Here is a 115343-nt window from a genome sequence, read left to right on the forward strand (position 1 = left end):
TCAAGCCAGCCTCGGCTTCCTTCAAGATGCCGATGATCTGTTCTTCGGTGAATCGCTTTTTCATTGCCGTTCCTCTCTGGAACGGACTCTACACCGTCACCGTACTAAACGCGGGGAGCAGGTCAGACGTAGTCGCGTTTCATCGTCTTCACGAAGCTCTCGGCCATCCCATTACTTTGTGGGCTGCACACCGGTGTGGTCAATGGCTTCAGGCCGATGGCCACTGCGAATCGGCGCGTGTCGTCGGCCGTGTAGCCCGAACCGTTGTCGCTCAGCCACTCGATTTCGGACGGTGTATGCAGTTCGTTGCCAAACCGATTTTCCACTGCAGCCAGCATTGACGCTGGTGGCGGCTCAGGCTACTCCAAAGGGAGGCCGAGTCGTACTAGCGGACAGGCTAAGCGCTGAAAAGGAAAGGAAGGGGTATAAAAGTCAACGGGCCTACCTGAAACGGCAAAGGGCACCTCGGCATACCATACATGCGGGAGATATCTCGACGGGCCCCAGCACTCTAGGCATCTCCTGCCTGGACGCCTTTCCTCTCGCCTGAAGATCGCTTTGCTCGTATCTTTCCCTTATCGCGGATGGTCGACTTGGCTAGCTTGGTGAGGTCGCTTGGAGCTCGACGACGCCCGGGAACCTTGACGATAAGCACAAGTCGCGGTTCATTCTCGTTGGGGCGCTGGATCTTCGTCACGGAAAAAAGACTCGTCAAGTGCGGCGTGCCTTGTCGGTTGGGTGTCGCCAGATCAAGTACGAGCAACACACCAAGGCGAATGCTCACGTTTTGATAGTCCGTCGTTTGCGCTGCATAAGAAGTCGCCAACGCGTCGAAGGAGGCGTCCTTCTCTTCGCGCTTTACCTCGATGACCAAACGCTCTGGTCCAGACTTCATGCGAATATCTGCGCGGCCGCTACCGAGGTTGGTCGGCTCAAGATCGCTGCCTGCAGCGTTTGTGGTTAGCCACCGAAAGAAATCTTCCTGAAGCTCATCTTCGTGAGGTAACGATCCATCGTCCCGCTCGAATAGATAAGAGCCACCCGGATCATCGCGGCGAGTGACCTCCATGCGGTGATAAACGAAACGGACAAGCCATGCGATGGCTGCATTGAAAAGCACTCGTCCATTTTCATTATTCCCATAGTCTGGATGCTCCGAAACGGCTTGGCAACACTGCTCGATGATCTGAACTTCGGCCGCCGTCAGGTTCCTGAAGAGCAACGTCACGACGTCTGATAGCGCTATAGAGAGAAATCGTTTCTGCTCGCCGGGAATGGAGGATCGGGAGATGGCGGCGGCGAGAGCATCCTCTGTTTCACTCGCCGCCTCAGAAGGGTTCTGTCGAGGTTTCCCGTGGCCAAGAATGGCTTTGACTTCATCGACCAAGGCGGTCGCGTCGGACGCCCACGCACTATCCGCATTCTGCCGAAGCCACGCTTGCAGCACATGAAGCTGCCCAGCTTGGGTGGCGACAGCATGCTGTATTCGCGGACGGAGCAGTTCTTCGATCGCTCCCTGATGCGATCGGCGAAGAATAGATCTGCCCGCGCTGTAAACTGTGAGCAGTGCCTCTTCAATCACGACCGCGGGCTGCCACCAGCTTGGCTCGTCGAGATGATGGGCGAGTCCGGTCACTTTGCTGGCAAGTACGCTCCAGCAAACCGACTCCGCGTAGCGGCTACCCAGCCATGACGGCGAATCCCGCCCTCCGACCCACGCGTTGAGTCCAAAAGCGTCTTGCTTGACCCGGTTGCCGATCTCTTGCAGTTCGCCCGATGGCGCTCCCGCATAAAAGGCGAGTACAAGGGTCAGGCACTCGCCGTAAAGAGATGCGGCAGGGTTGTATTCCGTTGCGTTTGCCGACGCTTCAAACCACGATTTCGCTTGTTGCAGTACCTCGGTGTTCGTATCGCACCCTGCATTCTCCAAGGCCACGACAAGGGTCGCCATACCGAGCTCAAAAGTGGCTTCGCCGCGAACGTCATCTTGCTCGGCAAGATTGAGCAATACGCTCACCAGGTCATTTTCTCGCCAATGAGAAAAGGCGACGCCAATGACTTTGGCGGCATATTTCAGAAAGCTGGGATCGTCGGCGGCGGATACCCCCAAGAGAGCATCCAGCAAGCGGTACTGCCAGCGCCGGTTGGATACGGCCCAACGAAAGGCGCCATCAAGCGCCGCTCCTCGCGCTTGTCCAGGTAGTTCGCCCTTGTCGGCCACCGCCTTGGAGAGAAAGATGTTGAAGCATAGTTCGTCTCCATTTTCAGGCAGCGGGCGATGCTGATCGAGAATGTCCGTGGATTCGGTCAACACGAAATCGATCGTCGCCGCACTCAACAAATCCTGAAGGATGGCTAAGTAGGCGGACCTCCTTCCAGCCTGGGCAGTTTTCCAACTGTCTAGAAATGGCCCAAGGATTTCAGGCATGACCGGCGAGGCACCGATGTCGTGAACGGCCGGAGCCAGCGCATCGATACCACCGATGTCCTCCAGACTCCAGGGAGCGCCACGTTGCGCCATGTCGATCACGGCTGTCTCGATCGGATGCATGATGGTCACCACAAAAATGCAGTACCGGATGCCTGTTGGCGATGGGACGTTGGTATGTGATCGGTAATGGCCTTCGAGGTAATGCCGGCGACGAAAACCTGCATGTGAGGTAGTTTGCCGGACACCTCTTGAAGGCCAGTCACAAGGTGGTCGACGTCGTCAGGCGAGACCTCTTGTGCGGCAGGCGAATCGATCATCAGCAAACCAGGGTGACGGCCTATACCCCGATCCTCGGCAATTTCGATCATGGCGAGCACGGTGGCCACCTTCAAGCGCAGCTTCTCGCCTTCGGTGACGCGGCTATAGCTCGTAGGTGCTCCGGCTTTGGTTAGACTGAGGTTGCCGTTTCCTTTGAGCGTGGCGTCCGAAAGGTTTTCCATCCCAAAAGCCTTCGCATACTGAACCAGTCGTGCGGAGACGTCGGCGAGCAGTCCATCACGAACCTCCTTCACGCGCGCTTCGGTTTCGGCTGCGACGGCAGTGAGTATCTTGATTTCACTGGAACGGTCGTCGTCTGGCGGGTTCTGAATGAGCGACGCTTCCTCAAGCCTCCCTTCAAGAACGGCTACCGCAGTGACCAGCTCCTGGCGTTTGACGTGGGACGCAAGATGCAAGGTGGCAGCTTCGATGCGCTGTTGAAGCTCTCGTATTTGCTCTCTCTGGTTCTGCAACGTCGTGCTGGTTTCCTCGTGCCGCTTCTTTGCTTGCTTCGCTGCTACCTGTGAGGCTGCGGCCTGTTCTTCAAGTTGCAACTTGAGTGCTTCGGCATCTTCGGAGTTGGAAATGGATTCGCCGCATACCGAGCAGGCGAATGCGGTATGTTCCCGCTCCATCCTCGCCTTTGAGATGGTGTGGTCGCATCGTGGGCAGCACTTAGGCTCCAGCCGGCGGAACACCGCACTGGCCGACATGGCATCGCTGTGCGTCTGCAGGTCGCATTTGTCTTCCATGCTTGCCGCTTCTGCTAAGCGCAACGCGGTGGCTTCTCTCTCCAGACGCTCGGTCAATGCATGTACCTTGCGCTGGATTGATGCAAGGAGTTCTGAGTCGGTCTCGATGGCTTTGCGAATGGCGTCGTCGCTCGGCATCGCCTGTAGCTCTGCTCGCTTGATACCAAGCTCGGACTCAATACTCTCGGCACGCTGCTTCGCTTTGTTCTGAGATTGCGCGTTGCGGCGTAACGATGACCTCGCCGCCTGCTCGACAACCTGGAGAGCCGTTCGGGCGGCTGCCAATGTAGAGACCCAGGGCACGCCCAGGTACATTTGCATGAGCCGCGCAGGAACCCCTGATTGTGTTGGAAGGTCGCCGAGGAGAACCTCATAGTTAGTGCCGATAAACATAGCGCCGGAAAGGGCAGCCCACCCATGCGCGACGGGAGTGCCATCCTCGCTGCCGTTCTTTCTCCATGTGGCGATGGCATCCATCGAAAACGCTTGCATGAAGAAATTGGCCATCACCGACTCGAACTGAGCGGCGCTCTCGAATGCTGCAAGCTCGGTCGACTCCTCGGAGCAATCTTCGCCGGTGGAGCGCACGCGGCTAAGGGAGCCGATGACCTGCCCTTGGGTTTTCGCGTCAATCTCGAAGGTGTCGGCGTCCAAGACGAATCGTAGACGAGCCTTATGGATCCAGCTCCGTACATCTTCTTGCAAGGTGCTGGATTCATGACCACGCAGCATCCAGCGCGCGACCTCGATAATCGTCGACTTCCCTCGAAAGTTCTGCTCCGAGAGCATCGCCCATAGGCCATGCTGAAGATCCTTCCATGAAAAACAGAACGGCCCGCCGTTAGCGATGCCACTTTTGATCCCGGAGAATTCGATTTCCCGCAGATACAGGCGTCGCGGCGTCCCCAGGACAGGGGTCGGTTGAATGCGGTGGGCGGCCAGTACGGCCTCGACTTCAGACGCTTTGGTCCCCGCTTTCCCTGCAATCGCCTGCAGCCATTCCTTGTTCGCATTAGCCATGTCTTCCCCCCGTAGTTATGCTTTATGCCGCGCGTATCGCGGTGACTCGTTGTCGAACTTCCTCTGCGATGGAAGGAATGACACCACCCAGTTTGGTCTCAGCATAACTCGCACGCTTGTATTGCTGCTGCTTGAGTGCAGCCCCACCTTTATCGCCCGCGACGCGGGCCACCAGCAAAGAACGATCGGCGTACCACTGGAGAACAGGCTCCTGGGCAATCGCATCCGCGCAGAGTTCGTAACCCGGCTTCGTGAGGATGAAATGGGTTTCGCGTACCTTGTCGCCGCTACCCTTGATTCCCGTGATGCGAACAAGATCGCGTGATCGAAGCAAGGACAGCGCATCGTCCAGTCGCTCATACGCCCCAAAAAAATACCTAATCATCGGAACGCGACGTAAGTCGGGCTCGCCGTTGTCGATGATGGCCTCGGCTTCGCTCATCCAAGCGGGATCGCCTGTTTCGTCGAAAAGATCAAGAAGTTCCGCAGCCAGATAATCGGGATTACGCATCCAGAAGTCGAAGGCCAATAAACGGGCTTCGCCTTTGAATATCATCACCTCTTCCGATGCATCCGGGTTTTCCAGTGGCTCGCCCCCGGCCTTCAACACATAGAGCAGGCGCAAGGCATCACGATGCGGTGAACGGATCATGCGACCGCCCCGACATCAATCACACGTTGTGCAGGTATTTGGTACAGCCCGCATGCGTGATGCCTTATGAAGGCTCGTTGAAACGCGCTAGGCGACGACGGCTGCCGCATATCCCTATTCCCCCGATTTCCCAATCCATTGTTTATAGCGCAGCTTACCTACAAAAGGACACAGGTGGGTTCGACCGGACCCCTCCCGATGCCTTTTGAGATTGGACGATATGGCCCGATCTTTAGATTGATTCTAACCCGCCTCGGAGCAACCCAATGGTCAGATGGCAGTGGACCGCTTTTCGGCCACGCATCGTTGATGGCTTCTTGCCTTAATCTGCTTTCGCCGCTGCTCGTGGTCGAGCGCTTTAGCGGGTGTAATCGCCACGCTTCTTCGTCGATTCCCGCCCCGATCGGAACACGACCTCCGAGCCACATCAATCGCCTGAATCAGTTAGCCTTGGTATTTGTGCGCGACCGCGACCAGGTCATTGACGCCGCGCTGCCCCCAGCCACTGCGCCAAGCCCAACGCTTGATTTCGTCAGGGTCGATGGTATGGCCGCCACTCCTTAACGCCTTGAAGGTTGCGGTGGCAGCCTTCTTGTCGGCCGAATGGAGGAGACCGGTCGCCACGTTGATGGATGACTGGAGCCGGCTTAGCGCTGCCGTAACCTCAGGGGCCATGGTCGATGGCGTCGCATGCCATGTGCTGGTACCCCAAGTTGTGGGCTGCCAGGTCGACAACCACTCCTTACCGTGCCCCTCAAGCCAGGGGACGAACACAATGGCGGCAGTCGACGGGAGGTCATCGATCTTTTCGATGTCCGGCAGCGTGAGATGCATGGCCAGAAACAGCGCATCGGAGGGTGCCCCCGAGAAGACTGCTGGGTAGACCAGCGTCATCTTCACTCCTGTGTTACCAAGCGTCACGCTATTGCCGGCTTGGAGTGCTTTAACGGCAGTGGAACCGAGCGTTTCGGCCACAATGCCCTGCGGGAACGTCCCTTTGGACGATACGGCGAGAACTAGGTGTTCGATGTGATGTTCATTGCAATACGTGGCGGCCTCGCTCAAAGCAAAGCCAACCTTGGCCTTATCCGGGCCTACATTTTCGATGAGGAACCTGGGTGTTCTAGTGGTCATCACGCTTCCTTGATTGATTGTTGTCGCTTGGTGCTAGCCCCCGCTCCCGCCCAATCGATTTCGCTTCCGGGCAGCCCGCCCTTCCCTTGTGCGCCGGTTTATCGATTGAGTGCGCTCATGCGCTCACTCGCGGCCAGTGACGCGTCTACTGCGCCGTATAGGGCTGAGCACGCACTGCATTCGAGAGCCAGAAGAACTATTAGGTCCCATTAGTCCCGGCCTCTGTCCTGCCCTAAGAAGCTGCGGGATGGTACTTGATCCGACGATTGTTGAAAGCCGGCATGGTTCCTTCAAGCACATTCACCACATGCCCGTTGATCGCTGGGTTCTCAATTGCTCCGGCAACGTAAGAAATTTTTGAGCCCGCCTTTCGATCAAAGGTGGACCAAACAACCTGCTCCGCATCGCAAACGACGGCGAGATTGGGATTGTGCGTGACCATGACGATTTGCCGCCGCTTCTTCGCCTCCGTAACTACGGGAACGAGCAAGCTCACGACCGTTTCGTTGTCGAGGTTTTCCTCGGGCTGATCAAGGATGATTGGGTTGCGCCCCTTGTCCACCAACAGGTAGAAGATCAACAGCAGAGCGCCGCGCTGCCCAGGCGAGAGCTGCTCTATCTGCGTGTCCTGAAAAAGCAGCGAGTAGCGCGGCTCCAGAAACGAAAGACCGAAAAGCAGATCGTAGACGTCGGCTGCCGTCTTGTCTTTTCGCAACAGCGGCGCAATGCCAATAGCCTGCTTCCCTCCGGAAGCGGCCGCCTCGATCTTCGCATGCAGCTCGGAAACGAATCCCATGACATCGGCGCGGTGGTTGAAGTCGTATTTGTCGGCCAGACCTCGAACGACCATATAGCCTTCATCCGTTCCTCGAAACTCTCCCGTATTTTGCTTGATAAGCTCGAACAAAGAAGCCGCGATCGTATCGGCCGAACCACCTAGCGTGGCCTGAAATTGAAGTTTGTAATCCTCTCGAATCAGACTGTTGCTCTGGATTAGGTCCTGGACGGGCTTGAAGAGATCTGCGCGCGCCTTGCGTTGCGCATCGAGCACGTCGAAGATCTCCCCGGTCAGCTTGGCTCGCAGTTCGCGGTGGGCCTCAAGTCGCGCCGGCAACCCATCAAGTTGCGTGATGCGTGCTTGCAAGCCGAGCATAGCATCCGGTGTATCAGAGGTTCCGGTTAGTTCCGTGAGCTTTGCATTCCAGGTTTCGAGAGCCTTGAGACTCTGTTGGTAGGCCAATTGAGGCGCGTTCAGCTTCGCATTGAGGGCCGCTTGCTCTTCCAGAAGCTTGGACCGCTGTTCCGCAGCGGTTGCGGCATCCGTCTTCAGTTGTGCTTGTGCGTCAGGAATTGCCAGAGCGATATCATCCAGCGCCTGCGTATCTACGGTGAGGGTGGCCAGCTGCCCAGGCTTTAAGCCAAGAATGTCGAAATCCTTGGCGGTATCGTCGACAAATTGCTTGAATGCACGCTCCAGAACACGGAGCCTTTCACGAACACTCTGAACGGCCTTGAGCTTTCCTGCCAAAGTCAGTTCACTCGTGTTGTGCACCACGCCAGCCTCATCGATCGCCTTCAAATTCCCGGCGATGGACTCAAGGCGTGTCGAAGCATCCTGTTGTTCGGGCGTCAACGACGTCGCTGGCTTTGCCAGGGTCTCCGGCTTGATCTTGTTGTGTTCTTCAATTTGGCGATTTTTGACTTGTAGGAGTTCTTGCAGCGTACTTCTCACATTTGGCTGAAGCTGCTCCTCGAAAGCGGTGATTTCCTGGTTGATTCGATGCAAATCTTTGCGAAAATCATTCAGTTGAATGCGAAACCCGCTCTCCTGTTGATCGATCAACTGATCGAAATCGAGTGCGCCGAGTCGAATAGCCTCACCAGCGTGCGAGAAGATGACAGCGCGCAGCTCTCTCTCGAAAGCGTCGGAGCGGCCCGTCACGTGAGCGTTACAAAGAGCCTCAAAGTGCCCCTGCGGGATGTAGCGAACCATTTCCACCCTGTCGGCTGGCGGATCCTCGTTTAGGTTGCGGGTTTCCTCTGTCTCGTCGAGCCACCTCAAACCACCGACAAAGTTCTTCGCAGGCTCGCCTGATTTGCCGCGGAATCGATTCTTCTGCAAAAACGAGAAATGTTCCCTCTGGCGAGAGTTTCCGAGCAGCGCAATGATGTCAGCAAGTGCGCTTTTGCCACTGCCCTTGTTGCCGATGATCGCAACCAGATCTGGGTTGAGGGGCAAGTCGACACCATCAAGCCACTTGCCCGGAGCCGTCGGCACCTGCTTGCTCACCGATACTCGATCAATGAAGAAGGTTTTGTTCGCCTCGATCTCAAGCTGCTTCGGCGGGCGAGCGCCAATGTAGGAACGCTTGGCGGGCTCGAGAATGGCCTGCTGTAGCCCGTGAAAGGTCGGATCGGCCTTGATCCAGGTGATCTTGCGTGAGGGGAAATCACCATAGCCACGCTTATCGTTATCGCCTTTTGCGCCAACGAAGCAATGCGCATCGCTCCCCGACACGACGAGGCGTGGAACACCGCCAAGCCCCTCCTGAAACTTCTTCAGAAACGGCTTGTTCTTCGGCGTTTCCTCTCCAACAAAGCAATGGCGAAGTTCGAGGTCTCGCGATTCGAAGATCGGTGACGACTTGAAGAGACCAATGAAGAAAGCGTAGTGATCCTGCCACTTCACTTCGGCAAGGCCATCACTGGTGTCGTAGGGCATGAAGCCGATCGCCAGTCCATCTTCGACTTGCTCAATCGCCTTGCGATAGCTCTCGACGGTGATCTCTGCCATCGACGCTCCGGCATAGAGCGCCTTAGCCTCGTCAGTCATGTCGGCCTTCTTGAAGGAATGGACTTTTAGAATGTCTTCCGACAAGGTTTGAGCGAGCGTGACAAGGGCAGCGTCCGAGAGAGGCCGATTAATGACGGCTACCTGCAAGGCGGCCTTGAAGTCGTGAAGTGCCTGATCCGGGATTTGATCCGAGAACAAGACATGCGCATTGAGGCGCCCATTTGGGGTCTTCATCGGTGCCATGAGACGCAGCTCAATGCCCGGCAACACCGTCTTGTGCAGTTGCGGCGCGCCGACTTCTTTGAGCCTGCGCTTCAACGCAAACCAGCCGTCGAAAGTCCAGTAATCCATCAGAGCGAAGACCGCTGGCTCCGCCGCATTCATGGCTGCAACCATCTCGTCCACTAACGCGCGATTGTGGGCCGAGTTCAGGTCAGCGTCGAACTTGGCACCGTTCCAGTGAAACGATGCCGGTGTGTGAACGTGCAGATCCCACTGCCGCCACTCCGAACCGCGCTCAAACGCTTTCGGCAATGCCATGGACTCTCCCCCTCACGGAATGCTCATTTTTGACGACCAGCATTCGCGCGTCCCTTGCGCGCCCAAGAATAAGGACATGCCGAACGCCGACCGGAGTAAGCCAGCCAAACTGGCTGATTTCCCCCAATGTTCCCCGCCGCACTAGGTGCCCATTAATGCACGCAGACGCATTCTCTGCCCGCCCGACACCGTGTGCGGTACGTTCAGCAAGATATTGCCGAGCCCAGCCCAACCCGGCAAGCACTAAACAACAGGTCAATTCAATGCTGACCGATCCAAGACGGCAGCGAATTGCCACAGCCGACGCCGGGAAACGTCAAAGTGCTCGATGGCGATCAGGGCCAACAGCCACCCATTTGCCATAATGCAGTGCTTCGTCTTCATGGGAGGATCGAGAGGCGGTCCTGACGGCCCCACCTCACCACCAGAACCACGACACGAAGCTGACGATAGGACATGCAGCTAACTGTTGGACATGTGCGACCAATGGCCTGACTTCGCTGGCAGGTTCAGCAAGTCGCGAATGCGAGCGAGATGGACACGTACCGACTCGGGATCAGCAGACGTCGTCCGCCGCTCGTGTGCCCGTGACAGCTCGGGCGGCATCGCAACGCAGGAAGCTGCCGGCGAAGCTTGAGCCAGCACCGGTGTTGTCGCCCCAGGCCGGCGGCCAGCCCACAAACGGAACTCGCCCCTCAATGCGCGCGCAATCAAGCTAAGCAGGTAAGCCACCGCATTGCGCACGGTGCCGAGCCGACTGCGTGCTTCCAGTTCTGCCAGAACCTCCTGCCGTTGCTCATCCGGCAACCGATGCAGGGCCAGGCGCAGATCGCGATGCTGGTCTTGCGTGATGCGTTGCAGGCAGGATGGCCAGGCTGACGCAACTGCATCGGCCGTTCCCTCGCGCGCGCCTGCGCGGTGCGTACGTACTTCTTTAGAAGTTTCTTTATACGTACGTAAGGGCGCGGCGCGCAGGGAGGCACTCGGGAACGTAGGGTCCACATCCTGCGAACGAGGTGGCGTCTCGTCGGATGCTGTAGGCACTGACGAAGATGGTGGCGCCGGAGGATCACGCTCATCGTCCCGAGAGCTACCCTGCGAGGGCAGACGCACCTGCACAACGAGCGGCCGCAAGACCGCCGGCACCGTCGGATCGGCCGCCAGTTCGACTAGCACGCTCGTGGCCACGGCCTGCGTCGCCGGGTACGTATCGCAAAGCGCATCACGCAGCAGATCGGCATAGCCGGGGTCTGCTGCGCACACGGTCGCGCAGCTCGCGGGCGTGTCGTGAACCACATAAGCGGGCGGGAGCGGCTGCCCCGTGATGGGATCATGCCGCTGCGGCTCCTGGTGAATCCAGCGCGTCAGGCGCAGCAAGAACACGCAGCGCTTGGCGGTGGACGGCGACACCAGCGATTGAGTCTCGGCGCAGGCCAGCAGCCGGCGCTGCCATTCCAGATTGGGCGGCAGGCTCCCCTCCCGGGCCGCTGCCAGGAACACCAAGTACAGATTGCGCTCCATCGGCGTCAGGCGTTTGTCGCGCAACAGCGCGAGCGGCACACCGACAGTAGGCACGGATCGAGCGCCATCCTGCGTCGCCGCGTCGCTCGGGTGAGCATGGTGAATTGGGGAAGCTTGCTGGGACATGATCGAACTCCACAGAACCCTGGCACATCGCCAGATGGGTTCGTATGGCATCCGATTAGCGGAGCGGCGTCATGAAGCAATACGGCACGCACGGCCCCCGATTTCTTCGACCCGGCGTATGCTTCAGCCTTGGAACTCGCTGGACAACAGGATTTCACACCCTGCGACAAGCCCATGTGGCACCGACTGTTTTGATAGTCGCCTTGATAGTTACCTGGGCGAACCACCAAAAACAAAACCCCGGAAGACCGTAATCTTCCGGGGTTCCACCGCCATAAGCTGGCGGAGACGGAGGGATTCGAACCCTCGATCCAGGTTTTGGCCCAGATGCTCCCTTAGCAGGGGAGTGCCTTCGACCTCTCGGCCACGTCTCCCAAACTTTCGCTCGCACCAGGGAGGCAGTGCGACGAGAACGAAATAATATAGGGTTTCGAACTGCGCGTCAATTTCCGTGATGCATTTTCTTCAACGCATCACGAAAATTTCATCATGCCTGGTCGAGTTCGAATGCCTTGTGCAGCGCGCGGACGGCCAGCTCCATGTATTTTTCGTCGATCAGCACCGAAATCTTGATTTCGGACGTCGAGATCATCTGGATGTTGATGCCCTCTTCCGACAGCGTGCGGAACATCTTGCTCGCGACACCGACGTGCGAACGCATGCCGACGCCGACGACCGACACCTTCGACACCTTCGGGTCGCCCTGCACCTGCTCGGCGTTCACGTGGCCCTTCACCTGGTTGGTGAGGATGTCCATCGCCTTCTGGTAGTCGCCGCGGCCGACCGTGAACGTGAAGTCCGTCTTGCCCTCGACGCTCTGGTTCTGGATGATCATGTCGACGTCGACGTTCGCGTCGGCGACCGGGCCGAGGATCTGATACGCGATGCCCGGCTTGTCGGGCACGCCCATCACCGCAATGCGTGCTTCGTCGCGCTGGAACGCGATGCCGGAAATGACTGCCTTTTCCATGGTCTCGTCTTCTTCAAAAGTAATCAGGGTGCCCGAGCGCATTTCCTCGTCGAGCGCAATCATCGGATCGGTCAGGCTCGACAGCACGCGCGTCTTCACCTGGTATTTGCCGGCGAATTCGACCGAGCGGATCTGCAGGACCTTCGAGCCGAGGCTCGCCATTTCCAGCATCTCCTCGAACGTCACGCGATCGAGGCGGCGCGCCTCCTCGACGACGCGCGGGTCGGTCGTGTAGACGCCGTCGACGTCCGTGTAGATCAGGCACTCCTCGGCGCTCAGCGCGGCCGCGACCGCCACGGCCGACGTGTCCGAGCCGCCGCGGCCGAGCGTCGTGATGTGGCCGTCCGGGTCGACGCCCTGGAAGCCCGTGATGATCACGACCTTGCCTGCGTCGAGATCCGCCTTCACGCGCTCGTCGTCGATCGAGTGGATGCGCGCTTTCGTGAATGCGCTGTCGGTCTTGATCGGCACTTGCCAGCCGGCATAGCTCACGGCCTCGACGCCGATCTCCTGCAGCGCGATCGACAGCAGGCCGACGCTGACCTGCTCGCCGGTCGACGCGATCATGTCGAGCTCACGCGGGCTCGGCTGGCTCGAAATCTCTTTCGCAAGACCGAGCAGACGGTTGGTTTCGCCGGACATCGCCGAAGGCACGACCACCATCTGGTGCCCGGCCTGATGCCATTTTGCGACGCGTTTCGCGACGTTCTTGATGCGCTCGACCGAGCCCATCGAAGTGCCGCCGTATTTATGTACGATGAGTGCCATTGTCGTTCTGAACTGGAGGAGAAACCGCACGGGCGCGCTGGACAGGCCGCGGTGCCGTTCGGTCACGCGGCTTGTGGCTGTGGACGGACGACGAGAGGGACGGCTGGGACGCAACACGCAAGCGTGACGGATTTTGCCCGGAAGGCCGATCAGGCCGCGCAAACCGGGTACGTCACGCGGAAAACCTGCACAAAATGCTCAAAAATCGAGCCGAGCAAACAACTGAGCGTACCCGATCGACGCCCGCTTGACAAGCCGAAGGCCGCGCTGGTGCGCGTTCCGCCGCTGTTTACCGAATAGTGAAAATTGGCGCGGCATCGCCCGCCACGCAAGGCCCGCTCACGCGATCAGCAAGTCCGGGCGCCATTCGATCCGGCGCCACGCGCCGTCGCCGGCCGCGCTGCCGTCGCGGTTCACGCCGAGCCGCGGCACATAGAGCAGCCGGTCGCCCGCGAACAGCAGCGGCACGTCGCGCTGCCATGCCGGCACGCCGCGCTCCTGGAACAGGTTCTTCAACGTGCGGCCCGGTGCGCCGGGGGCCACGCGCATCCGTTCGCCGCCCGCGCGGGCACGCGCCACGAGCGGCGCGGCGCGCAGCAGCGTCTCGGGCACCGCATCCGCGTCGCCCGAGCCGGCCGGCGCGAACACGTAGGTGCCGCGCCACGCGGGCAGATGCCAGACCTCCTGCCCGCTCCACGCACACGCGCTGTCGGGGCGCGGCGTGCCGCGGCCGTCGTCCGCCGGCTCGCTGCTGTCGCCCGCTTCCCAGTACACGGCGCCGCGGTACAGCCGCAGGCATTGCCCCGCGTGATCGACGCGCAGCGCGTGCGCGTCGTGCGCATCGCGGAGCTGCCGCATCATGTTCGCGAGCCGTGCGGCCGATGCGCCCGGCAGGCCGAGCGTGCGCATCCAGAAGCGCAGCAGGTTCGCGCCGCGCGTATCGTCGAGCGCGACCAGCGCGTCGCGCGACAGCGCGCGACCGTCGTCGCGAGCCGCACCGGCAAAATCGAGCTCGGCCAGGTCGTCGAGCAGGCGCTGCGCCGATGCCGCATGCTGCGCGGCACGGCCGAGCGCATCGCGAAAGCCGGGAAAGTGCACGGCAAGCGCCGGCAGCACGTCGATGCGCAGCGCATTGCGCGCATAGCGCGTGTCGAGGTTCGATTCGTCGTCGATCCACGCGAGTTCGCGCTGCGCCGCGTAGCGCTCGAGCTGTGCGCGCAGCAGGCGCAGCAGCGGCCGCACGCGCTCGACGCGCACCGCCGCAGGCCGGTAGCGTGGCGCCATCGCCGCGATGCCGGCAATGCCCGCGCCGCGCAGCAGCTGCAGCAGCACCGTTTCGGCCTGATCGTCGGCGTGCTGCGCGAGCCACAGCACGTCCGCGCCGTGCCGTTCGCACATCGCGTCGAGCGCCGCGTAACGGCTTTCGCGCGCGCTCGCCTCGATCCCTGCGCCGCTGTCGCGCGGCACGTCGACGCGCAGCGCGTCGAACGCGACGCCCAGCGACGCCGCGGTCGCCTCCGCATGGGCAGCCCACGCATCGGCGTTCGCGCTCAATCCGTGATGCACATGCAGCGCGATGCAGCGCGACGCGCCCGCGACGCGCACGGCCGCGTCGAGCAGCACCGACGAGTCGAGCCCGCCGCTGTACGCGACCGCGATGCGCGCGCCGGACGGCAGCGCGGAAAGTGCAACGCCGACCGCATCGAGGACGACGCGGTCGGCGGAGAATTCGCTCGGAGGGATCACGATGTGAACGCGCGCGGGCGCGCGCGCCGGGATGAATGCACGCGGCGGGTCATGCGCCCGGCGTGGTTTCCTTGAACTTGCCGTAGGCCATCAGGCGTTCGAAGCGGCGCTCGCGCAGCGCATCGATGCTCATGCCCTGGAACTGGCGCAGCGAATCGGCGAGCGCACGGCGCAGCAGCGCGGCCATGCCCTTCGGATCGCGGTGCGCGCCGCCGAGCGGCTCGTTGATGATCTTGTCGATCAGGCCGAGCGCCTTCAGGCGATGCGCGGTCAGGCCCAGCGCCTCGGCCGCCTCGGGCGCCTTCGCGGCGCTCTTCCACAGGATCGACGCGCAGCCTTCCGGCGAGATCACCGAATAGGTCGAGAACTGCAGCATCATCACGGTATCGGCCACCGCGATCGCGAGCGCGCCGCCCGAGCCGCCCTCGCCGATCACCGTCGTGATGATCGGCGTCTTCAGCTCGGCCATCACATACAGGTTGCGGCCGATCGCCTCGGACTGGCCGCGCTCTTCCGCGCCGATGCCCGGATACGCGCCCGGCGTATCGACGAACGTGAAGATCGGCAAACCGAACTTCTCGGCGAGGCGCATCAGGCGCTCGGCCTTGCGATAGCCTTCCGGGCGCGGCATCCCGAAGTTGCGCGCCGCGCGCTCCTTCGTGTCGCGGCCCTTCTGGTGGCCGATCACCATGCACGGATGGCCGCCGAAGCGCGCGAGGCCGCCGACGATCGACAGGTCGTCCGCGAACGCGCGGTCGCCGTGCAGCTCGTGGAAGTCGGTAAACAGTTCCGAGATGTAGTCGAGCGTGTACGGACGCTGCGGATGCCGCGCGATCTGCGAGACCTGCCACGGCGACAGGTTCGCGTACAGGTCCTTCGTCAGTTGCTGGCTCTTCTTCGACAACCGCTCGATTTCTTCCGAAATATCGACAGCCGAGTCGTCCTGCACGAAGCGCAGCTCTTCGATCTTGGCCTCGAGTTCGGCGATCGGCTGTTCGAAATCCAGAAACGTGGTCTTCATGTGTTTGAATCCTTGGGTCTTGCGGCAGCGCGTATTCTACCCGCGCGGGCGGCGCTCAAAACCGGCTCTCAACTATTGATGTTTAAAACTCGATAGCCCAGGTCAGCCCTCGGCGTCCTGCGAATCCAGGCTGCGCCACATATACCAGGTTGCGACGGTGCGCCACGGCTCCCAGTTGGCCGCCACTTCCCGCGCCTCGCTGCGCGTGACCGGCTCCCCGCTGAAATAATTGACGCTGATCGCGCGGATCAGGCCCGGATCGTCGAGCGGCAGCACGTCCGGCCGCGACAAGTTGAAGATCAGGAACATTTCGGCGGTCCAGCGGCTGATGCCGCGGATCTGCGTCAGTTCCGCGATCACGTCCTCGTCGTCCATCGACGTCCACTTGTCGACGTGCAGCGCACCCGACACGAAGTGCTGCGCGAGATCGAGGATGTATTCGGTCTTGCGCTTCGACAACCCGCACGCGATCAGCTTGTCCGCGCCGAGCTTGATCACCTGCTGCGGCGCGAGCTTCGGGCAGGCCGCCTCGATGCGCGCCCACACCGATTGCGCGGACGCCACCGAGATCTGCTGGCCCACCACCGAGCGCGCGAGCGTGACGAACGGATCGCCGCGCTTGACGAGATGCGCGGGGCCGAACTTCGGGATCAGCTTCTTCAGGATGCGGTCGCGCTTGACGAGATCGGCGCACGCCTTGTCCCAGTATGCGGGGCGCACGACGACGTCGACGCCGTCGATCTCCGCTGGCGCGATCGTGTCGGACGCGCGCGCCTTGCGGCCCGCGACATCGACTGCCGGCACGGCGCCGTCGACCTGCACCGCGTCGACGACCTTCACCCGCGCCGGCTGCGCCTGACCGTTGAGCGCGCCGTTCGGCGCGGCGCGTTTCGCGTCCGCCTTTGCCGCAAGCGCGCGCTTGGCTGCCGGACGCGTAGCGACAGGCGTCGCGCGCTTGACCGGCGCTTTTCTGGCCGTTGCCATCTTGCCTCCTACCTGACGAATCGGTCAGTGGAACGCACCGCGCTCATACGCGACGCCATTCGGTCGATCCGCCCGGTTTGTCTTCAAGCGCGATACCCGCATCGAGCAGTTCCGCCCGGATCCGGTCCGCTTCGGCATAGTCCTTTGCTTGTTTCGCCGCGCCGCGCGCGGCGATCCTCGCTTCGATCTCGTCGGCCGACAGCCCGCCCTCCTGCGCGGCACCCGCCGCCTGCTGCAGGAATGCGCGCGGCTCGCGGCCGAGCAATCCCAACAATCCACCCAGATGCTTCAGCTGGCGCGCCAGCGCCGCGTCGCGCGTGCGGTTCACCTCGCCCGCCAGCTCGAACAGCACCGACACGGCGAGCGACGAGTTGAAGTCGTCGTTCATCGCAGCCGCGAAGCGCTGTGCGTGCGGCTCGTTCCAGTCGAGCGCGGCCGCGTCGGGCGTCACGTCCTTCAGTGCGGTATAGAGCCGCGTCAGCGACGCGCGCGCATCGTCGAGATGCACGTCGCTGTAGTTGAGCGGCGACCGGTAATGCGTGCGCGTGATGAAGAAGCGCATCACTTCGGCATCGTACTTCTCGAGCACCTCGCGGATCGTAAAGAAGTTGCCGAGCGATTTCGACATCTTCTCGCTGTCGACCTGCACGAAGCCGTTGTGCATCCAGTAATTGACGAATGTCACGCCGGTCGCGCCTTCGCTCTGCGCGATCTCGTTCTCGTGGTGCGGGAACTGTAAATCCTGGCCGCCGCCGTGAATGTCGAAATGATCGCCGAGCAGCGTGCAGCCCATCGCCGAACATTCGATGTGCCAGCCGGGCCGGCCCGCGCCGTACTTCGATTCCCACGACGTGTCGGCCGGCTCCTCCGGCTTCGCGCGCTTCCACAGCACGAAGTCGAGCGGATCTTCCTTCGCGTCGTTCGCGGCGACGCGCTCGCCGGCGCGCAGGTCGTCGAGCGACTTGCCGGACAGCTTCCCGTAGTTCGCGAACTTGCGCACCGAATAATTGACGTCGCCGTCGGCCGCCTGATACGCGTAACCGTTTGCCTCGAGCGTCTCGATCATCCCGAGCATCTGCGGAATGAACTGCGTCGCACGCGGCTCGATGTCCGGACGCTCGACGCCGAGCGCATCGACATCCTCGTGCATCGCGGCGATGAAACGGTCGGTCAGCGAGCGGATCGTCTCGCCGTTCTCGACCGCGCGGCGGATGATCTTGTCGTCGATGTCGGTGATGTTGCGCACATACGTGACCCGGTAGCCGATCGCGCGCAGCCAGCGCTGCACCAGGTCGAACACGACCATCATGCGCGCATGGCCCACGTGACAATAGTCGTAGACGGTGATCCCGCATACGTACATCCGCACCTCGCCGGGCTGGCGCGGCACGAAGACTTGCTTGTCACGCGCGAGCGTGTTGTAGATGCGCAGTGATTCCATAGAGATGAACCGTGAGCCGAAGGAAACCGCCCTGGCGATGCTCGCCCAGCATGCGACACGATCGAACCGCCGCCGCGGCGTCGTGCCGCGCGTCCTCGTATCACATGGGGCGGTCAGGCTGCAAGCACAGCGGTGACGGCCACGAGAGGCAAAAAGAAAGACTGCCTGCGGCTCGCCGGAACGCGCAGACGTTTTGTTAGAATGGCTCGGAGTATAACATTCCGATTTACGCCTATGAAATCTCCTCGCGGCCGTGCGCAGAGCGCTGCGACCCTCGTTGCGACCGCCGTCATGGGCGCCGCGCTGACGCTTCTGCCGGCCGCCGCGGCCTTCGCGCAGAAGGCCCCGTCCACCGCCGACGGCACGCCCGAGATCGACTCGTCGATCGCCGGCAAGCAGTGGAAACAGGCGCTCGCGCAGCTCGACGCGCGCATCGCCGCGAGCCCGCACGACGTGCAGGCGCAATTCAAGCGCGGCACCGTGCTCGCCCGCCTGAACCGCGACGACGACGCGATCCAGCAGTTCGTCGCGATCACCCAGGCCTACCCCGAACTGCCCGAGCCGTACAACAACCTCGCGGCACTCTACGCGAAGCACGGCCGCTACGACGAGGCGCGCGCCGCGCTCGTCACCGCCACGCAGTCGAACCCGAGCTACACGCTCGCGTACGAGAACCTCGGCGACCTGTACCTGCGCCTCGCGGCCGAATCGTACAAGCGCGCGCAATCGCTCGGCCGCACGAGCGGCCCGACCGCGCAGCGCCTCGCCGATCTGCAGAAGATCATCACGCCGCCGAAACCCGCGCCCGGCAGCCGCGCCGCCGCGCCGTCGACGCGCGCGTATTCCGAGCGCGCGGCCGCGAACGTGACCACCACCACGCTGCCGCTGTCGCCGACGTTCCAGTTCGGCGGCCCGTCCGGCGCGATGGCCGCCCCCTACGTCGCGCCGGCGCAGTAAGCGGCGCGCAGCACTTCACCCACCCAACCAGAGGATCGCAATGAAACGTCTGTTGCTGGCGCTTGGCGGCGCCGCCCTGCTCGCGACCGCGCCCGCGTTCGCGCAAACGGCCACCGCACACCCTGTCGTGCAACTGAAGACCTCGCAGGGCGACATCCGCGTCGAGCTGTATCCGGAGAAGGCGCCGAAGACGGTCGCCAACTTCCTCGACTACGTGAAGGCGGGCCAGTACAACGGCACGATCTTCCATCGCGTGATCAAGGGCTTCATGATCCAGGGCGGCGGCTACAAGGCGAACTTCGACGAGAAGCCGACGCGCGCGCCGATCCCGCTCGAGAGCCGCAATGGTCTGAAGAACGCGACGGGCACGATCGCGATGGCGCGCACGAGCGACCCGAATTCGGCCACCGCGCAGTTCTTCATCAATACCGTGGACAACACCGGCCTCGATTACCCGAACCCGGACGGCAACGGCTACGCGGTGTTCGGCAAGGTCGTGTCGGGCCTCGACGTCGTGAAGAAGATCGAAGCGGCGCCGACGACCGTGCGCGGCCCGATGCGCGACGTGCCGGAGCAGGCCATCCTGATCGAATCGGCGAGCATCGTTTCGAAATAACCCGGCCGGACCCGTTCCGGCACCTCACGCGGCCGCGTCGCACGACCGGCCGCGTGCCATTTAAACCGCCCTATCGAAGGAATTCATCATGGTTGAACTGCACACGAACCACGGCGTGATCAAGCTCGAACTCGACGCCGCGAAAGCACCGAAGACGGTCGAGAACTTCCTGAACTACGTGAAGAAGGGCCACTACGACGGCACGGTGTTCCACCGCGTGATCAACGGCTTCATGATCCAGGGCGGCGGCTTCGAGCCGGGCCTGAAGCAAAAGCCGACGGACGCGCCGATCGACAACGAGGCGAACAACGGCCTGAAGAACGACACGTACACGATCGCGATGGCGCGCACCAACGATCCGCACTCGGCGACCGCCCAGTTCTTCATCAACGTGAACGACAACGACTTCCTGAACCACTCGTCGCCGACGCCGCAGGGCTGGGGCTACGCGGTGTTCGGCAAGGTCGTCGAAGGCCAGGACGTGGTCGACAAGATCAAGGCCGTGAAGACGGGCAATGCCGGCTTCCATCAGGACGTCCCGACCGACGACGTCGTGATCGAGAAGGCAGTCGTCGTCTGACGGCCGGCGACGGAGGCACTTCGATGCTGCAGGAGACTCCGCCGCGAAGCGTCTCCGCGGGCGTGCCGGGCGAGCGCGAATACGCGCAGGCCGCACGCCCGTTCCTGTTCCTGTCCGACCTGCACCTGAGCGAGGCGATTCCGAAGACGGTCGCCGCGTTCGAGCATTTCGTGCGATACACGGCGGACAGCGCCGATTCGGTGTTCATCCTCGGCGACCTGTTCGAATACTGGATCGGCGACGACGTGCTCGACGACGATCCGTTCGCCGCGCGCATGGCCGCATTGCTGCACACGTTCTCGGAGCGCGGCATCGCGCTGTACGTAATGCACGGCAACCGCGACTTCCTGCTCGGCAGGCGCTTCATGAAGGCGGCCGGCGCGATGCTGCTGCCCGATCCGGCGCTGATCATGGCATTCGGCCAGCGCATCGTGCTCGCGCACGGCGACGCGCAATGCACGGCCGATCGCGGCTATCAGATGTTCCGGCGCTTCGCGCGCAACCACTTCGTGCAGTGGCTGTTTCTCGCGTGGCCGTTTCGCTGGCGCCGCACGCTCGCGCAGCGCATGCGCGCAAACAGCGAAGCCGGCCGCATGCGCCCCGCTTCGCCGATCTACGACGTCACGCGTGAAGGCGTCGCCGCGCTGTTCAGGAAAAGCCGTGCGAGCGTGATGATCCACGGCCATACGCATCGCCCCGCGCGCCACCTCGAACCGGGCGGCGTGCGCTGGGTGCTGCCGGACTGGGATCTCGATCACGGCACGCCGCCGCGCGGCGGCTATCTGCGCGTCGACGCGGACGGCATCCGCGCGCTGCCGCTCGACTGACGGCCGACCGGCCGTCGGCTGGCCCCGCGACCGCGGGCGGGCCGCCGCCAGAACGGCGGCCGCCCCGATCTTCCTACGACTGGCGCTCGACCACCTTGCCTTCCAGCACCGCCGACAGGCGGCGCAAGTCGAGCCGCGCCGCGTCGGCGCCCTGCAGCGATTCGAGATGGGTGCCCAGTTGCTCGAGCGCCGCGACGATTTCGTCGACGCGCCGGGTTTCCTTCGCCGCATGATCGATCAGCCCGTGGATCGCGAGCGACATCGGATCGTCCGCGTTCGGCGTGATGCCGTATGCGCAGAACGCCGCACGCTCGGGCTGCGGCTTCGGCTGCGCCGGCATCACCACGCGCGCCGGGTTGCCGACGGCCGTGCCGCCTGCCGGCACCGGCTTCACGACCACCGCGTTCGAGCCGATCTTCGCGCCCGCGCCCACCGTGAACCCGCCGAGCACCTTCGCGCCCGCGCCGACGATCACGCCGGCCTCGAGCGTCGGGTGACGCTTCGCGCCGCGCGTGAGCGACGTGCCGCCGAGCGTCACGCCCTGGTAGATCGTGCAATCGTCGCCGACGATCGCCGTCTCGCCGATCACGACGCCCATCCCGTGGTCGATGAATACGCGCCGGCCGATCGTCGCGCCCGGGTGGATCTCGATGCCGGTCAGGAACCGGCCGACCTGCGACGCGAAGCGCGCGACCCAGTACCGCTTCGCGCGCCAGCATGCATGCGCGAAACGGTGCAGCACGAGCGCATGCAGCCCCGGATAACAGGTCAGCACTTCCCAGGCACTGCGAGCGGCGGGATCCCGCTCGCGTATCGTCGCAACGTCTTCGCGAAGTCTCGTGAACATGATCTGATCTGGGAAAAGGGCCGGCGCGCACCGCCGGCGATGGCCGGCGCTTATTACGCCGGCTGATTTGTATATGACGCTCGGCGATTGTAGGGCGAGTCGCGCCCGCCCGCACGGCGTCGCGTGTTCACCCCGCCGACGGCGCGGGTATTCGCGCCGCGGCGTGTCAGGCGTCGCCTTCCGGCGTGCGCGACTTCAGCAGGATGTGCTTCGCGATGCCGCGCAGGATGTTCACTTCCTCCCGCTCCAGCCCCGTGCGCGCAAACAGGCGCCGCAGCCGCGGCATCAGCTTCTTCGGATTGCGCGGGTCGAGAAAATCGAGCGCGATCAGCGCGTTCTCGAGGTGCACGTACATCCGCTCGATCTCGTCGCTCTGCGCGAGCGTGCCGGCTTCCGGCAGTTGCGCCGGCGCGCTGGCCTGCTCGAGAAATGCGATGCGCAGCTCATAGGCCAGCACCTGCACCGCCTGGGCGAGATTCAGCGAACTGTAGGCCGGGTTCGCCGGGATATGCGCGAGCGCGCGGCACTGCTCGACGTGCTCGTTCGACAGGCCGGTGCGCTCGTTGCCGAACACGAGCGCGATATCGCCCGTGCCGACCTGCCGGCGCGCCTGCTCGGCCGCTGCGCGCGGCGCAAGGCGCGGCGGGCCGTATTCGCGCGATCGCGCGGTCAGCGCGATCGACCAGTGCACGCCCGACAGCGCGTCGCCCAGCGTCGGCACGACGTGAGCGGACGCCAGCACGTCGTCCGCCCCGCTCGCCATCGCGATCGCGTCGGGGTCGCTCTGCACGTGCGGCACGCGCGGCGCGACCAGCACGAGCCGCGAAAAGCCCATCGTCTTCAGCGCACGCGCGGCCGCCCCGACGTTGCCGGGATGGCTCGGCTCGACGAGCACGAAGCGGGTTGACGTAAAGCCGCCGCTGAGCGGCCCGGTTGGCTGTGCCGCGTCCGACGCGGCAAGGTTCTGCAAGGTTTCCAACACCATACGACTCGTTTCACCAGAATGGCCGTATGGTATCGCCAACGCCCCGGCAAGCCCACCCGTCCGGACGGCCAGTGGGGTTTCCCCGCATGCAGGCTGCCTAATCGGGGCGAAAGTCGGGTAAAATCATGCCTTTATACGCGCCGCACCTGCAGCGGCGCGGGTTGTCCCCGCTCTTTGTCAATTCGCGTCTCATCTCGTTCCGGCACCCTGCGCGCCGGGCGGGTTGTTCCACTTTCGTGGCGGCTTGTTGCCGCCGGCTACAGGATCCAGGCTCATGCATCCCATGCTCAACATCGCTGTCAAGGCTGCGCGCCGCGCCGGACAGATCATCAACCGCGCGTCCCTCGATCTCGACATGATCGAGATCCGCAAGAAGCAGCAAAACGACTTCGTCACCGAAGTGGACAAGGCCGCCGAAGACGCGATCATCGAGACGCTGAAGACCGCCTACCCCGATCACGCGATCCTCGCGGAAGAATCGGGCGAATCCGAGAACGAATCCGAATTCCAGTGGATCATCGATCCGCTCGACGGCACGACCAACTTCATCCACGGCTTCCCGTACTACTGCGTGTCGATCGCGCTCGCGCACAAGGGCGTCGTCACGCAGGCCGTCGTCTACGATCCGAACAAGAACGACCTGTTCACCGCCACGCGCGGCCGCGGCGCGTACCTGAACGACCGCCGCATCCGCGTCGGCCGCCGCGACCGCCTGTCGGAATCGCTGATCGGCACGGGCTTCCCGTTCCGCGAGAAGGACGGCCTTGACGCATACGCGCGCCTCTTCACCGAAATGACCCAGGCGTGCACGGGCCTGCGCCGTCCGGGCGCCGCCGCGCTCGACCTCGCGAACGTCGCGGCAGGCCGCCTCGACGGCTTCTTCGAGCAGGGCATCAACGTGTGGGACATGGCTGCGGGCAGCCTGCTGATCACCGAGGCCGGCGGCCTCGTCGGCAACTACATGGGCGACGCCGACTTCCTGCATCGTCACGAGATCGTCGCGGCGAACCCGAAGGTCTACGCGCAGATGATCCCGATCCTGAACCGCTACAGCCGCGTGCATCCGGCAGCGGAATAACGCCGCCGCGCGTGGGACGCACCGACGGCCCGAGTCCGCTCCGCGCGGCTCGGGCCGTTGTTTTTTCCGGCTCGTCGAATCGCGCGATGACGTGCGAGAGGGTTCGAACCGCAGGCCCCATACCCGTCGCCGTAAAAGAGGACACCCTAATGATGAACATCGATCAAGGTGCAGCTTCGATCTTTGGCGTCGTCGGCTCGGCTGTGTCTCTTTTGGCGGCCATTCCGTACGGACTGGCGATTTTCAGGCGCGCCGTGCGTCCCCATCTGTTCACGTGGCTGATCTGGTCCGTCGTCACGGCGATCGCCGCGGCCGGCCAATGGGCCGCCGGTGCGGGCCCCTCCGCGTGGTGCACGGCGGCAATCGCCGCGACGTGCTTTCTGACCTTCGTCGCCAGCATCTTTCGAGGCGAGCGCGGCTGGACCCTATCCGATTGGGTGTTTCTCGGCGCCGCCTTTTCGGCCATCCCCGTCTGGGTCCTGACCCAGGATCCGACCGCCTCGATCTGCCTCGTCACGCTGATCGAACTGGCCGGACTCGGCCCGACCGTCCGCAAGACGTTCCGCGATCCGTGGAGCGAAAGCCTCGTGTATTTCGCACTGTGCGTCGTCAAATATGCACTGGCCGTGCTGGCCCTGCGAACGTGGAGCGTGGCGGTCGCGTTTTATCCGATCGTCAACATCGCCGCATCGGTCGGCGTGTGCATGCTGATGATCGTTCGGCGGCGAGTGCTGTCGGGTGCGTGAGCATCGCCGATGGCCGTGCCGCCCCGCCTGTGGAGTCACGCGCCAGCGCCGCGCCCACCGGCCAAAAGGCGAATATCGCGCTGCCAGGTCGAGCCCGCTGGTAAGCTCGGGCACCAAAGAAACTTCACGCCAGACCGATGAGCACCATGCCGACCGATGCCCTCGCCGGCCATACCCCGATGATGCAGCAGTACCTGCGCCTTATCTGACAAGGCCTAGCACACAAACCCGCGCCAAAACCTACGCTCGCCCTCTTGGGGTATGACCGTTACCGCCCGAACCCAGTCATCGCCACGAGAAACTTGAATGTCCAGAGTGCAATCGGTTCCGGTCGCTGGCGGCGACACAGTCCGCGAAGCATGTCCGCGCGCCTAGACGCGTTGACGGCCAGCATCCCGCGTACGCGCTAGTATCGTGTTGCCAGAATGTCTGCATCCACGGCCTTGATATCCGTATACCCGCACAGTGCCATCGAGGTATCGAGTTCGCGCGCAATGATGTCGAGACACTTCCCTACACCTTCTTCGCCCATCGCTGCGAGACCATAGAGAAAAGCACGTCCGATCATCGTGCCGCGCGCCCCGAGTGCCAACGCCTTTAACACATCCTGCCCGCTCCGAATGCCTCCGTCGAGCCACACTTCAACGTGGTTTCCAGCGGCATCGACGACGGCAGGCAACGCTTTGATCGACGATAGCGCGCCATCAAGCTGACGGCCCCCGTGATTCGATACCACAATGGCATCCGCACCTGCATCGGCCGCAAGCCGCGCATCGACTGGATCCAGTACGCCCTTGAGGATCAGTGTCTTATCCCAGCGCTTTCGCACCCACGCGACGTCCGCCCAGCTGAGAGTCGGATCGAACTGATCTTGCGTCCACGAATCGAGAGAAGACATATCACTCACGCCCTCGACGTGTCCGACGATATTGCCAAAATGGCGGCGCCGGGTGCGCGCCATCTGAAAACACCACTGCGGCTTGCTAGCCATATTCAGCAAGTTCGGCAGCGTAATGCGCGGCGGTGTGGACAAGCCGTTCTTGATGTCTTTGTGGCGCTGGCCGCCGATCTGGAGATCCAGCGTCAGCACGAGCGCGGAGCAACCCGCGCTCCTCGCGCGCTCGATCAGATGCTCCATAAAGATGCGGTCACGCATCATATAGAGCTGGAACCAGAATGGTCCCGGTGCGTTTTCTGCCACGTCCTCGATCGAACAGATGCTCATCGTCGACAACGTGAATGGCACACCGAATCGCTGTGCCGCCCGTGCCGCCAGGATCTCTCCGTCGGCTCGCAGCATCCCGGTCAGGCCGGTGGGTGCCAGCGCAATCGGCATCGCGACACTGTGACCCGCCATCGTCGTGCTCAGTGACCGGGTTTCAATATCGATGCCCACACGCTGCCGTAGCTTGATAGCCTGGAAATCAGCTTCGTTGGCCCGATATGTCGACTCCGTGTAAGACCCTACGTCAACATAGTCATAGAACATACGCGGAACGCGTTGTTTCGCCAGCAAGCGAAGATCTTCAATGCAGGTAATCGGGACGGGCATGGGTCGCTCCAAAAGGTGCAACCGATGCTACCGATCTCAACTGTTTCGCTGGCGGAAATATCGTCATGCCTGTCGCGAAAGAAATTCCGATGCCTGCTGCACCGCTTGCTGACAGATTTCGACGAGCCATCGCGCAAACGCCCCGGTTGCCCCTTCTGGCGAATGCGACATCAGGCAATAAGGCGTGCCGGGGCACACTATCAGAGGAAACACAGGAACGAGTGTGCCGGTCGTGAGCCAGTGGCGCGCCAGCGCGGGGCTACCGAGCGCGACGCCCTGGCCGCTCGCCGCAGCCTCCAGAAGAAGTCCAAGGTCCATCAATTTCGGGCCGTGGGGCGGCTCCGGCCAATCGAGATTCGCGACGTGGAACCACGGCATCCAATGTTCCAGCGGGGTACGCAGCAAGGGCATGGAAGCAAGGTCGGAGGGTTCGCGCATAGGCCCGTGTCGTCGCAGCAACGAGGGTGCAGCCAACGGCGTGATGCAATCGAGCATCAGCACCGTTCCACCGATGATGACCGGGTCGCCCCCGCGAATCCAGATATCGGAATCAGGCGCCGGGCTATCCGCGTTGGGTGCAGCGAGCACAATCTCGAATTCCAGCTCGGGATGCACGGCCGTGAACGCTTCAAGGCGAGGCATGATGATCTGCCGCGCGAATGTTGGGGGCGAGCAAACGCGCAGTCGTTCCTTTCGCTTGCCATGTTTCTGGTGCAGCGGCACTGCGGCGAGCAAGCGCAGCGGACCTCGCACCTGATCCAGGTACTCGATGCCGGCGGATGTCAATGTCAACGACTTTCCGTTGCGCACGAGCAATTGCACGCCCAGCAATTGCTCCACGGCCGCTACGCGCTTGGCTATGGCGCTACCGGTCACGCAAAGTTCATCCGCCGCCCGTTCGAAAGCGCCGTGGCGCGCAGCCGCCTCGAAGGCTAGCAGGCCATCGAGAGAAGGGAGTCGGAGACGTGAAGCGTTCATTCGGAGATTCTAATGGAATGGGCGCGCGCAGGCCTCGTCACGATGCATGCCCCAGCCCGTGAATGCGGCATGCCGACTACCACGCACCGGCTGTCGCCACGCAAGATATTGCGAGACAGCTGATTCCCGGCGGCCACATCGCGCAGGAGGCGACTGGATCAGGGCGGAGTTCGGCCATTCGCTCCCCGCAGCGTACGTCCATTCGCGGCCTCTAGCGGCCTCTCGCCATCGCGGACAACTAATCGCTTCGATCGGCACGTCCACCGACGTGAAACACGCCGAACGCTCGGCATCGACAATCCGATACTTTCTCGCAGCCGCCCCCCCCCCCACCCGCCGGCCAAAAGGCGAATATCGCGCTGCCAAGTCGAGCCCACTGGTAAACTCGGGCACCAAAGAAACTTCACGCCAGACCTATGAGCACCATGCCGACCGATGCCCTCGCCGGCCATACGCCGATGATGCAGCAGTACCTGCGCATCAAGGCCGACCACCCCGACACGCTTGTCTTCTACCGGATGGGCGACTTCTACGAGCTGTTCTTCGAGGATGCGGAAAAGGCCGCACGCCTGCTCGACCTGACCCTCACGCAGCGCGGCGCGTCCGCCGGCAATCCGATCAGGATGGCCGGGGTGCCGCACCACGCGGTCGAGCAATACCTCGCAAAGCTCGTGAAGATGGGCGAATCGGTCGCGCTCTGCGAGCAGATCGGCGACCCGGCCACGTCGAAGGGCCCGGTCGAGCGCAAGGTCGTGCGCGTCGTCACACCGGGTACGCTGACCGACGCCGCGCTGCTGTCCGACAAGAACGACGTCTACCTGCTCGCAATGTGCGTCGGCCACAACAAGCGTGGCGTGACGACCAATGTCGGCCTCGCATGGCTCAACCTCGCGAGCGGCGCGCTGCGCCTCGCCGAGATCGAGCCCGACCAGCTCGGCGCCGCACTGGAACGCATCCGCCCCGCCGAGATCCTGACCGCCGACGGGCAGACCGACGCGATTCCGGCCGCCGCCGGCGCGCTCAGGCGCGTGCCGGCATGGCATTTCGACATCGCGTCCGGCACGCAGCGCCTGTGCGACCAGCTCGACGTCGCGAGCCTCGACGGCTTCGGCGCACACTCGCTGACGAGCGCCTGCGGCGCCGCGGGCGCGCTGCTGCTGTACGCGGCGGCCACCCAGGGCCAGCAGCTGCGGCACGTGCGCAGCCTGAAGGTCGAGAACGAAACCGAGTACATCGGGCTCGATCCGTCCACGCGCCGCAACCTCGAACTGACCGAGACGCTGCGCGGCACCGAATCGCCGACGCTCTATTCGCTGCTCGATACCTGCTGCACGACGATGGGCAGCCGGCTGCTGCGCCATTGGCTGCACCATCCGCCGCGCGCATCCGTCGCCGCGCAGTCGCGCCAGCAGGCGATCGGCGCGCTGCTCGACGCCCCCGCGGACGCAAGCCTCGACGCGCTGCGCAGCGCGCTGCGCCAGATCGCCGACGTCGAGCGGATCACCGGGCGCCTCGCGCTGCTGTCCGCGCGTCCACGCGACCTGTCGAGCCTGCGCGACACGTTCGCCGCGCTGCCGGCGCTGCGCGAGCGCATCGGGCCGATCGTCGGCAATGCGGATTCGCTCGCGCGCCTCGACGCGGCGCTCGTGCCGCCGGCCGAATGCCTGGACCTGCTGACGAGCGCGATCGCCACCGAGCCGGCCGCGATGGTGCGCGACGGCGGCGTAATCGCGCGCGGCTACGACGCGGAGCTCGACGAGCTGCGTGACATCTCGGAAAACTGCGGGCAGTTCCTGATCGACCTCGAGGCGCGCGAGCGCGCCCGCACCGGCATCGCAAACCTGCGCGTCGAATACAACAAGGTGCACGGCTTCTACATCGAGGTCACGCGCGGGCAGACGGACAAGGTGCCGGACGACTACCGCCGCCGCCAGACGCTGAAGAACGCCGAGCGCTACATCACGCCCGAGCTGAAGACCTTCGAGGACAAGGCGCTGTCCGCGCAGGAACGTGCGCTGGCACGCGAGCGCGCGCTGTACGACGCGGTGCTGCAGGCGCTGCTGCCGTTCATCCCCGAATGCCAGCGCGTCGCGTCCGCGCTCGCGGAGCTCGACCTGCTCGCCGCGTTCGCCGAGCGTGCGCGCGCGCTCGACTGGGTCGCGCCGACGTTCACCGACGAGATCGGCATCGAGATCGAGCAAGGCCGGCATCCGGTCGTCGAGGCGCAGGTCGAGCAGTTCATCGCGAACGACTGCAAGCTCGGCGCCGAGCGCAAGCTGCTGCTGATCACCGGCCCGAACATGGGCGGTAAGTCGACGTTCATGCGGCAGACCGCGCTGATCGCGCTGATGGCCTACGTCGGCAGCTATGTGCCGGCCAAGGCGGCCTGCTTCGGCCCGATCGACCGGATCTTCACCCGCATCGGCGCGGCGGACGACCTCGCCGGCGGCCGCTCGACGTTCATGGTCGAGATGACCGAGGCGGCGGCGATCCTCAACGACGCGACGCCGCAGAGCCTCGTGCTGATGGACGAAATCGGCCGCGGCACGTCGACGTTCGACGGCCTCGCGCTCGCCTGGGCGATCGCGCGGCACCTGCTCGCGCACAACGGCTGCTATACGCTGTTCGCGACGCACTACTTCGAACTGACGCAACTGCCTGCCGAGTTCCCGCATGCGGCCAACGTGCATCTGTCGGCGGTCGAGCACGGCCACGGCATCGTGTTCCTGCATGCGGTCGACGAAGGCCCCGCGAACCAGAGCTACGGCCTGCAGGTTGCCCAGCTCGCGGGCGTTCCGGCGCCGGTAATCCGCGCGGCGCGCAAGCATCTTGCCTATCTGGAGCAGCAGTCCGCCGCGCAGCACACCCCGCAGCTGGACCTGTTCAGCATGCAGCCGGCAGCCGACACGCTCGAATGCGCGGAGGCGCCGGCGCAACCGGCCGCCCCGCACCCGGCGCTCGAAAAACTGCGCGACATCGACCCCGACGACCTGAAACCGCGTGAAGCGCTCGACCTGCTGTACGAACTGCGCGCCCTCGCGCAGTCGCACGATGTCGACGGGCTTGCGTAAGCGCACCGCGTCCGGCCTGCGCACGCGCATCGCGGCCGCGCTCGCGGCGACGGCGCTGGCGCTGCTGCCGCCCGCGCTCGCCCACGCGGCACCCGCGAAGCGGGCCAGTGCGCCGGCGCCCTATTCGTTCGCCGTCGTCTCCGGCGTGCTCGGCTCGCCCGCGGACGAACCCGCCGCCCAGCGAATGTTCGAGGCGATGGCGCGTGAGCGCAACCTTGCATTCGTCGTGTACGCCGGCAACCTGAAGGGGACGAAAGAAGCCTGCCGAGACGCTGTATACATGCAGCGCGGCGCCCTGCTCGACTCGGCGCGCGTGCCGCTCGTATTCATTCCCGGCCATGACGACTGGGTCACGTGCAACACCGCGGCGGGCGGCGGCTACGATCCGGTCGAGCGGCTCGATTACCTGCGCCAGACCCTGCTCGCCGACGCAGCGCTGCCCGACCCGGGCGCACTGCAGATCACGCGCGAGAGCGAAGTCGCGCGCTTCCGGCCGTATCGCGAGAACGCGCGCTGGGTGCGCGACGACATCGTGTACGTCGCGCTCAACGCACCCGCGCCGAACAATCACTTTTCAACGGCGGGCGGCCGCAACGGCGAGTTCGAGGACCGGATCATCGCAAACGGCTTCTGGATCGACCATGCGGCCGAATACGCGAAGCGGCGCGATGCGCGCGCGCTGGTGCTGATATTCGAAGGCGACCCGCAATTCGATCGCTATGAACGCGCGGAGCGCTTCGCGTGGCTGCGGTTCAACCGCCCGCGCACACGCGATGGCTTTCGTGAATTGAAACGCACGCTGGTGAAGGCAGCGGCGACCTTTCGCGGCCCGATACTCGTGATGCATGCGAGCAGCACGCCGCTTGCGAACGGTTTCGTGATTGACCGGCCACTGCGTGCCGATGGCGGAGAACTCGTCGGCAACGTAACGCGCGTCGCGATCGGGCCGCGCCAGCCGGCGAGTCAGTGGGTAAGGGTGGGCGTGTCGCCCGCACGGCAAACGCATTTCAACGTCAGCGTGCAGGACGTGCCGAAAAACCTGCCGGTGCCGCCGGCCCTGCCGGCCTCACCGCACGACGACGTGCCGCTGCCGCAGATGCCGGAAATCCCGGCATTGCCGGCGCTGCCGGATGCCTCGTCGGCGCCGCCGCTGCCGGGCGACAGCACGGCGCCGTATGGTGCTTCGGGCGCTTCAGGCCCTGCGCCGGCCCCCTAGCCGGCCCCGACGCAAGGCGCGCCCGCCCGCTCAGTGCAGCGTGCGCCCTGACGGTTCGCCGTCCTCATCGTCCTCATCCTCGTCGACGATTTCCAGCCCGTCCGCGCCGTGCGCGTGCTCATGCTCGATTTCGTCTTCGGTAGCAACGCGCACGTCCTTCACGGTCAGCGAGAAACGCAGCGCCATGCCGGCGAGCGGATGGTTGCCGTCGAGCACGACCTTGTCCTCGGCGATGTCCGTCACCGTGTAGATCAGCGAATCGACCTCTTCGTCGCCGTCTTCCGGCGTGCCTTCGAACTGCATGCCCACTTCCAGCGGCTCGGGAAAACGATCGCGCGGCTCGATCTTCACGAGCTCCGGGTCGTAATCGCCGAACGCATCCTGCGGTTCCAGCTGGATCTGCGCCTGGTATCCCGGTTCCTGGCCATCGAGCTGTTCCTCGATCTTGGGGAACGTGCCATCATAGCCGCCGTGCAGATAGACCATCGGCTCGTCGCTTTCCTCGATCAGATTGCCTTGCGCATCCGACAGCTTGTAAGCGACCGACACGACGGTGTTTTTTGCGATTTTCATCCAATTCTCCCAAATACAAGTCCCATTATACGATGCGCAACCGGTCTCAAGCCGAACCGCGGGACGGCGCCGCCGCCTCAATCGGCGCGCCGCCCACCGATCTTCCCACGCCGCTGCTCGGCGGCCTCACCCCGGCGCAGTTCATGCGCCGCTACTGGCAAAAAAAGCCGCTGCTGGTCCGCCAGGCGATCCCCGGCGTGAAGCCCCCGCTGTCGCGCGACGCACTGTTCGAGCTGGCCGGCGACTACGACGCCGAAGCACGGCTGATCACGCATTTTCGTAACAAGTGGCAACTGGCTCATGGCCCGTTCGACGCCGACGCGCTGCCGCCCGTCACCCGCAAGGCCTGGACGCTGATGATCCAGGGCCTCGACCTGCATGTCGACGCGGCGCGCACGCTGCTCGAACGCTTCCGCTTCATCCCGGATGCGCGCCTCGACGACCTGATGATCTCGTACGCGACGGACGGCGGCGGCGTCGGCCCGCACTTCGACTCGTACGACGTGTTCCTGCTGCAGGTCGAGGGCAAGCGCCGCTGGCGCATCGGCGCGCAGAAGGATCTGTCGCTGCAGCCGGGCGTGCCGCTGAAGATCCTCGAGCATTTCGAACCGAGCGAAGAATGGGTGCTCGAGCCGGGCGACATGCTCTACCTGCCGCCGCACATCGCGCACGACGGCGTGGCCGAAGGCGAATGCATGACCTGCTCCGTCGGCTTCCGCGCCCCGTCCGCCGGCGAATTGGGCGCGCAGTTCCTCTACTACCTCGCGGAGCGCGGCGGCCTGCGCAACGGCGCGCGCAGCGACGACCTCTACCGCGACCCGAAGCAGCCCGCGGTCGATACGCCGGCGCAACTGCCGCCCGCGATGGTCGAACGGGTCGCCGCGATCGTCAACGGCATCCGGTGGCGCGAGCAGGACGTCGCGGAATTCCTCGGCTGCTACCTGAGCGAACCCAAATCGAACGTCGTTTTCGACCCGCCCGCACGCGCGCTTTCCGAGGCTGCGTTCATCGCGCAGGCAACACGGCGCGGCGTATGTCTCGACAGACGCGCCGCATTGTTGTATAACGCGCGCTCGTACTTCATCAACGGCGAGGAATGGCCGCTCGAACGGTCCGCCAAATGGCTGCCCGAACTGGCCGATCAGCGCCGTATGGAGGCGAAACGGTTTGTAACACTATCCCGGGATCCCTCCATGACAGCATTACTGCACGAGTGGTATTGTGCGGGCTGGATACGGGTCGGAAACCGGGATTAGTGTGAGTTGACCCGTAGCCCATGCAAATCAAAATTTGTATGGGAAAGACAACGTATTGACCCCGCATTTGTCGACGGTCGATAGGAAAGTGCATATAATTTCCGCCCAAGCCGTAGGGAAGATTCACGCTCTAGAAGTGCGTCTCCACCAGCGGCCCAGGTCGGTGTTGGAGCACATTACCGGTATTGTTTCGCGCTGTTGCTTACCCTTTAACCATAAAAGGACGTGATCATGAAGAAATCCCTCCTCGTAGCTTCCCTGTTGGCTGCTGTTGCACTGGCTGCTTGCAACAAGAGCGCTGACCAAGCTGCTTCGTCGGCTGCTAGCGACGCTGCTGCTGCCGCTTCGTCGGCTGCTTCGGCAGTTGCTGGTGCTGCGAGCGAAGCGACGGCTGCTGCTTCGTCGGCTACGGCTGCTGCGAGCGACGCTGCTGCTGCAGTGGCGTCGGCCGCTTCGGCAGCGACGGCTGCTCCGGCTTCGGGCGCAAGCCAGTAAGCCTCAGCATCAGCTGAAAAAAAACCGGCCCTCGGGCCGGTTTTTTTACGTCTGCAGGTTTTGTGCGGTAAGCGCCCGATACAGGCCGCCGCGCAAGCGTCAGCCCCGCCTACCCCAGCCCGAGCCAGTCGAAGCCCGCTTCCTGCGAAGCGACGACCACGTCGCGCCCGTCGGTGCCGAGCACGCTTCCGAACGCCTGGCGGGCCAGTTCCGGCAGGTTGTTCTGCTGGCTCAGGTGGGCCGCGACGAGATGGCGCAGGCGGTTGCGCTCGAGCGACGCAAGGATCCCCGCCGCCGCATCGTTGCTCAGGTGGCCATGACTGCCGCCGATCCGCGCTTTCAGCGACTTCGGATAGCGGCTCGCGGCCAGCATCGCGGTATCGTGGTTCGATTCGAGCACCAGCGCGTCACAGCCGCTCAGGACGGCCGTAATGTGCGGCGTGGAGGTGCCCACGTCGGTCAGCACGCCGAGGCGGCTGCAGCCATCCATGAACACGAACTGGAGCGGTTCCCGGGCGTCGTGCGGCACCGTATAGGGCTGCACGGCCAGATCGCGTATCTGGGCCGTCTCGTCGCCCCACAGCACGTGCAGGTCGACGTCCGCTTCGTCCGCGCCGACCGCGCGCGCGGTGCCCCAGCTCATGTAGAGCGGCAGCGACGCGCGCCGGGCAAGCGTCAGTGCGCTGCCGACATGGTCGCTGTGTTCGTGGGTGATGAGGATCGCATCGAGATCGTCGATGCCGAGATTGAGGCGGCCGAGCCGGCGCTCGACCTCCTTGGCCGAAAAGCCGCAGTCGAGCAGCACGCGGGTGGTGGTCGTGCCGCTCGCGGCTTCGACCACCAGTGCATTGCCTTCGCTGCCGCTCCCGAGGCTGGCGAATCGCACGCGCTTAGTTCAGCTGCGCGTGGAGCAGCGAGATGATCCGCTTGGCATCCGACGAGTTGTCGACCTGCCCGTTCGCGTCGACGACCGCGACCTGCGTGCCGCCGTTGCCCTGCGCACGCACGTTGACGACGTATTCCTTGCCCGGCTTCGCAGCCGACGGGCCGCCGTAGAACAGCTTGCCGAACAGGCCGTCGCGCTTGAGCTCTTCCATCGAATTCGCGTAGCGCACGCGATACACGCCCTTCTCGCGGTCGCGGCTGTCGACCGTGAAGTTGGTGCGGTCGAGCGCGAGGCCGACGCGCAGCCACGCGCGATCGAACGATTCGGCCAGTTGCAGCGTCGCCGCGCCGGCGCTCGAGTCGAGAACCTGCGCGGGCGCCGTCGCCGGCTTCGCGTCGGTCAGCATCTGCTTCGCCTGCGCTTCGGTCAGGCCGAATTTCTGCATCAGCTTGGTCAGGAACACCGCCTCCAGCACCGGGTTGCGCGGACGCTCCTCCCAGCGCGACGACGTGCCGCCCTGCGGGCCGACCATCATCTCCTCCATCGCGCTGTGCGTGATCGAGATGTCGGTATTGCCGTCCGCGGTGCGGTTCACGAGCGTGCGGAAGCGATCGCGGGTGCCGGACGAGTACACGAAGTCGACGACCTTGCCGATCGTGCGGCGGAACCAGTCGTCAGGGATGCTCGCGCGGTTCTCCGCCCAGTCGGTGACCATGATGCCGGTGGACGGCGCGTCGGTCTTCAGCGAGAAGCCGTTGTCCTGCCAGAAGTCCTTCAGGAGCGGCCACAGCTGCTCCGGCGTGCGGCCGTCGACGACGAGCCAGCGGCGATCGCCGTCGCGCTCGATGTGCATGCCGAGCGGATCCTGCGCGGTCGGCACGCCGTCCGTCGCGGTGCCGGCGGCCGTCGTCACGCGCGGCGGCAGCGAGCCGAGGCCCGCATTGACCGGCGGCGCGACGAACTGCTGGCCCGTCGGCACCGGGTTCAGGTCGCTCGGCACCGCGAGCGGCGGCGCCGAGCCGGTGTTCTTGTAGTTGACCTTGTCGGGGGCCAGATAGTCGTTCAGCGTATCGCAGCCGGCGAGCGCGCCCAGCGCAAGCGCCACCACCGAAACCTGGATGGCGCGAGAGGAAAAGGCGAAACGTTTCATGAAATCCTTCGTCTTGCTAGAACGCTCGTCAGGAGCGGCGCCGGACGGAGCCGGCCGGTGCGGGTTGATCGGGGTTGGAATCGGCGGCCGGTGCGCGGCCGCCGCATCTCACGCGAGGACGCCGCCCTCGACGAGCGCCGAGCGCACCGCGTCGTGGCAACGTTCGTCGAGCGGCGTGAGCGGCAGGCGGATACCGCCCTGCATCTTGCCCATCGCCTGCAGCGCCCACTTCACCGGGATCGGATTCGCCTCGATGAACAGGTTCTTGTGCAGCGACAGCAGCTGCATGTGCAGCTCGCGCGCCGTCTTCACGTCGCCCGCCAGCGCCGCGCGGCACAGCGCGCTCATCGCGCGCGGCGCAACGTTCGCGGTCACCGAGATGTTGCCGTGGCCGCCCAGCAGCATCAGCGCGATCGCGGTCGGATCGTCGCCGCTGTAGATCGCGAAGTGCTTCGGCGCGGCCTTGATCAGCTGCGCGGCGCGATCGATGTTGCCGGTCGCTTCCTTCACGCCGACGATGCCCGGCACCTGCGCGAGGCGCAGCATCGTCTCGTTCGACATGTCCGCCACCGTGCGGCCCGGCACGTTGTACAGGATCACCGGCAGGTCGATCGCCTCGGCGATCGCCTTGAAATGGCGATACATGCCTTCCTGCGTCGGCTTGTTGTAGTACGGCACGACCTGCAGCGTCGCATCCGCGCCAACCGCCTTCGCGTGCTTCGTCAGCTCGATCGCCTCGGCGGTCGAATTGCCGCCGGCGCCCGCGATGATCGGAATGCGTTTCGCCGCATGCTCGACCGCGGTGCGGATCATCAGGATGTGTTCCTCGACGTTGAGCGTCGCCGATTCGCCGCTCGTGCCGACCACGACCAGCGCATCGGTGCCTTCGTCGATGTGCCAGTCGATCAGTTTGCGAAACGCCGGCAGGTCGAGACTGCCGTCTTCGAGCATCGGGGTGACGATCGCGGGGATGCTGCCGCGGATTTGAATGCCGTCTTGAGTGCCGTTAGCCATGAAACGCGATTGATTTAGAACCGGTAAACGTTGAGATTGTAGCGGATTAGCCGGGCAGTTCGAAACGCGGAATACCCGCCTCCGACCCCGGAGCCGCCGCGTCGCGCACTGCGCAGATGCGCTGGATGAATGCCGCGCGCGGCGCGGCGATGAAACCGTCTTCGTACGCCACCACCCGCAGCCGCCCGCGCACCGCTTCCAGCAGTTCGCCCGGCGCGAGCAGGAACGCGGGATTGGACGGCTTGCCGACCGTTTCGTTTCCTTGCGCGAAGGTTTCGTAGATCAGCACCCCGCCCGGCGCCAGCGTGTCGAGCAGATGGGGCCAGAGCGGACGATGCAGGTAATTCGTGACGACCACGGCCGCGAACTGCGCGCCGGCCGGCAATGGCCAGGGTGCGCCTTCGAGATCGGCGTCGCGCGCGTCCACGCCGGGAATCGCCCGCAACGCCGCAAGCGCGGCCGGATCGCGTTCGAGCGCGACGACCGGATGCCCGCGCGATGCGAACCAGCGCGCATGCCGCCCGCCGCCCGCGGCGACGTCCAGCACCGCGCCGCCGGCCGGGACGAGCCGGGCCCAGCCGGCGACCCAGCGCGACGGCTCGGCGAGCCCGACGTGCGCGCCGGCGGCCGGCATCACGGGTTCATGCGCGCTGCTCACGTGTACGACAGGCCCATCGCGTCGCGCACGTCGCGCATCGTCTCGGTCGCGTACTTGCGTGCCTTGTCGCAGCCGTCGGCGACGATCGCGCGCAACAGCGACGGGTCGTCCATGTACTTCTGCGCGCGCTCGAGCATCGGCTGCTGCTCGCGCAGGATCCCTTCGACCACCGGCTGCTTGCAATCGAGGCAGCCGATGCCCGCCGAACGGCAGCCCTTCTGCACCCACTCGTGCGTCGCTTCGTCCGTGTAGACCTGGTGCAGCTGCCACACCGGGCACTTGTCCGGATCGCCCGGATCGGTGCGGCGCACGCGCGCCGGGTCGGTCGGCATCGTGCGGACCTTCTTCGTGATCGTCTCCGCATCCTCGCGCAGGCCGATCGTATTGCCGTACGACTTCGACATCTTCTGGCCGTCGAGGCCCGGCATGCGCGACGCTTCCGTCAGCAGCGCCTGCGGCTCGACCAGGATGATCTTGCGCGCGCCTTCGAGATAGCCGAACAGGCGCTCGCGGTCGCTCATCGACAGGCTCTGCGACTCCTGCAGCATCGCGCGCGCCTGCTCGAGCGCCTCGTCGTCGCCTTCCTGCTGGTACGCGTTGCGCAGCTCGCGGTACAGCTTCGCGCGCTTGCCGCCCAGCTTCTTCGCGGCTTCGAGCGCCTTCTCCTCGAACCCGGGCTCACGGCCGTACAGGTAGTTGAAGCGGCGCGCGATCTCGCGCGTCATCTCGACGTGCGGCACCTGATCCTCGCCGACCGGCACGAGCGAGCCGCGGTACAGCAGGATGTCCGCCGCCATCAGCACCGGATAGCCGAGGAAGCCGTAGGTCGACAGGTCCTTGTCCTTCAGCTTCTCGATCTGCTCCTTGTAGGTCGGCACGCGCTCGAGCCAGCCGAGCGGCGTGCTCATGCCGAGCAGCAGCGCGAGTTCCGCATGCTCGGGCACCTTGCTCTGGATGAACAGCGTCGCCTGCGCCGGATCGATGCCCGAGGCGAGCCAGTCGATCAGCACGTCCCACACGTTCTTCTCGATGACCTCGGGCGTCTCGTAGTGCGTCGTGAGCGCATGCCAGTCGACGACGCAGAAGAAGCACGGGTACTCGGACTGCAGCTTCACCCAGTTTTTCAGCACGCCGTGGTAGTGGCCGAGGTGCAGGGATCCGGTGGGCCGCATGCCGGAGAAAATACGATCTGGGAACATGGTTGTCGTTAGAAAAGCGAGGCGAAAGGAGTCAGGATGGCGGACACGACGTCGTAGCCCACGTTGACGAGCGGACGCAGCCAGAATTTCGTCAGCACGCCCGTCGTGACCAGCAAGAGGACGATGATGAAGCCGTACGGCTCGATGCGCGACAGCGCGATCGATTGCTTCGGCGGCAGCAGCGCCGCCAGGATGCGGCCGCCATCGAGCGGCGGCAACGGGAACAGGTTCAGCACGCCGAGCACGAGGTTCACGCTGACGCCGGCGAGCGCCATGCGCGTGAAGAACGGCTCGTCCACGCTCGCGGCGGCGAGCACGACGCTCAGCACGCCCCACAGCAGCGCCTGCACGAAGTTGCAGCCGGGGCCCGCGAGCGACACCCACAGGCTGCCCCAGCGCGGGTTGCGCAGGTTGCTGAACGCGACCGGCACCGGCTTCGCATAGCCGAACAGGAATGCGCCGCCGGTCAGGAAATACATCGCGAGCGGAATCGCGATCGTGCCGATCGGATCGATGTGGCGCATCGGGTTGAACGACACGCGCCCCATCATGTAGGCGGTGTTGTCGCCAAGCAGGCGGGCGGCGTAGCCGTGCGCGGCCTCGTGCAGCGTGATCGCGAAGATCACCGGCAGCGCGTAGACGGCGATGGTCTGTATCAGGGAAGCGTCCATATCGCGTTATTGTAACAAGCGCAATCGTGCGGAAACGGATTGGCGCGGGCTCACGCCGACAGGCCGAACGGCTCGAGCGGCCCGCGCCCGGCGCGCACGAGCTGCGGCTCCGCGTCCGTCAGGTCGATCACCGTCGACGGTTCGCGCGGGCAGGCGCCGCCGTCGATCACGAGATCGACCTGTTTCTCGAGCCGCTCGCGGATCTCGTCCGGATCGTTGAGCGGGTCCGTATCGGGCGGCAGGATCAGCGTCGTGCCGAGCAGCGGCTGGCCGAGCGACTCGAGCAACGCGAGCGTGATCGCGTGCTCCGGCACCCGCAGCCCGATCGTCTTGCGCGACGGATGCGACAGCCGCCGCGGCACCTCCTTCGTGGCCTGCAGGATGAACACGTACGGGCCGGGCGTCACCGACTTGATCAGCCGGTACTGCCGGTTGTCCACCATCGCGAAGTTCGCGAGTTCGGACAGGTCGCGCACCAGCAGCGACAGGTGCTGCTTGTCGTCGAGGCCGCGGATGCGGCGCACCCGCTCGACCGCGTCCTTGTCGTCGAGATGGCATGCGAGCGCGTAGCTCGAATCGGTCGGCATCGCGACCACCCCGCCCTTGTTGACGATTTCCACCGCCTGCTTGATCAGGCGCGGCTGCGGATTATCCGGATGAATCCTGAAGAACTGGGACATTGGGGGAAGGTGAAGAGGGAATGATCGGGTGCGCGCCGCGCCTGCGGCACGCACGGCCAGCGGCCGCGGCGGGTCAGAGCCAGCGTTCCCAGACCGGTTTCAGGTCGGACGGCAGCGGCGGCAGGCTGCCCAGCTCGATGCGGCCCTCGCCCGGCGCGTGGAAATCCGAGCCGCACGACGCCTCGAAGCCGAAACGGCGCGCGACGTCCGCATATTCGCGGTACTGGTCAGGCGTATGGCTGCCGGTCACGACCTCGATCGCGCGCCCGCCGAGATCGATGAACTCGCCGAAGAACGCGTCGAATTCGACCGGCGTGTAGCGGTAGCGGCCCGGATGCGCGACCACGGCTTCGCCGCCGGCGCCGCGAATCCATTGCACGGCGTCGGACAGCGTCGCCCAGCGGTGCGGCACGAAACCGGGCTTGCCGTCGCCGAGCAGGCGGTCGAACACGTCGGCCGTCGAGGCGGCATGGCCGCTCTCGACGAGAAAGCGTGCGAAATGCGTGCGCGAGATCAGGTCGGGATTCGACACGTATTTCAGCGCGCCGTCGTATGCACCGGGAATGCCGAGTGTCTCGAGCTGCGCGGCGATCGCCCGCGCGCGGGCTGCCCGGCCGTGGCGCGTGCGGTACAGGCCGTCGACGAGCGCCGGGTTCGTGGGGTCGATGTTCAGGCCGACGATGTGCACCGTGCGCGATGCCCAGGTCACCGAGATTTCGACGCCGCTCAGGTAGCGCATGCCGAGCGCCTCGGCCTCGCTGCGCGCCGCCGCCTGGCCGCCGACCTCGTCGTGATCGGTGAGCGCCCAAAGCGTCACGCCGCCGGCGTGGGCGCGGCGCGCGACATCAACGGGCGACAGCAGGCCGTCGGAGACATTCGAATGACAGTGGAGATCGGCGTTCATTTTTGGCAAGGGAAATCACGCTTCATTCTACTGCAATGCGGCATTCCGCCGCCGCTCCCCTGCCGCCGCGCCGGTTACGCGCAGAACGCCTCGATCAGCGCGGCGATCTGCTCGGGCTGGTCGTGGTGGACCATGTGGCCGGCATCCTCGACGAGCTTTTCGCGCCAGTCCGGGAACGCAGAGAAGCGCGCCTTGAATTCCGCCAGCGGGATGTCGCCGGCCAGATGCGCGAGCGTCGGCGAATTGACCGCCTCGACATGCAGCACCTTCGCGCGCACCTGCGCCCAGGTCGCCATCACTTCGTCGAGACGGTACAGCAGCGGGCCCATCATCTTGTGCGCGGGATCGGCCAGCAGATGGAAGCGCCCGTCGTCGCCCCGCTTCGACCAATGCCCGGCCAGGAACGCGGCGCGGCGCGGATCGAGCCGTGGATTGGTCTTGACCAGGCGGGCCGCGACGTCGTCGAGCGACGCATAGGATTTCAGGGCGGGCGGCTCGCGCAGCGCGTCGAGCCAGCCGCGCAAGCGGCGCGGCGACTGCTCGGCGCGGGCCGGCGCCAGGCCGAAGCCTTCCAGGTCGACGACACGCCGCACGCGCTCCGGCCGTGCGCCCGCATACAGGCACACGACGTTCGCGCCCATGCTGTGCCCGACCAGATTGACCTCGCCGGCCGGCGCATAGTGGTCGACCAGTGCGTCGAGGTCGCCGAGGTATTCATGGAACCAGTAATGGCCGCCGCCCTGCTGTGCAACCGGCCAGTCGGACAGCCCGAAGCCGCGCGCGTCCGGCGCGATCACCTGCCAGTCGCCCGCGAGCGCGTCGACGACGAACTGGAACGACGCCGCGACGTCCATCCAGCCGTGCAACATGAACAGCGTCGGCGCATCCGGCCGGCCCCAGCGCCGGACGTGCAGCCTGACGCCTCGCACCGTAACGAAATCGGAAACAGAACTCGTGGCATTCATCGCAGCCGCCAAAAAAAGAATGATCGTTCGATTATAGCGGCGTCGCCTGCACCGCCGTTACCCCTGCCGACGATCATGGCGCGTGTCGAGGCACTCCTCTATGCCGGCCCGATCAGCCGATTTCCGGGCCTCATGCCGCGCCCGCCCGGTCCTGGGCGGCAAGTTCTTCCAATTCGGCCGCGTCGAATCCCGCGCTGCGGCGCGCGTCGAAATTGAACGGCCCGCGCAGCCGCGGCGCGTGGTATTGCTCGGCGAGCTGCCGGTAGGTCGGCACCGGATCGCGACCGGCCTCGTCGCACAGATGGCGAAACCAGCGGTTGCCGATCGCGACGTGGCCGATTTCGTCGCGCAGGATCACGTCGAGGATCGCCGCCGATGCATGGTCGCCCGCCTGCGCGAGCCGCGCGCGGATCGGCGGCGATGCGTCGAGCCCACGCGCTTCGAGCGTGCGCGGCACGAGCGCCATGCGCGCGAGCACGTCGCCCGCGGTGCGCTCGCACATCTCCCACAGCCCGTTGTGCGCGGGAAAATCGCCGTATGCGTGACCGAACTCGGCGAGCCGGCCGGCGAGCAGCGAAAAGTGATACGCCTCCTCGGCCGCGACCTTCAGCCAGTCCGCGTAAAACGCGTCCGGCTGGCCGGCAAAGCGCCACACCGCGTCGAGGGCCAGATTGATCGCATTGAATTCGATATGCGCGAGCGCGTGCAGCAGCACCGCCCGCCCTTCCGGCGAGCGCATGCTGCGCCGCTCGAGCTGGCGCGGCTCGACCAGCACGGGCCGCGCCGGTCGCCCCGGCAGCCCGGCGGGCTCGGGCAGCACGAGCGACGGATCGATCGCCGCCTGCCCGGCCAGCAACGCGTCGTGGAGCGCGCGCACCCGGACGGCTTTTTCCGCCGGCTCGGGCACGGCGAGTGCGGCAAGCGCTGCGCGGCGCACGCAGGCCGGCGCGTCGGAGAACGAGGAAAACTCCATGCTCATAAACGGGGACACCGTGAAAAGCGCGGCGAGAGCCGCCGGACACAACGGTTTACAATACGCAGCTGTGCCGCGGCGACGCACGCCGCGCGAAACGCGCCATTTTACCGGCGCGCCCAACGAACGAGACCAAGGAGACTCCGTGACGATCTACAAGCTGGGCGACACCGCCCCGACGATCCACGAAAGCGTGTTCGTCGCCGATACGGCGGCCATCATCGGCAAAGTCGTGCTCGAGGAAAATTCGAGCGTATGGTTCGGCGCGACGCTGCGCGGCGACAACGAGCCGATCACGGTCGGCGCGGGCAGCAACGTGCAGGAAGGCGCGGTGTTGCACACCGACCCCGGCTATCCGCTGACGATTGCCGGGAACGTGACGATCGGGCACCAGGCGATGCTGCACGGCTGCACGGTCGGCGAAAACTCGCTGATCGGAATTCAGGCGGTGATCTTGAATGGCGCGGTCATCGGCCGCAACTGTCTGGTCGGCGCCGGCTCGATCGTGACGGAGGGCAAGACGTTTCCGGACAATTCGCTGATACTCGGCGCCCCGGCGAAGGTGGTGCGCGAACTGTCGGCCGAGGACATCGCGCGCCTGCGCGCAAATGCGAAAACGTACGTCGACCGGCGTGCGCATTTCAAGGAGCAACTCGTGCGGATCGGCTGACACCGCGCGATTTTCAAGGAAGAAGAGTGAGCGACCAGTTACAGAAATTCATGTTCAATGCGGCGCCCGTGCGCGGTGAAATCGTTTCGCTGCGCAACACGTGGCAGGAAGTGCTGACCCGCCGCGACTACCCCGCGCCCGTGCGCACGGTGCTCGGCGAGATGATGGCCGCCTGCGCGCTGCTGTCGGCGAACCTGAAATTTCACGGCACCCTCGTCATGCAGATCTTCGGCGACGGGCCGGTGAAGATGCTGGTCGTGCAATGCAGCTCGGATCTGTCGATGCGCGCGACCGCGAAGTTCTCCGGCGACGTCGCGCAGACGATCGGCGACGACACGCGCTTCGCCGATCTCGTCAACGCGAGCGGCCACGGCCGCTGCGTGATCACGCTCGATCCGGCCGACAAGCTGCCGGGCCAGCAGCCGTACCAGGGCATCGTGCCGCTCAACGGCGAACACGGCTCGCTGGAATCGATCGCGCAGGTGCTCGAGCAGTACATGCATCACTCGGAACAGCTCGACACGCGCCTGTGGCTCGCCGCCGATCGCGATCGCGCGGTCGGCATGCTGCTGCAGAAGCTGCCCGGCGACGGCGGCATCGTGCCGCGCACCGCGGAAACCGACGCCGACACGTGGGAACGCGTGTGCACGCTCGGCGGCACGCTGTCCGCGCAGGAACTGCTCGAAGTGGAGCCGGAAGTCGTGTTCCGCCGGCTGTTCTGGCAGGAAAACGTGCAGCACTTCGAGCCCGCCGTCACGCGCTTCCAGTGCACGTGCTCGCGCGAAAAGGTGGGCGCGATGCTGCGCATGCTCGGCCAGGACGAAGTCGACGGCGTGATCGTCGAGCGCGGCCACGTCGAGATTCATTGCGAGTTCTGCAACCAGCGCTACGAGTTCGATCCCGTCGATGTCGCGCAGCTGTTCGCGTCGCCCGAACTCGCGAGCGGCGTGACGCCTGCCGCCGGGCAGCGTCACTGAGCCGCGCGCCCGCGCACCGGCCGGTGCGCGGGCGCATAATGACGCACGCGTATCGAGCGCGCCGCCTCGCGGCCCGAAGCGTCGGGCCGCCCCGAACCCGGCGCGCCGCTGGAGAAGGTCATGAATCGCCTGTTTCGCCCCCTCTTGTCGACGAGCGCCGCAGCCGGCCTGCTCGTCCTCGCCGGCTGTGCGGTGCAGCCGCCCTCCACGATCCTGAGCCGCCTGCCGGAGCAACGCGCGGCCGGCCAGCCGCCGACGCTGACACCCGCCGAACGCAAGCGCTACGACGAGATCGACAGGCAGGCGCTGCGCGAACAGAACGATGCGATGGCGGCGGAAGCCGCGATACGCGCATGGTCGTACTACACGCCGCCGCCCGTCACGTTCTACGGCAGCTACTACGGCGGCGGCTGGGGGCGCGGCTGGGGCACCGGCGTCAGCTATGGCTATCCGGGCTGGTGGTGGTAGCCGCCGCATCGGCCCGATTATCGACCGTCAGGAAATAAAAAAGCACGGCATTTACCGTGCTTTTTCAATGGCATTGCTGAACCTGCTTCAGCGTCTTCAGTGGTGGGCCGGCTTGCCCTTCTCGCCGCCGCGATGCCGCGACGGCTTCGCGATCGACTGCGGATTCGGCACGACACGCACCGGTGCCGCGGAGACTTCGCCGCGCGTCGACGTGTTGGACAGCGTGTTGGCGACCGGCGCGGGCTGCGCGTTCGGCGATACGAACTGCACGAACACCTCGCCGTCCTTCACCATCCCCATCTCGTAGCGCGCGCGCTCCTCGATGGCTGCCGTGCCGCCCTGCAGGTCCTGCACTTCGCCTGCGATCCGCTCGTTGCGCAGCTTCTCGTCCGCGTTCTTCCGCAACTGGCCGTCCAGCTGCTGACGCAGCTCGTGCACCCGCAACCAGCCCCCATGTCCCCACCATAGGGGGTACTGAATGAGCGCCAGCAAGGCAATCAGGACGACAGTGACAAGCCGCATGTACGAGACGCAGATATAAGAAGCGCCGCTCCACGCATTACGCAGAGCGGCGTCGAAGCAACTAACGCGATAGTAGCGTGTTAGCGCAGGTTATAGAAAGCCGATTTGCCCGGGTAGCTGGCGATATCACCGAGATCTTCCTCGATGCGCAGCAGCTGGTTGTACTTCGAGATGCGGTCGCTGCGCGACAGCGAACCCGTCTTGATCTGGCCGGCGTTCAGGCCGACCGCGATGTCCGCGATCGTCGAGTCTTCCGTTTCGCCCGAGCGGTGCGAGATCACGGCCGTGTAGCCCGCGCGCTTCGCCATCTCGATCGCCGCGAACGTTTCGGTCAGCGTACCGATCTGGTTGATCTTGATGAGGATCGAGTTCGCGATGCCCTTCTCGATGCCTTCCTTCAGGATGCGCGTGTTGGTGACGAACAGGTCGTCGCCGACGAGCTGCACCTTCTTGCCGAGACGCTCGGTCAGCAGCTTCCAGCCGGCCCAGTCGCCTTCGTGCATGCCGTCCTCGATCGACACGATCGGGAACTTGTCCGCGAGCGTCGCGAGGTAGTCGGTGAACTCGGCCGACGACAGCTGCAGGCCTTCGCCCGCGAGCTGGTACTTGCCGTCGTGGTAGAACTCGGATGCCGCGCAGTCGAGCGCGAGCAGCACGTCTTCGCCCGCACGGTAGCCGGCCTTCTCGATCGCCTGCAGGATCGTCGACAGGCACTCGTCGTTGCTGCCGAAGTTCGGTGCGAAGCCGCCTTCGTCGCCCACCGCCGTGCTCATGCCGCGGTCGCTGAGAATCTTCTTCAGCGCGTGGAACACTTCCGCGCCGCAACGCAGGGCTTCACGGAACGTCGGCTGGCTCACCGGGACGATCATGAATTCCTGGATGTCGAGGCTGTTGTTCGCATGCGCGCCGCCGTTGACGATGTTCATCATCGGGACCGGCAGCTGCATCGCGCCCGAGCCGCCGAAGTAGCGGTACAGCGGCAGGCCGGCTTCCTCGGCCGCAGCCTTCGCGACGGCCATCGACACGGCCAGCATCGCGTTCGCGCCGAGGCGCGACTTGTTGTCGGTGCCGTCGAGCTCGAGCAGCGTCTTGTCGAGGAACGCCTGTTCCGACGCGTCGAGGCCCATGATGGCTTCGGAGATTTCGGTGTTGATGTGCTCGACCGCCTTCAGCACGCCCTTGCCGTTGTAGCGGCCGGCTTCGCCGTCGCGCAGTTCGATCGCTTCACGCGAGCCGGTGGATGCGCCCGACGGCACGGCCGCGCGGCCCATCGTGCCCGATTCGAGCAACACGTCGCATTCGACGGTGGGGTTGCCGCGCGAATCCAGAATCTCGCGGCCGATGATATCTACGATGGCACTCATGGGTTTCCTCTGAGAATGACGATGGATTCTTCAAACTGCGACGGCGCTCGCGCGAAAGCCGCTTTCGCTACTGACGCGCGAAGCCGCCGCAAGGTTCATTCGGTCTTTAATTGAAATCGTTTTCCAGGAACGGATTGCGCTTCACCGCCTGGTCGAGCGTGACGAGCGTCTCGAGCAGCGCGCCCATCCGGTTCAACGGCACCGCGTTCGGGCCGTCCGACTTTGCTTCGGCCGGATTCGGGTGCGTTTCCATGAACAGGCCCGCGACGCCCGTGGCGACCGCCGCGCGCGCGAGCACCGGCACGAATTCGCGCTGGCCGCCCGAGCTCGTGCCCTGCCCGCCCGGCAGCTGCACCGAGTGGGTCGCGTCGAACACGACGGGCGCGGCCGTCTCGCGCATGATCGCGAGCGAGCGCATGTCGGACACGAGGTTGTTGTAGCCGAACGACACGCCGCGCTCGCACGCCATGAAGCGGTCTTCCGACAGCCCCGCTTCACGTGCCGCGTCGCGCGCCTTGTCGATCACGTTCTTCATGTCGTGCGGCGCGAGGAACTGGCCCTTCTTGATGTTGACGGGCTTGCCCGAGCGCGCGCACGCGTGGATGAAATCCGTCTGGCGGCACAGGAACGCGGGCGTCTGCAGCACGTCGACGACCGACGCGACCGTTTCGATCTCCTCGATCGAATGCACGTCGGTCAGCACCGGCAGGCCGAGCTGGCGCTTCACCTCGGACAGGATGCGCAGCCCCTCGTCCATTCCGAGGCCGCGAAACGACTTGCCCGAGCTGCGGTTCGCCTTGTCGTAGGACGACTTGTAGATGAACGGAACGTTCAGCTTCGCGCAGATCTCCTTCAGGCGGCCCGCCGTGTCGATCGTCATTTGCTCCGATTCGACGACGCAGGTACCCGCGATCAGGAAGAAAGGCTTGTCGAGACCGACCTCGAAATCGCACAGCTTCATGCTTGCACTCCGCGCGCTTGCTTGTTGGCGAGCGCGGCTTCGACGAACGACTTGAACAGGGGGTGACCGTCACGCGGCGTGGACGTGAATTCCGGGTGGAACTGGACGCCGACGAACCACGGGTGCATCGAGTGCGGCAGCTCCATCATTTCCGGCAGGTCCTCGCTCGGGGTACGGGCGCTGATGATAAGGCCGCCGGCTTCGAGCTGGGGCACGAAGCGGTTATTGACTTCATAACGGTGGCGATGGCGTTCGTTCACGTCCTTGCCATAGATTTCTTCCGCCATCGTGCCCGGCTTGATCGGGCAGCGTTGCGAACCCAGGCGCATCGTGCCGCCGAGATCGGATTCCTCGGTGCGCGTCTCGACCTTGCCTTCGCGGTCGTACCATTCGGTGATCAGCGCGACCACGCGTTCCGGCGTGTCCGGATCGAATTCCGTGCTGTTCGCCTGCTTCAGGCCGACGACGTCGCGCGCGAATTCGATCACCGCGAGCTGCATGCCGAGGCAGATGCCGAGGTACGGCACCTTGGACTCGCGCGCATAGCGGATCGCCGCGATCTTGCCTTCCGTGCCGCGACGGCCGAAACCGCCCGGCACCAGCACGGCGTCGAGATGCTTCAGGCTGTCGACACCGTTCGTCTCGATCTCTTCCGAGTCGATGTACTCGATGTTGACCTTGGTCGACGTGTGGATCGACGCATGGCGCAGCGCCTCGATCAGCGACTTGTACGACTCGGTCAGTTCGACGTACTTGCCGACCATGCCGATCGTCACTTCGTGCTTCGGGTTCTGCAGCTTCTCGACGAGCTCCGACCACATGCTCAGGTCGGCATCCTTCGGCGACAGCTTCAGCTCTTCGCAGATGATCCGGTCGAGGCCCTGGTCGTGCAGCATCTGCGGAATCTTGTAGATGCTGTCGGCGTCCCACACCGAGATCACGGCGTCTTCGGGCACGTTCGAGAACATCGAGATCTTCTTCGATTCGTCGTCCGGAATGGGGCGATCCGCACGGCACAGCAGCACGTGCGGCAGGATGCCGATCTCGCGCAGCTTCTGAACGCTGTGCTGGGTCGGCTTCGTCTTCAGCTCGCCGGCCGTCGCGACGTACGGCACGAGCGTGAGGTGCACGAAACATGCGCTGTTGCGGCCGAGGCGCAGGCTCATCTGGCGCGCGGCCTCGAGGAACGGCAGCGACTCGATGTCGCCGACCGTGCCGCCGATCTCGACGATCGCGACGTCCGGCTCACCGCAGGTGGCCGACGCGGCGCCGCGCTCGACGAACGCCTGAATCTCGTTCGTGATGTGCGGAATCACCTGCACGGTCTTGCCGAGATAGTCGCCGCGGCGTTCCTTGCGGATCACCGATTCGTAGATCTGGCCGGTCGTGAAGTTGTTGGCCTTGCGCATCTTCGTGCTGATGAAGCGCTCATAGTGGCCGAGGTCGAGGTCAGTCTCCGCTCCGTCCTCCGTCACGAACACTTCGCCGTGCTGAAACGGACTCATCGTGCCGGGGTCGACGTTGATGTAGGGATCGAGTTTGAGGAGGGTGACTTTCAGACCGCGCGATTCGAGGATCGCGGCGAGGGAAGCGGCGGCAATACCCTTGCCGAGGGAAGAAACTACGCCGCCGGTGACGAAAACATATTTGGTCATCGCTGGATGCTCGCGGGAAAAACGGATTATACCGTAAAGCCCGCGCTTCTCTCAGCAATTGACGTGATGATCGTACCCTATCCCGATATGCCGCACCGCAAGCGTCCGGCGCGCCGTAACCGGCCGGCCTGCCGGGCCGCGCGCGTCAGGCGCTCTGCGCGTACGCGACGCTCCCCTCTTCCGCGCGCAGCATGTTCAGCATCCGCTGCAATGCGCGCGCCGTCTCGAGCGGCCGCTCCATCGGAAACAGGTGGCTGCCCTCGAGCCATTCGATGCGCCCGCGCGTCGCCCGGCGCGTCGCATCGAGCCCGACCTGGCGCACTTCGCGCGAGCGGGTGCCGGCGAGGAAGCCGAGCGGCACCGGCACGCCGTGCGCCAGCCGCGGGCCGAGCGTATGCGGCAGCGTCCGGTAGATCAGGTATTCGACCTGGCGGTCGAACGCGAGCGTGCGCTCGCCAGCGACGTCCGCCTGCGGAATGCCGTAGTCGATGTAGTCGGCCAGCATCCGCTCGTCCCAGCGCGCGAACGCCGGCTTTTCGCGGAAGTGCCGCCACGCTTCGTCGCGGCTCGCCCAGTGCGTGCGCCGGTTGCGCGTCGCCGCGGCCGGCGACAGCCGCTCGTCGAGCCCCGCCCACTGGCTGGCGCGCAATGCACCGCTGCGCCAGCCGGCGATGATCGGCGAATCGAGCATCACCACGCCGCGCACCCATTGCGGCTTCTTCAGCGCGGCCATCAGCGACAGGTAGCCGCCGAGCGAATGGCCGACGAGCCACACCGGCCGCTCGTAGCGGCCGCCGATGTCGTCGAGCAGCTGCTCGACGAGGTGCGGCCAGTCGCGGGTGACCGGGTAGCGCCGGTCGTGACCGATCCGCTCGATGAAGCGCAGCTCGTAGTCGTCGGCCAGCTCGGCGAAGATCGTCCGGTACGTCGACGCCGGAAAGCCGTTCGCGTGCGAAAAATGGAGGATGTCCTTCAAGCGCCCGTGTCTCCTTTATCGGCCGGCGCCAGCGCCGCAGCGCGGGCTCCGGGCCCTTCCGTATGGCTATCGTCCCGCGGCGCGCGTCACCGGTCCATCCAGTAGCGGCGCTGCGCATCGCGGTGACGTTCGAGCCCGAAGCCACCTTCCGCCGGCGCGACGTCGAACCGCACCGCGCCGTCGCGATCGGTGCGCGGCAACGGAATTCCGCGCCCCGCGTAGCGTGCGAGGACGGTCGGGTGCGGATGCCCGAAACGATTGCGATAGCCTACAGGAAAAGCCGCGGCGAGCGGCCCGACCGAGTCGAGGAAAGGCTCGGTCGACGACGAGCGGCTGCCGTGGTGCGGGACGATCAGGATCTGCGCGGCGAGCGCGTCGCGATCCGCGGCGATCAGCCGGCGCTCGACGCGCGCGTCGATGTCGCCCGTCAGCAGCGCGGACGTGCCGCCCGCGTCGACGCGCAGCACGCACGACTGCGCGTTCGTCGCGCCGCCGTTGGGGCCGCCTTCCGGCCAGAGCACCGTAAACGTCACGCCGTCCCAGTGCCAGCGCTGCCCCGCCGCGCACGGCACGAGGCTCGCGACGCCGGCCGCCCGCGCGTCGCGCCACAGCCGGTTGCCGGCCGGCATGCCGCCCAGCAGCTGGCGCACGTCGATGGCCGCCTGGACCGCGGCGGCGCCGCCGGCATGATCGGCATCCGCATGGCTCAACATCAGCGTATCGAGCGTATGGAGACCGCGGGCGCGCAGGAACGGTACGACGATCCGCTCGCCGGCATGGGTCGATTCCGGCCCCGGTCCCGCGTCGAACAGCAGGGTTCGGCGCGCGGTCTCGACCAGCACCGACTCACCCTGCCCGACATCGAGCACGGTCAGCCGGAAGCCGCCTTCCGGCGGCCGGTCCGGCGCCGGCGCGACGAGCGGCAGCCACGTGAGCGGCGCCGCCCAGCGCAGCGGAAAGCCGCGCGGCAGCAGCGCCCATGCGACGCCCGCGCATGCGAGCAGCAGCACCGGCCAATCCGGCACCGGCAGCCAGAGCACGCTTCGCGGCCAGCCGGCCAGCCAGGCGAGCGCCGCCATCATCGGTTCGAGCGCCGCATGCGCGAGCCGGAAAGCGTACGCGTCGAGCGGCGCCGGCAGCGCGATGCCGGCCAGCACGACCGGCGTCACGACGCTGCCGACCCACGGAATCGCGAACGCGTTGGCGAGCGGCCCCGACACGGAAACCTGCGCGAACCATGCAACCGTCAACGGCGCGAGCCCGATCGTCACCGCATACTGCACGCGCGATGCTTCCATCACGCGCCGGGCGCCGCGCAGGCACACGGCGCGCAGGCGCTCGCGGAGCCCGCCGTCGGCCGGCGCGGCGCCGCTCGCGTGCACCGCGCGCCAGCCCGCAACGGCCAACAGGATGACGGCGACCGCGCCGAACGACAGCCAGAAGCCGGCCGACAGCACCGCCCAGGGATCGGCCAGCAGCATGCCGCCGAGCGCCGCGCACAGCACCGACGACGCCGGCACGCTGCGCCCCGCCAGATACGCGGCGCCACCGGCCGCGATCATCCACCACGCGCGCTGCGCCGGCACGTTGAAGCCGGCAAGCGCGGCGTACCCGAGCGACCCCGCCAATGCCGCGAGCGCGGCGACGTAAGGCGCGGGCACGACGAGCGCGGCCGCGTGCCGCCGCCAGCGGATACGCCGCCAGACCGCCGACGCGAGCCCGCCCGCAAGGCCGCCGACCATGCCGACGTGCAGGCCCGAGATGGCGACGAGATGGCTGGTGCCGGTGTCGCGCAGCACGCGCCAGTCGTCGCCGCCGATGCCGGATTGATCGCCGATCGCGAGCGCGGCGACGATGCCGCGGTGCGGCGCATTCGCGCCGAGCGTCGCGACGATGCGCGCCCGCAACCCGTCGCGCAGCCGGTCGATCGATGCCTGGAGGCCGCGCGCTCGCGCGTCGAGCAACGCCGCCCGTCGCGAGTCGGCCACGTAGCCGAGCGCGCGGATTCCCGCGCCGAGCCATGCCGCCTCGACGTCGCGCACGCCGGGATTCGCCTCGCCATGCGGCCGCTTCAGCCGCACCGTCAGCCGCCAGCGCTGCGCGGCACGCACGTCCGGGACGGCCGCCGGCGCCGTGCGCGCGCCGTATGTGCGCCACGACAGCCGGATCAGCGGCGGGAAACGGGCGAGCCCCGCGTCGTTCGATTCGACCGCGAACAGAAACCGCGCGCCGTCGTCACCGACGGCCGGCAGCCCCTTGACCACGCCCGTCACCGTGATGTCGCGCCCTTCCCATTCGACCGGCAGGCCGTCGCGCAGCCGCCATTCGGCCCGCGCTGCCGCATAGCCGAAGCCCGCGACGCAGGCGGCGGCCACGCACAGCGCCCAGCCGGCCGCCACGGTCGCGCGGGTCCGCCGAGCGCGACGCGCGCACGCGATGCCCGCCACCGCAAACGCCGCCAGCGCGGCTGTGCCCACCAGCCATCCCGCGACGCCCGGCAGCGCCGGCTGCCGCTGCAGCACGACGACACCGAGCGCGAACGCCACCCACCACACGCGCATTCCGCCTCCTCGCCAACCCGGCGGCGCCATCGCGAAACCGGCGCCTGCGGGAAACGATTATGCGGACGAAAGCGCGAGACGGGGCAGCGCGGCGCGCGCGTTAGCCGAAGTGGATAGGGCCAGCGCGGACGCGTCGATGCCGCGCAGTTCGGCGAGCACGTCGCCGATGCGCGGCACCTGGTCCGGCGTATTGCGGGATTTGTACGCCCACTCGGGCGCGATGTCGGGCGCATCCGTCTCGACGACGAGCGCGTCGACGGGCAGCTGCGCCGCCAGCCGGCGGATCTGCAGCGCACGCCCGAACGTGACGTTGCCGCCGAAGCCGAGATGCAGGCCCTGCGCGAGATAGGCTTCGGCCTGCTGGAAACTGCCGTTGAATGCATGGGCGATGCCGCGCCGCACGCCGAAACGGCGCAGCCCCGCGAGCACGCGGTCCTGCGACTTGCGGACGTGGCACAGCACCGGCAGGTCGAACTCGCGCGCGAGCTTCAATTGGCCCTGGTAGAAGAATTGCTGCAGCGCCTCGTCGAGCCCCGGCACGAAATAGTCGAGCCCGATTTCGCCGATCGCGACGAAGCGCGGATCGTCGATGCTCGCCTCGATTTCCATGCGCAGCAGGTCGAGGTCGCCGTCGCGCGCATGCGGCGTGTACATCGGATGGATGCCGAGCGCATAGACGGCCCCCGGCGTACGCTGCGCGAGTTCGCGCACCGTCGCGAAGTTGTCGCGTCCGACGCTCGGGATCACGATGCGCGACACGCCCGCTTCGCGCGCCGCCTGCGCGACCGCGTCACGGTCGGCGTCGAATTCGGCGGCATCGAGATGGCAGTGCGTATCGATCCACATGTCGGCATTCACCGGAGCGCCCCGTCGCGGATTGCGCCGGGGCAAGGGTTATCGTCAGACCGGCACGGCCGGCTCTTCGTGCAGCACGCCGTCGCGCAGCCGCATGGTGCGGTCGCACCGCGCGGCGAGATCGGGATCGTGCGTGACGATCACGAAGCTCGTTTCGAGCGTCTCGGACAGCTCGAGCATCAGGTTGAACACCGTATCGGCGGTGCCGCCGTCGAGGTTGCCGGTCGGCTCGTCGGCGAGCACGCACGCGGGCTTCGTCACGAGCGCGCGCGCGATCGCGACGCGCTGCCGCTCGCCGCCCGACAGCTCGCCCGGACGATGCTTCGCGCGCGCGCCGAGCCCGACCCGCTCGAGCATCGCCTGCGCTTCGGCGCGCGCGGCCTCGGTCGTCATCCGGCGGATGCGCAGCGGCATCGCGACGTTGTCGAGCGCGGTGAATTCCGGCAGCAGGTGATGGAACTGATAGACGAAGCCCAGCGCGCGATTGCGCAGGTCGTTGCGCTCGCGCTCGCCGAGCTGCGTGAACGGCTTGCCGAGCAGCGACACCTCCCCCGCGCTCGGTTCGTCGAGCCCGCCGAGCACGTGCAGCAGCGTGCTCTTGCCGGAACCCGACGCGCCGACGACCGCGAGCTTCTCGCCGCGCCGCACCGACAGCTCGGTGTTGTTGAGCACCTGCACGTTGAAGCCGCCCTGCACGAATGCCTTCGTGATGCCGCGCGCCTGAAGCACGTATTCCTGCATACCTGCCGAATCCTGGTTGAGTGGTTGAGTGGAACCCGCGAACGCGGCGGCGCGGTCATTCATAGCGCAGCGCCTCCGCCGGCTTCACCTTCGCGCCGCGCCAGCTCGGGTACAGCGTCGCGACGGCCGACAGCGCGAACGCGATCAGGCCGATCCTGATCACGTCGCTCGCGACGAGTTCGGACGGCAGTTCGCTGATGAAGTACACCGACGGCGGCAGGAACTGCACGCCGAACGCATGCTCGATCATCGGGATCAGCCACGGGATGCTCCACGCGATCAGGCAGCCGAGCGCGACGCCGGTCGCGGTGCCGACGAAGCCGATCGTCACGCCCTGCACGACGAAGATCTTCATGATCGAGCCGGGCTGCGCGCCGAGGGTGCGCAGGATCGCGATGTCGGCCTGCTTGTTGGTCACCGTCATCACGAGCGACGACACGAGGTTGAACGCGGCCACCGCGATGATCAGCGTGAGGATGATGAACATCATCCGCTTCTCGATCTGCACGGCCGAGAACCAGGTCTTGTTCTGCTGCGTCCAGTCGCGGATGTACAGGCTGCCCGACAGCGAACGCGACAGCTCGAGCGCCACCTCGGGCGCCTTCTGCATGTCCGTCACCCGCAGCCGCACGCCGGTCGGCGCGCTCAGGCGGAACAGCGCCTGCGCGTCGCGGATATCGATCATCGCGAGCGTGCTGTCGTATTCATAATGGCCGGACTCGAAGATGCCGACCACCGTGAACTGCTTGAGCCGCGGCATCATGCCGGCCGGCGTGATCGTGCCTTCGGGCGCGACGAGCGTGATCTTGTCGCCCACCGTCACGCCGAGATTGCCGGCGAGCGCGTCGCCGAGCACGATGCCGAACTGGCCGGGCGCGAGCGCGGTGAGCCGGCCGGCCTTCATGTCCTTGCCGATGTCCGACACCTGCGGCTCGAGCGTCGGCTCGATGCCGCGCAGCATCACGCCGCTCACCGCGTCCTGGCGCGTCAGCAGCGCCTGCGCCTCGACGTACGGCGCCGCGCCGATCACCGACGGGTTGCGGCGCGCCTCCTGCGCGGTCAGCTGCCAGTTCGGCATCGAGCCGGTCGGCGAGAACACCTCGACGTGCGCGAGCACCGACAGCATCCGGTCGCGTACCTCTTTCTGGAAGCCGTTCATCACCGACAGCACGACGATCAGCGCCGCGACGCCGAGCGCGATGCCGAGCATCGAGACGAGGGCGATGAAGGAAATGAAGCCGTTGCCGGTCGTGCGTTTGCCGGCGCGCGTATAGCGCCAGCCGATCTGCCATTCGTACGGAAGTTTCAAGCGAATCCTTTCTGCTGGTTGCGGCGTGGGGAGCGGCCCGCGATGGCGGTCGCCGCCCGGCCCGGGCGGGGACGAAAACCGCCGCCGGACGCAAGCGGGCCGTCGGCCCGCCCGATCACGCGCGCAGTTTGCCATACAATGCGCACCATCATGCACGACCGACGCCTCCATTTTCTCGTTCCGTTCGCGCTGCCGTCGGCGGCCGATGCGGCCTCGTCCCTGCACACGCTGGACAGCCCCGCGCTCGAAAAGTTGCTGTCGCGCGCGAGCCTCGTCGAACGCGTGGCCGGCGAGGACTTCCAGCGCACGCTGCCGCACGAGCGCTGGCTCGCCCGCCAGTTCGGCGCGGCCCAGGGCAGCGCCGCCGACGAGGCGCCGCTTGCCCCGTACATGCTGCTCGCCGACGGCGGCGAGCCCGGCGAGCACGCATGGGCCTGCGTCGAGCCCGTGCACGTCGAAATCGCGCACGACCACCTCGTGCTCGTCGATCCGGCCGCGCTCGCGCTGGACGACGGCGACGCAGCCGCGCTGCTCGCGGTCGCCCGCCCGCTGATCGAGGAACTCGGGGTCCGGCTCGAAGCGCCCCGGCCGACCCGCTGGTACCTGTCGAGCGAGCAGCTGCGCCATCTGGCCGGCGCCGCGCCGCTGCGCGCGAGCGGCCGCAACATCGAAATCTGGCTGCCGCACGAGGCGCACACCGGCGAACGCTCGCGGATGTGGATGAAGCTGCAGAACGAGGTGCAGATGGCGTGGTTCCAGCATCCCGTCAACGAAGCCCGCGAGGCGCGCGGGCTGCCGGCCGTCAACTCGATCTGGTTTCACGCGCAGGGCACGCTGAAGCCCGTCGCCAAGCCGTTCGCGCGCGTGCTGTCCGCGGCGCCGGCGGCGCTCGGCCTCGCCCGCGCGGCCCGTGCCGACACCGGCGCGCCCCCCGCCGCGCTCGACGCGCTCGCACCCGCCGACGGCACAACCCTTGTCGAGCTGTCGACGCTCACCACCCCATTCATCGAACAGGACTGGGCACGCTGGCACGACGCGCTGGCCGCGCTGGAACGCGACTGGTTCGCGCCGGCCCTCGCCGCGCTGCAACGCGGCGAGCTGGCGAGCGTCGAGCTCACGCTGTGCGGCGACACCAGCTCCGCGACCCTGCGCGCGACGCGCGGCGACCTGCGCAAGTTCTGGCGCCGCCGCGCGATCGCGTCCCTGTTCGAATAAAGAAGCGACCCAGCATGACCCGCATCGTTACCCGTTCCGTCGCGCCCGCCGACGCCGAGGCGCTTGCCCGCCACGGCCTGCACCCGGTGCTCGCGCGCCTGTATGCCGCGCGCGGCGTGCAATCCCCGACCGACATCGAGACCGCGCTCGCGCGGCTCGTCCCGCCCACCGAACTGAAAGGCTGCGCCGACGCGGCCGCGCTGCTCGCCGACGCGATCGCCGACAAGCGGCGCCTGCTCGTCGTCGCCGACTACGACTGCGACGGCGCGACCGCCTGCGCGGTCGCGGTGCGCGGGCTGCGGATGTTCGGCGCGCAGATCGACTACCTGGTGCCGAACCGCTTCGAGTACGGCTATGGCCTCACGCCCGAGATCGTCGAACTGGCGGCCGCGCGCAAGCCCGACCTGCTGATCACGGTCGACAACGGCATCGCCAGCGTCGCGGGCGTCGAAGCCGCAAACGCGCGCGGCATCGACGTGCTCGTGACCGACCACCACCTGCCCGGCGACGCGCTGCCGGCCGCACGCGCGATCGTCAACCCGAACCAGCCGGGCTGCGCGTTCCCGAGCAAGCACATCGCCGGCGTCGGCGTGATGTTCTACGTGCTGCTCGCGCTGCGCGCCGAGCTGCGCCGCCGCGGCGCGTTCCCGAGCAAGGAAGCCGAGCCGCGCCTCGACGGCCTGCTCGACCTCGTCGCGCTCGGTACCGTCGCCGACGTCGTGCGGCTCGACGGCAACAACCGCGTGCTGGTCGCGCAGGGGCTGCAGCGGATCCGCAACGGCCGGATGCAGCCGGGCATCGCCGCGCTGTTCCGCGCGGCCGCCCGCGACGCGCGCACCGCGTCGGGCTTCGATCTCGGCTTCGGCCTCGGGCCGCGGCTGAACGCGGCCGGCCGGCTGTCGGACATGTCGCTCGGCATCGAGTGCCTGACCACCGACGACGTCGGCCGCGCGTGGGAGCTCGCGCAGCAGCTCGACACGATGAACCGCGAGCGCCGCGAAATCGAGGCCGGCATGCAGCAGCAGGCGCTCGCCGATCTCGCCGACGTCGATCCGGCCGACGCGTGCACGATCACCCTGTTCAACCCCGAATGGCACCAGGGCGTGATCGGCATCGTCGCCGGGCGCCTGAAGGAGAAATTCCACCGCCCGTCGTTCACGTTCGCGCACGCGGACGAGCAAGGCACGCGTGTCAAGGGCTCCGGCCGATCGATCCCCGGTTTCCACCTGCGCGACGCGCTCGACCTCGTGTCGAAGCGCGAGCCGGACCTGATCGTCGCGTTCGGCGGCCATGCGATGGCGGCCGGCCTGACGCTCGACACCGAGAACGTGCCGCGCTTCGCGGCCGCGTTCGAGGCCGTCGCGCGCGAATGGCTGTCCGACGACGCGCTCGCCCGCGTGATCGAGACCGACGGCGAGCTCGAGGATGCGTACTTCACGCCGCAGTTCGTCGGGCTGCTCGACGAGGCCGTCTGGGGCCAGGGCTTTCCGGCCCCGCTTTTCTCCGGCGAATTCGACGTCGTGTCGCAGAGCCTCGTGAAGGAAAAGCACCTGAAGCTGCAGCTCGCGCGCGGCCGCCAGCGCTTCAACGCGATCTGGTTCAACCACACCGAGCCGCTGCCGGCGAGCGCGCTCATCGCGTACCGCCTCGTTGCCGACACGTGGAACGGCGTCACGCGCGTGCAATTGATCGTCGAGCACGCAGCGGCATAAAGGAAGACGGGCGGGGAAGGCGCGAACACGCAAACGCCCCCCGCCGGCACCCTGAGCCGCCGTCCGGCCGACCCTCCCGATCGGCTATAATTCCGCTTTTTTACGAAGCACGAAAAGCGAAACGATCATGGAAGCGGAACGTCTCAACGCGATCGAAAGCTCCCTGCTCGACCTGCGCAACCGCGCAGGCGAGCTTCGGGGGTATCTTTGACTACGACGCCAAAGCTGCGCGTCTGACCGAAGTCAACAAGGAACTCGAAGACCCGAACGTCTGGAACGATTCGAAGAACGCCCAGGCGCTCGGCCGCGAAAAGAAGCTGCTCGAAGGCGTCGTCACGACGCTGACGGCGCTCGATAGCGACCTGCGCGATGCGCTCGACCTGTTCGAGATGGCCCGCGAGGAAAACGACGAAGACACCCTCGTCGCATCGGAAGAAGACGCCGCGAAGCTCGAGGCGCGCGTGGGCGACATCGAGTTCCGCCGGATGTTCTCGAACCCGGCCGACCCGAACAACTGCTTCATCGACATCCAGGCCGGCGCCGGCGGCACCGAGGCGTGCGACTGGGCGTCGATGCTGCTGCGCCAGTACCTGCGCTACTGCGAGCGCAAGGGCTTCAAGGCCGAGGTGCTCGAAGAATCCGACGGCGACGTCGCCGGCATCAAGAACGCGACGGTCAAGGTGTCGGGCGAATACGCATACGGCTTCCTGCGCACCGAAACGGGCATCCACCGCCTCGTGCGCAAGTCGCCGTTCGACTCGTCGGGCGGCCGCCACACGTCGTTCTCGTCGGTGTTCGTGTATCCGGAAATCGACGACTCGATCGAAGTCGAGGTCAACCCGGCCGACCTGCGCATCGACACGTACCGCGCATCGGGCGCGGGCGGCCAGCACATCAACAAGACCGACTCGGCGGTGCGGATCACGCACATGCCGACCGGCATCGTCGTGCAGTGCCAGAACGACCGCTCGCAGCACCGCAACCGCGCGGAAGCCATGGCGATGCTGAAGTCGCGCCTGTACGAAGCCGAGATGCGCAAGCGCCAGGCCGAGCAGGACAAGCTCGAATCGAGCAAGACCGACGTGGGCTGGGGCCACCAGATCCGCTCGTATGTGCTCGACCAGAGCCGCGTGAAGGACCTGCGCACGAACGTCGAAATGAGCAACACGAAAGCGGTGCTCGACGGCGATCTCGACGACTTCATCAGCGCGAGCCTCAAACAGGGCGTGTAAGCGCCGCGGCGCGGCCTGCCCGGGTCGCGCCGCCCTTGCCCTCCCCGTTTGCGTTGCCGCACCCACCCCGAATTCCGACCATCATGACCGAATCGACCCAAACGCAGCCCGCCGTCGCGGCGGACGAAAACCAGATCATCGCCGAGCGCCGCGAGAAGCTGCGCGCATTGCGCGAGCAAGGCGTCGCCTATCCGAACGACTTCCAGCCGACGCATCACGCAGCCGAGCTGCAGGCTAAATTCGCCGACTCGGACAAGGCCGCGCTCGAAGCGAACCCGGTCGAGGTAGCGGTCGCCGGCCGCATGATGCTCAAGCGCGTGATGGGCAAGGCGAGCTTCGCGACGGTGCAGGACGGTTCGGGCCAGATCCAGTTCTTCGTGACGCCGAACGACGTCGGCGCGGAAACCTACGACGCGTTCAAGAAGTGGGATCTCGGCGACATCGTCGCGGCGCGCGGCGTGCTGTTCCGCACCAACAAGGGCGAGCTGTCGGTCCAGTGCAAGGAGCTGCGCCTGCTGTCGAAGGCGCTGCGCCCGCTGCCGGACAAGTTCCACGGCCTCGCCGACCAGGAAATGCGCTACCGCCAGCGCTACGTCGACCTGATCGTCACGCCGGAAACGCGCGACACGTTCCGCGCGCGCACCAAGACGATCACGTCGATCCGCAATTTCATGAGCAACGCCGACTTCATGGAAGTCGAGACGCCGATGCTGCACCCGATCCCGGGCGGCGCGGCCGCGAAGCCGTTCGTCACGCATCACAACGCGCTCGACATGCAGATGTTCCTGCGCATCGCGCCGGAGCTGTACCTGAAGCGGCTGATCGTCGGCGGCTTCGAGCGCGTGTTCGAAATCAACCGGAATTTCCGTAACGAGGGCGTGTCGCCGCGCCACAATCCGGAATTCACGATGATGGAGTTCTACGCCGCGTACACCGATTACCGCTGGCTGATGGACTTCACCGAGCAGCTGATCCGCCAGGCGGCGATCGACGCGCTCGGCACCGCGACGATCCAGTACCAGGGGCGCGAGCTCGACCTCGCGAAGCCGTTCCACCGCCTGACGATCACGCAGGCGATCCAGAAGTACGCCCCGCAGTACACCGACGGCCAGCTGTCGGACGACGCGTACCTGCGCAGCGAACTAAAGCGCCTCGGCGTCGACGTCACGCAGCCGGCGTTCCTGAACGCGGGCATCGGCGCACTGCAGCTCGCGCTGTTCGAGGAAACCGCCGAAGCGCAGCTGTGGGAGCCGACCTACATCATCGACTACCCGGTCGAGGTGTCGCCGCTTGCACGCGCCTCGGACACGGTGCCGGGCATCACCGAGCGCTTCGAGCTGTTCATGACCGGCCGCGAAATCGCGAACGGCTTCTCCGAGCTGAACGATCCGGAAGACCAGGCCGCGCGCTTCAAGAAGCAGGTCGAGCAAAAGGATGCGGGCGACGAGGAAGCGATGTTCTTCGACGCCGACTACATCCGCGCGCTCGAATACGGGATGCCTCCGACAGGCGGCTGCGGGATCGGCATCGACCGTCTCGTGATGCTGCTGACCGACAGCCCGACGATCCGCGACGTGCTGCTGTTCCCCCACCTTCGCCGCGAAGACTGACCCGCTTCGCCTGCGCGCCCTGCGGCGCGCAGGCGACAGCTTTGTAACCGCGCGTAAATCCTGCCTGCCGGCACTCGCCGGCAGCCGATCCTCCCCCGTTTTATCTCCTCGCCGATTCGGCCTCTCCTGGGTTTTCCCGGTGCCGACGGACGTTTTCCCGCTGCGAATCGTTACAACTTGATACGGCGGCTCGCTCGCGCCTGGACGACACTGCCTTTGCAAAATAAACGCACGATCGCGTGCGAGCTTTGCATGGGACCGACACAAGCGCCGAGGCGCCCACTCCGGTCGACATAGGAGAGCAAAAAATGGACAACCCGAACCAGACCACGCCGCAAAAGCAACGCCTCCACCCGCTCATCGCCACCGCGGCGGGTGCCGTCATCGTCGCGAGCCTCGCGGCGACCGCCGCCATCACGGGCGTGTTCCCGAAGGCTACCGGCAACAACGAGCAGAACGGCCAGACCCAGGCCGCGCTGATCGCGTCGCAACCGGCCATCGACACGGCGGCGGCAGCCAGCGCCGCTCGCGCCGCGCAAGCACAGCAGATCGCGGCCCAGCAAGCCCTGCAGCAGCAACAGCAGCAGCCGGTCGCCCAGGCCCAGCCGCAACCCGCACCGCGTCCGGCGCCGACGCACCATCGCCGCCACGCGTCGACCGCACCGCAGCCGCCTCAGTATGCGCAGCAAGGTGGCGGTTACGCTCAACAACCGTCCCCGTCCTACTGCCAGACCTGCGGCACGGTCGTTGCGATCAATCAGACGCGCACGCCCGGCCAGAGCACGGGTATCGGCGCAGTCGGCGGCGCGGCGGCAGGCGGCCTGCTCGGCAACCAGTTCGGTCACGGCAACGGCCGTACCGCGATGACGGTGCTCGGCGCGCTGGGCGGCGGCCTCGCCGGCAACCAGGTCGAGAAGCAGGTGCGCGCGGAAACCGACTACCAGGTGCAAGTGCAGATGGAAAACGGCACGACGCGCACGTTCACGTATCACAACCCGCCGCCGTTCGGTCAGGGCCAGCGCGTGCGGATCGAGAACGGGACGCTGGTCGGCGCGTAACCGATCCGCTGCGCGCGCGTGATGCGCGGGCAGCGTGACGAAGCAACGAAAAACGGCTCGTGATCGCTCACGAGCCGTTTTTTCTTGCCGGGGCCGCGCGCACGATGCGGCGCGCGCCGTTCAGTCTTCGTCGTCGAAGTCGGATTCGTCGATCCAGTGCGCCTGGATCGCTTCGAGGATCTTCTCGCCGGAATGCTTCGGGTCGTCGCTGAACCCGTCGAGTTCGAGCACCCACTGACGCAGATCGACGAAGTTGATCCGCTGCGGATCGATGTCGGGATGCTTTTCCGCCAGCGCGATCGCGATCTCGCGCGAATCGGTCCATTTCATCGCCTGCCCTCCTCGGTCAGTGATTTTCCTTCGCATGGTTGATCGAGTACTTCGGAATCTCGACCACCAGGTCCGAATCTTCCTTCACGATCGCCTGGCACGACAGGCGCGACGTCGGCTCGAGGCCCCACGCCTTGTCCAGCAGATCGTCCTCGTCCTCCTCGGACGGCGTCAGGTCGTTGAAGCCCTCGCGGATCACTACGTGGCACGTCGTGCAGGCGCACGACTTCTCGCATGCGTGCTCGATCTCGATGCCGTGGTCGAGCAGGTTGTCGCAAATACTCTTGCCGGGCGTCGCGTCGATCACCGCGCCTTCCGGGCACAGTTCGACGTGAGGCAGCACTACCAGTTGAGGCATGTCCGTTCCGTCAGTCAGGTGCGGCAGGCTGCACCGCACGATTCATCATAACGCCGGCCGCAATCGGCCGGCATGCAAGTCGTTCGCTCAGATCTCGTCGAGCCGGCGGCCTGCCAGCGCGCGCTTGATGCTCTTGTCCATCCGGCGCGCGGCGAATTCGTCGGTGCCTTCGGCCAGCGCCTTGGTCGCCGCCTCGATCGCGTCCGTGTCGTCGCCCTGCGCGACCGTGCGCAGCGCCGCGACGCTCGCATCGACCTGTGCGCGCTCCGCCGCATCGAGCAGTTCGCCGTCGGCGGCGAGCGCCGCGTCCGTCGCCTCGAGCATCCGCTCGGCCTCGACCTGCGCCTCGCGCAGTGCACGCGCGCGCATGTCGACCTCGGCAGTCTTGAAGCTGTCCTCGAGCATCTTCGCGATGTCGTCGTCGGCGAGGCCGTACGACGGCTTCACGACGACCGACGCCTCGACGCCCGAGTGCTGCTCGCGCGCGAACACGGACAGCAGGCCGTCCGCATCGACCTGATAGGTCACGCGGATGCGCGCCGCGCCCGCCACCATCGGCGGGATGCCGCGCAGCTCGAAGCGCGCGAGCGACCGGCAGTCGGCGACGAGCTCGCGCTCGCCCTGCACGACGTGAATCGCCATCGCGGTCTGGCCGTCCTTGAAGGTCGTGAATTCCTGCGCGCGCGCGATTGGAATCGTCGAATTGCGCGGGATGATCTTCTCGACGAGGCCGCCCATCGTCTCGACGCCGAGCGATAGCGGGATCACGTCGAGCAGCAGCCAGTCGTCGCCGCCGCCGCGGTTGCCGGCCAGCAGGTCGGCCTGGATCGCCGCGCCCAGCGCGACCACCTGGTCCGGATCCAGATTGACGAGCGGCGGCTGGCCGAAATGCTTCGCGACGGCGTCGCGGATCACCGGCATGCGCGTCGCGCCACCGACCAGCACCACGCCCTTGATGTCGGCCGGCGCCACCTGCGCGTCGCGCAGCGCCTTGCGGGTCGGCGTCAGCGTGCGCTGCACGAGCGGCTCGACCAGCGCGGCGAAGGTGTCGTGCGTGACCGTCTGCGCAAGCGTCGCGCCGGTCGACAGCGTGACGTCGAGCGACGCCTGCGGCGCCGCCGACAGCGCTTCCTTCAGCACACGCACGCGGTCGAGCAGCAGGCGCACGTCTTCGGGCGCGAGCGTATTCGCGTCGATACCGGCCTGCGCGAGCACATGGCCGAACAGCGCGTGATCGAAATCGTCGCCGCCGAGCGCCGAATCGCCGCCTGCGGCGAGCACTTCGAACACGCCCTTCGTCAGTTTCAGGATCGACAGGTCGAACGTGCCGCCACCGAGGTCATAGACGGCGTACAGGCCTTCCGCCGCATTGTCGAGACCGTAGGCGATCGCCGCCGCGGTCGGCTCGTTCAGGAGACGCAGCACATTCAGGCCGGCGAGCCGCGCGGCGTCCTTGGTCGCCTGGCGCTGCGCGTCGTCGAAATAGGCCGGCACCGTGATCACCGCGCCGACCAGGTCGTCGCCGAGCGTATCTTCGGCGCGCTGGCGCAGCGTCGCGAGGATCTCGGCCGACACCTCGACCGGGCTCTTCACGCCGTCGACGGTGCGGATCTGCACCATGCCCGGCGCGTCGACGAATTCGTACGGTGCATTCGCCGCGCCTTCGACCTCGGCCTTGCCGCGGCCCATGAAGCGCTTGACCGACACGATCGTGTTGAGCGGATCGGTTGCGGCCTGTTCCTTCGCTTCGTGGCCGATGCGGCGGCCGCCCTTCTCCAGGTAACGCACCACCGACGGCAGCAGCACGCGGCCTGCGTCGTCCGGCAGCACTTCCGGCACGCTGTTGCGCACGGCCGCGACGAGCGAGTTCGTCGTGCCGAGGTCGATCCCGACGGCAAGCCGCCGCTGGTGCGGCGCCGGCGCCATGCCCGGTTCGGAAATTTGCAGTAAAGCCATCTTGGTTCGTTCGGGCGCTCACGCCCGTTTGCTGCGCATGCCGCGAGGCACGCGGTTAATGTTCGAGACGCTCGATCTGCGCGCTCACTTCCGACGCGACCCGCTCGATGAACATCAGCTGGCGCACCGCCTCGGCGGCGGCCTGGTCGGCGCCGCTGTCGAGCAGCGTGCCGAGGCGCGCGAGCCGTGCGCGCTTCTCGTCGCGCAGTTCGGCCAGCAGCGCGTCGAGCGCATCGACGTTGCGCGCCGCGGCGGCATCCTCGATGCCTTCGCGCCACTCCATCTGCTGCATCAGGAACGCCGGCTCCATCGCGGTGTTGTTCTCCGCGCCGATGTCCACGCCGCGCAGCGACAACAGGTAGGTCGCCCGCTTCAGCGGATCGCGCAGCGTCCGGTATGCCTCGTTCGCACGGGTCGCCCATTGCATCGCGATGCGCTTCTGCGCGTCGCCGGCCGCCGCGAAGCGGTCCGGATGCACCTGCGTCTGCACGGCTCGGTACGCGGTGTCGAGCGCCGCGTCGTCGAGCGCGAATTGCGCCGGCAGGTGGAACAGGTCGAAGTGGCTGTCTTTCAGCGAGACCATCGTCGCGTTCAATCCCAATTCGTCGCGCGGCGAACGCCGCGCATTAAAAAGGCGGCCTGTGCCGCCTCTTGCCCGCATCGCGCGGAACCCGTCACACGCGGAACGATTCGCCGCAGCCGCATTCGTCCTTCACGTTGGGGTTGTTGAACTTGAACCCCTCGTTCAGGCCTTCGCGCGCGAAATCCAGTTCGGTGCCGTCGATGTACGCGAGGCTCTTCGGATCGACGACGACCTTCACGCCATGGCTTTCGAACACCTGATCCTCGGGCGCGAGGTCATCGACATACTCGAGCTTGTACGCAAGGCCGGAGCACCCGGTCGTGCGAACGCCGAGCCGCAGGCCCACCCCCTTGCCGCGCCGGACCAGGTACTTCTGGACGTGCTGTGCTGCTTTTTCGGTCAGTGTAATTGCCATGATGTCCTTGCCGCGGCGCATCGATCGCGATGCGCCGCGCTCCAGCTAAGTCGCTCGATGCCCGCTCAGGCCGCTGCCTGATCGCCTTCCGCGCCGTCGTGGCGCTTCTTGTAGTCGGCCACCGCCGCCTTGATCGCATCTTCCGCGAGGATCGAGCAGTGGATCTTCACCGGCGGCAGCGCCAGCTCTTCGGCGATCTGCGTGTTCTTGATGGCGAGCGCCTCGTCGAGCGTCTTGCCCTTCACCCACTCGGTCACGAGCGAGCTCGACGCGATCGCCGAGCCGCAACCGTAGGTCTTGAACTTTGCGTCTTCGATCACGCCGTCCGCGCCCACGCGGATCTGCAGCTTCATCACGTCGCCGCAGGCCGGCGCGCCGACCATGCCGGTGCCGACTGCGTCGTCGTCCTTCGCGAACGAGCCGACGTTGCGCGGGTTTTCGTAGTGATCCAGAACCTTGTTGCTGTAAGACATGACTCAGACTCCTTGACTCGTTGCGTCTGCGTGCGCCAATCCGCCCGCGAATGTGTTTAGTGCGCGGCCCATTCGATCGTCGACAGATCGATGCCTTCCTGGTGCATTTCCCAAAGCGGCGACAGTTCGCGCAGCTTCGCGATCTTGCTGTTCAGCAGATTGACCACGTAGTCCACCTCCTGCTCCGTCGTGAAGCGGCCGACCGTGAAGCGGATCGAGCTGTGCGCGAGTTCGTCGTTGCGGCCGAGCGCACGCAGCACGTACGACGGCTCCAGCGACGCCGACGTGCACGCGGAGCCCGACGACACCGCGACGTCCTTGATCGCCATGATCAGCGACTCGCCTTCGACGAAGTTGAAGCTGATGTTCAGGTTGTGCGGAATGCGGTGCTCCATGTCACCGTTCACGTACGTTTCCTCGATCTGCGACAGGCCGCGCAGCAGCTTGTCGCGCAGCATGCGGATGCGCTCGTTCTCGGTCGCCATTTCCGCCTTGGCGATGCGGAACGCTTCGCCCATGCCGACGATCTGGTGCGTCGGCAGCGTGCCCGAGCGCATGCCGCGCTCGTGGCCGCCGCCGTGCATCTGCGCCTCGATGCGCACGCGCGGCTTGCGGCGCACGTACAGCGCGCCGATGCCCTTCGGGCCGTAGGTCTTGTGCGCCGAGAACGACATCAGGTCGACCTTCAGCTTTGCGAGGTCGATCTCGACCTTGCCGGTCGATTGCGCCGCATCGACGTGGAACACGATGCCCTTCTCACGGCAGATCTCGCCGATCGACTCGATGTCCTGGATCACGCCGATCTCGTTGTTGACGTGCATCACCGACACGAGGATCGTGTCCGGGCGAAGCGCCGCCTTGAACGCGTCGAGATCGACCAGGCCGTTGTCCTTCACGTCCAGGTACGTGACTTCGAAGCCGTCGCGCTCGAGCTCGCGGCAAGTGTCGAGCACGGCCTTGTGCTCGGTCTTCACCGTGATGATGTGCTTGCCCTTGCCCTTGTAGAAGTTCGCGGCGCCCTTGATCGCGAGGTTGTCCGATTCGGTCGCGCCGGAAGTCCAGATGATCTCGCGCGGATCGGCGTTCACGAGTGCGGCCACCTGTTCGCGCGCCTCTTCGACGGCACGCTCCGCATCCCAGCCGTACGCGTGACTGCGCGACGCCGGGTTGCCGAACTGCTCGCGCAGATACGGCACCATCTTGTCGACCACGCGCGGGTCAACCGGCGTCGTCGCGCTGTAATCCATGTAGATGGGCAGGTGGAGAGTCTCTTGGGTCATCTGTCGCTCCGGGTATTCTGTGCAGGGACGTTGTGCGTTGTAGGGTATCGGCGGGCCGCGTTCGCGGTCACGAGCTCGCGATGTTGAACACCGAATTCGGGCCGAGCGGCATCGTGCGCACCGGCTCGGCGGGCGCGGCGACGGGCTCCGGCGCGCGCCGGTCGCGCAGCACCGCGGGCGCGCCTTCGCGCGTGCGCTGCTGATCGACGAGATCCTGCAGCGACACCGAATCGAGGTATTCGACCATTTTCTGATTGAGGGTCGCCCACAGCTCGTGCGTCATGCAGTGGCCGTCGGGCTGCTTCGAGCCGTCGCACGTGCCCTTGCCGCCGCACTGCGTCGCGTCGAGCGGTTCGTCGACGGCAATGATGATGTCGGCAACGGTGACGTCCTGCGCGCGGCGCGCGAGGTTGTAGCCGCCGCCCGGCCCGCGCACGGACTCGACGATTTCATGCCTGCGCAGCTTGCCGAACAGCTGTTCGAGGTACGAGAGCGAAATCCGCTGGCGCTGGCTGATGCCTGCAAGCGTCACCGGGCCCTGCTCCTGGCGCAGTGCCAAGTCAATCATCGCTGTAACGGCGAAACGACCTTTGGTGGTGAGTCTCATGGTGTAAGGGGACCGCAATCTTGACGATTTTGGTCAAGTATAAATATTTGACGATTTTAGTCAAGTATCCATGTCTCTGACAGGGTATTCGCGAAGCGGCTAACGAAAACCTCGGAACGTCAGCGCGGCACGCGCTGGCGCAGCGTATCGAGCAGGCCGCGGCACGCGGCCTCGCATTGGTCGAGCACCTGCTCGAAGCCCTGCGCGCCGCCGAAATAAGGGTCGGCGACTTCGGATTCCGCCGCCCCGGGCGCGAACTCCATCAGCAGCCGCACCTTGTCGCGATGCTCGGCGGGGCAACGGCGGTGCAGTTCCGCGAAATTCGCGCCATCCATCGCGAGCAGCAGGTCGAAGCGCTCGAAATCCGCCCCGCTCACCTGCCGTGCCCGCAGCGCCGACAGGTCGTAGCCGCGCGTGCGCGCGGCTGCCTGCGCCCGGCTGTCGGGTGCCTCGCCGACATGCCAGTCGCCGGTGCCGGCCGAATCGACGTCGATCCGGTCGGCCAGCCCGGCGGCCTCCACCTGATGGCGCATCACGCCCTCGGCGGTGGGAGAACGGCAGATGTTGCCGAGACAGACGAAACAGATCGCAACGCGGGTCATCGCACTACCGGAAAACCGCGGCGAGCCGCGCAATCGGGGGAAGGCGCCATTATACAAAGGCGCCCGGAATCTCGCCGCCGCGCAACGCGACGGCGAACTGCGCTACAGCGCCTTCGGCGCGGCGAGCACGACGTCGCCGGCTGCGGCAGGCAGCGGCCGCGCCGCGTCGCCGACGAGCCCGAACGACACGGTGCGCGCCAGTTCGGCCGATGCCTGGTCGACCTCGAGCGGCCCCCGCGACGGCGCGGCGCCGACGGCATGCAGATACGCGGCAGCCGCAAGCGGCACCACGATCGCCAACGGCCAGTACATCGATATTCTCTTTTTCATGATGCGACCTCCTTGACCTGATGCCCCGGAAACCCACTCCCGGGGACTACAGGGCAGATTCTATAGATCGCATCTATCAGGATAAATACGCAAATAGCGAACTCAGTGTTGCGGCCGGATGAACAGTCGCGCGACGTTCAGCCGAGATGGCTGCGCGACGCCGCGTAGAGCTCGCGGAACGTGCGGCCCGTCGGCACCGGCAGGTCGCGCGTATCCATCCAGCCGCCCATCATCGGCAGGCGCCGCAGCATCCCCCCGCCGCCGCCGAGCCGCTCGAGGATGCGCACCATCAGCTTCGTCGTCAGCGCATAGAGCGTCGGGCGGCGCGCGACGAAGCCCCACGCGGCGAGCGCCGCGCGTTCGCGCCACGGCCGCAGGTGCCGTTCGACCTGCTTCTCGCGCAGCGTGCGCAGCAGGTGCGACAGCGGGATGCCGACCGGACACACGCTGTCGCACTCGCCGCACAGCGTCGCCGCCTGCGGCAGGTCGAGCGTGCGCTCGAGGCCGACGTAGCTCGGCGTCAGCACCGAGCCCATCGGCCCCGGATAGACCCAGCCATACGTGTGGCCGCCGACCTTCTGGTAGACCGGGCAATGGTTCATGCACGCGCCGCAGCGGATGCAGCGCAGCATCTCCTGGAACTCGCCGCCGATCAGGCCCGTGCGGCCGCCGTCGACGAGCACCACGTACATGTGCTCCGGGCCGTCCTCGTCGCCCGGCCCGCGCGGGCCGGTCAGCAGCGAGAAATAGTTCGACGTCTTCTGGCCGGTCGCCGAGCGCGGCAGCAGGCGCATCGCGGTCGAGAGATCCTCGAGCGTCGGCAGCACCTTCTCGATGCCGGTCACCGCGACGTGCACGCGCGGCATCACCGTGCACATCCCCTCGTTGCCCTCGTTCGTCACGAGCACGACCGAGCCCGTCTCGGCGATCACGAAGTTGCCGCCCGTCACGCCCATGTCCGCCGACAGGAAATGCGGGCGCAGCACCTCGCGGGCCTCGCGCGTCATCTCCGGGATCTCGGTCAGCCGCTCGCGATGGTGGGTGCGCGCGAACAGGTCGGCGATCTCGTCCTTGTCCTTGTGCACGACGGGCGCAATGATGTGGCTCGGCGGCTCGTTGTCGTTGATCTGCAGGATGTACTCGCCGAGATCCGTCTCGATCGACTGCACGCCCATCTCGCCGAGCACCGCGTTCAGGCGCATTTCCTCGGACACCATCGACTTGGTCTTGATGACCTTCTTCACGTCGTGGCGGCGCGCGATGTCGGCGACGAGCCGCGCGGCGTCGGCCGTCGATTCCGCGAACAGCACGGTCGTGCCGCGCCGCGCCGCCTCGCGCTCGAACGCCTCGAGCCACACGTCGAGGTTCTCGAGCGCGCGGTTGCGGCGCGCCTTGAGCGCGGCGCGCGTCGCCGGGAAGTCGATCTGCGTGATCGCGTCGGCGCGCGCGGATACGAACTTCGCCGACAGCTTCTTCAGGTTCTGCTGCAGGCGCTGGTCGGCGAGCTTCTGGCCGGCGCGCGCCTTGAAATGCATCGATTGGACTTGCATCGCGGTATCGGGGGAAATGTGAGCGGAACCGGGCGTCAGACGTCGCCCGCCAGCACCTGCGCGATGTGCAGCACGCGCGTGTCGCGGTCGCCGGTGCGGCGCAACCGCCCTTCGATGTTCAGCATGCAGCCGAGATCGCCGAGCACGACGGCGCCCGCGCACGACGCGCGCACGTTCGCGCATTTCTCGTCGGCGATCGCTGCGGAGATGTCGCCGTACTTGACCGCGAACGTGCCGCCGAAGCCGCAGCAGTGCTCGCAATCCTTCATCTCGGCCACCGCGACGCCGCGCTGCGCGAGCAGCGCGCGCGGCTGCGCCTTCACGCCGAGCTCGCGCAGCCCCGAGCACGAATCGTGGTACGTGACCGGGCCCGCGAATTCGCCCCGCTCGAGCGTGACCTTCGCGACGGTCGCGAGGAAGTCGGTCAGCTCGTAGACCTTCTGCTGGAACCGCGAGAAACGCCCCATCATTTCAGGATCGTCGCGGAACAGGTCGCCGTAGTGCGCGCGGATCATGCCGCCGCACGACCCCGACGGCGCGACGACGTAGTCGAACTGCTCGAACTCGCGCAGCGTCTTTTCGGCGAGGTCGCGTGCGAGCGCGCGATCGCCCGAGTTGTAGGCCGGCTGGCCGCAGCAGGTTTGCGCGGGCGGCACGATCACCTCGAAACCCGCGTCGCGGATCAGCTTGAGCGCGGAAAAACCGATCTCGGGACGCATCAGATCGACCAGACAGGTCACGAACAAACCGACTCGCATAGGCGCTCCTTCGAGAAAACGGCTCTCATTATCCGCCGTTTGCCCGGCAAGACCAACGCCGGCGCACGCGGGCAACCCACCGGAAACGGATGCGAGGACTTCCTCGAACGCCGTTCGCTTTTTTCACGATACGAGATACAATCGTCGCAATAGCGCTTGCCGCATCAACCGATTCCCCCCGACATGACCAACCCGACCCCGGACTCCAAAACGTCGATCCAGGTGATCGAACGCATGATGAGGCTGCTGGATGCACTCGCCGAGCACAGCGACCCCGTGAGCCTGAAGGAGCTGGCGCAGCGCACCGAGCTGCACCCGTCTACCGCGCACCGCATCCTCAACGACATGGTGACCTGCCGCCTCGTCGACCGCTCCGATCCGGGCACGTACCGGCTCGGCATGCGGCTGCTCGAGCTCGGCAACCTCGTGAAGGCGCGCCTGTCGGTGCGCGACGCGGCGCTGATGCCGATGCGCGAGCTGCATCGCCTCACCGGGCAGACCGTGAACCTGTCGGTGCGACAGGGCGACGAGATCGTCTATATCGAGCGCGCGTATTCGGAGCGCTCCGGGATGCAGGTCGTGCGCGCGATCGGCGGCCGCGCGCCGCTGCACCTGACGTCGGTCGGCAAGCTGTTCCTCGCGGCCGACGAGACGTCGCGGGTGCGCGCGTATGCGACGCGCACGGGGCTCGCGGGCCACACGCAGAACAGCATCACCGACATCGCGAAACTCGAGCGCGAGCTGACGATCGTGCGCCAGCAGTCGTGCGCGCGCGACAACGAGGAACTTGAGCTCGGCGTGCGCTGCATCGCGGCCGGCATCTACGACGACTCGGGCAAGCTCGTCGCGGGCCTGTCGCTGTCGGCGCCGGCCGACCGGCTGCAGGACGCGTGGCTCGGCCAGCTGAGCCGCACCGCGCTGACGATTTCGGAATCGCTCGGCTACCGGCCGGAGAACACGAAGGAACTGGACGGCCTGCAGCGCCAGGCCTGAGCCGCCGCGGCACGATCCGCCGGACGAAAAAAAGCCCCGCGATTGCGGGGCTTTTTGTTGGCATGGGCGCTGACTTCGGCCCGGCGACGGCGCACCGCCGCTGAACCGGATCAGGTGCCGCCGTTCGGCGCGTTGGCCGCCGTCAGGCGCTCGCCGCCGCCGTTGTCGAGCCAGTTGCGCAGCCGCGCGGCATCCGCGAAACGCGAGTACTTGCCGTACGAATCGAGCAGCACGATGACCATCGGACGGTTGTGGATCGTCGCCTGCATCACGAGGCATTCGCCCGCCTCGTTGATGAAGCCGGTCTTCTGCAGGCCGATGTCCCACGTGTTGTTGCCGCGGATCAGCGCGTTCGTGCTGTTGTAGGCCAGGTTCCGCTTGCCCGTGTACACCTCGTAGCTGCGGTCCGTCGAGAACTTGCGGATCATCGGATACTGGTACGCCGCGTTGACCATCTTCACGAGGTCGCGCGCGCTCGACACGTTCTGGCTCGACAGCCCGGTCGAATTCTCGAAGTGCGTGTCGGTCATGCCGAGCGTCTTCGCCTTCGCGTTCATCGCCGCGATGAACGCCGGACGGCCGCCCGGGTAGTAGCGCGACATCGACGCCGCCGCGCGGTTCTCCGACGCCATCAGCGCGATGTGCAGCATGTCCTCGCGCGACAGCACCGAGCCGACCGACAGGCGCGAGCCCGTGCCCTTCTCGTAGTCGCGGTCTTCGTCGGTGACTTCGATCTGGTCGGTCAGCGGCAGCTTCGAGTCGAGCACGACCATCGCCGTCATCAGCTTGGTGATCGACGCGATCGGCACGACGGCATGCGAATTCTTGTCGAACAGCGGCTCGCCGGTGTTCTGGTCGACGACATATGCGACGCTCGAACGCAGCGCGAGCGCATCGGGCGTGTCGTGCAGGCCGAATGCCTGGCCGACAGACGGCTGGCGCGGCTGGAACGCGACCCGGCGCACGGCGCCATGGTGGCCGCGCACGTTCGCGGCGAGCGTCGCGCGCTTGCGCGCGGACTTGGCACGCGGCGCCTCGGCGTTGGCGGACGCCGATTTCACCGACTTCTTCGCGGACGACGAAGCAGTCGCTTTCTTCTTGGCGGCTTGTTGGGACTTCGCAGTGGCGGCAAAGGCGTCAGCGGGCGCAACGGTGGCGGTGGCCGCGAACAAGGCGACGGCAACCGACACCGCTGTGCCGAGCGCCATGCTCTGCAACATTCTGCGCGGTGAAAACGATTCGGCTTTCATTGGGGTCTGGACAAAGCGGGGGAGGTTTCCGCAAGTGTAGTTAAGGCTGAAAAAATAAGCAATATTAGGCACTTACCGATCGTCTTTAAACCGGATTGTAAGCGTCGCCGAACATTAGCTCGATCGACTCCCCTGCCCCCATCGAAAAAAATCATGACGGAGGCACAGCCCCACAGTGCTCGTCTCCCGATTACCACGCGGTTAATTGAGATAACGTCACTTTCAGGGCGATTTAAAGCGGGGAAACTACGTATCCGGCGCTCGGAGCGGCTGCGGCGCGCGTTCCGCGTCACGGCGAAGGCACATCGCCGCAGTCGCGTCGGAACGGCGCGCTTTTCGACAAGAACATGATCACAACGTTCCACCCCCCTGTCAGGTTTACTTGTGCGCGATGTTGGTGCGCCGCATGCGCCGGGCGGCCCTGCGCAACATGTGGGACAGCCACTGAAACCGTTTCCGAAAAGCTCAACTAACCCGTTGTTTTGTCGATAAATTGTCGGCATTGTGCATCGCACAAAAAATGCTTGACATCGGCTTGTTCTGCCCTAAAATAGGTTCCATTGCTGCGTTGCACAAAGCACGCGCATCCGAAGTTCCCCTGCGTAGTGCCCTTTATCCTTGCGATCGACGCGATCGCTTTTCAGGAGCATGACATGTCCTTGCTGACCCCGGAGCAAATCGCCGCCGCACAGAAAGCCAACCTCGAGAGCCTGTTCGGTCTGACGACCAAGGCATTCGAAGGCGTCGAAAAGCTGATCGAACTCAACCTGCAAGTCGTGAAGTCGACGCTCGCGGAATCGCAAGAAAACGCCCAGCGCCTGCTGTCGGTGAAGGATGCGCAGGAACTGATCGCGCTGCAGACGAGCCTCGCGCAGCCGGTCGCGGAAAAGGTGCTGTCGTACGGCCGTCACGTGTACGAAATCGCATCGGCGACGCAAGCCGAGTTCGCGAAGGTCGCGGAAGCGCAGTTCGAAGAGCAGAACAAGAAGGTCCAGGCCCTCGTCGACAACGTCGCGAAGAACGCGCCGGCCGGTTCGGAAACGGCTGTCGCCGCGCTGAAGTCGGCGCTGAACGCCGCGAACACGACGTACGAAACGGTGCAGAAGGCTGCCAAGCAAGCAGTCGAGATCGCCGAAACGAACTTCAACGCCGCCGCCGCCGTCGCGACGAAGGCTGCCAGCGCAGCGGCTTCGCGCCGTTCGAGCAAGCCGGCCGCGTAAGCGTCCGTCGCTCCCGAAAAGCCGCGCCCAGCGCGGCTTTTTCTTTTTGGGGTGCGATAACCGATAGCCGGCCGTGGCGCACGGCCCTGCTTCCACGCCGTCGCGCACAAAAAGCAACGCCGCTTCCCGGTGCCCCGGAAAGCGGCGTTGTTCATGGCCGGCGCGGACCGCCGGCCATGGCTGCTGCGGCGCGTTACTTCTTGCGCTGCGGCGGCAGGTCCGTGCAGACGCCTTCGTACAGTTCGGCCGCCATGCCGACCGATTCGCCGAGCGTCGGGTGCGGATGGATCGTCTTGCCGATGTCCTCGGCGTCCGCGCCCATCTCGACGGCCAGGCACACTTCGCTGATCAGGTCGCCCGCGTTCAGGCCGACGATGCCGCCGCCGATCACGCGATGGGTTTCCTCGTCGAAGATCAGCTTCGTGAAGCCTTCGTCGCGGCCGTTCGCGATCGCGCGGCCCGACGCGGCCCACGGGAACACGGCCTTGCCGTACTTGATGCCTTCGGCCTTGCACTGCTCTTCCGTCTTGCCGGCCCACGCCACTTCCGGATCGGTGTAGGCCACCGACGGGATCTGCAGCGCGTCGAAGTACGCCTTCTCGCCGTGCGCCGCTTCCGCCGCGACGTGGCCTTCGTGCACGGCCTTGTGCGCGAGCATCGGCTGGCCGACGATGTCGCCGATCGCGAAGATGTGCGGGACGTTCGTGCGCATCTGCTTGTCGACTTCGATGAAGCCGCGGTCCGTGACGGCGACGCCGGCCTTGTCGGCGCCGATCTTCTTGCCGTTCGGGCTGCGGCCGACCGCGACCAGCACGAGGTCGTAGCGCTGCGGTTCCGCCGGCGCCTTCTCGCCCTCGAACTTCACGTAGATGCCGTCTTCCTTCGCTTCCGCGCCGACCGTCTTGGTCTTCAGCATCACGTTGCCGAAGCGCTTCGCGTTGTACTTCTCCCAGACCTTGACGAGATCGCGGTCCGCGCCGTTCATCAGGACGTCGAGCATTTCGACGACGTCGATCTCGGCGCCGAGCGTCGAGTAGACCGTCGCCATTTCGAGGCCGATGATGCCGCCGCCGATCACGAGCATCCGCTTCGGCTGCTGGCGCAGCTCGAGCGCGCCGGTCGAATCGACGATGCGCGGGTCGTCCGGCAGGAACGGCAGCTTCACCGATTGCGAGCCGGCCGCGATGATTGCCTGCTTGAACCTGACGACCTTCTTGCCGCCCTCGCCCTGCACTTCCATGTGATGCGGATCGACGAACGTGCCGACGCCCGTCACGACTTCGACCTTGCGCGCCTTCGCCATGCCGGCGAGGCCCGTCGTCAGCTTCTTGACGACGCCGGACTTGAAGTCGCGCAGCTTGTCGAGGTTGACTTCGGGCTTGCCGAACGTGATGCCGTGCGCGGCGAGCGCTTCCGCCTCTTCGACGACGAGCGCGGTATGCAGGAGCGCCTTCGACGGGATGCAGCCGACGTTCAGGCACACGCCGCCGAGCGTCGAATAGCGTTCGACGAGCACCGTCTTCATGCCGAGGTCGGCTGCGCGGAACGCGGCCGAGTAACCGCCGGGGCCGGCGCCGAGCACGAGCATGTCGCACTCGATGTCGGCCGTGCCGCCGAAGCTGCCTGCTTGCGGCGCCGGGGCCGGCGCGGCGGCGGGCGCAGCCGCGGCCGGCTTCGCCGGTTCGGCGGGCTTCGCGGGTGCGGCGGCGCCTGCTGCTTCGACGAGCGCGATCACCGTGCCCTGCGAGACCTTGTCGCCGGCCTTGACCTTGATTTCCTTCACGGTGCCGGCGATGTCGCTCGGCACTTCCATGGATGCCTTGTCCGATTCGAGCGTGATGAGCGTCTGCTCTTTTTCGATCGCGTCGCCCGGCTGGACGTTGATTTCGATGACTTCGACGCCGCTGAAATCGCCGATATCCGGAACCTTGACTTCGATGAGACTCATGTACGTCCCCTTCTTGTTTAGCTGCTGACAGACGGAGGGAAACCCGCGAGATGAACCTGACTACGGCTTGACTGGAGAACGGGGACATGGGCAGGACCACCTTTGCCGTCCGCCCAAGGACGCGCCTTTCTTTTGGTTACTTTTCTTTGGAAGACAAAGAAAAGTGACCGCCGCCCCGCGCAGGGGCGACGCCAATAGACCGTTAGCAAAACAGGTTCAACGACGAGGCGTGGCCAACCGACACAAGACCCACACCCCCGCGAGCCCCACCGCTCGTCAAAGAATCACGCGACGGAAGTCGCCCAGAATCGCGGCGAGATACGCATTGAACCGCGCGGCTTCCGCGCCATCGATCACGCGATGGTCATACGACAGCGACAGCGGCAGCGTGAGGCGCGGCACGAACTGCTTGCCGTCCCACACCGGCTTCATCTGGCCGCGCGACAGGCCGAGGATCGCCACTTCCGGCGCGTTGATGATCGGCGTGAAGTTGGTGCCGCCGATCCCGCCGAGCGACGAGATCGAGAAGCAGCCGCCCTGCATCTGGTCCGGCTTCAGCTTGCCTTCGCGCGCGGCCTTCGACAGGTCGCTCATTTCCTTCGCGATGTCGACGAGGCCCTTCTTGTCCGCATCGCGGATCACCGGCACGACGAGGCCGTTCGGCGTGTCCGCGGCGAAACCGATGTGGTAGTACTGCTTGAACACCAGGTTATCGCCGTCGAGGCTCGCGTTGAAGGTCGGGAACTTCTTCAGCGCCGACACGACCGCCTTGATCACGAACGCGAGCATCGTGAACTTCACGCCCGCCTTCTCGTGCTCCTTGTTCAGTTGCACGCGCAGCGCTTCGAGCTCGGTGATGTCCGCTTCGTCGTTGTTCGTGACGTGCGGGATCATCACCCAGTTGCGATGCAGGTTCGCGCCCGAGATCTTCTTGATCCGCGACAGCGGCTTCGCCTCGAACGGGCCGAACTTCGCGAAATCGACCTTCGGCCACGGCAGCAGGTTCAGCTCGCCGCCGCCGGCCGGCGCGGCTGCTGCAGCCGGCGCCGCACGCTGGCCCGTCATCACGCCCTTCACGAAGCTCGTGACGTCTTCCTTCGTGATGCGGCCCTTCGGGCCGCTGCCGCCGACGCGCGACACGTCGACGCCGAGCTCGCGCGCGAACTTGCGCACGGACGGCGATGCGTGGCTCGCGCGGTATTCGCCGGACGGCGCGGCAGCAGGTGCTGCGACCGGAGCCGGCGCTGCCTGCGGCGCGGGCGCCGCGGCGGCCGGGGCCGGAGCGGCAGCGGGCGCCGGTGCGCTGGCCTGCGGCGCGGCGGCTGCAGGTGCACCAGCAGCTTCGAGCAGCACGATCAGCGTCCCTTCGGACACGGCATCACCGACCTTCACCTTGATGTCCTTCACGACGCCGGCGGCCGGGCTCGGCACGTCCATCGTCGCCTTGTCCGACTCGAGCGTGACAAGCGACTGTTCCTTCTCGACCGTGTCGCCGACCTTCACGCCGATCTCGATCACCGGCACGTCCTTGTAGTCGCCGATGTCAGGCACCTTCACCTCGAGCGTGCCGCCGCCGGCTGCCGCGGGCGCCGCGGCCGGAGCCGGCGCCGCTGCGGGCGCAGCCGCCGCCGGTGCGGCGGCAGGCGCGGCCGCGCCGTTCGGCTGCGCCGCGGCGCCGCCTTCGAGCAGGATGATCAGCGTGCCTTCCGACACCGAGTCGCCGACCTTGACCTTCACTTCCTTGACCGTGCCGCCCGACGGGCTCGGCACGTCCATCGTCGCCTTGTCCGATTCGAGCGTGACGAGCGACTGCTCGGGCTCGACCGTGTCGCCCGCCTTCACGAGCACTTCGATGACGGGCACGTCCTTGTAATCGCCGATATCCGGCACCTTCACTTCGATCGCTTGACTCATCTTTTTGTGTCTCCAAAGCCGCGCGCGCCCCTCCCGGAGGCGGCGCGCGGCATCACACGGCGCGTGTGCGTTAAACCGTCATCGGGTTGGGCTTGGACGGATCGAGGTTGTACTTGGCGATCGCGTCGGCGACGACCTTGCGCTCGATCGTGCCTTCGTCCGCGAGCGCGTTGAGCGCCGCGACCGTGACCCAATAGCGGTCGACCTCGAAGAAGTGACGCAGGTTCTCGCGGGTGTCCGAGCGGCCGTAGCCGTCGGTGCCCAGCACGACGAAGCGGCGATCGATCTGGCCGCGGATCTGGTCGACCAGCGCGCGCACGTAGTCGGTCGATGCGATGACCGGGCCCTGCGTGTCCTTCAGGCACTTCTGCACGTGCGACAGGCGGCGCTCCTCGGTCGGATGGAGCAGGTTCCAGCGCTCGACCTGATGGCCTTCGCGCGCGAGCTCGGTGAAGCTCGGCACGCTCCACAGGTCGGCGGCGACGCCCCAGTCGTTCTTCAGCAGGTCGGCGGCGGCGATCACTTCGTTGAAGATCGTGCCCGCGCCCAGCAGCTGCACGCGCGGCGCCTTCTTGTCGGCGTCGGCCTTCTTGAACGCGTACATGCCCTTGATGATGTCGGCCGCCACGTGCTCGCCCTGCGGAATCGCCGGGTGCTCGTAGTTCTCGTTCATCACCGTGATGTAGTAGTACACGTCTTCCTGGTCCTGCACCATGCGGCGCAGGCCGTCCTGGATGATGACCGCGAGTTCGTAGCCGAAGGTCGGGTCGTAGCTCACGCAGTTCGGCACCGATGCCGCCCACAGGAGCGAGTGGCCGTCTTCGTGCTGCAGGCCTTCGCCGTTCAGCGTCGTGCGGCCCGCGGTGCCGCCCAGCAGGAAGCCGCGCGAGCGCATGTCGCCCGCGGCCCATGCCAGATCGCCGATGCGCTGGAAGCCGAACATCGAGTAGAAGATGTAGAACGGCACCATGATCTCGCCGTGCGTCGAGTACGACGTCGCCGCCGCGATCCAGTCGCACATGCCGCCCGCTTCGTTGATGCCTTCCTGCAGGATCTGGCCGGTTTCCGATTCCTTGTAGAACATCAGCTGGTCGGAATCTTCCGGCACGTACTTCTGGCCCTGCTGGTTCCAGATGCCGATCTGGCGGAACAGGCCTTCCATGCCGAACGTGCGCGACTCGTCCGGGACGATCGGCACGACGCGCTTGCCGAGCGCCTTGTCCTTCAGCAGGATGTTCAGGATTCGCACGAACGCCATCGTCGTCGAGATCTCGCGGCCTTCGCCCGTGCCCTTCAGGAGCGGCTCGAACGCGTCGAGCGCCGGCACCGGCAGCGACGTCGCCTTCTCGCGGCGCTGCGGCAGGTAGCCGCCGAGGTCCATGCGCTGCTTGCGCATGTATTCGAGCTCCTTCGAGCCTTCCTCGAACTTGATGTACGGCACGTCGGCGATCTGCTCGTCGGTGATCGGCAGGCGGAACTGGTCGCGGAACTTCTTCAGTTGCTCGACCGGCAGCTTCTTCTGCTGGTGCGTGATGTTCATCGCCTGGCCCGACTCGCCCATCCCGTAGCCCTTGATGGTCTTCGCGAGAATGACGGTCGGCGCGCCCTGCGAGTTGCTGGCTTCGTGGAATGCCGCGTAGATCTTGTGCGGATCGTGGCCGCCGCGGTTCAGCGCCCAGATGTCGTCGTCGGACCAGTCGGCGACCAGCGCCTTCAGTTCCGGCGTGTTGAAGAAGTGCTCACGGACGAACGCGCCCGATTCCGACTTGTAGGTCTGGTACTCGCCGTCGACGACTTCCATCATGCGGCGCATCAGCACGCCCGTCTTGTCGCGCGCGAACAGCGCATCCCAGCGGCTGCCCCAGATCACCTTGATCACGTTCCAGCCGGCGCCGCGGAATTCCGATTCCAGTTCCTGGATGATCTTGCCGTTGCCGCGCACCGGGCCGTCCAGACGCTGCAGGTTGCAGTTGATCACGAACACGAGGTTGTCGAGCTTCTCGCGGCTCGCCATGCCGATCGCGCCGAGCGATTCCGGCTCGTCCGTCTCGCCGTCGCCGAGGAACGCCCACACCTTGCGGCCGTCCGTCTTCGCGATGCCGCGCGCCTGCAGGTACTTCATGAAGCGCGCCTGGTAGATCGCCATGATCGGGCCGAGGCCCATCGACACGGTCGGGAACTGCCAGAAGTCCGGCATCAGCCACGGGTGCGGATACGACGAGATGCCGTTGCCGCCGACTTCCTGGCGGAAGTTGTCGAGCTGCTCTTCCTTCAGGCGGCCGAGCAGGAACGCGCGCGAGTACACGCCCGGCGACGAGTGGCCCTGCACGAACACGAGATCGCCGCCGTGGTTCTCGGACGGCGCGTGCCAGAAATGGTTGTAGCCGACGTCATAGAGCGTCGCGGCCGACGCGAACGACGCGATGTGGCCGCCGACGTTGGTGTCCTTGCCCGCGCGCAGCACCATCGCGAGCGCGTTCCAGCGGGTGTACGAACGGATCTTGTGCTCGATTTCCTGGTCGCCGGGGATCTTCGCCTGCGCGCCGACCGGAATCGTGTTGATGTACGGGGTGGTGGCCGAGAACGGCAGGTGCTCGCCGCGCACGCGCGCGAATTCGATCTGCTTCTCGATCAGGTAGTGCGCACGACCGGTGCCGACGGAGGAGATCACGCCGTCGAGCGCCTCGAGCCATTCGACGGTTTCCTGCGGATCGTCGTCACGCTCGGCGGCGACATACTTCATCACTTCGTTAGGTACAGCGGACATTCTCGTCTCCTGGTCCGGAAATGTGAGGATCGCTCTTCGTGCAGACGACGCGACGCGACCGGCTGCGGGCAAGCTCCAGCGGATTGTAATGAGGCCTCGCGGCGGCGCGCAACAAAATTTTCGAATTGTGAGATCTTTTCTCGTAATACGGAATATTGCTGCGCTGCACCCTTGCTGCGGGGCTCCCGGGCGCGTCACCGCGCGGTAAATCCGTTTCGGTTCAACATATCCGGTATAGGTTTTCCATCAATAGTGCTGCGCTACAATCCTCGCATGTTGACCGACCGGCTTTTCGCACGCTCGGCGCGACCGTCGGGCCCGCCGGCGGAATCGCAGCCGTCCCGTTGGCACCACGGACCGTGGTGGTCCAATTCCTATTTGCTCACGCCGCTCCTGTCGATCCTCGTCTTCCTCGTGGTGATGAGCCTGATCCTGTGGAGCCTCAACCGCCGCGAGCAGCAGCAGCAGGAAGACACGCTGTTCCGCAACGTCGCGTGGGCGCAGCAGCAGATCCGCCTGTCGATGACCGGCGCGCAGGAACAGCTCCAGGCACTGTCGCGCGATCTCGCGTCCGGCCGTCTCGACCAGAACGGCTTCCAGATGGCGGTCGCGGATGTGATGCAGACGCATCCCGAGATCCTCTATCTCAACTGGTACACGTCGCCCGGCACGCAGCGCTGGCCGGCCGTGCATCCGCCGCTGCTCGGCCAGCGGCTCGCGCGGCCCGGCGACGCGCAGATGCAGGACGCGGTGCGTGGCGCGTACGACGAGGCGCGCAACTCGCGCCGCCAGGCGTACGCCCCGATCGTCTACGACGACTTCGGCAACGGCTACATCACGCTGCAGACGCCCGTGATGCGCGGCGACCGCGAATACCTCGGCTCGCTCGCCGCCGTGTTCTCGGTCGAAGGGATCCTGAAGCACGACATCCCGCAGGAACTGTCGTCGAAATACAAGATCTCGATCACCGACGCGAACAACCGCGAGCTGTCGTCGACGTCGTCGCGCCCGCGCCTGCCGCGCGACTCGCACTACGACCTGCCGCTCGACCCGCCCGGCCAGGGCCTGACCGTGCGCGTCTACGCGTTCCCGCAGCTCACCAACCTCACCAACAATACGCTCGTCTGGCTCGTCGCGGGGCTGTCGTGCTTCGTGCTGTGGAGCCTCTGGAGCCTGTGGAAGCACACGCGCCAGCGCTTCGAGGCGCAGCAGGCGCTGTACGCGGAGGCGTTCTTCCGCCGCGCGATGGAGAATTCGGTGCTGATCGGCATGCGCGTGCTCGACATGCACGGCCGCATCACGCACGTGAACCCGGCGTTCTGCCGGATGACCGGCTGGGACGAGAGCGACCTCGTCGGCAAGGTCGCGCCGTTCCCGTACTGGCCGCGCGACTCCTACCCCGAGATGCAGCGCCAGCTCGACATGACGCTGCGCGGCAAGGCGCCGAGCTCGGGCTTCGAGCTGCGCGTGCGGCGCAAGAACGGCACGCTGTTCCATGCGCGGCTGTACGTGTCGCCGCTGATCGACAGCGCCGGCCGCCAGACCGGCTGGATGTCGTCGATGACCGACATCACCGAGCCGAAGCGCGCGCGCGAGGAGCTCGCCGCCGCGCACGAGCGCTTCACCACGGTGCTCGAGAGCCTCGACGCCGCGGTATCGGTGCTCGCCGCCGACGAAGCCGAGCTGCTGTTCGCGAACCGCTACTACCGCCATCTGTTCGGCATCCGCCCGGACGGCCACCTCGAGCTGTCGGGCGGCGGCTTCGACCGCGCGCAGGCGTCGTCCGACTCGATCGACATGGTCGACACGTTCGCGGGCCTGCCCGCCGCCGCGCTGACGGGCAGCACCGCGGACGCGCAGGAAGTCTACGTCGAGAGCATCCAGAAGTGGTTCGAGGTGCGCCGCCAGTACATCCAGTGGGTCGACGGCCACCTTGCGCAGATGCAGATCGCGACCGACATCACGACCCGCAAGAAGGCGCAGGAACTCGCACACCAGCAGGAAGAGAAGCTGCAGTTCACGAGCCGATTGATGACGATGGGCGAAATGGCGTCGTCGATTGCTCACGAATTGAACCAGCCGCTCGCCGCGATCAACAACTACTGCTCGGGCACGCTTGCAATGGTCAAGAGCGGCCGCGCGACCAACGAAATGCTGGCGCCCGCGCTGGAGAAAACCGCGCAGCAGGCGCTGCGCGCCGGGATGATCGTCAAGCGGATCCGCGAATTCGTGAAGCGCAGCGAACCGAAGCGCCAGCCGGCGCGGGTCGCGGACATCGTCGCGGACGCGGTCGGGCTCGCCGAAATCGAGGCCAGGAAGCGCAGGATCCGGATCGTCACGGAAATCCTCGCAAGAATGCCTATTATTTATGTCGACCCCGTGCTGATCGAGCAGGTGCTCGTGAACCTGATGAAGAACGCGGCCGAAGCGATGGCCGACGTGAAGCCGGCATCGGCCGACGGCGTGATCCGCGTCATCGCCGATCTGGAGGCGGGCTTCGTCGACATCCGCGTGATCGACCAGGGTCCGGGCGTCGACGAAGCGACCGCCGAACGCCTGTTCGAGCCGTTCTACAGCACCAAGTCCGACGGAATGGGCATGGGGTTGAACATTTGCCGCTCGATCATCGAATCGCATCGCGGGCGTCTGTGGGTGGTCAACAACGTCGAGGCGGATGGCCGCATCTCCGGCGCGACGTTCCACTGCAGCCTGCCCATTGGGGAACCCGCTGATCTCGCCCGAGGGGGGGCAGAGGCATCGGCATCACACACCGTTACGGGAGAACTATGAATAGCCCTGTCACCACCACTCAGGAAACCGTCTTTGTCGTTGACGATGACGAGGCCGTGCGCGACTCGCTGCGCTGGCTGCTGGAGGCGAACGGCTATCGCGTGCAATGCTTCTCGAGCGCCGAGCAGTTCCTCGATGCGTACCAGCCGGCGCAGCAGGCCGGCCAGATCGCGTGCCTGATCCTCGACGTCCGGATGTCCGGGATGAGCGGCCTCGAACTGCAGGAACGCCTGATCGCCGACAACGCCGCGCTGCCGATCATCTTCGTCACCGGTCACGGCGACGTGCCGATGGCCGTGTCGACGATGAAAAAGGGTGCGATGGACTTTATCGAGAAGCCGTTCGACGAGGCGGAGTTGCGCAAGCTCGTCGAGCGGATGCTCGACAAGGCCCGAAGCGAGAGCAAGAGCGTCCTCGAACAGCGCGCCGCGAGCGAGCGCCTGTCGAAGCTGACCGCGCGCGAGCAGCAGGTGCTCGAGCGCATCATCGCCGGCCGCCTGAACAAGCAGATCGCCGACGATCTCGGCATCAGCATCAAGACGGTCGAGGCGCACCGCGCGAACATCATGGAAAAGCTCAACGTCAACACGGTGGCCGACCTGCTGCGCCTCGCGCTGTCGAAGAAGCAGGCGTAAGCGCCCGCGCGGCCCGGTAAACCTGCCGGGCCCGTGCCCCGCCCCACCCCGCGCGACGCGGGCGCGGGGCGGCCCGTCTCGGTCGTGGCCGGCACGCCGCCGGCCGCGCCGATGACGCTTCCCGCGCATTCGCTGTCGGACGACGGCAGGCGGACGGTATAATTCCGTGCTTTGCTGCGGCGCACCCCACGCGCCGCACGCCCGCATTCCAACTTCCCGGCAAAACCCACCACCATGACAGCCCTCCTCATCGACGGCAACGCCCTTTCGAAGACCCTGCGCGCCCAGGCCGCCGAGCGCGCCGCCGCGCTGACCGCCCGCGGCCACCAGCCCGGCCTCGCGGTGATCCTCGTCGGCGACAACCCGGCGAGCGAAGTCTACGTGCGCAACAAGATCAAGGCGTGCGAGGACAACGGCTTCTTCTCGCTGAAGGACGCGTATCCGGCATCGCTGTCGGAGGCCGACCTGCTCGCGCGCATCGACGAACTGAATCGCGACCCGAAGATCCACGGGATTCTCGTGCAGCTGCCGCTGCCGAAGCACATCGACAGCCACAAGGTGCTCGAGGCGATCGCCCCGGAGAAGGACGTCGACGGCTTCCACGTCGCGAACGCGGGCGCGCTGATGACCGGCAAGCCGCTGTTCCGCCCGTGCACGCCGTATGGCGTGATGAAGATGTTCGACGCCCACGACATCCCGCTGCAGGGCGCGAACGCGGTCGTGATCGGCCGCTCGAACATCGTCGGCAAGCCGATGGCCATGCTGCTGCTCGAAGCGGGCGCGACCGTCACGATCTGCCACAGCAAGACGCGCGACCTCGCCGCGCACACGCGGCAGGCCGACATCGTCGTCGCCGCGGTCGGCAAGCGCAACATCCTCACCGCCGACATGGTGAAGCCCGGCGCGACCGTGATCGACGTCGGCATGAACCGCGACGACGCCGGCAAGCTGTGCGGCGACGTCGATTTCGCGGGCGTGAAGGAAGTCGCCGGCCACATCACGCCGGTGCCGGGCGGCGTCGGCCCGATGACCATCACGATGCTGCTGATCAACACGATCGAAGCCGCCGAGCGCGCCGCCGCGGCCGCCTGACCCCACGCATTCCGCTGTCTCCCGCCGGCGCGCCCAGCCGCGCCGGCGCTCTCCCAAGCCGCCCGCCCGGCGCGCGCCCGACCCCGCGTCAATCAAGCCGTTAGAAACTATCGATTGGAAAGCGCGCGTTGCGCCCCAATAATGTCGATATCGGGCGCTGCCGCGCCCTGCCCCCATCATCCCGGTACATCCGGCAACAGACAGGGAGTCTTATGTCCGCAAGCGCCAACACCAACCCGCTCCTCGACTTCTCCGGCCTGCCCCGCTTCGGCGAAATCCGCCCCGAACACGTGACCCCCGCGCTCGATACGCTGCTCGACGACGCCAACCGCGCGGTCGATGCCGCGAGCGCGAGCGCGACGCCGGCGACCTGGGCCGATGTGGTCGAGACGGTCGAGCGCGCGACGGAGCCGCTCGGCCGCGCGTGGGGCGTCGTCGGCCACCTGAATGCCGTCGCCGACACGCCCGAGCTGCGCGCCGCGTACGGCGAGAACCTGCCGCGCGTGACCGAGTTCTGGTCGAGCGTCGGCCAGAACCTCGCGCTGTACGAGAAATACAAGGCGATCGCCGCGAGCGCCGAATACGCGACGCTGTCCGTCGAGCGCAAGAAGATCCTCGACAACGCGCTGCGCGATTTCCGCCTGTCGGGCGCGGAGCTGCCGGAAGACCGGAAGCCGCGCTTCGCCGAGCTGCAGGAGCAGCAGGCCGCGCTGTCGAAGTCGTTCTCCGACCACGTGCTCGACGCGACCAACGCCTATGCGTATATCGCGCAGGACGCGGCTGAACTGGCCGGCCTGCCCGACGACGCGATCGAAGCCGCCCGCGAAGCCGCGCAGAAGGACGGCAAGGACGGCTGGAAATTCACGCTGCACTTCCCGTCGTACTTCCCGGTGCTGCAGTACGCGGACAACCGCGCGCTGCGCGAGACGCTGTATCGCGCCTACGTGACGCGCGCGTCCGAGCTCGGCCCGCAGTACGGCGGCGGCAAGGCCGAATGGGACAACACCGCGATCGTCGCCGACGAGCTGAAGCTGCGCCGCGAGGAAGCGCAGATGCTCGGCTACCGCAATTTCGCCGAGGTGTCGCTCGCGCCGAAGATGGCCGAATCGCCGCAGCAGGTCGTCGCCTTCCTCGAGGATCTGGCCAAGCGCGCGCGCCCGCATGCAGACAAGGACTGGGACGAGCTGCGCGCGTTCGCGAAGACGCTCGGCCTCGCCGAGCTCGCGCCGTGGGACGTCGCGTACGCAGCCGAAAAGCTGCGCCAGCAGCGCTATGCGTTCTCGGAAAACGAGGTCAAGCAGTACTTCCCGGAACCGGCCGTGCTGAAGGGCCTGTTCACCGTCACCGAGACGCTGTTCGGCGTGCGGATCAAGCCCGACGACGCGCCGGTCTGGCACAAGGACGTGCGCTTCTTCCGCGTCGAGAACCGTGACGGTTCGCTGGTCGCGCAGTTCTATCTCGACCTGTACGCGCGCGAAGGCAAGCGCGGCGGCGCGTGGATGGACGACGCGCGCTCGCGCGCGAAGCGCGGCGCCGGCGTGCAGACCCCGGTTGCGTACCTGACCTGCAACTTCTCCGCGCCGATCGGCGGCAAGCCCGCGTGCTTCACGCACGACGAGGTGATCACGCTGTTCCACGAGTTCGGCCACGGCCTGCATCACATGCTCACGCGCGTCGACGAACTCGGCGTGTCGGGCATCAACGGCGTCGAATGGGATGCGGTCGAGCTGCCGTCGCAGTTCATGGAGAACTTCTGCTGGGAATGGGACGTGCTGTCGTCGATGTCGTCGCACGTCGACACCGGCGCGACGCTGCCCCGCGCGCTGTTCGACAAGATGATCGCCGCGAAGAACTTCCAGAGCGGCCTCGGCACGCTGCGGCAGATCGTGTTCTCGATGTTCGACATGCTGCTGCACGTCGATTTCGATCCGGCAGGCGCGGTCGGCGTGAACGACTTCGCACGCGAGATCAACGAGCGCTACCACGTGATCCCGCAGGCGCCGTTCTCGCGCTGGTCGAACACGTTCAGCCACATCTTCGCGGGCGGCTACGCGGCCGGCTACTACAGCTACAAGTGGGCGGAAGTGCTGTCGGCGGATGCGTACGCGGCCTTCGAGGAAGCCGCCGCGGCCAGCGGCAGCGTGCTCGACGCGGCCACCGGCACGCGCTATCGCCGCGAAATCCTCGAGGTCGGCGGCAGCCGCCCGGCGATGGATTCGTTCAAGGCGTTCCGCGGCCGCGAACCGCAGATCGACGCGCTGCTGCGCCACAACGGGATGGCCGCGCCCGCGCACTGAGCACCCCGCCCCGTTGCTCCGCCACGATGAAGACGGCACCGCGTTTCGCGGTGCCGTTTTTCATGGCGCGGGCGATTCGTCGTCGAACAGCGCGATCTGGCCGTGACGCTCGGGCGTGTCTTCGTCGATGCGCACGCCGACGCCGAGCAGCCGCACCGGCTGCGCGCGCCGCAGCAGGCCCTTCGCGAGCAGCGTGACGGCCGTGTCCGCGTTCGTCGCGTCGGCCACGCATTCGACCGTCGTGCGCTGGAAGTCGGCGAAGCGGATCTTCACGTACAGCTTGCGGATCGACCGCACGGCGCCCGCGCGCGCGATCCGCGCGTCGAGCTGGACCGTCAGCCTGCGGATCTCGTCCGCGCATTGCTCGAGCGTCGTCAGGTCGGTCACGTAGGTCGTCTCGACGCTGACCGATTTGCGTTCCTGGTCCGCCTGCACCGACCGTTCGTCGATGCCACGCGACAACTGGAAAAGGCGTCGCCCGAACGCGCCGAATTCGCGATGCAGGTCGATCAGCGACCAGTCGCGCAGTTGCGCGCAGGTCTGAATGCCGAGCCGGTCGAGACGCGCGGCCGTCACCTTGCCGACGCCGTGCAGCTTGCGCACCGGCAGCGCCGCGACGAACGCGTCGACTTCATGCGGCCGCACGACGAACAGGCCGTCGGGCTTGTTCCAGTCCGACGCGATCTTCGCGATGAACTTGTTCGGCGCGACGCCGGCCGACACCGTCACGCCGACCGTGTCGAACACCCGCTCGCGGATCTCGCGGGCGATCAGCGTCGCGCTGCCCTGGCAGCGCTCGGCGTGGCTGACGTCGAGGTACGCCTCGTCGAGCGACAGCGGCTCGACGTCGGCCGTGTAGTCGCGATAGATCGCCATGATCTGGCGCGATGCGGCGCGATACTTGTCCATCGCCGACGGCAGGATCAGCAGGTCGGGGCACTTGCGCATCGCGAGCGCCGACGACATCGCCGAATGCACGCCATAGCGCCGCGCCTCGTAGTTGCAGGTCGCGATCACGCCGCGCTGGTCGGGGCGGCCGCCGACCGCGAGCGGCCGGCCGCGCAGCGACGGGTCGTCGCGCATCTCCACCGACGCATAGAAGCAGTCGCAATCGCAGTGGATGATCTTGCGCGCGCGCGGCGGCGCGTCGCTCGGCAACGGCGGCGGGTTCGGATCGGCGGGCGAAATGACGGTCGGGTTCACGGTGCCGATACTGTACAAAAACACAGTGGCCGTTTCAACTGCCGCGTGCTGCCGCGCGCGGCCGCGCCGTACTGGCCCGCTTTGCGAGGATCGTACCGCCGTGCGCGCGCGGCGCCGCCTATACTCGCGGCGATGCTGGCAATGGAAACGGGAGCGTGGCGGATGAAGACGATCGGACTGATCGGCGGGATGAGCTGGGAATCGTCGGCGGAATACTACCGGATGCTGAACCAGCATTCGAAGGCGCTGCACGGCGGGCACCACAACGCGAAGAGCGTGATGGTGACCGTCGACTTCGCGGAGATCGAAGCGCTGCAGCGCGCGCACGACTGGCCGGCGCTCGGCGAACGGATGGCCGCGGCCGCGCGGCAGCTCGAGGCGGCGGGCGCGGAACTGATCGTGCTCACGACCAACACGATGCATCGCGTGCACGACGCGATCGAGGCGGCGGTCGCGCTGCCCTTCCTGCATATCGCCGATCCGACCGGCGAGGCGCTGCGCGCGGCCGGCATCGCGCGCGTCGGGCTGCTCGGCACGCGATATACGATGGAATTGCCGTTCTACGCGCAGCGGCTGCGCGAGAAGTTCGGGCTCGACGTGCTCGTGCCGGACGAGCGCGAGCGCGCCGACGTGCACCGGATCATCTACGACGAGCTGTGTCACGGCGCCGTGCTGCCGGCATCGCGCGCGACGTACGTGCGGATCATCGAAGCGCTTGCGAAACGCGGCGCGCAGGGCGTGATCCTCGGCTGCACGGAAATCACGCTGCTGATCGGCGCGGAAGATTCGCCGCTGCCGGTGTTCGATACGACCGCGCTGCATGCGAAGGCGGCGGTCGAGTGGGCGGCGGGCTGACGATGGCGAATGAAGCCCCGTCCTGGTGACGGGATCAGAGGCGCACGCTTCTGGGCGTGCGCGCGCGGCGAATGCGCGCAGAAAACAAAAAACCCGGCATTGAGCCGGGTTCCTGTCGACGAAGCGCGCATCGGTCACTTGCGCTGCACATCGTCTGGTGTGCTTGGTTGCGGGGGTAGGATTTGAACCTACGACCTTCGGGTTATGAGCCCGACGAGCTGCCAGACTGCTCCACCCCGCGTCAGAGAAATAAATTATAGGGTTGTTAAGCACTCACGTCAATACTTTTGTCACGATTCTGCGCTGGACCCACGCGATGCGCATCGCGGTAAGATGGCGGCCTTCGCATTCACCCCGCTCTCGCACTCGTCCATGAAGATCGCCACCTGGAACGTCAATTCGCTCAACGTCCGCAAGCAGCATGTGCTCGACTGGCTCGCGCAAAGCGGCACCGACGTGCTGTGCCTGCAGGAACTGAAGCTGCCCGACGACAAGTTCCCCCGCGCCGATCTCGAGGCGGCCGGCTATCGCGCCTGGTTCTCGGGCCAGAAGACGTACAACGGCGTCGCGATCCTCGCGCGCGACACACTGCCGTTCGACGAATCCGACGTCACGCGCAACATCCCCGGCTTCGACGATCCGCAGCAGCGCGTGGTGGCGGTGACGATCGACGGCGTGCGCATCATCTCCGCGTACTTCCCGAACGGCCAGGCGCCCGACTCCGACAAGTTCGTCTACAAGATGCAGTGGCTCGACGCGCTGAACGCGTGGCTGCGCAGCGAACTGCAGCGCTATCCGAAGCTCGCGCTGCTCGGCGACTACAACATCGCGCCCGAAGACCGCGACGTGCACGATCCGGCCAAATGGGAAGGCCAGAACCTCGTGTCGCCGCAGGAGCGCGCGCACTTCGCGGGCCTCGTCGAACTCGGGCTCGTCGATGCGTTCCGCCGCTTCGAGCAGCCCGAAAAGACCTTCACGTGGTGGGACTACCGGATGATGGCGTTCCGCCGCAACGCGGGGCTGCGCATCGATCACATCCTGCTGTCGCCGGCGCTGGCCGAAACCTGCGCGTCGTGCGTAGTCGATCGCACGCCGCGCACGTGGGAGCAGCCGTCCGACCATACGCCGGTGGTCGCGGTCGTCGGCTGAGCACGCCCTTCCGCGCGCGCTCAGCCGCGCGCGGGCGCGGGCCCGAGATGGGCCCACAGGAAACCGAATTCGGCCGCGTCGGATTCGGCGCGCTCCAGATCGTCGGCGCTGCCGTGGCCGCCGTCGGTGTTCTCCCAGTACCACACCTGGCCGTGACCGAGCGCGTGCATGCGCGCGGCCATCTTGCGCGCGTGCGCGGGATGCACGCGATCGTCGCGCGTCGACGTCGTCAGCAGCAGCGGCGGATACGCGACGCCCTCGCGCACGCGGTGATACGGCGAGTATGCGGCCAGCGCCGCGCCCTCCAGCGGGTCGTCCGGGTCGCCGTACTCGTCCAGCCACGCCGCGCCCGCATGCAGCTTCGGATAGCGTCGCATGTCGAGCAGCGGCACCCGGCACAGCACCGCGCCGAACAACTCCGGCCGCTGCACCATGCACGCGGCCACCAGCAGGCCACCATTGCTGCCGCCCTCGATGCCGAGTTGCGCAGCCGTCGTCACGCCCGTGCCGATCAGATCCTCGGCAACCGCGATGAAGTCGTCGAACGAACGCTGCCGGTGCTCGCGCTGCGCGTCGACATGCCATTGCGGCCCGAACTCGCCGCCGCCGCGGATATGCGCGAACGCCGCGACGCCGCCGCGCTCGAGCCACGCGATGCCGAGCGCGTCGCTGTAGCCCGGCAGGTTCGGCAGCGCGAAGCCGCCGTAGCCGGACAGCAGGCACGGCCGCGCGACGCGCGCGTCGCCGTCACGCGCATCCAGCGCATCGCGCGGCCCGATCAGCGTGTACGGCACCACGGTGCCGTCGCGCGAGCGCACGCTCGCGCGGCGCACGACGAGCCCGGCCGCGTCGAACTGCACCGGCGGCCGGTCGAGCAGCACGCGGCGCGACGGCGCATCGGCCGCGCGATCGGCAAGATCGGCCAGCCAGCATTCGGGCGGATCGAGATAGGTGTCGACGTCCACGTACACGTCGTCGTTCAGCGTCGACTCGACGGGCTCGACGTCGATCTGCGCGTCGCCCGGCCAGTCGAACGGCCGCGCATCCCACGTCCACGCGCCGTCGTCCGCCTGCCGCGGCTGCCACAGCAGCGTGCGGTTGTTCACGTCGTCCAGCCAGCTCGCGATCAGCGTATGACGCGTGTTCGTCCACGTGCACGCGGACGTCGTCGGCCCCGGTTCGAACAGCGTGTCGAACGCACGCGAACCGGCAAGAAACGCGTCCTCGCGAATCGCGAGCAGCGAGCCGCCCGCGTGGCGCACGCCGCCGCATTCCCAGTCGAGCCGCGGCTCCATCACGAGCCAGCCCTGCCAGAACCCGACCTCGACATGCGTCGGCACGTCGTAGCGCGCCCACTCGCCGTCGGCCGTCAGCCGGTACGAATGCATATCGAAGAAATCGACGCTGCGCCATGCGCCGTGGCGGCCGTCGACCGGATCGAACCACGCGCCCGCGCTGATGTCGTCGGGCTCGCCGCGAAACACGACCGGCGCGTCGGCGAGCGGCGTGCCGCGCGTCCAGCGGCGCACTTCATACGGATAGCCGGCCTCGGTTGCGTGCGTTTCGCCGCGATCCCAGCTCACGTAGACGGTATCGCGATCGATCCAGCCGATCGTATGATGGCCCGGCTCGTCGATCGTGAAACCCGCGTCGACGAAACGGCGCTCGACGAGATCGAACTCGCGCACGACCACCGCGTCGGCGCCGCCCGGCGACAGCGACAGCAGCGCGCGATCGCCGTCCGGATACAGGATCGCGTCCGACTCGAACACCCACGACTCGCCCTCCTGCGCGCCGAGCGCGTCGACGTCGAGCAGCGTGTCCCACGCCGGCCGGCCCGCGCGCCAGTCGTCCCAGCGCGCGCGGCGCCACAGCCCCTTCGGATGCAGGTCGTCCTGCCACAGGTCGTAGGCCCAGTCGCGCCAGCGGGTCGGGATCACCGGGCGCTCGCGCGGCAGATAGGCTTGCGCGAGACGCGCGACGAGCGCGCGATAGGCGGCGTCGTCGCGCAGCGCGGCGCGCGTGCGCGCGTTCTGCTCGTCGACCCACGCGCGGGCGCGCGCGCTGTCGAGCGCTTCGAGAAAACGGAACGGGTCGGCCCCGGCGGGCCAGCGGAAGGAATCGGACATGGCGGAACGGCGTGACGGCAAACCGCGATTATGTCCGATCGCGGCGGCATGCGCGGGGGCCCGCGCATGCCGCGCTGCGCGCTTACGGCTCCAGATGCAGTTCCTGGATCTTGCGCGTGATCGTGTTGCGGCCGATGCCGAGCCGCTCGGCCGCCTCGACCTTGCGGCCGCGCGTGAAGTCGAGCGCCTCGCGGATCACCGCGGCCTCGAAGCGGCGCGCGAGCTCGTCCATCACGTCGGCCGAGTTCTCGCGCAGCAGGCGCGCGACTTCGGTGCGCAGCCCGTGCTCCCACATCGGATAGCCGGCCGGCGCGCTGTTCGGCGCAGCGACGACAGGCGCGCCCGTCAGGCCGGCGGCGGGCGACAACGCGGGGGCGTCGCCGCCCGCCGCGTGCGCCTCGGCGCCGTCGGCCGCCACGGCGACGGCCGCGCCGGACGGCACGAGATCGGGCGGCAGATCCTTGATCTCGACCGTCTGCGCGGGCGCCATCACGGTCAGCCAGTTCGCGAGGTTCTCGAGCTGCCGCACGTTGCCGGGGAACGGCAGCGACGTCAGGTACGCAAGCGCCTCGTCGGACACGCGCTTCGGCTCGACGCCGAGATCGCGCGCGCTCTTCTGCAGGAAGTGGCGCGTGAGCAGCGGGATGTCTTCGCTGCGTTCGCGCAGCGGCGGCAGGCGCAGCCGGATCACGTTGAGGCGGTGATACAAGTCCTCGCGGAACAGCCCCTGGCGCACGCGCGACTCGAGGTTCTGGTGCGTCGCCGCGATCACGCGCACGTTCGCGCGCAGCGGGCTGTGGCCGCCGACGCGGTAGAACTGGCCATCCGACAGCACGCGCAGCAGGCGCGTCTGCAGGTCGAACGGCATGTCGCCGATTTCGTCGAGGAACAGCGTGCCGTTCTCGGCCTGCTCGAAGCGGCCCTGGCGCGTGGTCTGCGCGCCGGTGAACGCGCCGCGCTCGTGGCCGAACAGCTCGGATTCGAGCAGGTCCTTCGGAATCGCCGCGGTGTTCAGCGCGATGAACGGCCCGTTCGCGCGCGGGCTGTGACGGTGCAGCGCACGGGCGACGAGCTCCTTGCCGGTGCCCGACTCGCCGGTGATCAGCACGGTCGCGGCCGAATGCGACAGGCGGCCGATCGCGCGGAACATGTCCTGCATCGCCGGCGCCTGGCCGAGCATCTCGGGCGCCTCGGCCACGCGGTCGTCCTCGGGCACGCCGCCGCGCAGGCTCTCCTCCACCGCGCGGCGGATCAGCTCGACGGCCTTGTCGACGTCGAACGGCTTCGCGAGATATTCGAACGCGCCGCCCTGGAACGCCGCGACGGCGCTGTCCAGATCCGAGAACGCGGTCATGATGATCACGGGCAGGCCCGGCATCCGGTCGTGCATCGCCTGCAGCAGCTCGAGGCCCGAGCCGCCCGGCATCCGGATGTCGGACACCAGCACCTGCGGCGTCTCGTGATCGAGCGCGCCGAGCGCGTCGCGCACGTTGGCGAAACTCTTCGTCGCGAAGCTGTCGCGGGCGAGCGCCTTTTCGAGCACCCAGCGGATCGATTGGTCGTCGTCTACTATCCAGATCGGCTTCATAGGTCGGTCAGATATCTCGGTGAATCGCGGTGTCGCCGCTCAATGATCGAGCGGCAGCAAAATCTGAAATTCGGTACGACCGGGCCGGCTTTCGACCTCGATCATCCCGTCGTGCTGCTGCACGAACGTCTGCGCGAGCGTGAGGCCGAGGCCGCTGCCGTCCTCGCGCCCCGATACGAGCGGATAGAAGATCCGGTCGCGGATCTCGTCCGGAATGCCGGGCCCGTTGTCGATCACATGCAAGTCCAGTGCCAGCTTGCACAGGCGCTTCGCGATCGTGATCTTGCGCGCGACCCGCGTGCGCAATTCGATGCGCGCGTCGCCCTGCGCGATCCGCTCGCGCAGCGCCTGCGCCGCATTGCGCACGATGTTCAGCAGCGCCTGGATCAGCTGCTCCTTGTCGCCGCGCAGGTCCGGCACGCTGACGTCGTAGTCGCGCTCGATCGACAGCCCGCGCGGGAATTCGGCCAGCATCACGGCGCGCACGCGCTCGCACACTTCGTGGATGTTCACGTCGCCGACGATGTGCGGATGCCGGTGCGGCTCGAGCAATCGATCGACGAGCGTCTGCAGGCGGTCGGATTCCTTGATGATCACCTGCGTGTATTCGCGCAGCTCGCCGCGCTCGCGCTCGCCCAGCTCGAATTCGAGCAGTTGCGCGGCGCCGCGGATCCCGCCGAGCGGGTTCTTGATCTCGTGCGCGAGGTTGCGGATCAGCTGCTTGTTGACCGCGGTGAGGTCGTGGATGCGCTCCTCGCGGTCGGTGCGCGACTGGCGCTCGTTCTCGAACAGCTCGACGAGCACGAAATCCTGCGCGCTCTCGAGAAAGCCGACGATCGCGTGCACGTGCAGCGGCTCGCGGCCGGGCCGGTCGAGCACGGTGTCGAGGTGCGTCGCGTGAAAGCGCTCCTCGCCGATCGCGGTGATCGTCGACGCGAGCTCGTTCGCGTTCGGGAAGATCTCGCCCCACGGCCGCTGCGCGAGCTGCCGGCGCGAGATGTCGAGCATCGCCTCCGCGGACGGATTCGCGAACGCGATCTTCAGCGTCTTGCGGTCGAGCACCAGCACGACCGTCGGCAACGCCTCGAGGCCGGCGAGCAGCCCCGAGCGCGCGAGCCGCTCGTCATCCGTCAGACGCTCAGGCTGCCCCGTCTTCGCCTTGATCAGATTCTTCAGAACCATCGTGCGTGGGTGTCGTGCAGAAAGTGTGAAATGCGCGGAACAAAAAGGGGACGGCTGGGCGCCGTCCCCTTTTCAGAATCCGCTGCCTGCGCCGGGAGTTGCGCGGCGCAGGCAAACCGGTGTGCGGCGCTTCGCCCGCTGAAGCGTCGAAGCGCCATCGCCGCTTACAGCGAGTAGTACATCTCGAACTCGATCGGATGCGTCGTCATGCGGAACTTCGCCAGTTCCTGTTCCTTCAGCGCGAGGTACGCATCGATCATGCCGTCCGTGAACACGCCGCCGCGCGTCAGGAACTCGCGATCCTTGTCGAGCGCTTCGAGCGCCTGGTCGAGGCCCGCGCAGACGGTCGGGATCTTTGCATCCTCTTCCGGCGGCAGGTCGTACAGGTTCTTGTCGGCGGCTTCGCCCGGATGGATCTTGTTCTGGATCCCGTCGAGGCCGGCCATCATCAGCGCCGTGAAGCACAGGTACGGGTTCGCCATCGGGTCCGGGAAGCGCGTTTCGATGCGGCGGCCCTTCGGGTTCGACACGTGCGGAATGCGGATCGATGCCGAACGGTTGCGCGCCGAGTAGGCGAGCTTGACCGGTGCCTCGAAGTGCGGAACCAGGCGCTTGTACGAGTTCGTCGTGGGGTTCGTGATCGCGTTCAGCGCGCGAGCGTGCTTGATGATGCCGCCGATGTAGAACAGCGCCAGTTCCGACAGGCCGGCATAGCCGTTGCCCGCGAACAGGTTCTGGCCGTCCTTCCAGATCGACTGGTGAACGTGCATGCCCGAACCGTTGTCGCCGACGACCGGCTTCGGCATGAACGTCGCCGTCTTGCCGTACGAGTGCGCGACGTTGTGGATGATGTACTTCGACCACTGCGTCCAGTCGGCGCGCTGCACGAGCGTCGAGAACTTCGTGCCGATTTCGTTCTGGCCCTGGCCCGCCACTTCGTGGTGGTGCACTTCGACCGGGATGCCGAGCTGTTCGAGCAGCAGGCACATTTCCGAACGCATGTCCTGGAACGTGTCGACCGGCGCGACCGGGAAGTAGCCGCCCTTCGTGCCCGGACGGTGGCCCGTGTTGCCGCCTTCGAATTCCTTGCCGGCCGACCACGGCGCTTCTTCCGAGTTGATCTTCACGAAGCAGCCCGACATGTCCGTGTTCCACTGGACCGAGTCGAAAATGAAGAATTCCGGCTCCGGACCGAAGTACGCGGTGTCGCCGATGCCCGTGCTCTTCAGGTACGCTTCGCCGCGCTTCGCGAGCGAACGCGGATCGCGCTCGTAGCCCTTGCCGTCGGCCGGCTCGACCACGTCGCAGGTCAGCACCAGCGTCGATTCTTCGTAGAACGGGTCGACGAACGCAGCGCTCGGATCCGGCATGAGCAGCATGTCCGACGCCTCGATGCCCTTCCAGCCCGCGATCGACGAACCGTCGAATGCATGGCCGCTTTCGAACTTGTCTTCGTCAAACGCCGAAACCGGCACCGACACGTGCTGTTCCTTGCCGCGCGTATCCGTGAAGCGGAAATCGACAAACTTGACGTCCTCGTCCTTCACGAGCTGCATGACGTCGGCGACGGTTTTACTCATAACCTCTTCTCCTGATTGAACAATTCCGGCGGACTGGGAACCGCCTCGTTTATCGAGCTGCTCGGGGTCAGGCTTTGGCGCAGCGCGCCCCGATTCGACCGAATTCTATATAGCAGCTTCCGTGCCATGTACGCGCAAGACGGGCGCAATTCGCGCCGGGCTCGCCACGACGGGGCTTCGCCGCGCGATTTCGGGGCTTCGCGCGGCGCGGCCGATTCGCCGAAAGCACCTCGATGGTGCAATTCCAGTCGTCAGGCATTTGGAATGAACCACGCTGGTGCATCTGCGTCATTCTGCACCTTTTTGGTGAGCGCGTGCGCGGTGCATGCACGGCACGGCGCCCGGCCGTCGCGCGGCACACGGCGCGCTAGAATGTTCGTTTGATCGATACGGAGACCTCCTGCCATGAGTACGCTCGAACAGCTTCACGCGAAGGCCGACGAACGCCGCGCGCAAGGCTCGCTGACCTACGCCGGCGCGCTGCTGCCGGCCGAAGCATTCGAACTGCTGCAGCTCGACCCGTCGGCGCGTCTCGTGGACGTGCGCACCCGCGCCGAACTGGACTGGGTCGGCCGCCCGCTGGTCGGCGACGGCCAGTACCTGCATCTCGAATGGACCCGCTACCCCGGCGGCGTGCCGAACGCCGAATTCGTCAGCGAGCTGAAAGCGGCGATCGAACCCGGCGCGCCGGTGCTGTTCCTGTGCCGCAGCGCTGCGCGCTCGAAGCTCGCCGCGGTCGCCGCCGCGCAGGCCGGTTTCACGAAGGCGTTCGACCTGCTCGAAGGCTTCGAGGGCGCCAAGGACGCCGAGGGCCACCGCAAGACGGTCGACGGCTGGTGCTTCCGCAAGCTGCCGTGGATCGGCGCGTAACGGCGCCCATGCGCCGCCGCCCGCCCCGCCTGCGTCATCGTCGAGCCGGGCGATGACACCCCGATGACGGGCCGCCTTGCGCGGCCCGTTGCTTTTCCGGCGGCCGGCGCTCAGGCGCGCGACGCGTCGGGCTCGACGATGTCGCCGCCGAGCAGATGCACGCCTTCGCGCAGCTTCACGAACGCGGCCGCGACCGCCTCCGGCTCGCCCTTCACGCCGAGGTCGATGTGGCGGCGCGCGTAGATCCCGCCCCGCTCCGCATCGCCGACGCTCGGCAGGCTGAACACCCGCACGCCCGGGAAGTCGCGCTCGATCTTCTCCATCAGCGGCGTGAGCGTCGATTCCGGCAGCTCGAACACGTACAGCGAGCGCTCCGCGTGCGGCGTCGCGTGGTGCAGGTGCGCGTAGCGCGTGTCGAGCACCCATTCGATCATCGGCCACGCCATCACCGGAAAGCCCGGCACGAAGTGGAGGTCGCCGACGGAGAAGCCCGGAATCCGGTTGTAGCCGTTCGGAATGATCGTCGCGCCGCGCGGGAACACGCCCATGTTGAGCCGGTGCTGGTTCTCGGGCGAATCGAAGTCGACCGGCCGGTCGGGGTCGGTGTGCGTCTCGCGGATCCGCTCCTGGATCAGCAGCTTCGCGTCCGGATGCAGCTCGAGCGGCACGCCGAGCGCCGCGGCCGCGCATTGCCGCGTATGGTCGTCAGGCGTCGCGCCGATGCCGCCCGTCGAGAACACGATGTCGCCCGACGCGTGCGCGCGCGCGAGCGTCGCGGTGATCCGCGCGGGATCGTCGCCGACGTACTCGGCCCAGTCGAGCGCGAGGCCGCGCGCGCCGAGCAGCGCGATGACCTTCGCCAGATGCTTGTCCTGCCGGCGGCCCGAAAGGATTTCGTCGCCGATGATGATGATGCCGATACTCATGCCTGCCCCATGTCGATTGTGGTGGCGCGCGGCGTCGCGCGCAGGGTTTCGAGCGCGCGCAGGCAGTAATGGCCGAACCACAGCGCCGAAAACACCAGAATGAATGCATAAACCCAGATCATCGCCGCCGCGACGAACGGAAACAGCACCATCATCCAGACCGACGACACCCAGATGAAGGTGGGCACCGTGCCGAGCAGCCCGGTGACGATGCCGATGCCGATCAGCGGCCAGCGATGCTGCCGCACGAGCGCCCGGCGTTCGTCGCGGCTCGCATGCAGCGCGAGCGCGTCGTAGGTCATCATCCGGTACGTGAGCCAGCCGAAGATCACCGGCGGCAGCAGCCCGAAGAACGGCGGGATCAGCCACAGCGGCAGCGTGACGACGAGCACCACGATACTGGCGAACGACGCCCACAGCGAATTGAGCATGCTGCCGACGAACGTGCCGCCCCGCTTCATCTCGAGCGCGGCGAACTGGCGGTTCGACAGGTGCTTGACCACGACCGGCATCGAAATCGTCGCGATCAGCAGCAGCACGGTCAGCACGATCAGCGGAATCGCCAGCGCCACGACGACGAACGGCGCGACGACCGCGTGCAGCTGCGACATGCCGATCACGTCGAACACCCGGTACAGCGCCGACGTCAGCGCGAAGCCGTCGAGCGCGCCGCGCGCGGCGTCGATCAGCGTCTGCCACGAGAACCACAGCAGGATGCCCCAGAACGCGGCGGAGACGACGAACGGCATCAGGGTGAGCCAGAGCATGCGCGGGTGCAGCGCGCCCGCGAATGCCCGGACGAAGGAACGCAGCAAGTCGTTCATGCGGGCCTGTGTCGACGGAGAAAAACGGGGAAAGGATAAACCACGCGGCCCGCATGCGCCAAAGCGCATGCGGGCCGCGGATCGGATCGGTTCAAGCCGGGGTCGGTCAGGCGGACGCCGCCGTGCCGCGCTTGGCCGGGAACAGGCGGCGGAAGATCCGCACGAACGCGAGGCCGTGCTGCGCCCAGAAGCCTTCGCCGTAGTTCACGCCCTCCACCTGCTCGCGGATGCCGGTCGGCTCGACCGTGCGGTTCCACGACGCGGTGCCGAACATCATGTCCCACCAGGGGAACAGCACGCCGAAGTTGCAGCCGTACTTCGTGCCTTCGTGGCCGTAGCCGACCGCGTGGTGGCGCCGGTGGAAGATCGGGCTGACGAGCAGGCGCTCGCCGAGCCAGCCGTACGACAGCCGCGCATTCGTATGCTGGATGCTCTGCAGGAAGTTCGTGACCGCGGTCAGCACGACGAACTGCGACGGCGTCACGCCGATCACGAGCGCGATCGCCGCGAAGAAGCACGACTGGATCACGTCGTCGAGCAGGTGGTTGCGGTCGTCGCACCACAGCGACATCTGCCGCTGGCTGTGATGCACCGCGTGCAGCTCCCACCAGATGCCGAACTTGTGCTGCCAGCGGTGATACCAGTAGCCGGCGAAGTCGAGCACGACGAGGTAGATCGCGAACGCGACGATCGGCTGCGAGCTCACGCCCGGCCACAGATAGTCGAGGTTGACGTTCGCAACGCCGTGCAGGCGCAGCCACGCCTGGAAGTTGTCGAACACCGGCTGCAGCGCGAAGAAGAAGAACAGCGTGTAGATGCCGAGCTTCGAGATCGCCGTATAGATCACGTCGACCCGCACCGCGCGGCGGTTCTTCCAGCGCTCGACGGGCGCAAGCGCCTCGAGCGGGCGCAGCAGCGCGAACATCAACACCATCTGCAGCGCGCCGACGATCACCCAGTAGAGCGCGTCGTAGGTGTCCTCGTCATAGTCCATCATGTTGAACTTGAAGAGGAGCGGCTGCACGACGTCGACGTACAGCCAGGTCTGGATGTCCGACACGAACGCGTCGATCAGGTGCAGCATCGTTCGCCCCCGCCCGTCACGCGCCGTTCGCCGCCTTCCACGGCGCACGGTCGTAGAAATAGATCCCGTGCGGCGAGCGGCCGACGGCGATCGTCTGCACCAGCTTGCGCGATGCAAGATCGATGATCCCGACCTTCTTCGCGAAGCGGAACGTCACCCACAGCGTCTTCTTGTCGGCCGACAGCTCCATGTCGTCCGGGCCCGGCAGCAGGCCCGTGATGTCGCCGACGTTGGTGAGCGTGTTCTCGTCGATGATGCTGATCGTGTTCGCGACCCGGTTCGTGATCGCGACGTGCGTGCCGTCGGCGAGCGAGCGGAAGTTGTGCGCGCCCTTGCCGGTCTGGATCGTCTTCACGACCTTCTGGTTGCGCCAGTCGACGACCGCGACGTAGTCGGCGCCCGTCATGCCGACGAGCAGGTACTTGTCGTCCGGCGTGAGCCACAGGCCCGCCGGCACCTTGCCGACCGGCATCTTCCACTTGACCGTCTGCGTCGCGAGGTCGATCGCCGCGATTTCGCCGGACACCTGCAGCGACACGAGCACCGTCTTGCTGTCCTTGGTGAACGCGAGGTGGCTCGGCATCACCGCGAGCGGCACGCGCTTCGCGATCTTCACGTCGCGGCCGTCGTAGCTGTAGATGTCGAGGCGATCGAGGCGCAGCCCGGTCGACACGAACCACTTGTGATCGGGCGAGAAGCCGAGCTGGTAAGGATCCTCGATTCCTTCGACCGTGCGTTGCAGCTTGCCCGTCTTGGGATCGACGAACATCAGGCTGTTCGAGACCGAATTCGCGACGATCAGCGACCCGTTGTCGGGCGTCGCCATCAGGTGATGCGGCTCCTTGCCCGTCGGCATCGTGCCGACGACCTGGCGGCTCTGCTGGTCGATCAGGGACAGGGTGGCTTCCGCGGAATTGAGAACGATGACGTTATTCGCGTGGGCGGCGGGCGCCAGCACGGCTGCGGCCAGCGCGAGCGTGCGGCCGAGGGAAAGGAAAGTGCGCATGAAGACTCACGTCGTAGAACAACCGTCATTGTAGAACGGACGAACCGCCCCGCCGGTTGACGGGAACGAGGATTGCGCCACTTCGACGCATGGCCGGCACGATCCGTTCCCGGCGTTTGTCTCAAAATTTGCGCACCGCCTAGCGCTGCATCGACTCCCAGACCTTATACAGCCGCTTGACCGACACCGGCATCGGCGTGCGCAGCTCCTGCGCGAACAGCGAGATCCGCAACTCCTCGAGCAGCCAGCGGAATTCGGCGAGGCGCGCGTCGGCGACGCCGCCGCGCTGCGACACCGCACGCTGGTACTGCTGCACGAGCGGCAGCAGCTCGGCCTGCTGCTTCGCATCGCGGGCCGGGTCGGCCTTGAGCTTGTCGATGCGCAGCGCGATGCCCTTCAGGTAGCGCGGGAAATGCGCAAGCTGAACGTAAGGCGTGTCGATCACGAAGCGCTTGCCCACCAGCGCCGACAGCTGCTGCTGCAGGTCGGCGTGCACGGCCGCGAACGGCTTCGCCTGCGCGAGCTTCTTCGCGAGCCCCGCGTATTCGGCGAGGATCTGCCCGACGAGCCGCGCGATCTCCTGCGCGAGCAGGTTCAGGCGGCTCCTGCCCTCGTCGCGGCGCGCGTGGAAGCTCGCGTCGTCGTCGGGCAGCGGCTCCTGCAGGCACGCGCGGTCGAGCGCCGTGTCGATCAGCTGGTCGCGCAGCTCGTCCTGCGTGCCGAGCGACATGTATTGCATCGCCATCTCGCGCAGGCCCGGCAGGTTCTTCTCCAGGAACTTGATCGGTTCCTTCAGCTGCAGCGCGAACAGACGGCGCAGCCCCGCGCGATGGATGCGCGCGGCCTCCTCCGGCGAATCGAACACCTCGACGTCGCAATGCGTGGCGCGGTCGACGAGCGCCGGGTAGCCGTACAGCGTCTGCCCGCGCCGGCGGATCTCCAGCAGCTCGGGCAGCTTGCCGAAGTTCCACGTCGTCAGGTTCTCGTACAGCGCGGTCGCGCCCGTATCCGCCGGCGTGGCGGTATGCGGCGGCGCGCCCTTCGCGCCCTTGCCGGCGCCCTGCGCCTGCGCAACGGAAAGTGCGCCGGACGTGGCCGCCTCGGCGTCGCCGCCGGCCGCGATCGTCGACGCCGCGGCGATCTTCTGGAACTGCTGCTGCGCCTGCGCGCCGAGCTCCTGGCGAAGCTGGGCGAGATTGCGCCCCATCGCGAGCTGGCGGCCGTGCTCGTCGATCACCTTGAAGTTCATGAACAGGTGTGCAGCCAGCGTCTCGAGCTTGAAGTCGCTCGTCTTCATCATCACCTGCGTCTGCGCGCGCACGTCGGCGATCAGCGCCTCGACGAGCCCGCCCGCACCGAAGCGTTCGCGCCCCATGCGTTCGACGAAGCCCGCCGCATACTCGGGCAGCGGCACGCAATGGCGGCGCAGCTTCTGCGGCAGCGATTTCAGCAGCAGCTGCACCTTCTCCTTCAGCATCCCCGGCATGAGCCACTCGCAGCGGCGCGCGTCGACCTGGTTCAGCGCATAGAGCGGCACCGCGAGCGTCACGCCGTCGCGCGGCGCGCCGGGCTCGAAGTGGTACGTGAGCGCCATCTCGACGCCCGCCATCGTCGCGCGCTTCGGGAACAGCTCGGTCGTCACGCCCGCCGCCTCGTGGCGCATCAGGTCGTCGCGCGACAGGTACAGCAGGCGCAGCTTGTCCTCCGGCTGGCCGCTCTTTTTCACCTCGTCGCGATACCAGCGCTCGAACGCGGCGCCCGTGTGGATCCCGTCCGGAATCGCCTGGTCGTAGAACGCGTGGATCAGCTCGTCGTCGACCAGCACGTCCTGCCGGCGCGACTTGTGCTCGAGCTGCTCGATGTCGGCGAGCAGCTTGCGGTTGTGCGCGAAGAACGCGAGCTTCGTGTCGAACTCGCCGTCCACCAGCGCGCCGCGGATGAACAGCTCGCGCGCGCGCGCCGGATCCTGTTTGCCGAACGCGACGCGCCGCCGGTGGTACACCGGCAGCCCGTACAGCGTCGCGCGCTCGAACGCGCTCACCTGCGCCGGGCGCTTCTCCCAGTGCGGCTCGGACAGCGATTTCTTCAGCAGGTGCGCGCCGACCTTCTCGATCCACTCGGGTTCGATCTTCGCGAGGCAGCGCGCGTACAGCCGGCTCGTCTCGACCAGCTCGGCCGCCATCACCCAGCGCCCCGCCTTCTTCGCGAGCACCGAGCCCGGCCACAGGAAGAACTTGATGCCGCGCGCGCCGAGGTAATGCGGCTCGTCGTCGGCCTTCAGCCCGAGGTTGCCGAGCAGGCCCGTCATCAGGGCCAGATGCACCTGTTCGTAGGTCGCCTCGACCTCGTTCAGCCGCCAGCCGTGCTCGCGCACGACGGTCAGCAGCTGCGAATGGACGTCGCGCCATTCGCGCAGGCGCAGGTGCGACAGGAAGTTCTGCCGGCATGCGTCGATGAGTTGGCGGTTCGACTTCTTGTGCGCGACCGCTTCCTCGAACCACGCCCAGATCTTCAGCCACTGCAGGAATTCCGAGCGCTCGTCGGCGAACCGGCGATGCGCCTGGTCGGCCTGCTCCTGCGCTTCGCTCGGCCGGTCGCGCGGGTCCTGCACGGACAGCGCGCTCGCGATGATCAGCACCTCGCGCAGCGACTGCTGGTCGCGCGCGCCGAGGATCATCCGGCCGACCCGCGGATCGAGCGGCAGGCGCGCGAGCTCGCGGCCGAGCGGCGTCAGCGCGTTGTCGTCGTCGACCGCGCCGAGCTCGTTCAGCAGTTGATAGCCGTCCGCGATCGCGCGGCCCGGCGGCGGCTCGAGGAACGGAAACGATTCGATCGCCGTCAGGTGCAGCGACTTCATCCGCAGGATCACCGACGCGAGCGACGCGCGCAGGATCTCCGGATCGGTGAAGCGCGCCCGCGCCTGGTAGTCGGTTTCCTCGTACAGGCGAATGCAGATGCCGTCCGCGACCCGGCCGCAGCGGCCCGCGCGCTGGTTCGCGGCGGCCTGCGAGATCGACTCGACCTGCAGCTGCTCGACCTTGTTCCGGTACGAATAGCGCTTCACGCGCGCGAGGCCCGTGTCGACCACGTAGCGGATGCCGGGCACCGTCAGCGAGGTTTCGGCGACGTTCGTCGCGAGCACGATGCGGCGCGCGTTCGACGCCTTGAACACCTTGTCCTGCTCGGCCGCGGACAAGCGCGCGAACAGCGGCAGGATCTCCGTGTGCGGCGGGTGATGCTTGCGCAGCGCCTCGGCCGCGTCGCGAATCTCGCGCTCGCCGGGCAGGAACACCAGCACGTCGCCGGGGCCTTCGCGGCACAGCTCGTCGACCGCGTCGACGATCGCGTCCATCAGGTCGCGCTCGGCCTCGCGCGCGGTCTTCACGCGGTCGCGGCTCGCCGTGCCCTCGGCGTTCTTCACGGCCGGGCGGTCCTCGGCCACCGGGCGGTAGCGCATCTCGACCGGATACAGGCGGCCGCTCACCTCGATCACCGGCGCGGGCCGTTCGTCGCTGCCGAAATGGCGCGCGAAGCGGTCGGCGTCGATCGTCGCGGACGTGACGATCAGCTTCAGGTCCGGCCGCTTCGGCAGGATCTGCTTCAGGTAGCCGAGCAGGAAGTCGATGTTCAGGCTGCGCTCGTGCGCCTCGTCGATGATCAGCGTGTCGTACGCCTTCAGCAGCGGGTCGGTCTGCGTCTCGGCGAGCAGGATGCCGTCCGTCATCAGCTTGACGGATGCGCCCGGCGCGAGATTGTCGGTGAAGCGCACCTTGTAGCCGACCACCTCGCCGAACGGCGTGCCGAGCTCCTCGGCGATGCGGCGGCCGGTGGACGACGCGGCGAGCCGGCGCGGCTGCGTGTGGCCGATCAGGCCCGTGCCGCCCGCGCCGAGGCCGCGGCCGAGTTCGAGGCAGATTTTCGGCAGCTGGGTGGTCTTGCCCGAGCCCGTCTCGCCGCAGACGATCACAACCTGGTGACCGGCGATCGCGCGCGCGATTTCGTCGCGCTTGCCCGACACCGGCAGGCTTTCCGGGAACGTGATCGGCGGGACGGGATTCGGCGGGACGGCCGCGCGCGGCCCGCGCTCGCGGCGCGGTGCGCGCGCGTCCGGCGCGGCATTCTGCGCGGCGTGCTGGCGCGGCTCGTTGCGCCGTTCGTCGCCGCGCGGCGCGCGCGGCGGCTTGCCCTGCTGCTGGCGCGGCGGTTGGTCCGCTTGCTGGCCCGGTCGCTCGCCCGCTTGCTGGCCGGGCTGCCGGCCCGCTTGCTGGCGCGCGCCGGCCGCCCCATCCGGGTGCGGGCCCGACGGCGCGTTGGCCCGCGTCGGCGCGGGACTTTTAGGTACATTCGACATGGGGGCGCATTATAATCCCGCCCATGAATTCCCAAACCGACCTCCCCCCCGCCCAGTCCGGCGCCGTGGCCCCCGCGGCATCCGACGATACGGCCGCCAGCCACGCCCAGTTCGTCGACTGGATGCGGTCCGTCGCGCCCTATATTCACAAGTTCCGCAACAGCACGTTCGTCGTCGGTTTCGGCGGCGAGGTCGTGCATCAGGGGCTCCTCAGCGCGCTCGTGTCAGACATCGCACTGCTGCAGGCGATGGGCATCCAGATCGTGCTGGTCCACGGCTCGCGGCCGCAGGTCGAGGAGCAGCTGAGCCTGCATGGTGTCGAATCCGAGTTTTCTCACGGGCTGCGCATCACCGATGCGCGCGCGCTCGAATCCGCGAAGGAAGCGGCCGGCGAAGTGCGCCTCGACATCGAGGCCGCGATCAGCCAGGGCCTGCCGAACTCGCCGATGGCGCACGCGCACATCAGCGTGGTGTCGGGCAACTTCGTGACGGCGCGGCCGGTCGGGATTCTCGACGGGGTCGATTTCGCGCACACGGGCGTCGTGCGCAAGATCGACGCCGAGTCGATCCGCCATTCGCTCGCGAGCCGCAAGCTCGTGCTGCTGTCGCCGCTCGGCTTCTCGCCCACCGGCGAGGCGTTCAACCTGTCGATGGAGGATGTCGCGTCCGCGGCCGCGATCGCGCTGCGCGCCGACAAGATCATCTTCCTGACCGAAGCGCCCGGCATCGTCGACGACGAAGGCGAGCTGATCCGCGAAATGTCGCTCGACGCGGCCGCCGAGCTGCTCGATTCGGGCAACGTCCAGGGCGACGACGCGTTCTTCCTGAAGCACTCGATCCGCGCGTGCCGCGGCGGCGTGACCCGTGCGCACCTGATCCCGCAGACGCTCGACGGCAGCGTGCTGCTCGAGCTGTTCCTGCACGACGGCGTCGGCACGATGATCTCGTACGAGAACCTCGAGAGCCTGCGCGAGGCGACGCCGGACGACGTCGGCGGCATCCTGTCGCTGATCGAGCCGCTCGAAACGGACGGCACGCTGGTGCGGCGCGGCCGCCACCAGATCGAACGCGACATCGACCACTTCTCGGTGATCGAGCACGATGGCGTGCTGTTCGGCTGCGCGGCGCTGTATCCGTACCAGCAGGAAAAGATCGGCGAGATGGCTTGCCTCACCGTCGCGCCCGAGGCGCAAGGCTCCGGCGACGGCGAACGCCTGCTCAAGCGCATCGAGCAGCGCGCGCGGGCGCGCGGCCTCACGCACATCTTCGTGCTGACGACGCGCACCGAGCACTGGTTCCTCAAGCGCGGCTTCGTGAAGGTGAGCGTCGACGACCTGCCGGAAGACCGCCGCAAACTCTATAACTGGCAGCGCAAGTCGCTCGTGCTGATGAAGCAGCTCTGAGCGAGCGCCGCCCTCCCCCAGTCCGCTTACAGGAAGGAGAAGTACACGATGGCTCGAATGGTTCAATGCGCGAAGCTCGGCAAGGAAGCCGAAGGGCTCGATTTCCCGCCGCTGCCGGGCGAGCTCGGCAAGCGCATCTACGAAAGCGTCTCGAAAGAGGCGTGGCAAGGCTGGCTCAAGCAGCAGACGATGCTGATCAACGAAAACCGCCTGAACATGGCCGACCCGCGTGCGCGCCAGTACCTGATGAAGCAGACCGAAAAGTACTTCTTCGGCGAAGGCGCGGACCAGGCGTCCGGCTACGTGCCGCCGACGCAAGGCTGACGCGGTTTCCGCCGCCGGCCGGCTGGCCGGAAAATCGCAGCAAGGAAGAAACGGCATCGTGCGGCGCACGATGCCGTTTTCGTTTGTGCGGCCCCGGGCAGCCGGCCGCTCACACCGGTTTCAGCGTGCCGCCCTCGCCCTCATCGCTCTCCTGCTTCGGTTCGCGCGCCGCATCGTCGGCGCTCCACTGTGCCGCGTCGCTGCGCTCGGCCGTCGACAGCTCGTCCGCGCGGCTGCCGGTTCGCGTCAGCAGCGCCAGCATGCAGACGAGCGACACGCACGCATAGAGCCCCGACGCGATCGCGACGCCGACGATGCTGCCGGTCGCATTGAGGATCGCCTGCGCAAGCACCGGCGTGCCGCCGCCGACGACGAGCGCGCTCAGCTGGTACGCGAGCGACAGCCCCGTATAGCGGACGTTCGCCGGAAACACGCGCGCGAGCATGCCGCCCACCGCGCCGTAGAACATCGCCGACGGAATCGTCGACACGCACATGCCGGCGACGGCGATCCAGTACGAGCGGGTCGCGAGCGCATGGAACATCACCGGCATCAGCACGATCTCCGGAATCAGGATCCAGCACATCGCGCGCCGCATGTCGATCTTCGACACGAACCATGCGCCGACCGGCTGCATGATGAACTGCACGACGAGCGAGATCGACAGGATTCCGAGGAAGGTGCCCTGCGCATAGCCGAGTTCCTTGGTCGCCCACGACAGCGCGAACGTGCTGCGGAAATACGTGACGTTGATCACCGGCAGCGTGCCGGCCGCGAGCAGCACGATCAGCCAGTGGTCGCGCACGACGTCGCGCAGCGGCAGCTTCACCGTGCGCTTGCGCTGCAGCACGCGCTGCATGTCGGCGGATTCCTCGAGCTTCAGGCGGATCACCATCCCGACGACCACCAGCACCGCCGACAGCAGGAACGGGATGCGCCAGCCCCACATCAGGAAGTCGGGCGTCGGCAGCGCGCTCAACGCGAAGAACGCGCCGGTGGCGAGCAGGTTGCCGGTGGGCGAGCCCTGCTGCGCGAACGCCGCGTACAGGATGCTCTTGTGCTTCGGCGCGTTCTCGCTCGCGATCAGCACCGCGCCGCCCCACTCGCCGCCCACCGCGATGCCCTGCAGCACGCGCAGCACGACGAGCCCGGCCGGCGCCCAGACGCCGATCTGCGCGTAGGTCGGCAGCAGGCCGATGCCGGTCGTCGCGAGCCCCATCATCACGAGCGTGATCACGAGCGCGGTCTTGCGGCCGACGCGGTCGCCGAGATGGCCGAACACGATGCCGCCGAGCGGCCGCGCGGCGAAGCCGGCCCAGAACGTGACGAACGCGAGCAGCGTCGCGACGCCGGGATCCATCTGCGCGGAAAAGAACACCTTGCCGAACACGAGCGCGGCGGCCGTGCCGTAGAGGTAGAAGTCGTACCACTCGATCGTCGTGCCGACGAACGCGGCAAGCGCGGCGCGGCCCGGCCGCGGGTTCGCGGCGGGTTGGGAATGCGGACGGGTCATCGATGTCTCCATGTCGGTGGTCGGTGGCGCGACTGCGCGCGCCTTGTCCGGTTGGCCGGCCTCGCGCCGCCGGCCGGCGGCGTCGCGTCAGCCGGGCGCCTTCAGCACGCCCGCGTCGAGCAGTTGCTGCTGCAGCGCCGGATCGACGCCGAGGCGGTCGAGCACCGCGCGCGTGTCGCCGCCCAGCGCGGGCGGCGGCGTGCGGTAGGTCGCCGGCGTGCGCGACAGCCTGATCGGCGACGCGGTGCCGCGATACCGGCCGAGCTCGACGAGCAGGTTCCGGTGCAGCGTATGCGGGTCGCGCGCGACGTCGGCGACCGTCTGCACCGGGCCGCACGGCACGCCGGCCGCCATCAGGTCGCGCGCGAGCGGTTCGCACGCATGCTGCGCGAGCCGTGCCTCCAGCGCGGCCTTCAGTTCCGCGCGGTGCGCGCAGCGGCTGCGGTTGTCGACGAAGCGCGGGTCGCTCGCCAGCTCCGGCGCGCCGAGATGCGCGGTGAGCCGGGCGAACTGCCGGTCGTTGCCGACCGCGAGAAAGATCGGCGCGGTGGCCGTGCGGTAGCTGTCGTACGGCGCGATGTTCGGGTGCGCGTTGCCGCTGCGCTCCGGTACGCGGCCCGAGCCGAAGAAGTTCGGCAGGTGCGGATGCAGCAGCGACACGCCGCAGTCGAACAGCGCGATGTCGATCGACTGGCCGAGCCCGCTCTTTTCCCGCTCGGCCAGCGCGAGCAGGATCCCCGCGAGCGCGTTGAGCCCCGTCACCATGTCGACGACCGGCAGGCCGATGCGGGTCGCGTCGCCGTCGCGCTCGCCGTTGACGCTCATCAGCCCGGCCATCGCCTGGATCACCGCGTCGTAGCCCGGCAGGCCGCCGAGCGGGCCGTCGGCGCCGAAGCCCGTCACCGCGCAGTGGATCAGCCACGGGAAACGCGGCCGCAGGTCGCGTTCGTAATCCATGCCCCAGCGCGCGAGCGTGCCCGGCTTGAAGTTCTCGACCAGCACGTCCGCGTCGTCGAGCAGGCGCCACAGGATCGCGCGCCCTTCGTCGCGCGACAGGTCGAGCGCGAGCCCTTCCTTGTTGCGGTTCACGCCGAGGAAATACCACGCGGTGTCGTCGACGAACGGCGGCCCCCAGCCGCGCGTCTCGTCGCCCGCCGGCGGCTCGACCTTGATCACCTGCGCGCCGTGGTCGGCCAGCGCCTGCGTGCAATACGGGCCGCCGAGCACGCGGCTCAGGTCGACGACCTTCACGCCATCGAGGGCGCCACGCGGTGCGTTCATCGTGCGACCTCCGGCAGCAGGTCGAGCGCGGCATCGAGCGACACCGGCGCGCCGCGCAGCAGCGCATCGCAGATCGCCGCATCGTCGCCGTGCGGCGACGGCAGCGCGAGCGGATCGGCCGGCATCAGTTTGTAGCGCACGATCAGGTGCGCGAGCGCGAGGCGGCGATGGTCCGGCGCGGTGCGCACGCCCTCGCACGCCATCAGGATCGCTGCAGTCGCGTAGTACAGCGTCGACGCCGCCTGGCGCACGTTCGCGTCGTCGCCGCTCGCGGCGACCTGCGCGAGCGCGTCGCATGCGCGCGCAAGCACGCGCCGCAACGCGGTGCGGCTCGCGTCCGGCAGCGGCGCCTGGCCGAGCCGGTCGGACAGGAACGTGCGCAGCGCGTCGAGCGCCTGCTCGCGCTGCGCGGCGCGCGCGACGTCGAGCGCGACGATGTTGCTCGTGCCTTCCCAGATCGAGCCGAGATGCGCGTCGCGCACGAGCCGCGCGTCGCTCCATTCCTCGATGTAGCCGACGCCGCCGCGCACTTCCATCGCGTCGCCCGTCACGCGCCGCGCGTCGCGGCACGCGCGGAACTTGATCAGCGGCGTCAGGATGCGCACGCAGCGCGCGGCCGCATCGTCGCCCGCGTCGGCCTGTTGCAGCAACAGCGCGATCCGAATGAACATCGTGCGCGCCGCCTCGGTCGGCAGCAGCATCTTCATCAACTGGCGTTGCATCAGCGGCATGTCGATCAGCTTGCGGCCGAACGCCTCGCGATGCGCGGCGACATGCAGCGCCTCGTTCATCGCGCGCCGCATCAGCCCGGCCGCGCGCACGCCGTTCGACAGCCGCGACATGTTGATCATGTCCGCCATCTGGTGGAAACCGCGGCCGAGCTCGCCGATCAGGTAAGCCCGCGCGCCGTCGAGCGTGATCTCGCCGCTCGCCATCGAGCGGCTGCCGAGCTTGTCCTTCAGCCGCACGATCCGGTAGCGGTTGCGCGTGCCGTCCGGCAGCGTCTTCGGCAGCAGGAACAGCGCGAGCCCCTTGATGCCGTCCGGCGCGCCGTCGGGCCGCGCGAGCACCATCGCGAGATCGGCGTCGGCGTTCGAGCAGAACCACTTGTCGCCGTGCAGGCGCCACCGGGTCTTGCCCTGCGCGTCCGTCTCGCGCGCCGCGCGCGTCGCGATGCGGCCGACGTCGGAACCCGCGGCCTGCTCGGTCATGAACATCGCGCCCTGGTACAGCGTGTCGAAATCGCGCGACGCAAGCATCGGCAGGTAATGCGCGACGAGGTCCGGATCGCCGAAGCGGCGCAGCGTGCGCGTCAGCGAGTCGGTCATGCTGACCGGGCAGCACAGCCCGAATTCCGCCTGCACGAACAGGAAGGTCAGCGCGTACTTGACGAGCGGCACCTCCGGCACGCGCTGGTGGCTGAGCGACGCGAGCCCGAGTTCGGCATATGCGACGCGCTCGAGCGCGACATACGCGGGATGTTTGTCGATGTGCTGCAGCGGCTCGCCGCGCCGGTTGCGGTGCTGGAGCTCGGGCGGATGCTTGTCCGCGCACGACGCCCATTCGTCGAGCTCGCCGCTGACGCGCGCGCCGAGTGCGTGCAGCCGCGGTTCGAGCTCGGCGTAGCTCGCCTCCCCGAGGTGCAGCCGCAGCAGCACGCCCAGGTCCGGATCGGCGGTGAAGAAATTGATGCCGCGGGTGTCGGGGATCGGGTTGGACGCGCCGGCATCCGGCGCGCGATCGGTGTCGTTCATGTGTGCGTCTCCTTGACCGGTCCGATCAGCGTAGGCGTGGGATCGATAAGCGTCCAATACAGGATTTATTCGGTACGATAGACGGCACTTATCGATGCCGAAGCCGGGAGGAGACCCGATGGAACTGAAGCAGCTTCGCTATTTCGTCGCGGTTGCCGAGGAGCTGCACTTCGGGCGCGCGGCCAAGCGGCTGTTCATCTCGCAGCCGGCGCTGAGCTTCGACATCCGCAAGTTCGAAGAGGCGCTCGGCGTGCAGCTGTTCGCCCGCACCAGCAAGTCGGTCGCGCTGACCAACGCGGGCGAGGTGCTGCTCGGCGAGGCGCGCCGTCTGCTGCTGCAGGCGGCCGAGGCCGAGCGCCTGACGATCCGCTCGGCGTCCGGCTTCGCGGGCCGGCTGCGGATCGGCTTCGTCCATTCGATGCTGTATCGCGGGCTGCCCGATGCGGTGCGGCGCTTCGAGGCCGACTATCCGGGCGTGGAGATCGTGCTGTCGGAGATGAACACGCAGGCGCAGGTGCAGGCGGTGCAGCGCGGCCAGATCGACCTCGGCTACGCGCACTGGGGCCGCTTCCCGCCCGAAGTCGACTCGGCGCCGATCTACGCGGAGCCGTTCGTCTGCTGCATGCCGGCCGCGCACCCGCTCGCGCGGCGCAAGCAGATCGCGCTCGCCGCGCTGGCCGACGAACCGTTCATCCTGTTTCCGCGCGACGCGGCCCCGCACTATCACGACCTGATCATCGCGCAGTGCGTGAACGCGGGCTTCAGCCCGCTGATCCGCCACGAAGCGCGGCTGTGGCAGACCATCCTGTCGATGATCGAGTTCGGGATGGGCGTCGCGCTCGTGCCGCGCGTGCTGCAGCAGGCGAAGAGCGACCGGCTCGCGTTCCGGCCGCTGAAGGATGCGTCGCTCGAATCGCGCACGCTCGAGCTGAAGCGCAGCGGCACGGCCGAGCCGGTCGCGCTGCGCTTCGCCGAGTATCTGCGCGCGTCGCTCGACGCGCTGCCCGCGCTCGCGGGCTGAGCGCGCGCGGGCGCCGCGCCGGTTACTCGGCGCCCGGCTGCAGCGCCGGCTGCGCGCGCCGGTACCACACGCCGTACACGACGGACAGCACGGCGAGGAACGGGATGCCGAAGATCAGCGTCATGTGGAATTCCGGCGTGAAGTACGTGGTCGCCATCACCGCGAGCATCA

Annotated in this window: 95 protein-coding genes, 2 tRNA genes and 3 pseudogenes (1 of these 100 running past the window's edge); 31 read left to right on the forward strand and 69 right to left on the reverse strand. The window is 66.6% G+C overall.

Going from position 1 to position 115343, the window contains the following annotated elements:
• Positions 1 to 125 precede the first annotated feature (125 nt).
• From HWY45_RS27045 to HWY45_RS27085, 10 genes and pseudogenes are all read right to left on the reverse strand, one after another.
• Positions 126 to 338: pseudogene (locus HWY45_RS27045) on the reverse strand (IS3 family transposase); the annotation flags it as partial.
• A gap of 173 nt (positions 339 to 511) precedes the next feature.
• Positions 512 to 2551, reverse strand: coding sequence for a hypothetical protein (locus HWY45_RS27050; protein WP_059567702.1), 2040 nt, complete (start codon positions 2549 to 2551; stop codon positions 512 to 514).
• A 5-nt stretch (positions 2552 to 2556) separates the two neighbouring features.
• Positions 2557 to 4521: a coiled-coil domain-containing protein gene (locus HWY45_RS27055; RefSeq protein ID WP_059879032.1), complete on the reverse strand. Its 1965-nt coding sequence runs from the start codon at positions 4519 to 4521 to the stop codon at positions 2557 to 2559.
• A gap of 22 nt (positions 4522 to 4543) precedes the next feature.
• Positions 4544 to 5173, reverse strand: a complete 630-nt coding sequence (locus HWY45_RS27060; protein ID WP_059567427.1) for a hypothetical protein — start codon at positions 5171 to 5173, stop codon at positions 4544 to 4546.
• A 444-nt stretch (positions 5174 to 5617) separates the two neighbouring features.
• The gene (locus HWY45_RS27065; RefSeq protein WP_059567429.1) at positions 5618 to 6307 is read right to left on the reverse strand and encodes a hypothetical protein; all 690 of its coding nucleotides are present in this window, start codon (positions 6305 to 6307) and stop codon (positions 5618 to 5620) included.
• Between the two features lie 232 nt (positions 6308 to 6539).
• The gene (locus tag HWY45_RS27070) at positions 6540 to 9641 is read right to left on the reverse strand and encodes a TrlF family AAA-like ATPase (protein ID WP_059879030.1); all 3102 of its coding nucleotides are present in this window, start codon (positions 9639 to 9641) and stop codon (positions 6540 to 6542) included.
• Positions 9642 to 9896: 255 nt separating this feature from the next.
• Complete coding sequence (locus HWY45_RS37215) at positions 9897 to 10025, reverse strand: hypothetical protein (protein ID WP_269112512.1); 129 nt, start codon at positions 10023 to 10025, stop codon at positions 9897 to 9899.
• Positions 10026 to 10103: 78 nt separating this feature from the next.
• Positions 10104 to 11288 (reverse strand): STY4528 family pathogenicity island replication protein, encoded by a 1185-nt coding sequence (locus HWY45_RS27075; RefSeq protein ID WP_150999051.1) that lies wholly within the window; start codon positions 11286 to 11288, stop codon positions 10104 to 10106.
• 280 nt (positions 11289 to 11568) lie between these two features.
• Positions 11569 to 11662: transfer RNA gene (locus tag HWY45_RS27080), tRNA-Ser, on the reverse strand.
• Positions 11663 to 11775: 113 nt separating this feature from the next.
• Positions 11776 to 13026: an aspartate kinase gene (locus HWY45_RS27085; protein WP_059567433.1), complete on the reverse strand. Its 1251-nt coding sequence runs from the start codon at positions 13024 to 13026 to the stop codon at positions 11776 to 11778.
• On the opposite strand from HWY45_RS27085, the pseudogene HWY45_RS37475 reads away from it, so the two are divergent.
• Positions 13009 to 13252 (forward strand): annotated as a pseudogene (locus HWY45_RS37475) (hypothetical protein). The gene HWY45_RS27085 and the pseudogene HWY45_RS37475 overlap by 18 nt on opposite strands.
• Before the next feature lie 113 nt (positions 13253 to 13365).
• On the opposite strand, the gene tilS reads toward HWY45_RS37475, so the two are convergent.
• The 4 genes from tilS to cysS form a co-directional block, all read right to left on the reverse strand.
• The gene (gene tilS, locus HWY45_RS27090) at positions 13366 to 14772 is read right to left on the reverse strand and encodes a tRNA lysidine(34) synthetase TilS (RefSeq protein ID WP_059879028.1); all 1407 of its coding nucleotides are present in this window, start codon (positions 14770 to 14772) and stop codon (positions 13366 to 13368) included.
• 49 nt (positions 14773 to 14821) lie between these two features.
• A complete protein-coding gene (locus HWY45_RS27095) occupies positions 14822 to 15793 on the reverse strand; it encodes an acetyl-CoA carboxylase carboxyltransferase subunit alpha (RefSeq protein ID WP_059567437.1) in 972 nt (323 codons plus the stop codon).
• A gap of 102 nt (positions 15794 to 15895) precedes the next feature.
• The gene (locus HWY45_RS27100) at positions 15896 to 16777 is read right to left on the reverse strand and encodes a DNA-3-methyladenine glycosylase family protein (protein WP_059809667.1); all 882 of its coding nucleotides are present in this window, start codon (positions 16775 to 16777) and stop codon (positions 15896 to 15898) included.
• A 43-nt stretch (positions 16778 to 16820) separates the two neighbouring features.
• Entirely contained in the window at positions 16821 to 18218 is a 1398-nt protein-coding gene (gene cysS, locus HWY45_RS27105) for a cysteine--tRNA ligase (RefSeq protein WP_059567442.1), read from the reverse strand.
• Positions 18219 to 18452: 234 nt separating this feature from the next.
• Between cysS and HWY45_RS27110 the strand changes: the two genes are divergently transcribed.
• The 4 genes from HWY45_RS27110 to HWY45_RS27125 all read left to right on the forward strand — a co-directional run bounded on the left by HWY45_RS27110 (position 18453) and on the right by HWY45_RS27125 (position 21198).
• A complete protein-coding gene (locus tag HWY45_RS27110; RefSeq protein WP_081059766.1) occupies positions 18453 to 19175 on the forward strand; it encodes a tetratricopeptide repeat protein in 723 nt (240 codons plus the stop codon).
• A gap of 40 nt (positions 19176 to 19215) precedes the next feature.
• Entirely contained in the window at positions 19216 to 19791 is a 576-nt protein-coding gene (locus tag HWY45_RS27115; RefSeq protein ID WP_059567445.1) for a peptidylprolyl isomerase, read from the forward strand.
• Positions 19792 to 19879: 88 nt separating this feature from the next.
• A complete protein-coding gene (locus HWY45_RS27120) occupies positions 19880 to 20371 on the forward strand; it encodes a peptidylprolyl isomerase (RefSeq protein ID WP_059567447.1) in 492 nt (163 codons plus the stop codon).
• Between the two features lie 23 nt (positions 20372 to 20394).
• Positions 20395 to 21198 carry a UDP-2,3-diacylglucosamine diphosphatase gene (locus HWY45_RS27125; protein ID WP_059879026.1) on the forward strand — a complete coding sequence of 268 codons (804 nt, stop codon included), beginning with the start codon at positions 20395 to 20397 and terminating at the stop codon, positions 21196 to 21198.
• Positions 21199 to 21271: 73 nt separating this feature from the next.
• On the opposite strand, the gene cysE is transcribed toward HWY45_RS27125, so the two are convergent.
• Together cysE and HWY45_RS27135 are read right to left on the reverse strand one after the other, a co-directional pair.
• Complete coding sequence (cysE, locus tag HWY45_RS27130; RefSeq protein WP_059567451.1) at positions 21272 to 22045, reverse strand: serine O-acetyltransferase; 774 nt, start codon at positions 22043 to 22045, stop codon at positions 21272 to 21274.
• 166 nt (positions 22046 to 22211) lie between these two features.
• Entirely contained in the window at positions 22212 to 23024 is an 813-nt protein-coding gene (locus HWY45_RS27135) for an RNA methyltransferase (protein WP_059809846.1), read from the reverse strand.
• A 280-nt stretch (positions 23025 to 23304) separates the two neighbouring features.
• Here HWY45_RS27135 and HWY45_RS27140 point away from each other — a divergent pair, with 280 nt between their 5' ends.
• Positions 23305 to 24108, forward strand: coding sequence for an inositol monophosphatase family protein (locus HWY45_RS27140; RefSeq protein WP_059567453.1), 804 nt, complete (start codon positions 23305 to 23307; stop codon positions 24106 to 24108).
• A gap of 149 nt (positions 24109 to 24257) precedes the next feature.
• On the forward strand, positions 24258 to 24854 hold the full coding sequence (locus HWY45_RS27145) for a hypothetical protein (RefSeq protein WP_059879024.1): 597 nt from the start codon (positions 24258 to 24260) through the stop codon (positions 24852 to 24854).
• A gap of 406 nt (positions 24855 to 25260) precedes the next feature.
• Here the strand turns inward: HWY45_RS27145 and HWY45_RS27150 are convergent, their stop codons facing one another.
• On the reverse strand, positions 25261 to 26406 hold the full coding sequence (locus HWY45_RS27150; protein WP_059879021.1) for an alpha-hydroxy acid oxidase: 1146 nt from the start codon (positions 26404 to 26406) through the stop codon (positions 25261 to 25263).
• Between the two features lie 63 nt (positions 26407 to 26469).
• On the reverse strand, positions 26470 to 27384 hold the full coding sequence (locus HWY45_RS27155; protein WP_059567466.1) for a LysR substrate-binding domain-containing protein: 915 nt from the start codon (positions 27382 to 27384) through the stop codon (positions 26470 to 26472).
• A 416-nt stretch (positions 27385 to 27800) separates the two neighbouring features.
• Here HWY45_RS27155 and mutS point away from each other — a divergent pair, with 416 nt between their 5' ends.
• Both mutS and HWY45_RS27165 read left to right on the forward strand, forming a co-directional pair.
• Entirely contained in the window at positions 27801 to 30455 is a 2655-nt protein-coding gene (gene mutS / locus HWY45_RS27160; protein ID WP_059809677.1) for a DNA mismatch repair protein MutS, read from the forward strand.
• Positions 30436 to 31671 (forward strand): hypothetical protein, encoded by a 1236-nt coding sequence (locus HWY45_RS27165; RefSeq protein WP_059879017.1) that lies wholly within the window; start codon positions 30436 to 30438, stop codon positions 31669 to 31671. The genes mutS and HWY45_RS27165 overlap by 20 nt, the downstream gene beginning before the upstream one ends.
• Positions 31672 to 31701: 30 nt before the next feature.
• Here HWY45_RS27165 and HWY45_RS27170 read toward each other — a convergent pair whose 3' ends face one another.
• Entirely contained in the window at positions 31702 to 32244 is a 543-nt protein-coding gene (locus tag HWY45_RS27170; RefSeq protein ID WP_059809681.1) for an FKBP-type peptidyl-prolyl cis-trans isomerase, read from the reverse strand.
• Positions 32245 to 32276: 32 nt separating this feature from the next.
• Here HWY45_RS27170 and HWY45_RS27175 point away from each other — a divergent pair, with 32 nt between their 5' ends.
• Together HWY45_RS27175 and HWY45_RS37350 are read left to right on the forward strand one after the other, a co-directional pair.
• Positions 32277 to 33500 carry a cupin domain-containing protein gene (locus HWY45_RS27175; RefSeq protein ID WP_059879014.1) on the forward strand — a complete coding sequence of 408 codons (1224 nt, stop codon included), beginning with the start codon at positions 32277 to 32279 and terminating at the stop codon, positions 33498 to 33500.
• A gap of 55 nt (positions 33501 to 33555) precedes the next feature.
• A pseudogene (locus tag HWY45_RS37350) lies at positions 33556 to 33802 on the forward strand (hypothetical protein).
• Between the two features lie 302 nt (positions 33803 to 34104).
• Here HWY45_RS37350 and HWY45_RS27180 read toward each other — a convergent pair.
• From HWY45_RS27180 to HWY45_RS27225, 10 genes are all read right to left on the reverse strand, one after another.
• Complete coding sequence (locus HWY45_RS27180) at positions 34105 to 34881, reverse strand: MBL fold metallo-hydrolase (protein WP_059879011.1); 777 nt, start codon at positions 34879 to 34881, stop codon at positions 34105 to 34107.
• A gap of 4 nt (positions 34882 to 34885) precedes the next feature.
• The gene (gene bamC / locus HWY45_RS27185) at positions 34886 to 36031 is read right to left on the reverse strand and encodes an outer membrane protein assembly factor BamC (RefSeq protein WP_059879008.1); all 1146 of its coding nucleotides are present in this window, start codon (positions 36029 to 36031) and stop codon (positions 34886 to 34888) included.
• A 108-nt stretch (positions 36032 to 36139) separates the two neighbouring features.
• Positions 36140 to 37045 carry a 4-hydroxy-tetrahydrodipicolinate synthase gene (dapA, locus tag HWY45_RS27190; protein WP_059567481.1) on the reverse strand — a complete coding sequence of 302 codons (906 nt, stop codon included), beginning with the start codon at positions 37043 to 37045 and terminating at the stop codon, positions 36140 to 36142.
• Between the two features lie 46 nt (positions 37046 to 37091).
• A complete protein-coding gene (locus HWY45_RS27195) occupies positions 37092 to 37679 on the reverse strand; it encodes a class I SAM-dependent methyltransferase (protein ID WP_059879058.1) in 588 nt (195 codons plus the stop codon).
• A gap of 20 nt (positions 37680 to 37699) precedes the next feature.
• Entirely contained in the window at positions 37700 to 38902 is a 1203-nt protein-coding gene (locus tag HWY45_RS27200; protein WP_059879005.1) for a tryptophan--tRNA ligase, read from the reverse strand.
• An 8-nt stretch (positions 38903 to 38910) separates the two neighbouring features.
• Positions 38911 to 39573, reverse strand: coding sequence for a site-2 protease family protein (locus tag HWY45_RS27205; protein WP_059567486.1), 663 nt, complete (start codon positions 39571 to 39573; stop codon positions 38911 to 38913).
• Positions 39574 to 39623: 50 nt separating this feature from the next.
• Positions 39624 to 40253, reverse strand: coding sequence for an L-threonylcarbamoyladenylate synthase (locus HWY45_RS27210; RefSeq protein WP_059567488.1), 630 nt, complete (start codon positions 40251 to 40253; stop codon positions 39624 to 39626).
• Positions 40254 to 40326: 73 nt separating this feature from the next.
• Positions 40327 to 41157, reverse strand: a complete 831-nt coding sequence (locus HWY45_RS27215) for a 3',5'-nucleoside bisphosphate phosphatase (protein ID WP_059809687.1) — start codon at positions 41155 to 41157, stop codon at positions 40327 to 40329.
• A 74-nt stretch (positions 41158 to 41231) separates the two neighbouring features.
• Positions 41232 to 42122: an alpha/beta fold hydrolase gene (locus HWY45_RS27220; protein WP_059809688.1), complete on the reverse strand. Its 891-nt coding sequence runs from the start codon at positions 42120 to 42122 to the stop codon at positions 41232 to 41234.
• A 130-nt stretch (positions 42123 to 42252) separates the two neighbouring features.
• Positions 42253 to 43101, reverse strand: a complete 849-nt coding sequence (locus tag HWY45_RS27225; RefSeq protein WP_059567493.1) for a ferritin-like domain-containing protein — start codon at positions 43099 to 43101, stop codon at positions 42253 to 42255.
• Positions 43102 to 43240: 139 nt separating this feature from the next.
• Here HWY45_RS27225 and HWY45_RS27230 point away from each other — a divergent pair, with 139 nt between their 5' ends.
• The 3 genes from HWY45_RS27230 to HWY45_RS27240 all read left to right on the forward strand — a co-directional run bounded on the left by HWY45_RS27230 (position 43241) and on the right by HWY45_RS27240 (position 45210).
• The gene (locus HWY45_RS27230) at positions 43241 to 43765 is read left to right on the forward strand and encodes a gamma carbonic anhydrase family protein (RefSeq protein ID WP_059809692.1); all 525 of its coding nucleotides are present in this window, start codon (positions 43241 to 43243) and stop codon (positions 43763 to 43765) included.
• Between the two features lie 26 nt (positions 43766 to 43791).
• Positions 43792 to 44742, forward strand: coding sequence for an Hsp33 family molecular chaperone HslO (hslO, locus tag HWY45_RS27235; RefSeq protein WP_059567495.1), 951 nt, complete (start codon positions 43792 to 43794; stop codon positions 44740 to 44742).
• A 120-nt stretch (positions 44743 to 44862) separates the two neighbouring features.
• A complete protein-coding gene (locus HWY45_RS27240) occupies positions 44863 to 45210 on the forward strand; it encodes a hypothetical protein (RefSeq protein ID WP_059567498.1) in 348 nt (115 codons plus the stop codon).
• A 96-nt stretch (positions 45211 to 45306) separates the two neighbouring features.
• Here HWY45_RS27240 and ftsB read toward each other — a convergent pair whose 3' ends face one another.
• The 9 genes from ftsB to HWY45_RS27285 all read right to left on the reverse strand — a co-directional run bounded on the left by ftsB (position 45307) and on the right by HWY45_RS27285 (position 56154).
• Positions 45307 to 45732, reverse strand: coding sequence for a cell division protein FtsB (ftsB, locus tag HWY45_RS27245; RefSeq protein ID WP_059567500.1), 426 nt, complete (start codon positions 45730 to 45732; stop codon positions 45307 to 45309).
• A gap of 80 nt (positions 45733 to 45812) precedes the next feature.
• Positions 45813 to 47096, reverse strand: coding sequence for a phosphopyruvate hydratase (gene eno / locus HWY45_RS27250; RefSeq protein WP_017331789.1), 1284 nt, complete (start codon positions 47094 to 47096; stop codon positions 45813 to 45815).
• A gap of 106 nt (positions 47097 to 47202) precedes the next feature.
• On the reverse strand, positions 47203 to 48057 hold the full coding sequence (kdsA, locus tag HWY45_RS27255; protein WP_059567502.1) for a 3-deoxy-8-phosphooctulonate synthase: 855 nt from the start codon (positions 48055 to 48057) through the stop codon (positions 47203 to 47205).
• A complete protein-coding gene (locus tag HWY45_RS27260; protein WP_059567504.1) occupies positions 48054 to 49712 on the reverse strand; it encodes a CTP synthase in 1659 nt (552 codons plus the stop codon). The genes kdsA and HWY45_RS27260 overlap by 4 nt, the downstream gene beginning before the upstream one ends.
• Before the next feature lie 145 nt (positions 49713 to 49857).
• Entirely contained in the window at positions 49858 to 50688 is an 831-nt protein-coding gene (locus tag HWY45_RS27265) for an alpha/beta fold hydrolase (protein ID WP_059567506.1), read from the reverse strand.
• 86 nt (positions 50689 to 50774) lie between these two features.
• Complete coding sequence (locus tag HWY45_RS27270; protein WP_059879002.1) at positions 50775 to 53249, reverse strand: DNA internalization-related competence protein ComEC/Rec2; 2475 nt, start codon at positions 53247 to 53249, stop codon at positions 50775 to 50777.
• Between the two features lie 57 nt (positions 53250 to 53306).
• A complete protein-coding gene (locus tag HWY45_RS27275) occupies positions 53307 to 54095 on the reverse strand; it encodes a TatD family hydrolase (protein ID WP_059879055.1) in 789 nt (262 codons plus the stop codon).
• A 54-nt stretch (positions 54096 to 54149) separates the two neighbouring features.
• Positions 54150 to 54908 (reverse strand): lipoprotein-releasing ABC transporter ATP-binding protein LolD, encoded by a 759-nt coding sequence (gene lolD, locus HWY45_RS27280; RefSeq protein WP_081059765.1) that lies wholly within the window; start codon positions 54906 to 54908, stop codon positions 54150 to 54152.
• Positions 54901 to 56154 (reverse strand): lipoprotein-releasing ABC transporter permease subunit, encoded by a 1254-nt coding sequence (locus tag HWY45_RS27285; protein ID WP_059567512.1) that lies wholly within the window; start codon positions 56152 to 56154, stop codon positions 54901 to 54903. Before HWY45_RS27285 ends, lolD begins: the two co-directional genes overlap by 8 nt.
• A gap of 150 nt (positions 56155 to 56304) precedes the next feature.
• On the opposite strand from HWY45_RS27285, the gene HWY45_RS27290 reads away from it, so the two are divergent.
• The 5 genes from HWY45_RS27290 (at position 56305) to HWY45_RS27310 (ending at position 62981) form a co-directional block, all read left to right on the forward strand.
• Positions 56305 to 57369, forward strand: coding sequence for a regulator (locus HWY45_RS27290; protein WP_150999048.1), 1065 nt, complete (start codon positions 56305 to 56307; stop codon positions 57367 to 57369).
• A 14-nt stretch (positions 57370 to 57383) separates the two neighbouring features.
• On the forward strand, positions 57384 to 59081 hold the full coding sequence (gene recJ / locus HWY45_RS27295; protein WP_059809702.1) for a single-stranded-DNA-specific exonuclease RecJ: 1698 nt from the start codon (positions 57384 to 57386) through the stop codon (positions 59079 to 59081).
• Between the two features lie 127 nt (positions 59082 to 59208).
• Positions 59209 to 60313, forward strand: a protein-coding gene (gene prfB / locus HWY45_RS27300) for a peptide chain release factor 2 (RefSeq protein WP_124483289.1) whose coding sequence is annotated in 2 segments (ribosomal slippage) — positions 59209 to 59289 and positions 59291 to 60313 — 1104 coding nt in all. Because the reading frame shifts where the segments join, the coding sequence is not laid out codon by codon here.
• Between the two features lie 83 nt (positions 60314 to 60396).
• The gene (gene lysS, locus HWY45_RS27305) at positions 60397 to 61923 is read left to right on the forward strand and encodes a lysine--tRNA ligase (RefSeq protein WP_059878996.1); all 1527 of its coding nucleotides are present in this window, start codon (positions 60397 to 60399) and stop codon (positions 61921 to 61923) included.
• A gap of 308 nt (positions 61924 to 62231) precedes the next feature.
• The gene (locus HWY45_RS27310) at positions 62232 to 62981 is read left to right on the forward strand and encodes a glycine zipper 2TM domain-containing protein (protein ID WP_059567519.1); all 750 of its coding nucleotides are present in this window, start codon (positions 62232 to 62234) and stop codon (positions 62979 to 62981) included.
• 120 nt (positions 62982 to 63101) lie between these two features.
• Here the strand turns inward: HWY45_RS27310 and iscX are convergent, their stop codons facing one another.
• The 12 genes from iscX to HWY45_RS27370 form a co-directional block, all read right to left on the reverse strand.
• Positions 63102 to 63311: a Fe-S cluster assembly protein IscX gene (gene iscX, locus HWY45_RS27315; RefSeq protein WP_059567520.1), complete on the reverse strand. Its 210-nt coding sequence runs from the start codon at positions 63309 to 63311 to the stop codon at positions 63102 to 63104.
• A gap of 16 nt (positions 63312 to 63327) precedes the next feature.
• Positions 63328 to 63669, reverse strand: coding sequence for an ISC system 2Fe-2S type ferredoxin (gene fdx, locus HWY45_RS27320; RefSeq protein ID WP_059567711.1), 342 nt, complete (start codon positions 63667 to 63669; stop codon positions 63328 to 63330).
• 87 nt (positions 63670 to 63756) lie between these two features.
• The gene (gene hscA, locus HWY45_RS27325; protein ID WP_059878992.1) at positions 63757 to 65625 is read right to left on the reverse strand and encodes a Fe-S protein assembly chaperone HscA; all 1869 of its coding nucleotides are present in this window, start codon (positions 65623 to 65625) and stop codon (positions 63757 to 63759) included.
• Between the two features lie 55 nt (positions 65626 to 65680).
• Positions 65681 to 66208: a Fe-S protein assembly co-chaperone HscB gene (hscB, locus tag HWY45_RS27330; RefSeq protein ID WP_017331805.1), complete on the reverse strand. Its 528-nt coding sequence runs from the start codon at positions 66206 to 66208 to the stop codon at positions 65681 to 65683.
• Between the two features lie 91 nt (positions 66209 to 66299).
• Positions 66300 to 66623, reverse strand: a complete 324-nt coding sequence (gene iscA / locus HWY45_RS27335; RefSeq protein WP_011549461.1) for an iron-sulfur cluster assembly protein IscA — start codon at positions 66621 to 66623, stop codon at positions 66300 to 66302.
• A 65-nt stretch (positions 66624 to 66688) separates the two neighbouring features.
• Positions 66689 to 67096, reverse strand: coding sequence for a Fe-S cluster assembly scaffold IscU (iscU, locus tag HWY45_RS27340; protein WP_059567523.1), 408 nt, complete (start codon positions 67094 to 67096; stop codon positions 66689 to 66691).
• Between the two features lie 56 nt (positions 67097 to 67152).
• On the reverse strand, positions 67153 to 68376 hold the full coding sequence (locus HWY45_RS27345; protein WP_026044603.1) for an IscS subfamily cysteine desulfurase: 1224 nt from the start codon (positions 68374 to 68376) through the stop codon (positions 67153 to 67155).
• A gap of 67 nt (positions 68377 to 68443) precedes the next feature.
• Complete coding sequence (gene iscR, locus HWY45_RS27350; protein WP_042584372.1) at positions 68444 to 68983, reverse strand: Fe-S cluster assembly transcriptional regulator IscR; 540 nt, start codon at positions 68981 to 68983, stop codon at positions 68444 to 68446.
• Positions 68984 to 69102: 119 nt separating this feature from the next.
• Positions 69103 to 69585, reverse strand: a complete 483-nt coding sequence (locus HWY45_RS27355; protein WP_059878989.1) for a low molecular weight protein-tyrosine-phosphatase — start codon at positions 69583 to 69585, stop codon at positions 69103 to 69105.
• 102 nt (positions 69586 to 69687) lie between these two features.
• Positions 69688 to 69915 carry a hypothetical protein gene (locus HWY45_RS27360; protein ID WP_034177994.1) on the reverse strand — a complete coding sequence of 76 codons (228 nt, stop codon included), beginning with the start codon at positions 69913 to 69915 and terminating at the stop codon, positions 69688 to 69690.
• A gap of 137 nt (positions 69916 to 70052) precedes the next feature.
• Positions 70053 to 71465 (reverse strand): lactate utilization protein B, encoded by a 1413-nt coding sequence (locus tag HWY45_RS27365; RefSeq protein WP_059567527.1) that lies wholly within the window; start codon positions 71463 to 71465, stop codon positions 70053 to 70055.
• Between the two features lie 35 nt (positions 71466 to 71500).
• The gene (locus HWY45_RS27370; protein ID WP_059878987.1) at positions 71501 to 72223 is read right to left on the reverse strand and encodes a (Fe-S)-binding protein; all 723 of its coding nucleotides are present in this window, start codon (positions 72221 to 72223) and stop codon (positions 71501 to 71503) included.
• Positions 72224 to 72406: 183 nt separating this feature from the next.
• On the opposite strand from HWY45_RS27370, the gene HWY45_RS27375 reads away from it, so the two are divergent.
• On the forward strand, positions 72407 to 73216 hold the full coding sequence (locus tag HWY45_RS27375) for an IclR family transcriptional regulator (protein WP_059567532.1): 810 nt from the start codon (positions 72407 to 72409) through the stop codon (positions 73214 to 73216).
• Between the two features lie 110 nt (positions 73217 to 73326).
• On the opposite strand, the gene pbpG is transcribed toward HWY45_RS27375, so the two are convergent.
• Complete coding sequence (gene pbpG / locus HWY45_RS27380; protein ID WP_059567534.1) at positions 73327 to 74466, reverse strand: D-alanyl-D-alanine endopeptidase; 1140 nt, start codon at positions 74464 to 74466, stop codon at positions 73327 to 73329.
• Between the two features lie 653 nt (positions 74467 to 75119).
• On the opposite strand from pbpG, the gene HWY45_RS27385 reads away from it, so the two are divergent.
• Positions 75120 to 75686 (forward strand): phasin family protein, encoded by a 567-nt coding sequence (locus HWY45_RS27385; protein WP_059878984.1) that lies wholly within the window; start codon positions 75120 to 75122, stop codon positions 75684 to 75686.
• Between the two features lie 193 nt (positions 75687 to 75879).
• On the opposite strand, the gene lpdA is transcribed toward HWY45_RS27385, so the two are convergent.
• The 3 genes from lpdA to aceE form a co-directional block, all read right to left on the reverse strand.
• Complete coding sequence (lpdA, locus tag HWY45_RS27390) at positions 75880 to 77634, reverse strand: dihydrolipoyl dehydrogenase (protein ID WP_059878980.1); 1755 nt, start codon at positions 77632 to 77634, stop codon at positions 75880 to 75882.
• A gap of 276 nt (positions 77635 to 77910) precedes the next feature.
• Entirely contained in the window at positions 77911 to 79548 is a 1638-nt protein-coding gene (aceF, locus tag HWY45_RS27395; RefSeq protein ID WP_059878978.1) for a dihydrolipoyllysine-residue acetyltransferase, read from the reverse strand.
• 70 nt (positions 79549 to 79618) lie between these two features.
• Positions 79619 to 82315 (reverse strand): pyruvate dehydrogenase (acetyl-transferring), homodimeric type, encoded by a 2697-nt coding sequence (aceE, locus tag HWY45_RS27400; protein ID WP_059809715.1) that lies wholly within the window; start codon positions 82313 to 82315, stop codon positions 79619 to 79621.
• Positions 82316 to 82588: 273 nt separating this feature from the next.
• Between aceE and fixL the strand changes: the two genes are divergently transcribed.
• The 4 genes from fixL to HWY45_RS27420 all read left to right on the forward strand — a co-directional run bounded on the left by fixL (position 82589) and on the right by HWY45_RS27420 (position 89129).
• The gene (gene fixL, locus HWY45_RS27405; RefSeq protein WP_059878974.1) at positions 82589 to 85105 is read left to right on the forward strand and encodes an oxygen sensor histidine kinase FixL; all 2517 of its coding nucleotides are present in this window, start codon (positions 82589 to 82591) and stop codon (positions 85103 to 85105) included.
• Complete coding sequence (gene fixJ, locus HWY45_RS27410) at positions 85102 to 85740, forward strand: oxygen response regulator transcription factor FixJ (protein ID WP_026044611.1); 639 nt, start codon at positions 85102 to 85104, stop codon at positions 85738 to 85740. The genes fixL and fixJ overlap by 4 nt, the downstream gene beginning before the upstream one ends.
• A 234-nt stretch (positions 85741 to 85974) precedes the next feature.
• On the forward strand, positions 85975 to 86832 hold the full coding sequence (gene folD / locus HWY45_RS27415) for a bifunctional methylenetetrahydrofolate dehydrogenase/methenyltetrahydrofolate cyclohydrolase FolD (protein WP_059809719.1): 858 nt from the start codon (positions 85975 to 85977) through the stop codon (positions 86830 to 86832).
• A gap of 212 nt (positions 86833 to 87044) precedes the next feature.
• On the forward strand, positions 87045 to 89129 hold the full coding sequence (locus HWY45_RS27420) for a M3 family metallopeptidase (RefSeq protein ID WP_059878971.1): 2085 nt from the start codon (positions 87045 to 87047) through the stop codon (positions 89127 to 89129).
• Positions 89130 to 89189: 60 nt separating this feature from the next.
• Here the strand turns inward: HWY45_RS27420 and dinB are convergent, their stop codons facing one another.
• Positions 89190 to 90356 (reverse strand): DNA polymerase IV, encoded by a 1167-nt coding sequence (dinB, locus tag HWY45_RS27425; RefSeq protein ID WP_059878968.1) that lies wholly within the window; start codon positions 90354 to 90356, stop codon positions 89190 to 89192.
• 138 nt (positions 90357 to 90494) lie between these two features.
• On the opposite strand from dinB, the gene HWY45_RS27430 reads away from it, so the two are divergent.
• A complete protein-coding gene (locus HWY45_RS27430; RefSeq protein ID WP_059878966.1) occupies positions 90495 to 91187 on the forward strand; it encodes an aspartate/glutamate racemase family protein in 693 nt (230 codons plus the stop codon).
• A gap of 164 nt (positions 91188 to 91351) precedes the next feature.
• Here HWY45_RS27430 and HWY45_RS27435 read toward each other — a convergent pair.
• Positions 91352 to 91428: transfer RNA gene (locus tag HWY45_RS27435), tRNA-Met, on the reverse strand.
• A gap of 131 nt (positions 91429 to 91559) precedes the next feature.
• On the opposite strand from HWY45_RS27435, the gene xth reads away from it, so the two are divergent.
• On the forward strand, positions 91560 to 92336 hold the full coding sequence (gene xth / locus HWY45_RS27440; protein WP_059567715.1) for an exodeoxyribonuclease III: 777 nt from the start codon (positions 91560 to 91562) through the stop codon (positions 92334 to 92336).
• A 20-nt stretch (positions 92337 to 92356) separates the two neighbouring features.
• On the opposite strand, the gene HWY45_RS27445 is transcribed toward xth, so the two are convergent.
• The 4 genes from HWY45_RS27445 to glnA all read right to left on the reverse strand — a co-directional run bounded on the left by HWY45_RS27445 (position 92357) and on the right by glnA (position 98815).
• Complete coding sequence (locus tag HWY45_RS27445) at positions 92357 to 94465, reverse strand: prolyl oligopeptidase family serine peptidase (RefSeq protein WP_059878963.1); 2109 nt, start codon at positions 94463 to 94465, stop codon at positions 92357 to 92359.
• An 82-nt stretch (positions 94466 to 94547) separates the two neighbouring features.
• A complete protein-coding gene (gene ntrC, locus HWY45_RS27450; protein ID WP_059878961.1) occupies positions 94548 to 96053 on the reverse strand; it encodes a nitrogen regulation protein NR(I) in 1506 nt (501 codons plus the stop codon).
• Between the two features lie 39 nt (positions 96054 to 96092).
• Complete coding sequence (gene glnL, locus HWY45_RS27455; protein ID WP_059567560.1) at positions 96093 to 97235, reverse strand: nitrogen regulation protein NR(II); 1143 nt, start codon at positions 97233 to 97235, stop codon at positions 96093 to 96095.
• 164 nt (positions 97236 to 97399) lie between these two features.
• A complete protein-coding gene (glnA, locus tag HWY45_RS27460) occupies positions 97400 to 98815 on the reverse strand; it encodes a type I glutamate--ammonia ligase (protein WP_017331833.1) in 1416 nt (471 codons plus the stop codon).
• Between the two features lie 405 nt (positions 98816 to 99220).
• On the opposite strand from glnA, the gene HWY45_RS27465 reads away from it, so the two are divergent.
• Positions 99221 to 99685 carry a rhodanese-like domain-containing protein gene (locus HWY45_RS27465; protein WP_059567562.1) on the forward strand — a complete coding sequence of 155 codons (465 nt, stop codon included), beginning with the start codon at positions 99221 to 99223 and terminating at the stop codon, positions 99683 to 99685.
• Between the two features lie 110 nt (positions 99686 to 99795).
• On the opposite strand, the gene HWY45_RS27470 is transcribed toward HWY45_RS27465, so the two are convergent.
• From HWY45_RS27470 to hrpA, 5 genes are all read right to left on the reverse strand, one after another.
• Positions 99796 to 100611 carry a competence/damage-inducible protein A gene (locus tag HWY45_RS27470; RefSeq protein WP_059878959.1) on the reverse strand — a complete coding sequence of 272 codons (816 nt, stop codon included), beginning with the start codon at positions 100609 to 100611 and terminating at the stop codon, positions 99796 to 99798.
• The gene (locus tag HWY45_RS27475; RefSeq protein WP_059878954.1) at positions 100608 to 101435 is read right to left on the reverse strand and encodes an EI24 domain-containing protein; all 828 of its coding nucleotides are present in this window, start codon (positions 101433 to 101435) and stop codon (positions 100608 to 100610) included. The genes HWY45_RS27470 and HWY45_RS27475 overlap by 4 nt, the downstream gene beginning before the upstream one ends.
• Before the next feature lie 106 nt (positions 101436 to 101541).
• Positions 101542 to 102519 carry a sterol desaturase family protein gene (locus HWY45_RS27480; protein ID WP_059809731.1) on the reverse strand — a complete coding sequence of 326 codons (978 nt, stop codon included), beginning with the start codon at positions 102517 to 102519 and terminating at the stop codon, positions 101542 to 101544.
• A gap of 16 nt (positions 102520 to 102535) precedes the next feature.
• Positions 102536 to 103525, reverse strand: coding sequence for a YVTN family beta-propeller repeat protein (locus tag HWY45_RS27485; protein ID WP_059878951.1), 990 nt, complete (start codon positions 103523 to 103525; stop codon positions 102536 to 102538).
• A 139-nt stretch (positions 103526 to 103664) separates the two neighbouring features.
• Entirely contained in the window at positions 103665 to 107876 is a 4212-nt protein-coding gene (gene hrpA / locus HWY45_RS27490) for an ATP-dependent RNA helicase HrpA (protein ID WP_059878948.1), read from the reverse strand.
• Between the two features lie 23 nt (positions 107877 to 107899).
• Here hrpA and argA point away from each other — a divergent pair, with 23 nt between their 5' ends.
• Complete coding sequence (gene argA / locus HWY45_RS27495; RefSeq protein WP_059567573.1) at positions 107900 to 109279, forward strand: amino-acid N-acetyltransferase; 1380 nt, start codon at positions 107900 to 107902, stop codon at positions 109277 to 109279.
• Between the two features lie 48 nt (positions 109280 to 109327).
• The gene (locus tag HWY45_RS27500) at positions 109328 to 109603 is read left to right on the forward strand and encodes an oxidative damage protection protein (protein WP_026044614.1); all 276 of its coding nucleotides are present in this window, start codon (positions 109328 to 109330) and stop codon (positions 109601 to 109603) included.
• A gap of 109 nt (positions 109604 to 109712) precedes the next feature.
• Here HWY45_RS27500 and HWY45_RS27505 read toward each other — a convergent pair whose 3' ends face one another.
• The 3 genes from HWY45_RS27505 to HWY45_RS27515 all read right to left on the reverse strand — a co-directional run bounded on the left by HWY45_RS27505 (position 109713) and on the right by HWY45_RS27515 (position 114151).
• Positions 109713 to 111116 (reverse strand): MFS transporter, encoded by a 1404-nt coding sequence (locus HWY45_RS27505; protein WP_059879052.1) that lies wholly within the window; start codon positions 111114 to 111116, stop codon positions 109713 to 109715.
• Between the two features lie 87 nt (positions 111117 to 111203).
• On the reverse strand, positions 111204 to 112397 hold the full coding sequence (locus HWY45_RS27510; RefSeq protein ID WP_059878946.1) for a CaiB/BaiF CoA transferase family protein: 1194 nt from the start codon (positions 112395 to 112397) through the stop codon (positions 111204 to 111206).
• Complete coding sequence (locus HWY45_RS27515) at positions 112394 to 114151, reverse strand: acyl-CoA dehydrogenase family protein (RefSeq protein WP_059878942.1); 1758 nt, start codon at positions 114149 to 114151, stop codon at positions 112394 to 112396. Before HWY45_RS27515 ends, HWY45_RS27510 begins: the two co-directional genes overlap by 4 nt.
• 118 nt (positions 114152 to 114269) lie before the next feature.
• Here HWY45_RS27515 and HWY45_RS27520 point away from each other — a divergent pair, with 118 nt between their 5' ends.
• Positions 114270 to 115172 carry a LysR family transcriptional regulator gene (locus tag HWY45_RS27520; protein WP_059809741.1) on the forward strand — a complete coding sequence of 301 codons (903 nt, stop codon included), beginning with the start codon at positions 114270 to 114272 and terminating at the stop codon, positions 115170 to 115172.
• A gap of 22 nt (positions 115173 to 115194) precedes the next feature.
• Here HWY45_RS27520 and HWY45_RS27525 read toward each other — a convergent pair whose 3' ends face one another.
• Positions 115195 to 115343: the end of an amino acid permease gene (locus HWY45_RS27525; protein WP_059567580.1), read on the reverse strand. 1276 nt of this gene lie beyond the right edge of the window; only the last 149 of its 1425 coding nucleotides appear in the window; the start codon falls outside the window, past its right edge — the gene reads right to left on this strand; it ends in the stop codon at positions 115195 to 115197.

Source organism: Burkholderia stagnalis (assembly GCF_902830275.1).
Taxonomy (GTDB): Bacteria; Pseudomonadota; Gammaproteobacteria; order Burkholderiales; family Burkholderiaceae; genus Burkholderia; species Burkholderia stagnalis.

Bases quoted from the DNA above. Each gene is read 5' to 3' on its own strand.
- HWY45_RS27050 (WP_059567702.1), bottom strand. From the start codon at position 2,551: ATGCATCCGATCGAGACAGCCGTGATCGACATGGCGCAACGTGGCGCT.
- HWY45_RS27055 (WP_059879032.1), bottom strand. From the start codon at position 4,521: ATGGCTAATGCGAACAAGGAATGGCTGCAGGCGATTGCAGGGAAAGCG.
- HWY45_RS27060 (WP_059567427.1), bottom strand. From the start codon at position 5,173: ATGATCCGTTCACCGCATCGTGATGCCTTGCGCCTGCTCTATGTGTTG.
- HWY45_RS27065 (WP_059567429.1), bottom strand. From the start codon at position 6,307: ATGACCACTAGAACACCCAGGTTCCTCATCGAAAATGTAGGCCCGGAT.
- HWY45_RS27070 (WP_059879030.1), bottom strand. From the start codon at position 9,641: ATGGCATTGCCGAAAGCGTTTGAGCGCGGTTCGGAGTGGCGGCAGTGG.
- HWY45_RS37215 (WP_269112512.1), bottom strand. From the start codon at position 10,025: ATGAAGACGAAGCACTGCATTATGGCAAATGGGTGGCTGTTGGCCCTG.
- HWY45_RS27075 (WP_150999051.1), bottom strand. From the start codon at position 11,288: ATGTCCCAGCAAGCTTCCCCAATTCACCATGCTCACCCGAGCGACGCG.
- HWY45_RS27085 (WP_059567433.1), bottom strand. From the start codon at position 13,026: ATGGCACTCATCGTACATAAATACGGCGGCACTTCGATGGGCTCGGTC.
- HWY45_RS27095 (WP_059567437.1), bottom strand. From the start codon at position 15,793: ATGAAGACCACGTTTCTGGATTTCGAACAGCCGATCGCCGAACTCGAG.
- HWY45_RS27100 (WP_059809667.1), bottom strand. From the start codon at position 16,777: ATGGCAACGGCCAGAAAAGCGCCGGTCAAGCGCGCGACGCCTGTCGCT.
- cysS (WP_059567442.1), bottom strand. From the start codon at position 18,218: ATGGAATCACTGCGCATCTACAACACGCTCGCGCGTGACAAGCAAGTC.
- HWY45_RS27110 (WP_081059766.1), top strand. From the start codon at position 18,453: ATGAAATCTCCTCGCGGCCGTGCGCAGAGCGCTGCGACCCTCGTTGCG.
- HWY45_RS27115 (WP_059567445.1), top strand. From the start codon at position 19,216: ATGAAACGTCTGTTGCTGGCGCTTGGCGGCGCCGCCCTGCTCGCGACC.
- HWY45_RS27120 (WP_059567447.1), top strand. From the start codon at position 19,880: ATGGTTGAACTGCACACGAACCACGGCGTGATCAAGCTCGAACTCGAC.
- HWY45_RS27125 (WP_059879026.1), top strand. From the start codon at position 20,395: ATGCTGCAGGAGACTCCGCCGCGAAGCGTCTCCGCGGGCGTGCCGGGC.
- cysE (WP_059567451.1), bottom strand. From the start codon at position 22,045: ATGTTCACGAGACTTCGCGAAGACGTTGCGACGATACGCGAGCGGGAT.
- HWY45_RS27140 (WP_059567453.1), top strand. From the start codon at position 23,305: ATGCATCCCATGCTCAACATCGCTGTCAAGGCTGCGCGCCGCGCCGGA.
- HWY45_RS27145 (WP_059879024.1), top strand. From the start codon at position 24,258: ATGATGAACATCGATCAAGGTGCAGCTTCGATCTTTGGCGTCGTCGGC.
- HWY45_RS27150 (WP_059879021.1), bottom strand. From the start codon at position 26,406: ATGCCCGTCCCGATTACCTGCATTGAAGATCTTCGCTTGCTGGCGAAA.
- HWY45_RS27155 (WP_059567466.1), bottom strand. From the start codon at position 27,384: ATGAACGCTTCACGTCTCCGACTCCCTTCTCTCGATGGCCTGCTAGCC.
- mutS (WP_059809677.1), top strand. From the start codon at position 27,801: ATGAGCACCATGCCGACCGATGCCCTCGCCGGCCATACGCCGATGATG.
- HWY45_RS27165 (WP_059879017.1), top strand. From the start codon at position 30,436: ATGTCGACGGGCTTGCGTAAGCGCACCGCGTCCGGCCTGCGCACGCGC.
- HWY45_RS27170 (WP_059809681.1), bottom strand. From the start codon at position 32,244: ATGAAAATCGCAAAAAACACCGTCGTGTCGGTCGCTTACAAGCTGTCG.
- HWY45_RS27175 (WP_059879014.1), top strand. From the start codon at position 32,277: ATGCGCAACCGGTCTCAAGCCGAACCGCGGGACGGCGCCGCCGCCTCA.
- bamC (WP_059879008.1), bottom strand. From the start codon at position 36,031: ATGAAACGTTTCGCCTTTTCCTCTCGCGCCATCCAGGTTTCGGTGGTG.
- dapA (WP_059567481.1), bottom strand. From the start codon at position 37,045: ATGGCTAACGGCACTCAAGACGGCATTCAAATCCGCGGCAGCATCCCC.
- HWY45_RS27195 (WP_059879058.1), bottom strand. From the start codon at position 37,679: ATGCCGGCCGCCGGCGCGCACGTCGGGCTCGCCGAGCCGTCGCGCTGG.
- HWY45_RS27200 (WP_059879005.1), bottom strand. From the start codon at position 38,902: ATGTTCCCAGATCGTATTTTCTCCGGCATGCGGCCCACCGGATCCCTG.
- HWY45_RS27205 (WP_059567486.1), bottom strand. From the start codon at position 39,573: ATGGACGCTTCCCTGATACAGACCATCGCCGTCTACGCGCTGCCGGTG.
- HWY45_RS27210 (WP_059567488.1), bottom strand. From the start codon at position 40,253: ATGTCCCAGTTCTTCAGGATTCATCCGGATAATCCGCAGCCGCGCCTG.
- HWY45_RS27215 (WP_059809687.1), bottom strand. From the start codon at position 41,157: ATGAACGCCGATCTCCACTGTCATTCGAATGTCTCCGACGGCCTGCTG.
- HWY45_RS27220 (WP_059809688.1), bottom strand. From the start codon at position 42,122: ATGAATGCCACGAGTTCTGTTTCCGATTTCGTTACGGTGCGAGGCGTC.
- HWY45_RS27225 (WP_059567493.1), bottom strand. From the start codon at position 43,101: ATGAGCATGGAGTTTTCCTCGTTCTCCGACGCGCCGGCCTGCGTGCGC.
- HWY45_RS27240 (WP_059567498.1), top strand. From the start codon at position 44,863: ATGAATCGCCTGTTTCGCCCCCTCTTGTCGACGAGCGCCGCAGCCGGC.
- ftsB (WP_059567500.1), bottom strand. From the start codon at position 45,732: ATGCGGCTTGTCACTGTCGTCCTGATTGCCTTGCTGGCGCTCATTCAG.
- eno (WP_017331789.1), bottom strand. From the start codon at position 47,096: ATGAGTGCCATCGTAGATATCATCGGCCGCGAGATTCTGGATTCGCGC.
- kdsA (WP_059567502.1), bottom strand. From the start codon at position 48,057: ATGAAGCTGTGCGATTTCGAGGTCGGTCTCGACAAGCCTTTCTTCCTG.
- HWY45_RS27260 (WP_059567504.1), bottom strand. From the start codon at position 49,712: ATGACCAAATATGTTTTCGTCACCGGCGGCGTAGTTTCTTCCCTCGGC.
- HWY45_RS27270 (WP_059879002.1), bottom strand. From the start codon at position 53,249: ATGCGCGTGTGGTGGGTGGCGTTCGCGCTCGGTGTCGTCGTGCTGCAG.
- HWY45_RS27275 (WP_059879055.1), bottom strand. From the start codon at position 54,095: ATGTGGATCGATACGCACTGCCATCTCGATGCCGCCGAATTCGACGCC.
- lolD (WP_081059765.1), bottom strand. From the start codon at position 54,908: ATGAATGACCGCGCCGCCGCGTTCGCGGGTTCCACTCAACCACTCAAC.
- HWY45_RS27290 (WP_150999048.1), top strand. From the start codon at position 56,305: ATGCACGACCGACGCCTCCATTTTCTCGTTCCGTTCGCGCTGCCGTCG.
- recJ (WP_059809702.1), top strand. From the start codon at position 57,384: ATGACCCGCATCGTTACCCGTTCCGTCGCGCCCGCCGACGCCGAGGCG.
- lysS (WP_059878996.1), top strand. From the start codon at position 60,397: ATGACCGAATCGACCCAAACGCAGCCCGCCGTCGCGGCGGACGAAAAC.
- HWY45_RS27310 (WP_059567519.1), top strand. From the start codon at position 62,232: ATGGACAACCCGAACCAGACCACGCCGCAAAAGCAACGCCTCCACCCG.
- iscX (WP_059567520.1), bottom strand. From the start codon at position 63,311: ATGAAATGGACCGATTCGCGCGAGATCGCGATCGCGCTGGCGGAAAAG.
- fdx (WP_059567711.1), bottom strand. From the start codon at position 63,669: ATGCCTCAACTGGTAGTGCTGCCTCACGTCGAACTGTGCCCGGAAGGC.
- hscA (WP_059878992.1), bottom strand. From the start codon at position 65,625: ATGGCTTTACTGCAAATTTCCGAACCGGGCATGGCGCCGGCGCCGCAC.
- hscB (WP_017331805.1), bottom strand. From the start codon at position 66,208: ATGGTCTCGCTGAAAGACAGCCACTTCGACCTGTTCCACCTGCCGGCG.
- iscA (WP_011549461.1), bottom strand. From the start codon at position 66,623: ATGGCAATTACACTGACCGAAAAAGCAGCACAGCACGTCCAGAAGTAC.
- iscU (WP_059567523.1), bottom strand. From the start codon at position 67,096: ATGTCTTACAGCAACAAGGTTCTGGATCACTACGAAAACCCGCGCAAC.
- HWY45_RS27345 (WP_026044603.1), bottom strand. From the start codon at position 68,376: ATGACCCAAGAGACTCTCCACCTGCCCATCTACATGGATTACAGCGCG.
- iscR (WP_042584372.1), bottom strand. From the start codon at position 68,983: ATGAGACTCACCACCAAAGGTCGTTTCGCCGTTACAGCGATGATTGAC.
- HWY45_RS27355 (WP_059878989.1), bottom strand. From the start codon at position 69,585: ATGACCCGCGTTGCGATCTGTTTCGTCTGTCTCGGCAACATCTGCCGT.
- HWY45_RS27360 (WP_034177994.1), bottom strand. From the start codon at position 69,915: ATGAAAAAGAGAATATCGATGTACTGGCCGTTGGCGATCGTGGTGCCG.
- HWY45_RS27365 (WP_059567527.1), bottom strand. From the start codon at position 71,465: ATGCAAGTCCAATCGATGCATTTCAAGGCGCGCGCCGGCCAGAAGCTC.
- HWY45_RS27370 (WP_059878987.1), bottom strand. From the start codon at position 72,223: ATGCGAGTCGGTTTGTTCGTGACCTGTCTGGTCGATCTGATGCGTCCC.
- HWY45_RS27375 (WP_059567532.1), top strand. From the start codon at position 72,407: ATGACCAACCCGACCCCGGACTCCAAAACGTCGATCCAGGTGATCGAA.
- pbpG (WP_059567534.1), bottom strand. From the start codon at position 74,466: ATGAAAGCCGAATCGTTTTCACCGCGCAGAATGTTGCAGAGCATGGCG.
- HWY45_RS27385 (WP_059878984.1), top strand. From the start codon at position 75,120: ATGTCCTTGCTGACCCCGGAGCAAATCGCCGCCGCACAGAAAGCCAAC.
- lpdA (WP_059878980.1), bottom strand. From the start codon at position 77,634: ATGAGTCTCATCGAAGTCAAGGTTCCGGATATCGGCGATTTCAGCGGC.
- aceF (WP_059878978.1), bottom strand. From the start codon at position 79,548: ATGAGTCAAGCGATCGAAGTGAAGGTGCCGGATATCGGCGATTACAAG.
- aceE (WP_059809715.1), bottom strand. From the start codon at position 82,315: ATGTCCGCTGTACCTAACGAAGTGATGAAGTATGTCGCCGCCGAGCGT.
- fixL (WP_059878974.1), top strand. From the start codon at position 82,589: ATGTTGACCGACCGGCTTTTCGCACGCTCGGCGCGACCGTCGGGCCCG.
- fixJ (WP_026044611.1), top strand. From the start codon at position 85,102: ATGAATAGCCCTGTCACCACCACTCAGGAAACCGTCTTTGTCGTTGAC.
- folD (WP_059809719.1), top strand. From the start codon at position 85,975: ATGACAGCCCTCCTCATCGACGGCAACGCCCTTTCGAAGACCCTGCGC.
- HWY45_RS27420 (WP_059878971.1), top strand. From the start codon at position 87,045: ATGTCCGCAAGCGCCAACACCAACCCGCTCCTCGACTTCTCCGGCCTG.
- HWY45_RS27430 (WP_059878966.1), top strand. From the start codon at position 90,495: ATGAAGACGATCGGACTGATCGGCGGGATGAGCTGGGAATCGTCGGCG.
- xth (WP_059567715.1), top strand. From the start codon at position 91,560: ATGAAGATCGCCACCTGGAACGTCAATTCGCTCAACGTCCGCAAGCAG.
- HWY45_RS27445 (WP_059878963.1), bottom strand. From the start codon at position 94,465: ATGTCCGATTCCTTCCGCTGGCCCGCCGGGGCCGACCCGTTCCGTTTT.
- ntrC (WP_059878961.1), bottom strand. From the start codon at position 96,053: ATGAAGCCGATCTGGATAGTAGACGACGACCAATCGATCCGCTGGGTG.
- glnL (WP_059567560.1), bottom strand. From the start codon at position 97,235: ATGGTTCTGAAGAATCTGATCAAGGCGAAGACGGGGCAGCCTGAGCGT.
- glnA (WP_017331833.1), bottom strand. From the start codon at position 98,815: ATGAGTAAAACCGTCGCCGACGTCATGCAGCTCGTGAAGGACGAGGAC.
- HWY45_RS27465 (WP_059567562.1), top strand. From the start codon at position 99,221: ATGAGTACGCTCGAACAGCTTCACGCGAAGGCCGACGAACGCCGCGCG.
- HWY45_RS27470 (WP_059878959.1), bottom strand. From the start codon at position 100,611: ATGAGTATCGGCATCATCATCATCGGCGACGAAATCCTTTCGGGCCGC.
- HWY45_RS27475 (WP_059878954.1), bottom strand. From the start codon at position 101,435: ATGAACGACTTGCTGCGTTCCTTCGTCCGGGCATTCGCGGGCGCGCTG.
- HWY45_RS27480 (WP_059809731.1), bottom strand. From the start codon at position 102,519: ATGCTGCACCTGATCGACGCGTTCGTGTCGGACATCCAGACCTGGCTG.
- HWY45_RS27485 (WP_059878951.1), bottom strand. From the start codon at position 103,525: ATGCGCACTTTCCTTTCCCTCGGCCGCACGCTCGCGCTGGCCGCAGCC.
- hrpA (WP_059878948.1), bottom strand. From the start codon at position 107,876: ATGTCGAATGTACCTAAAAGTCCCGCGCCGACGCGGGCCAACGCGCCG.
- argA (WP_059567573.1), top strand. From the start codon at position 107,900: ATGAATTCCCAAACCGACCTCCCCCCCGCCCAGTCCGGCGCCGTGGCC.
- HWY45_RS27500 (WP_026044614.1), top strand. From the start codon at position 109,328: ATGGCTCGAATGGTTCAATGCGCGAAGCTCGGCAAGGAAGCCGAAGGG.
- HWY45_RS27505 (WP_059879052.1), bottom strand. From the start codon at position 111,116: ATGACCCGTCCGCATTCCCAACCCGCCGCGAACCCGCGGCCGGGCCGC.
- HWY45_RS27510 (WP_059878946.1), bottom strand. From the start codon at position 112,397: ATGAACGCACCGCGTGGCGCCCTCGATGGCGTGAAGGTCGTCGACCTG.
- HWY45_RS27515 (WP_059878942.1), bottom strand. From the start codon at position 114,151: ATGAACGACACCGATCGCGCGCCGGATGCCGGCGCGTCCAACCCGATC.
- HWY45_RS27520 (WP_059809741.1), top strand. From the start codon at position 114,270: ATGGAACTGAAGCAGCTTCGCTATTTCGTCGCGGTTGCCGAGGAGCTG.